The organism is Sphingomonas sp. S-NIH.Pt15_0812, assembly GCF_003951315.1.
Lineage (GTDB): Bacteria > Pseudomonadota > Alphaproteobacteria > Sphingomonadales > Sphingomonadaceae > Sphingomonas.
This window is the reverse complement of the sequence record NZ_QLJH01000002.1, coordinates 1-108,986: the sequence shown is the minus strand read 5'-3', so window position 1 is coordinate 108,986 and position 108,986 is coordinate 1. Positions and strand designations below refer to the sequence as shown.

Here is a 108,986-nt window from a genome sequence, read left to right as displayed (position 1 = left end):
GCCTTGCCCAGCATCGGGATCTTGACCAGCAGGTCGCAGGCCGCGGCATAATCGGCCGGCATCCCCTGCGCCTCGTTGCCGGTCAGGAGGAAGGTGGGGGCGGCATAGCGGGCGGCCCGATAGTCATGTTCGGTATCGAGGCTGAGCCCGACCAACTGCCCCGGCCCCCGGCGCAGCCAGTCGAGAAAGGGCTGCCACTCGGTCCGCACCACCGGCACCGTGAACAGCGCGCCCATGCTGGCGCGCACGGCCTCGACCGAGAAGGGATCGACGCATTCGCCGACCAGGATCAGCCCGCCCGCCCCGACGGCATCGCCGGTGCGCAGGATCGTGCCGAGATTGCCCGGATCGCGCAGCCGTTCGGCGACCAGCCAGATGCCCGCGCTCGACCGGTCGAGATCGTCGAGCGAGGTCTCGAACTCCTCGAACACGCCGACCACCGCCTGGGGATTGTCCTTGCCGGACAGCTTGGAGAGGATGTCGGGCACTGTCTCGATCGCCTCGCCGCCCGCGGCCTCGACCGCGTCGATCAGGCGCATGACCAGCGGATGCTGCGCGCTGGCGGCGGCGAAGAACAGCAGCGAGGGCAGGCGGCCGCCCTCCCGCGCTTCGGTCAGGATGCGCAGGCCCTCGGCCAGGAAGCGGCCTTGTTCGCGGCGATGGCGCTTGTCGCGCAGGTCGCGGACGCTTTTGACCAGGGGATTGGAATAGGCGGTGATCTGACGGGGCATGGGATCGTCCTGCCGCCCCCCGCGTCCGACCGCAAGCGCGGTCAGCGTCGGCGGCGTTCGTCCCACCAGGCCAGCCGCTCCGCGATGCGCTTTTCGAAGCCGCGCTCCGTCGGCTCGTAGAAGCGCTGCGGCCCCAGCGCGTCCGGCCAGTAATTGGCGCCGGAAAAGCCGCCCTCCGCGTCATGGTCGTACTCATACCCCTGGCCATAGCCGATCTGCTTCATCAGCTTGGTCGGCGCGTTCAGGATATTGTCGGGCGGCATCAGCGAGCCGGTCTCGCGCGCGGTCTTCCACGCGGCCTTTTGCGCCTTGTACACCGCGTTCGACTTGGGGGCGGTCGCCAGATAGACGCAGGCCTGGGCGATCGCGAGTTCCCCCTCCGGCGAGCCGAGAAAGTCGTAGCTGTCCCTGGCGGCGATGCACTGGGTCAGCGCCTGCGGGTCGGCGAGGCCGATATCCTCCACCGCCGCGCGGACCAGTCGGCGGAGCAGGAAGAGCGGGTCCTCGCCCGCCGTCAGCATCCGCGCCAGATAATAGAGCGCGGCCTGCGGGTCCGAGCCGCGGATCGATTTGTGGAGCGCCGAAATGAGGTTGTAATGCCCCTCGCGATCCTTGTCATAGACCGCGACGCGGCGTTGCAGGAAGGCGGACAGGCCCGCCGGGTCGAGCGGCTCGGGCAGGTCGACCGAGAACAAGGTCTCCGCCTGGTTGAGCAGGAAGCGGCCATCGCCATCGGCGCTGGCGACCAGCGCGTCGCGCGCGGCGTCCGTCACCGGCAGCGGGCGCTCCATCACCGCCTCGGCGCGGGTCAGCAGCAGCTCCAGCGCGTCGCGGTCGAGCCGATGGAGGATCAGCACCTGCGCCCGGCTGAGCAGAGCGGCGTTGAGTTCGAAGGACGGGTTCTCGGTCGTGGCGCCGACCAAGGTGACGGTGCCGTCCTCGACATAGGGCAGGAAGCCGTCCTGCTGCGCGCGGTTGAAGCGGTGGATCTCGTCCACGAACAACAGGGTGCGCTTGCCGAGCTGGGCATGGTCGCGCGCCTCGGCGAATGCCTTCTTCAGGTCGGCGACGCCGGAGAAGACGGCGGAGATGGCGACGAAGCGCAGGCCCACCGCATCCGCCAGCAGGCGGGCGGTCGTGGTCTTGCCGGTGCCGGGCGGCCCCCACAGGATCATCGATGACAGCCGGCCCGCCGCGACCATCCGCCCGATCGCGCCGTCCGGACCGGTCAGATGGGTCTGTCCGACCACGTCGGCCAATGTGCGCGGACGCAGCCGGTCGGCCAGCGGCGCGTCGGGGGCGGGGTCGGCGGGCGGGGCGGGGGGCGGATCGATACCGGCGAACAGGTCGGCCATCCCCGCGATGTAGGTGGTGTGTCGCCGCTCGTCACGCGCCATGCACGAATCGCGGTTCAGAGGCGATGCGGGTGGATGACAATCGCGCGCGGCGGCCCTATCTGGCGGGGATGAACGAGATGACTCCGCTCGCCCGTCCGGAACGGGTCCGCAAGCCCGACTGGATCCGGGTGAAGGCGCCGACCTCGGCCGGCTTCGCCGCGACGCGCGAGTTGATGCGCTCGAAGAGCCTGACCACCGTCTGCGAAGAGGCGGCCTGCCCGAACATCGGCGAATGCTGGTCGAAGAAGCACGCGACCGTCATGATCCTGGGCGATACCTGCACGCGCGCCTGCGCCTTCTGCAACGTGAAGACGGGGATGCCGCGCGCGGTCGATCCGATGGAGCCGCAGAACGTCGCCGATGCCGCCGCGCAGATGGGCCTGCAGCATATCGTCATCACCTCGGTCGACCGCGACGACCTGCCGGACGGCGGCGCCAAGCAATTCGTCAAGGTGATCGAGGCGATCCGCAAGTCGAACCCGGTCACCACGATCGAGATCCTGACCCCCGATTTCCGCAACAAGCACGAAGCGGCGGTTGAGGCGATCGTCGCCGCGCGGCCGGACGTGTACAATCACAATCTGGAGACGGTGCCGAGGCTCTATCCGACGATCCGGCCGGGTGCGCGCTATTATGCGTCGATCCGCCTGCTGGAGAGCGTCAAGAAGCTCGACCCGTCGATCTTCACCAAGTCCGGCATCATGCTGGGACTGGGCGAGGAGCGGCTGGAGGTGCACCAGGTGATGGACGACATGCGCTCCGCCGGCATCGATTTCCTGACCATGGGCCAGTATCTCCAGCCGACGCCGCGCCATGCGAAGGTGGCGGAGTTCGTGACGCCCAAGGCGTTCGATGCCTATGCCGCGATCGCGCGGGCCAAGGGTTTCCTGCTGGTCGCGTCCTCGCCGCTGACCCGCTCAAGCTATCATGCCGGTGACGATTTCGCGAAGATGAAGGCGGCGCGCGATGCGCAGCTCGCGGCAAAAGCCGGACGGGCCGTGATCGGCGCCTGAGGCCTAAGCTCCGATGCCCAAGCACAGCGAGACCCGCCATCTGCCCTATACGGCCGAACAGATGTTCGACCTGGTCGCCGATGTGCGTCGTTATCCGGAATTCCTGCCCTGGGTCAGCGCGATGCGCGTGCGCCAGGACGGGGAGACGGAGACGGTGGCCGACATGATCGTCGGCTTCAAGGGGCTGCGCGAGACCTTCACCAGCCGGGTCGAGAAGAGCCGGCCGGAGCGGATCAGCGTGGAATATGTCGATGGTCCGCTGAAATATCTGCGCAACGACTGGCGCTTCCGGCCGGAGCCTGGCGGTTGCGCGGTCGATTTCTCGGTCGACTTCGCGTTCAAGAACCGGGTGTTCGAGATGCTGGCGGGGCAGGTGTTCGGCACCGCGCTCCGCCGCATGATCGGCGCGTTCGAGACGCGCGCCGCCGCGCTTTACGGCGCGGGATCGGCCTCCGCCTCGACGACCGGCGGCACTTCGGACGGCAGCAGCAGCTCCAGCGCGCACAGCGCCGCCTGAAGCCGGATGCCGCCCCGGCCGGTGTCGGGGAACAGCTTGCGATCGGCATGGATCTCGGCCGCGTCGCCGCCCTTGTCGGCGCGCGCGAAGACCACCGTGCCGACGGGCTTGCGCTCCGACCCGCCGCCGGGCCCGGCGACGCCGGTGATCGACACGGCGATGTCCGCGCCACTCTTCTCCAGCGCGCCGCGCGCCATGCTCCAGGCGACCGCCACCGACACCGCGCCGAACGTCTCCAATATGTCGCCGCCGACCTTCAGCAGGTTGCGCTTGGCTTGGTCCGAATAGGTCACGAACGAGGCGATGAACACGTCCGACGACCCGGGGATCTCGGTCAGCGCCGCCGCGACCAGGCCGCCGGTGCAGCTTTCGGCGACCGCGATGGTGCGGCCGGCGGCGCGGTTGGCGTCGATCACGCGGCGCGCGGCCTCGACCAGCGGAGGGGGGAGAAGGGTGTCGGTCATCATAGCCTCTTCACGGCTGCGGGCAGAGCGGGATTTCGGGCACGCCGGTCTTGCCGGACTTGGCCCCGGACCGGGCATGGTCCGCCTTCAGATAGCGCAAGGTGGTGACGATCACGCCCGCCGTGTTGGCGGGCGGCAGGGGTTCGAGCAACGTGACCAGCCGGTCGACGGTGCCGCAATCCTCGATCGCGACGCGACCGACGACCAGGGGCGCGATCAGGCTGGTCAGCACCGGCCGGGCATATTCGGATTGCAGCAGCAGGGTGACGGCCGGGTCGCTGAGCTTGGCGATCGCGCCTTGCGCGGCGGGCCAGGCGCGGTCGGCGGCGGCCTGGTATTTGGCGATCAGCGGGCCGCCCCCGCTGCGGATCAGGCTGGTCGCGGGCAGGCGCTGGGCGCAGACGCGGCCGGTCTCGCGGATCACGTCGGGCAGGGCGACGGTGGCGAGCGACTCGGCCTCCGCGTCGGTCAGGCAGGGGCGCTGCGCGGCGGCGGGGCTGGCGAGCAGCGCCGGCACGACCAGCAGCGCGGCGAGGCGGAAGGCGGCCCGCATCAGCGTGGCGTCCGGGGCAGGCTGATGGTGGCCATCGCCTGGGTCGCGATGCCCTCGCCCCGGCCGGTGAAGCCCAGCCGCTCGGTGGTCGTCGCCTTCAGGCTGATTCGATCGGCGGGCAGGTTCAGGATCTCGCCGATCCGCGCGACCATCGCGGCGCGATGCGGGCCGATCTTGGGCGCTTCGCAGATGATGGTCAGGTCGACGAAATCGATACGCCCGCCCTTGTCGGCGATCAGCTTGGCGGCATGGGCCAGGAACTGGTCGGATGCGGCGCCGCGCCATTGCGGGTCGCTGGGGGGGAAATGCGTGCCGATATCGCCCGCCGCGATCGTGCCGAGCAGCGCATCGGTCAGCGCATGGAGCGCGACATCGGCGTCCGAATGGCCGGACAGTCCCTTGTCGTGCGGGATCAGCACGCCGCCCAGCCACAATTCCTCGCCGGCCTCCAGCCGATGCACGTCGAAGCCGCTGGCCGAGCGGCTTTCCCAGGAAACACGCGACTCCGCGGCGGCAAAGTCTTCGGGATAGGTAACTTTCTCCAGCATCGGATCGCCCTGCACCAATGCGACGCCGCCGCCAAGCCGGCGCACCATCTGCGTGTCGTCGGTCGCCTCGTCCCCCTCGGGCCAGGCGGCATGGGCGGCGCGGAGCGCGGCGAGGCGGAAACCCTGCGGCGTCTGTACGCGGTGCAGGCCGGCGCGGGGCACCACGTCGCCCAGCATCGATTCGTCGCCCCGCACCAGCGTGTCGGCCACCGCCAGCACCGGCGTCGCGCCGTCATGATCGTCCAGGGCGGCGATCACCCGGTCGATCACGGCATAAGGGACGAAGGGGCGGGCGGCGTCATGCACCAGCACCCGCTCGGTGCCCTGGGGCAACGCGGCGAGGCCGGCGGCGACCGACTCGCGCCGGGTCGCGCCGCCCTCGACCAGCGTCACGTCGCCGAGCAGCGCACGGACCTGCGCCAGCCGCTCGGGCGCGGCGACCAGGACGACGCCATGGATCGCCGGATGGCGGCCGAGCGACTCGACGGCATGGACCAGCATCGGCTTGCCGGCGACCGTCGCGAACTGCTTGGGCCGGCGGCCGCCGGCGCGGCTGCCGCTACCGGCGGCGAGGATCAGGGCCAGGGTGCGGGGCGATGCCATGGCGCGCCGGTTAGCGGACCGGGGCGGCCGGGGCCATAGCTTGTTGCAGGCCCGGAATTGCGCTAGGAAGCGTGCGGTTCTCAGCCTTATGCACAATTTCAAACCCATCCAGATCGGCCCCGTCCGGATCGATTGCCCCGTCGTGCTCGCGCCGATGACGGGCGTCACCGACATGCCGTTCCGCACCCTGGTCCGCCGCTACGGCTCGGGCCTCAACGTCACCGAGATGATCGCGTCGCAGGCGGCGATCCGCGAGACGCGCCAGTCGATCCAGAAGGCGGCCTGGCACCTGTCCGAGGAGCCGGTGTCGATGCAGCTCGTCGGCTGCACCCCCTATGAGATGGGCGAGGCGGCGAAGCTGGCCGAGGATCGCGGCGCGGCGATCATCGACATCAACATGGGCTGCCCGGTGCGCAAGGTGACCAATGGCGATGCCGGCTCCGCCCTGATGCGCGACCTGAAATTAGCGGCGCAGCTGATCGACGCGGTGGTGAAGGCGGTGTCCGCCCCCGTCACGCTCAAGATGCGGATGGGCTGGTGCCATGACAGCCTGAACGCCCCCGAACTGGCGCGCATCGCGCAGGACCTGGGCGCGCGGATGATCACCGTCCATGGCCGCACCCGCAACCAGATGTACAAGGGCCAGGCCGACTGGCGCTTCGTGTCCAAGGTGAAGCAGGCGGTCGACCTGCCGGTGCTGGTCAATGGCGACATCCTGACGATCGACGATTCGATCGCGGCGCTGGAACAGTCGGGCGCGGACGGGGTGATGATCGGGCGCGGCGCCTATGGCCGGCCCTGGCTGCTCGGGCAGGTGATGCATTTCCTGTCGACCGGCGAGCGGCGGCCGGACCCCGACCTGGACGAGCAATATGACGTGGTGGCGGAGCATTATGACGCCATGCTCTCGCACTATGGCACGGTCACCGGCGTCAACATGGCGCGCAAGCATATCGGCTGGTACACCAAGGGGCTGACCGGCTCGGCGGAGTTCCGCAACACCGTCAACCAGCAGCCGGACGCCGAGGTGGTGAAGCGGATGCTGGCCGAATTCTATGCGCCGTGGCGGCGGCGTGCGGCTGCCTGAACCCGGCGTCCGGGGCCGTCCGGGGTTCGCCGAACTGTTCGCCGCGCTGCCGGTCGCGGTGCTGGTGGTCGATCCCGATGACCGGATCGCCCATGCCAACGCCTTGGCCGAGCAGCTGCTCAACCTGTCCGAACGGGTGATGCTGGGGCAGCCGCTCGCCGCGATCCTGCCCCCGCCAGAGGCCGCGCAGGCGCATGACGGCCATGGCTTCGCCATCTACGATACCGAGATCGCGACCGCGCGGGGCGTGCGGATGCGCGTCGATTTCGTCGAGGCGATGGTCCCCGACCATCCCGGCTGGCGTACCGTGACGCTGCACAATGCCGCCGGCGCGCGCCGCTTCGCCACGGCGGGCGAGCGGGGGCCGGGCGCGCGCGCGGCGGTGGGGGCGGCGGCGATGCTGGCGCACGAGATCAAGAACCCGCTGTCGGGCATCCGTGGCGCGGCACAGCTGATGGGGGCGGGCGAGCTGACCCAGCTCATCACCACCGAGGTCGACCGGATCGCCGGGCTGATCGACCGGATGCAGGATTTCAGCGACACCCGCCCGCTGCCGATCGCGGGGGAGAACATCTACCCGCTGCTCGCCCATGCGCGCGGGGTGGCGCAGGCCGGCTTCGCGCGCGGCGTGCGGATCGAGGAACGCTACGACCCGTCGCTGCCGCCGGCCGCGATCAACCGCGACGCGGTGACCCAGATCCTGATCAACCTGTTGAAGAACGCGCGGGAGGCGGTGCGTGGCGAGCGTATGCCGTGCATCACCATGACCACCGCCTATCGCCACGGCGTGACCCGCGCGGGCGCGCCGGGCCAGCCGCGCGTGCCGCTGCCGATCGAGATCTGCGTGATCGACAACGGCCCCGGCGCACCCGCCGACATCGCCGAGCATCTGTTCGACCCCTTCGTCTCCAGTCGGCCGGAGGGGCAGGGGCTGGGTCTGGCCCTGGTCGACAAGCTCGTGCGCGACATGGGCGGCATCGTCCAATATGCGCGGGAGGGCGCGCCCGCCGCCACCGTCTTCCGCCTCCTGCTGCCGAGAGCCGTGCGATGAGCCATGTCCTGGTCTGCGACGACGATGCCGCGATCCGCACCGTGATCGCGCAGGCGCTGCGTCGCGAGGGGCATGTCGTCTCCACGGTCGACAGCCTGACCCAGCTCGACCGGGCGCTGGCGCGCGGCACGCCGGACGTGCTGCTGACCGATGTGGTGCTGCCCGATGGCGACGGCATCGACCGGATGAAGGAGGTGGCGGCGCGCCTGCCGAACCTGCCGATCATCGTGCTGTCGGCGCGCAACACGCTGACCACGGCGGTGCGCGCGGCGGAGCTGGGCGCCTATGAATATCTGCCCAAGCCGTTCGACCTCGACGTGCTGGCGCGCGCGGTGGCGGGCGCGCTGGCGCGGGGCGGGACGGCGGCGGAGAACGGCCAGCCGCCCGAGGACCCGGCGCTTCCCCTGATCGGCCGGTCGCCGGCGATGCAGCATGTCTATCGCGTGATCGCGCGCGTCGTCTCCAACGACCTGACCGTGCTGGTGTCGGGTGAATCGGGCACCGGCAAGGAACTGGTCGCCCGCGCCATCCACGATCTGGGCGGGCGGCGCGCCGCACCCTTCGTCGCGATCAACATGGCCGCCATCCCGCGCGACCTGATCGAGGCGGAGCTGTTCGGCCATGAGCGCGGCGCGTTCACCGGCGCGGGGCAGCGCAATGCCGGCCGCTTCGAACAGGCGGCGGGCGGCACGCTGTTCCTGGACGAGATCGGCGACATGCCGATCGACGCGCAGACGCGGCTGTTGCGCGTGCTCCAGACCGGCGAGTTCACCACGGTCGGCGGCGCGCGCACGATCCGCGCCGACGTCCGCATCGTCGCCGCCACCAACCGCGACCTGGAGGGTCAGGTGTCGGCCGGGCTGTTCCGCGAGGACCTGTTCTACCGCCTGAACGTCGTGCCGCTCGCGCTCCCTTCGCTGCGGGAGCGGGGCGAGGATGTCGCGCTGCTCGCCCGGCATTTCCTCGATCAGGCGGCGGCCCAGGGTTTGCCGCGCCGGCGCCTGTCGGAGGATGCGGTGGCGCTGCTGATCGCGCATGACTGGCCGGGCAATGTCCGCGAGCTGGAGAATCTGATGCGGCGGCTGGCGGTGTTGGCGCGCGATGCGGTGATCGATGCCGAGGCGATCCGGGGCCTGATGGGCGCGCCCCGCACCCCCAGCGAACCGGTCGAGGCCGGGTTCGAACCGGCGGTGCGCGCCTTGCTCGACCGGCTGGCGCGCGAGGCTCCGGCGCGGCTGGACGACGGTACGCTCTATGACTTGGTGATCGCCGAGGTGGAGCGGCCGCTGATCACGGCGATGCTGGCGCGCCATGGCGGCAACCAGCTGCGGGCCGCCCGCGCGCTCGGCATCAACCGCAATACGCTGCGCAAGCGGCTGGACGATTGGGGCATGGATTTACCGAAATCGTGATCGTCGGCAATTATGTGGTTTTCATGCAACATCTGACGTTGTAGGGCGGCCAGGATGATCGCTGCCGCGACGCCAGACCTGACCGACGAAGCGCCCGTGCGGCGGTTTACGGTGACGCCCGCGATCGAACTCGCGGTGCTGGCGGTGGCGGTCGCGATCGGTATCGCCAGCTATTTCATCGTCTCGCGCGCCGGCGCCTCGCAGCAATTCATCGCGCCGCCCCTCCTCGCGCTGCTGCTCGTCGCCAATCTGGTGCCGGGGATCGGCATCCTGATGCTGATCGGCCGGCGGATCGCCCGGCGGCGGGCGGCGCGCTCGCCGATCGGCGGATCGGGACAGCTGCACGTCCGCCTGGTCGCGCTGTTCTCCGCCGCGGCCGCGATCCCGATGCTGCTGGTGACGATCGTCGCGTCCCTGTTGTTCCAATATGGCGTCGAATTCTGGTCGTCGCAGCGCGCCCAGTCGATGCTGAACAACGCCGCCAGCCTGGTGCGCGAGAATTACGAGAAGGAAATCCAGCGCGTCGCCGACGAGACGCGGGCGATGAGCCTCGATCTCGCGCTCTACCTTCGCCAGATGCCGATCGACAGCAAGCGCTTCTCCGAAGGCCTGGCGGTGCAGACCTTCCAGCGCGAATTGTCGGAGGCGATGATCGTCCGCCGCGACGAGAAGGACCCGCTGATCGTCCTCAACCCCTATGGCCGGCCGATGGAGAATATCGTCACGCCGGCGATGATGCAGCAGATCGACCGGGGGGCGCCCGTCGCCACCGAGCAGTTCGCCGATCGTGCCGCCGCCCTGGTGCCGATCGACTATGGCAAGCACACCTATCTCTATGCGGCGCGGGTGTTCGACCAGCAACTGGCCACCCAGTTGCGGCGCGGCGACGCGATCGTGGCGGATTACCAGGCGTTGCAATCCCGGTCGCGCGCGTTGCAACTGCGCTTCAATGCGGCGCTGCTGATCCTGTCGCTGCTGATCGTCGGGCTGGCGGTGTGGATCGCGCTCAGCATCGCGGACCGGCTGGTCCGCCCGGTCGGCGCGCTGGTCGATGCGGCGCGACGGGTGGAGGGGGGCGATCTCAGCGCCCGCGTGCCCGGCCCGCACGACCGCGACGAGGTCGGCACGCTGGCCAGCGCGTTCAACCAGATGACCGGGCGGCTGGAGGAGCAGAATACCGAGCTTCGCACCGCCAACGACCAGCTCGAATCGCGCCGCTCGCTGATCGAGGCGGTGATGGCGGGCGTGTCGGCGGGCGTCGTGTCGACCGGCGCGGACCGGGTGATCCGCATCGCCAACGCCTCGGCCATCGCTTTGCTGGGGCGGGATGCGGACGGGGTGCTCGGCCGCCCCTTGCGCGATGTCGCGCCCGAGCTCGACGCGCTGGTCGACGGCGCCGTGCGCGAGGCGGTGGTGCAGGTCGGGCAGGACGGGCCGCCGCGCACCCTGGCCGTCCGCATCGCGCGCACCGCGACCGGGCCGATCCTGACCTTCGACGACGTGACGCAGCAGCTGGTCGACCAGCGCCGCGCCGCCTGGTCCGACGTGGCGCGACGGATCGCGCACGAGATCAAGAACCCGTTGACCCCCATCCAGCTCGCCGCCGAGCGGCTCCAGCGCCGGTATGGCAGCCGGATCGAGGCGGATGACGGCACGTTCGAACGGCTGACCCAGACGATCGTCCGGCAGGTCGGCGACCTGCGGCGGATGGTCGACGAATTCTCTTCCTTCGCGCGGATGCCCAAGCCGGTGTTCCGCGAGGAATCGCTGGTCGCCGCCGCGCAGGAGGTGATGTTCCTGCACGAGGTCGCGCATCCCGCCATCCGCTTCACGCTGCTGCACGACGCGGACGATCCGATGATGCTGGTCTGCGACCGCCGCCAGATCGGCCAGGCGCTCACCAACATCGTCAAGAACGCGGTCGAGGCGATCGAGGGGCGCGAGGGCGCGACCGATGGCGCGGTCACCATGACGCTGGCGCGCGAGCCGCGCGGCGAGGTGAGCGTGACGGTGGCCGACAACGGCATCGGCCTTCCGCCGGCGCGCGAGCGGATCGTCGAACCCTATATGACGACACGGGCGCGCGGCACCGGGCTTGGCCTCGCGATCGTCAAGAAGATCGTCGAGGAGCATATGGGCACGATCGGGTTCGCTGATCGCGCGGGCGGCGGCACGGTCGTGACGCTGATGTTCGACGCTGGGCATCTGGCGATGCTCGACCAGGGCGATGCCGCGCCCGAACCGACCGGCGAGGGACCACTCGCCGCCTTGACCACCAACCGGACATGATCTGATGCCAATCGATATTCTCGTCGTCGACGACGAACTGGACATTCGCGAACTGGTCGCCGGCGTGCTGGAGGACGAGGGATATGGCACGCGCGGTGCCGGCGACAGCGACTCCGCGCTGGAGGCGATCGCCCAGCGCCGACCGTCGCTGGTGCTGCTCGACGTATGGTTGCAGGGCTCGCGGCTCGACGGGCTGGAACTGCTCGACGAGATCAAGCGGCGCGACCCGTCGATCCCGGTACTGGTCATTTCCGGTCATGGCAGCCTGGACACGGCGGTGGCGGCGATCCGCAAGGGCGCGGCGGACTTCATCGAGAAGCCGTTCGAGGCGGAGCGGCTGTTGCTGATGGTCGCGCGCGCGACCGAGACGGAGCGGTTGCGGCGCGAGGTCGCGTCGCTGCGCAGCCTGGCCGCGCGCGACACCGACCTGACCGGCAGCTCGGGCGCGATCAACGGCGTCCGCGCGACGCTGAAGCGCGTGGCGGGCACCGGCAGCCGCGTGCTGATCATGGGCCCGGCCGGCGTCGGCAAGGAGGTGGCGGCGCGGCTGCTGCACGGCTGGAGCCAGCGGGCGACCGGTCCCTTCGTGATCGTCAGCGCCGCGAACATGACGCCGGAGCGGGTCGAGGAGGAATTGTTCGGCGTGGAGGAGGGGGGCGACCTGGTCCGCCCTGGCCTGCTCGAACAGGCGCATGGCGGCACGCTGTTCCTGGACGAGATCGCCGACATGCCGATCACCACGCAGGCGCGCATCCTGCGGGTACTGACCGATCAGAGCTTCACCCGCGTCGGCGGCAGCCGGGTGGTCAAGGTCGACGTCCGCGTCGTCTCCGCCACCGCGCGCGACCTGACCGAGGAGATCGCCGGGGGCCGGTTCCGCGAGGACCTCTACTACCGGTTGAACGTGGTGCCCGTGGTGATCCCGCCGCTGGCCGACCGGCGCGAGGACATTCCGCCGCTCGTCCATCATTTCCTCACCCATTATGCCGGCGAGCGCCGGGTGCCGACGCCGGAGGTCGCGCCCGACGCGATGGTCGCGCTGCAATCCTACGAATGGCCGGGCAATGTCCGCCAGCTGCGCAACGTCGTCGAGCGTACGATCATCATGGCGCCGGGCGACCGGATCGGTCGCATCGACCTCGACCTGCTGCCGGCCGAGGTGCTGGGCAGCGACCGGGGCGGCGACCATGGCCCCTCCGCGATCATGGGCGCGCCGCTGCGCGAGGCGCGCGAAAGCTTCGAGCGGGAGTATCTGCGCGTCCAGATTCGCCGCTTCTCCGGGAACATTTCACGCACCGCGAGCTTCATCGGCATGGAACGGTCGGCACTCCACCGGAAGCTCAAGCTGCTCGGCATCACCGATACGCGCGAAGAGTGACCGGCTGGACGATCCGGCCGCTACAACGCTAAGAAGAAGGGGCCGGCCGTCAAGGCCGGGCGTCCGACGCCGGACAACGGCGCACTCCTGCGGGCCACGGCCCGCCAACAAGAAGGGCTTGTTCATGGCCGAAAAGCAATCCTCGCTGCAGGACCTGTTCCTCAACGCGTTGCGCCGCTCCAAGACTCCGGTGACGATGTTCCTGGTCAAGGGCGTGAAGCTGCAGGGCATCGTCACCTGGTTCGACAATTTCTCCGTGCTCCTGCGGCGCGACGGCCAGTCGCAGCTGATCTACAAGCACGCCATCTCCACGATCATGCCCGGCGGCGCGTTCGACGTCGATCCGATCATCGAGGCGGTCGGCGAGAACCAGCGCAAGTCGCCGCTGCTCCAGGAACTGTTCCTGAGCGCGGTGCGCAAGTCCGAAGACAGCGTGACCATGTTCCTGATCAACGGCGTGATGCTGCAGGGTCAGATCGCCGGCTTCGACCTGTTCTGCATGCTGCTTCAACGCGAGGGCATGGTGCAACTGGTCTACAAGCACGCCGTCTCGACCATCCAGCCGGCCAAGCCGCTGAACCTGGCCGAGGAACAGGCCGAGGCGCAGGAAGATTGAGCAACGGTTTCGATCGCGACCGCGATGAATTCGCGCGCGGCGCGCGCGTCGTCGTGCTGCTGCCCGACCGGGGCGATTCGTCGCGTGACGCGGAAGCGCGGCTGGAGGAAAGCGCCGGCCTCGCCGCCGCGATCGGGCTGGAGGTGGTCGACCGCGTCGCGCTCAAGGTGCGCCAGCCGCGCCCGGCGACGCTGATCGGCAGCGGGCAGGTCGAGGAACTGGCGACCCGCGTCCGCATGGAGGAGGCGTCGCTGGTGATCGTCGATGCCGCCCTGACCCCGGTGCAGCAGCGCAATCTGGAGACAGGGCTGGGCGCGAAGGTGATCGACCGCACCGGCCTGATCCTGGAGATTTTCGGCGAGCGCGCGGCGACCGCCGAAGGGCGGTTGCAGGTCGAGCTCGCCCATCTCGACTATCAGGCCGGCCGCCTGGTGCGGAGCTGGACCCATTTGGAGCGGCAGCGTGGCGGCTTCGGCTTCCTGGGCGGGCCCGGCGAGACGCAGATCGAGGCGGACCGGCGGATGATCCGCGACCGCATGGCGCGGCTGCGGCGCGAACTGGACCAGGTGTCGCGCACGCGCGGCCTGCACCGCGACCGGCGACAGCGGGCGCCCTGGCCGGTGATCGCACTGGTCGGCTATACCAATGCCGGCAAGTCGACGCTGTTCAACCGGCTGACCGGCGCGCATGTCATGGCCGAGAACCTGCTGTTCGCCACGCTCGACCCGACATTGCGGCAGATCTCGCTGCCGGGGTTGGACAAGGCCATCCTGTCGGACACGGTAGGTTTCGTCTCCGATCTGCCGACCCAGTTGGTCGCGGCGTTCAAGGCGACGCTGGAGGAGGTGGTGTCCGCCGACCTGCTCGTCCATGTCCGCGACGTCGCCCATCCCGATACGGAGGCGCAGCGCGCCGATGTCGAGTCGGTGCTGGAGGAGATCGGCGTCGATCCCGCCACGCCCCGGTTCGAGGCGTGGAACAAGCTCGACCTGCTGGACGACGAACGCCGTGCCGAACTGCTGACGGCGGCGGAGCGACGCACCGATGTGCTCGCCATCTCCGCACTGACCGGCGAGGGGATCGACGATCTGTCCGTCAAGATCGCCGCCCGGCTGACCGCCGGCCATCGCCGCTATCACCTGACGCTCGATGCGGGCGACGGGGCGGGGCTGGCCTGGCTCCACGCGCATGGCGAGGTGGTGCGGCAGGAGACGGAGGAGCTGGAGAGCCATGTCGAGGTCCGCCTCGACCCGGCGGATTACGAGCGCTTTCTCCAGCGCTGAAATCAGTGGCGGGACGGACGATGCGCCGTCCCGCCATCCACTCAAGCGAGAGCGCTGGCCCCGCGCGCGCGCCGCCGCAGGGAAAGGCCGGTGAGGCCCAGGCCGGTCAGCATCAGCGCCCAGGTCGCCGGTTCCGGCACGGCCGCTGCCGTGATGTTGAAGGACACGCGTGTCGCGGTGTTGAACGACAGGCCCTGCCAGTTCACCCAGATATTGTTCTGGTCATAGCGGATGTTCGACGCCGTCAGTCCCGCCATGTTGCTCGAAGCGATGCTGGCGGTAAAATCACCAAGCGTTCCGTCCACGTCCCAGATTTTGAAGCCGTTGAAAGATGCCGGGTTCCAATAATTATTGACAATAAATGTAACGTCCAGTCCCGTATCGGTGAACGTCATTAGGAAATTTTTGGGAAATTTCCCTCTATGTTAATCGGGGTATGGCCATCGACGGTAACGATGGCGTCGGGATAGTATATGCTCCCGCTTTCGCTAGGAAATATATAGCGTGTCCCAATACGTTTTCCCAGCAATCCTTCGGCATGGGCTTGCCCACTTGCAATCAGAGAAAAGATACCAAGTACCGCGATCTTCTTCATGGTAAACACCCCGTTAAGTAATTTCACGGGCTCTGTTGGTGAAAAAGTCGATAAGGCGCAATCCGTAGGAACGCGGATGGTATATTTGCGTAGATAATGATTGTGTCAGTGTTTTATGTGTTGGGTGGCAACGGCTTAATGCCAAAGGCATGAATTTGGTACTGCTGGCGAAGGCGCTGGCTGGGTGGGGTAAGACCTCGGCGGAATCCGATTATTGCCGGTTGACCCTCGCCGGCTTTGCCCCCGACCAAGACAGTTAGAGCAAGATGACATCGGGCCGACCCAAGCCGTCATTGCGAGCGCAGCGAAGCAATCCACAACCGCGCACGTGACGCCCTGAATTGCTTCGCTGCGCTCGCACGGACGTTTCCCGGTTACGGTCGTGTCGTCGGGCTTGGGCACGTTGATCACTGCTTGCGGTGGCCGAGATTGGATCGACCATGGCCGCCCACTGCGTCATCGGACCCCTGATCGACGCGACGGCAACGCAGGACGGATCTTTGCCAATATGTCCCGTGCCGCAATCGGCCGCTCTCTCGTGCGCCGGTCGCTCGACCATCATTGGCCCGAAATTTCCGCTCATGCGTTAAAGACATTCAGCGAGGAGCGAGTGATGTCGGACGAACAGAAGAAGGATCAGGTTCCGGAGGCGTTCAAAGATACGGCCGATCGCAGCGTCGAGGCCGGGATTGCCGATGAGAGCGCCGCCTATGACCAGGCGATGGAGGACGATGACGCAGGCAAGTCGTCCGATCGGCCTTCCGCCGAGGACATGGGGGATTTCGCTTGATGGCCGCGACGACGATGGAGCGTGCCTTTCAGGTCGCGCGGGCCGGGCAATGCCGGACATTGGGCGATCTGCGTCGGACCTTGATCCGCGAAGGCTATGACAGTGTCCATGCACAGATTTCGGGCGGCAGCCTGACGCGGCAGCTTCGCGACCTGATGCGGGTCGCGGCGCAGGGCTAAATATGTCCGGCTTAGGGTTGCAGCCGGCCTTCCAGCGATGACGGCGCGGCGTCCAGTTCGATCGCGACGCGCTTCGACTTGTCCACCTTCGGCGCCAGGGCGCGGCGGATCGCATCGACCCCCGCCCTGGCGACGGGGATGATCGGCAGCATCACGCCGACCTGACAGCCCTGAAAGGCACAGGCGCCAGCGCCGGCATTCTCCAGGCCCGCGCGCGGATCGCCCGTCGGCTGACGCGGGATATCGGGTGGCGGACGCTCGTCGGGGAGCGGCAGGCGAGGGGGCGGGGCGCCGTTTCGGCCGCAGACGACGATCTGGTCGTCTGCCGAGCGGGCCGCGCAATCGTCCGCCAGGATCGAAAAGCTTTGCGGCACGGCAGGCGCGGCTTGAAGAACAAGAAGCAGCGCGGCGATCATTCGGCGAGGGGCCGCAGGCTGGTGCTGCCATTACGGCCCCCGGTCGTCATCGTCGCGCCGGCCATGCCGCCGCCGACCAGGAACAGGCTCTGGTCCTGGATCGGTGTCGTTCGGTGGAGCAATGCCTGACGCTCTTCGCTGACCGATCGGTGTGCGGGGTCGCCGGGTTCGACGACGGTCAGGGGCACTCGATAACGGTCGGCGGTGCGGCGACCGCAAACGGTGATCGTCCGGGCGGTCGCGGAGTCGCTGCAGCGCTGCTCGGCCGCGGTTTTCTCCAGGGCGGTGCGCAACAGCGTGTCGTCGGTCTGGGCGAGCAAGAGCAACACGGACAGCATCCACATCTCCCGCCGGAGGATTGTCGCGACGACGCTAGTCGATCAAGGCCAGTCCGTGAAGTCCGTCCGCAAGATCGTGCGCGGCCGGCTGGTGCAGAGCTTGCCGCCCACGGTGCGGCAATCGATGCCGGTGTCGCCAAAGGCGCGCGCCTTCATGTCGACCTCGGCCATGGGTTCGGAGTCGATGCGATACCGCGATCGGCGGGGCGGCTCGCCGCAGGTGGTTGTCGCGCAGCCGGGGTTGAGGCGACCCCGGGCCGCCTGGAGCAGGTGCGCCGCGTCCTGGGGCGCGGCGGTCATCAGAAACAAGGCGAGCATCGGTCCCTCCTGTCGAGGGCATGGATAACGCGATTGCGGTTAAGATGTTGCCTCGATCGGCGTCAGGCCGAGACGGGGAATGTCGATCGCCGGGCAGCGGTCCATCACCACCTTCAGGCCGGCTGCCTCTGCGCGGGCGGCGGCGGCCTGGTCGACGACGCCAAGCTGCATCCACACCGCCTTGGCCCCGATTGCGATCGCTTCATCCACCACCGCCCCGGCGGCGGCCGAGTTGCGGAAGATGTCGACGATGTCGATCGGGTCGCCGAGCTGCGCGAGCTCGCGGAACACGAACTCGCCATGGACATGCTCGCCGGTGATCTGTGGATTGACCGGGATGACGCGGTAGCCATGCCGTTGCAACGCGGCCATCACGCGATTGGATGGCCGGTCGGGGCGATCCGATGCGCCGACCAGCGCGATGGTCCGCGCCGATCGCAGCAGGTCGGCAATGTCGTCGTCGCTGGTCAGGGGCATGGCGTATCTCCGATGGGACCCGGATAACGCCCGTCCGTCATGCGCGGTTGCGCGGGCTCAGCGCCGGGCGAGCCAGTCGGCCACCTGCGCGGCGAGGGGGGCGAAGATACGATCGTCGTCCCGCGCCGCCGGCGGCTGTCCCGCGTCCGACGCCTCGCGGATATCGATCGCCAGCGGCACCCGGCCGAGAAAGGGCAGGCCGAGTTCCGCCGCCGTCGCTTCCGCCCCGCCGCGCCCGAACGGATCGGAGATCACGCCGCAGCTCGGACAGGCATAGCCCGCCATATTCTCGATCAGGCCGATGATCGGCACGCCCGCCTTGTTGAAGAAGTCGATCGCGCGGGTCGCGTCGATCAGCGCCAGGTCCTGCGGCGTGGACACGATCACCGCGCCCGCCGGCCGGTATTTCTGCACCATGGTCAGCTGCACGTCGCCGGTGCCGGGCGGCAGGTCCATGACCAGCGTGTCGGCCGTGCCCCAGGCTCCCTCGACCAGCTGCCCCAGCGCCCCCGCCGCCATCGGCCCACGCCAGGCGATCGCGCGACCGGGCTCGACCAGCTGGCCCATCGACAGCAGCGGCACGCCATAGCGGGTGGGGACGGGGATCAGCTGCTTTTCGATCGCCTCGGGCCGGATGCCCTCGGCCGCCATCAGGCGCGGCTGCGACGGGCCATAGATATCGGCGTCGATCAGGCCGACGCGGCGGCCGGCACGGGCGAGCGCGATGGCGAGGTTGGCGGAGACGGTCGACTTGCCGACGCCGCCCTTGCCGCTGGCGACGGCGATCAGGGCGCGGTTGACGCGCTCGGCGGTGACGATCACGCGCGCGGCGGGGGCGGCGGCGCGGACCTCCGCCTCCAGCCGCTCGCGTTCGGCGGGGGCGAGGCCGGTGGCGTCGAGCACCACGCCCATCCGCTCGCCATCCATGCGGATCGTCGCCCGCGAACCCGCGACGGAAAGCACCGCCGCCCTGCTTGCTTCACTGGTCATGCGGGCGGCCTTAAGCCGGCATCCCCGCCTTGGCACTGTTTTTCGTCGAACGGCCTTCCTATAGAGAGGATATGAGCATCTTCCCACGCTGGTCCAAGCGTCCGATTATCCTTGCTGCCGACAACTCCAAGGGACCGTGGGGAGGCGACGGCGGAACCCCCGGCGGCGGCGGCCCGCGCAATCCGTGGTCGGTGCCGCCGGGCGGTCGCAAGCCGGCCGGCGGCTCGGCCCGTCCGACCGCGCTGGACGATTTCCTGAAGCGCGCGCGGGGCGGCGGCGGCGGCGGAAGCGGCTTTCCCAGCCTGCCGCCCGGCGCCAATGCGCGGGTGCTGTGGGCGATCGGCGTCGGCATCCTGGTCGTGCTGTGGCTGCTCTTCACCTGCATCCACCAGATCGGCCCGCAGCAGCGCGGCATCGTCACCTATCTGGGCCGCTATGCCGGCACCCTGTCGCCCGGCGTCCAGGTCACGCCGCCCGCACCCTTCGCCCGGGTGCAGGAAGTCGATGTCCAGCGTTTCCGCACCGAGAACTTCCCGCGCGGCGACGGTGTCAACCTGGCGCTGACCGGCGACCAGAATATCGTCGACCTGACCTATTCGGTGCGCTGGAACGTCGCCAATCCGCGTGACTATGTCTTCCAGCTCGCCCAGCCGGAGGAGACGGTGCGCGCAGCGGCGGAGAGCGCGATGCGCGCCGTGATCGCCACGACCACGCTCGACCAGGCGCTGGGCGGCGGCCGTACCGGGATCGAGCAGCGGGTGGCCGAGCTGACCCAGGCGATCCTGAACAGCTATCATTCCGGCGTGCGCATCCAGAGCGTATCGCTCAACCGCGTCACCCCGCCGGCGCAGATCGTCGACGACTTCAACAAGGTGACGGTGGCGCAGCAGGAGGCGGTGGCCGAGGTGAACCGCGCCAAATCCTATGCGCAGCAGGTCATCGCCCGCGCACAGGGCGAGGCCGCGCAGTTCGACCGCGTCTACAGCCAGTATCGCCTCGCACCCGAGGTGACGCGTCGCCGCATGTATTACGAGACCATGGAGGCCGTGCTGGCCAAGTCCGACAAGACGATCATCGAGGCCCCCGGCGTCATGCCCTATCTGCCCATTCCCAATGCGCGCCGCCTGACCGAGGCCGCGCCCGCCGCATCCACCCAGGGTTCGGCGGCGGCTCCGGCGCAGGGCCAGACCCAGTCGGGAGGCGGCCAGTGAGCGCGATGTGGAAGAACCCGATCGCGCTCGGCATCGCCGCGCTGGTGCTGGTGATCCTGGCGGCCGCGACCTTCGCGATCGTGCCGGAGACGGAGCAGGCGGTCGTCTATCGACTCGCCCAGCCGATCCGCGTCGTGAACCGCGCGGCGCTGCCCGGCCGGCCGGCGACGGATGAGGCCGGTCTGGTCGTCCGCGTGCCCTTTCTCGACCGGATCGTCCGGGTCGACAAGCGCGTGCGCAACCTGGACCTGGAGAATTCGCAGGTCCTGTCCACCGACCAGCGCCGTCTCAACGTCGACGCCTATGCCCGTTACCGGGTGGTCGATCCCCGCCTGATGCTGGCGACCGCCGGCGACGAGGAGGGTGTCGAGAACCAGCTTCGCCCGCTCTTCGCCTCGACGCTGCGCAACGAGCTGGGCAAGGTGTCCTTCGCCTCGCTGCTCACCCCGGAGCGGACCGAGTTGATGGAAGCGATCCAGACCGGCCTCGACCGCCGTGCGCGCCAATATGGCGTCGAGATCGTGGACGTCCGCATCAAGCAGGCGGAGCTGCCCGACGGTACGCCGTTGCAAAGCGCGCTCGACCGGATGCGCACTGCCCGCCAGCAGGAGGCGATCACCATCGCCGCCGAGGGCCAGCGCCAGGCGCAGGTCGTCCGCGCCGATGCCGATGCCGAGGCGTCGCGCATCTACGCGCAGAGTTTCGGCCAGGATGCTGGATTCTATGACTTCTATCGGGCGATGCAGTCCTATCGTCGCACTTTCGGGGCGGATGGCACGCCGGATCAGAAGGGTTCGACCAACTTCATCCTGTCGCCGAACAATTCCTATCTTCGGGAGTTCGAGGGACGAGGCCGGTGATCCTGTCACGGCCATGATCTTGCGGTCCGTTCATATTCAACCGTCGTTCAGCCGATTTGGGCGATAGATCGTCCGGTTCGAACGACGAACGAGAGGAACTAGCTTCAGTGCGCTACGCCTACGCCATTACCAGTGCGCTTCTGCTTGGCGGTGCGACCGCCACCCTGGCCTTGCAGCCGACCGTCGCGCAGACCGCGCAGAACGAGCCGGGCACGATCCAGGCGTCCGCGCCCCGTGCGGGCGCGCCGATGAGCTTCGCCGACCTGGTCGCGAAGCTGCAACCGGCCGTGGTCAACATCTCGACCAAGCAGACGATCGTCCAGCAGACCCAGGCCAATCCGTTCGCCGGCACGCCCTTTGCCGATCTGTTCGGCGGTGGTGGCAGCGGCGCGCCGGTGAAGCGCGAGGGCCAGTCGCTCGGCTCGGGCTTCATCATCTCGCCCGATGGGTATGTCGTGACCAACAATCACGTGGTCGCGCCTGGCGCGCGCGGCGCACAGGTGGATTCGATCACGGTCATCCTGCCGGACCGCAAGGAATATACCGCCAAGCTGATCGGGCGCGATCCGGATTCGGACCTCGCGCTGCTCAAGATCAACGCGACCAACCTGCCCTTCGTCAAGTGGGGCGACAGCTCGCGGACCCGCGTCGGCGACTGGGTGGTGGCGATCGGCAATCCGTTCGGCCTGGGTGGCACCGTGACCGCCGGCATCGTCTCCGCCGTGCACCGCGTGACCGGCCAGGGCGGCGCCAACGACCGGTTCATCCAGACCGACGCGGCGATCAACCAGGGCAATAGCGGCGGCCCGATGTTCGACCTGAACGGCAACGTCATCGGCATCAACTCGCAGATCCTGGGCTCGCAGGGCGGCGGCAATATCGGCATCGGCTTCGCCATTCCGGCGGAAGAGGCCAAGCCGATCATCGCCACGCTGATGAAGGGCGAACCGATCAAGCGCGGCTATCTGGGCGTGCAGCTCGGGCCGGAGGTGAATGGCGACGTCGCGGCGGCGCTCGGCCTGCCCAAGAACCGGGGCCAGGTGATCGCGGGCGTGACCGCCGGCGGCCCGGCGGCGAAGGGCGGCTTGCGCGCCGGCGACGTGGTGACCGAAGTCAACGGCCAGGCGGTGACGCCCGACCAGACCCTGTCCTATCTGGTCGCCAATATCGATCCCGGCCAGACCGCGCGCCTGGGCGTGATCCGCGCGGGCAAGCCCGTCAACGTGAACGTCGCGGTCGCCGCGCGGCCGACCCAGGAGCAGCTCGCCGCCGAGATCAATGGCGGCGCGGACGGTTTCGGCAGCGATGATGACGGCGACGACGATGCGGCGACCACCGCGCCGGCCAGCGGCAACCCGCTGGGCCTGGCGGTGCAGCCGCTGACCCCGGCGATCGCGCGTGCGGTGGGAGTCGACACGACCGTGCAAGGCGTGGTCGTCGCCGCGGTCGATCCGACCAGCGACGCCGGACAGAAGCTGAAGCGCGGCGACGTGATCCAGTCGATCAACGGCACGCCGGTCCGCACGGTCGCCGAGGTCGCGGCGGCGGTGACGGCGGCGAAGGGAGCGGGGCGCAACACCGTGTTGTTGCAGATCGCACGGCAGCGGATGAGCAACTTCATTCCGGTGAAGCTGAAGAGCTGATCGGCTCCGGCCTTACGCGATCCAGACGGGGCCGTCGTCCAATCCGGGCGGCGGCCCCGTTCGACATCTGTAATGCTTCAACTTGCTCGCCAGACGTTTTAGGGTCATCCCGTTCAGCACCCATGAAAAGGGATCGGGCATGACGGACGGCATCTTCATCGGTCTGGGCGGCGGCCGGCCGCAGCGGCTCGACTTGAAGCGTGCCAATCGCCACGGCCTGATTGCGGGCGCGACCGGCACCGGCAAGACCGTGACGCTGCAGGGGATCGTCGAGGGGTTTTCGGCGGCGGGCGTGCCGTGCTTCGTCGCGGACGTGAAGGGCGATCTGTCCGGCCTCGCCATGGCCGGTTCGGCGACCGCGAAGACGCATGAGGCGTTCGCGGCCCGCGCGACGGAGATCGGCTTCACCGACTGGGCCTATCGCGCCATGCCGGTGCAGTTCTGGGACCTGTTCGGGCAGCAGGGCCATCCCGTCCGCACCACGGTCAGCGAGATGGGTCCCCTGCTCCTGTCGCGGCTGATGGACCTGAACGACGTGCAGGAGGGGGTGATGACCATCGCCTTCCACGTCGCCGACGAAGAGGGGCTGTTGCTGCTCGACCTGGACGATCTCCAGGCGATGCTGGCGCATTGCGCCGAGCGGGCGGCGGAGCTGTCGACCCGCTATGGCAATGTCAGCAAACAATCGATCGGCGCGATCCAACGGGCACTGCTGCAATTGCGATCGCAGGGCGCGGAGCATTTCTTCGGCGAGCCGGCGCTGGCGCTGACCGACCTGATCGCGCTGGACGACCGGGGGCAGGGGGTGGTCAACATCCTGGCCGCCGACAAGCTGATGGCCAGCCCGAAACTCTATTCCACCTTCCTGCTATGGCTGATGAGCGAGTTGTTCGAGCAGCTGCCGGAAGTGGGCGACCCCGACAAGCCGGTGCTCGCCTTCTTCTTCGACGAGGCGCATCTGCTGTTCGACGATGCGCCCAAGGCGTTGCTCGACAAGATCGAGCAGGTCGTCCGGCTGATCCGCTCCAAGGGCGTCGGTATCTATTTCATCACCCAGAACCCGATTGACATTCCCGACAGCGTGGCGGGGCAGCTCGGCAACCGCGTGCAGCATGCGCTGCGGGCGTTCACGCCACGCGACCAGGCGGCGGTGCGCGCGGCGGCGACCACCTTCCGCGCCAATCCCGGTGTCGACGTGGCGAGCGCGATCACCGAGCTCAAGGTCGGCGAGGCGTTGGTGTCGCTGCTCCAGGCGGATGGCTCCCCCTCGCCAGTGGAACGGACGCTGATCCGCCCGCCATCCAGCCGGGTGGGGCCGGTCACGCCGCCGGAGCGCAGGCTGCTGGTCGAGACGGACGCAATCGGCGATCGTTACGACGTCCTGGTCGACCGCGAGTCGGCGGAGGAGATGCTCGCGGCGAAGACCGAGGAAGCCGCCGCCTCCGCCGCGGCCGCCAAGGCGCAGGGCGAGGAGGCCAAGGCCGAAGCGGTCCGCCAGCGCGATGCCGCGCGCGCGGCGCGCGAGGCGGCGCAGGCACAGCGCGCGGCGGACCGGGAGTCGGCGGACTCGCCCTGGGCCAAGGCGGCGAATTCGGCGATGCGCTCCGCCTCGTCCTCGATCGGGCGGCAGGTGGCGAATGAGATCGGTCGGCAGGTGTTCGGCACCAGGCGTAGCCGGAACAGTGGCGCGGGCGGCTTGATCGGGCAGATCGCGCGTGGAGTCTTGGGCGGATTGTTCCGCGGGTAGATATGGAGGCGATGATGTTGGACGGTGAGACCCGGGGCGGATGGGACGAGGCGGCGGAGGCGGTGTTCGAGGAGGTCGTCGCGCTGCGCCGCGCCATCCATGCCGAACCGGAAATCGGCCTCCATTGTCCGCTGACCAGCGCCAAGATCAAGGCGGCGCTCGCCGGCCTGCCGCTGGAGGTGCGCGAGGGGACGTCGACCACCGGTTTCGTCGCGATCCTGCGCGGCGGCGCGGCCGCGACCGGTGCGGGCAGCAATGCGCGCACCGTTCTGCTGCGCGGCGATATGGACGCACTGCCGATGACCGAGGAGACCGGGCTGCCCTTCGCCAGCACGATCGACGGGCGGATGCATGCCTGTGGTCATGACACGCATACCGCCATGCTGGTCGGTGCGGCCAAAGCCCTGTCGGCGCGGCGCGACGAACTCGCCGGCACGGTCGTCTTCATGTTCCAGCCGGGCGAGGAGGGCTATCACGGCGCGCGCTTCATGATCGAGGACGGGCTGCTCGCCGATCCCGCACCCGACGCCGCCTTCGCGCTGCACATCTCGCCCAATGCGCCGTCCGGGCTGGTCGTCGGTCGGCCCGGAACGATCATGGCCTCGGCGGACACGCTCCACGCGCGGATCATCGGACGCGGCGGCCATGCCGCCATGCCGCATGAGGGTCTGGACCCGATCCCCGTCGCCTGCGAGATCGTGACCGCGCTCCAGGTCTATATCGCCCGCCAGGTGGCGGTGACCGACCCGGCGGTGCTGTCGATCACGAAGATCCAGGCGGGCACCGCGCATAATGTCGTGCCCGGCGAGGCGACGTTGCTCGGCACGTTGCGGACGCTGTCGGAGGCGACGCGGATCCAGTGCCAGGCGGCGTTCAAGCGGATCGTCGAGAATATCGCCGCCGCCCATGGCTGCACGTCCGAGGCGTGGATCGATGCCGGCTATCCGGTGACCGCCAATGATCCGCGTGGCAGCACGCTGCAACAGGCGGTGGCGACCGAGCTGTTCGGCGAGGGGGGCTGGCAGACCATGCCCAAGCCGATGATGGGCGCGGAGGACTTCTCCTATGTGCTGCGCGCGGTGCCGGGGGCGTTCGCCTTTATCGGCGCGGCGCCGGAGGGAAGCGATCCGGCAACCAACCCGCCGCTGCACAATACGCGCATGACGCTCGACGAGCGGGTGATGGCGCGGGGGGTCGCGATGCACTGCGCGACGGCGACGCGATTCCTGGACAGGGGGTTCGACTAAGCCTCGATCTCACGGGAAGCCGTGGTGGGCCGGAATGCGGCGGGGCGTCCGTCGGTCTACGCCGTGCGGTGATTTTCTCCGTCCTTCTGCGTACCATCCCGATGGAGGGACAGGGACGGGTTACGCCGTCACCCCCGGAAGGCCGGCTCGGCCCAAGGACCGAACATCCGGCCCGTGAACGGGCAACGCCGGCCGGCTCCCTCGGGAACCGACCGGCGTCGCCAGCGATCGGCCGGACCGAAGCCCGGCCCGGAGCCGCTTACTTGCCGCGCAGCGTGTTCAGCACCGCGAGGCCGACCACGCCGGCCAGCGCCGCCGTCGCCCAGGGGCGGGCCTGCGCGAAGCCCTTTGCCTTGTCGACCAGCGGGCCGGGATTGGCGATCGCGTCCTTGGCGGTGCCGGCGAGCTGCTTGGCATTGCCGGTGAGCTGATCGGCCAGACCTTCGTGCTTCAGCGACTGGTCGCCGGTGGCGCTGCCGATGGCTTCCTTGACGTTGCCGCCGAGATCCTGCGCCTGACCGGACAAGGTGGTGGTGTTCATCGCTTACGCTCCTGATTGCGCCTTCGGAACGGAAGGCTGTTGCGGTGCGGGAACGTATCGGATGCGATTTGGTGCCATGGCGGTCGTATCGGTGACGGACATGTCACCGATCGTCCAGGTCGCGCCCGCCTCCGTCGCGCGGAAGCGGTCGGCGGCGATCCGCCGTTCGGCCAGCGTCGCACGCAGCACCTCGCGCGGCTGGTCGATCCCTTCCGAGGTCAGCTCGAACGTGCCCCAATGCACGCCCAGCGCCCAGGCCGCGCCCAGTTGCTGGAAGGCGGTGACCGCCTGGACCGGGCCGATATGATTGTCGGTCGCGCCGCCGCCGAAATGATAGGCCCCGATCGGCAGCAGCGCGAGCCGGACCGGCCCGTGCCGTCGCGCCTCGATGGCCCAGCGCATGTCGCCCTCGCCGGTATCGCCGGCATAATAGAGGTTGCCGCCGGGCAGCGTCACGGTGAAGCCGGTCCACAGCGTCTTGTTGCGGTCGCCGGGGCGATACTGGCTCCAGTGATGCGCGCGGTCGAGCCGGACTTCGATCCCCGGCCGCACCGCCACCCGGCCGCCCCAGTCGCGCGCCGCCGAGCGGATGCCGTAGCGGCGCAGGATCTGGTCGTTGCCCAGGCCGGTCACGATCAGCGGGCGGTCGCGTCGCCAGAGAAGGCCGAGCGTGCCGATGTCGAGATGGTCGAAATGATCGTGGCTGAGCAGGATCAGGTCGATCTTCGGCAGATCGGCCAGCCTGATGCCCGGCGCACGCACCCGCTTCACCCCGGCGAACCGCACCGGCGAGGCGCGCTGCGCCCAGACCGGATCGGTCAGGATGTTGAGGCCCTGGGTCTGCACCAGCACGCTGGCATGGCCGACCCAGGTGACCTGCATCGCCTGCCCCTCGACGCGGCGCGCGGGCACGGCCGGCGTAACCGGCACGCTGGCCGGCCAGCTGCGATAGGGCGGTTCCAGCAGATGTTCGAGCAGCGCCAAGGGCCCCTGGTTGCGTTCGCCGACCTTGCCATGGACACCGTCCGGATTGACGAAGCGCTGCCCGTTGAAATGGTCGCTGCGCGCGACCTTCGACAGGTCGATCGATGCGCAGCCGCCGGCCAGGAGTGGCAACAGGGTAAGCCACGCCCGGCCGGCCGACCCCGTCATTTCTTGATCAGCCCGATCTCGACCAGTCGCTCGTACAGATAGTCATGGGCGGTGATCGGGTTCGGATAGCGGTTCGGATTCTCCGCCGTGATCGTCTGCGGCAGCGTCTCGATCAGGAAGTCGGGGGCGGGGTGCAGGAAGAAGGGCATGGAATAGCGCGAATGGCCGCGCCGTTCCGGCGGCGGGTTGACGACGCGGTGCGTGGTCGAGGGCAGGACATGATTGGTCAGCCGTTGCAGCATGTCGCCGACATTGACAACCATCGCACCCTCCGGCGGCTTGATCGCCAGCCAGCGACCGGTATCGCGATCGAGCAGTTCCAGCCCTGCCTCCTCCGCACCGAGCAGCAGGGTGATGAGGTTGATGTCCTCATGCGCCCCGGCGCGCACCCCTTCGGCATCGACGGGGATGGGGGGATAGTGAAGCAGGCGCAGCACGCTGTTGCCGTCCTTCACCGCCCGGTCGAACCAGTCGGGGGCAAGGCCGAGATAGAGCGCGATGGCCGAGAGCAGCCGGTCGCCCGCCTGGTCGAAGGCGGCGAAAAGCTCGACGAACGTGCCCTTGAACCCTTCGGGCCGGGTCGGCCAGATGTTCGGGGCCATGACATCGGCATAGCGATGCCCGGCGGGCAGTTCGCGGCCGACATGCCAGAATTCCTTCAGATCGACGTGCTTCGCGTCCTTGGCGATTTCGGTCTTGAAGGGCGTGTAACCGCGCGCGCCGCCGCCGCCCGCCTGGTGATAGTCGCGCTTCTCCGCGTCGGGCAGCGCGAACAGCGCCCCGGTCTCGGCCCAGGCGCGGTCGATCAGCGGCTGCGGCACGCCATGATCCGCGACGATCGCGAAGCCGAAGCGCTTGAACGACTCGCCGAACGCGGTGGCGAAGCCTTGGGGGTCGCGCGCTTGGTCGGCAAGGCTCAGAGTCGGCACCGCCGCCGATCCGGCGGTGGAGGGGGTATCCAGCATTACAATGTCCTCTTTTATTCCGGTAACATATCGCCTTGGCGGGACCGGCGAAAGAGCGTGGGCCGCGATGGCGCGCACGGGACGAAGCCGCTAGGGCCACGGATCATGACCGCCCCGGACCAACCCGCGCCGACCCAAACCGCACCGGACCTGCCCGGCGCACCGATCGGCTTCGTCGAGTTCGTGGCGCTGGTCGCCGCGCTGATGGCGCTCGGCGCGCTCGGCACCGACGCGATGCTGCCGGCTCTGCCCGCGATCGGCGAGGCGTTGCACGTGGCGAGCGAGAACGACCGGCAGTTCGTGGTGTCGGCGTTCCTGGGCGGGTTCGGCGTGGCGCATCTGATCCATGGGCCGCTGGTCGATCGCTTTGGCCGGCGGCGCGTGCTGCTCTGGGCGATCAGCGCCTATATCGTCGCAAACGCGCTGGCGGCGGTGTCGGCCAGCTATCCGCTGCTGATCGCGGCGCGGCTGGCGGGCGGCGCGACGGTGGCGGCGACGCGGATCGCGACCGTGGCGCTGGTGCGCGACTGCTATCAGGGGCGGGCGATGGCGCGGGTCATGTCGATCGCCTTCATGGTGTTCATGGTGGTGCCGATCCTGGCCCCGACGGTCGGGCAGGCGGTGCTGCTGTTCGGCAACTGGCGGACGATCTTCTGGGTGATCGCGGGGACGGCGGCGGCGCTGCTCGCCTGGATCACGCTGCGCCTGCCCGAGACGCTGACGGCGGAGGCGACGCTGCCGATCCATCCGCGCCGCATCCTGTCGGGCTGGGGACATGCGCTGACCGACCGGGCCTCGATCGGCTATACGCTGGCGGCGACGATGCTGACCGGCAGCCTCTACGGCTATCTCAATTCGGTGCAGCAGATCATGTTCGACGTGTTCCGCCATCCCGCGCTGCTGGCGGCGGTGTTCGCGGGGACGGCGGCGACGATGGCGGCGGCGAACCTGCTCAACGCGCGGATCGTGATGCGGCTGGGCACGCGGCGCATCGCCCATTCGGCGACGGTGACGTTGATCCTGTTGTCCGGCCTGCACCTGGCGCTCGTCGAGCTGGGCCATGAGTCGATCGTGACCTTCTCGGTGCTCCAGGCGCTGACCATGGCGAGCTTCGGCCTCGCCAATTCGAATTTCTCGGCCATGGCGATGGAGAATATGGGCGCGATCGCCGGCACCGCGTCGAGCGTGCAGGGCTTCATCATGATCACCGGCGGCGTGCTGATCGGCGCGGTGATCGGGCAGGCGTTCGACGGCTCCACCGCGCCGATGGTGGCGGGGTTCGTGGTGACCGGGCTGATCGCGCTGGCCTGCGTCGCCCTGACCGAACGCGGCCGGCTGTTCGGCGCCTGACGGAACCCGGCCGCCGCCCGCGCCGTTCGATCCATCGTCATTGATGATGGAGAGCGACATGGGCGGACACCAGATTCCTGGACAGGGCACCGGCGACGATGGCTGGGACGAGGAAGGCTATGACGAGAGCCAGCGTGCGGAGATTCTGGAGGCGACGCGCGACGGGCCGACCGACGGCCTGGTGCTGACCGACCTGGATCCGGACCTGGGCGACGACGATGCCGAGGACGAGGCGATCGACGATCTCGACATGGATTCCGAGGAAGTGGGCGAGGCCGATCCCAATGCGGAGCCGGACGAGGCCGATATCGCCGAGGACGATGTCCAGGAGGAACTGGACGACGGGTCGATCGACGAGGACGAGGATCTGAGCGACGCGGACGATGCGGCCCTGCGACCCTAGATCACCGGACCGGCGCCGATGGGCGTGGGCTTCACCACGCTCCTTGGACCATCCGGCTTTCGGGTGAGGGGCCAGGCCCCCGGACAGTCAGGAAACATCGGGGACGACCGGCCGGTCGTCCCCGATTTTCGTAGGATCACGCCGCCGTGGCGGGCGCGTCCACATAGGCGGTCCACAGGGCCGCGATGCCCGAGCGCGGCGCGCCCTTCACCTCGGCGAAGGCGGCCTTGGCGCCGGCCTTGTCGCCCGAGCGGGCCAGCGCGATGCCGAGGCGGGTGTTCACCTCGTCCGCGTCGACGCCGCCCTTCTGCAAGGCGAGCCGATAGAGGGCGATCGCCTTGGGGAAGTTGTCCATGCCCAGATAGGCCTCGGCGGTGCTGGCGGCGAGGCGACCATTGGCGGCGGCGCTCGCCTTCGCCTCGATCGGGGCCAGCGAGCCTTCCTGCTTCGCCTTGGTGGTCGAGTCGGCGAGCAGCGCCTTGGCCATCGCATTGCCCGCCGGGATCTTGCCCGCGGCCATGCCTTCCTTCAGCACCGCCGCCGCTTCCGCCGGCAGACCCTTGCGCGACACGTCGTCGGCATATTCCAGATAATCGGTCTGGTCGGCCAGCGAGCGGGTGGCGCGCATCAGGCGGAACAGGTCGATCTTCTGCGCCTCGTCCAGCTTGGCGACCGAATTGCCCGCCATGCCATAGGTGACGATGGCGTCACGCCAGTTCTTCGACGTCGGATAGGCGGTGACGTATTTGGCGATCCAGCTGACCGTCTGCGGCCCCAGCTTCGCGGCATTGGCGCGCGCGATGCCGTAGCGATACACGTCCTCCGACCCCGGCTTGCCCGCCGCCGCATCGGCCGCGACCTGCGCTTCCAGGTCGGAAAGGCCGCCGGCCACGTCGCCGCTCGCCACCTTGGCCTGCGCGATCTGGAGGTTCACCTCCGGCGGCGCATAGCCGAGCTGCTTGGCCTGGTTGAAATACTGGATCGCGACCGGCCACTGCTTGCCGTTATAGGCCAGCGCGCCGCGACGATAGGCATACTTACCGCGATCGGCGGGCGGAGTCGCCGGATTGGCGATCAGCGCGTCGAGCGCCGGCGCCAGCGACGTCTCGTTGAGCGGCGCATTGGGGTTGGCCGCCTGCTGGTCGGCCAGCTTCTGGTTGGCGAGGTCGTAGTTCAGCGCCGCGACGATATATTTCTCGTCATCGTTCTTCGCGGCGGCGGTGGCGGCGGCCAGGTTGGTCTCGGCCGTCGCATAATCCTTGGCCTTGATCGCATCCTGGGCGGGCTTCGCGGCCTTCAGGAAGTCCGGGCTCAGCTTGGGGCCGGCGGGTTCTTCCTTCTTCTTGGCGATCGCAGGCGGGGTCAGCGCCAGCCCGGACACACCGGTCGTCAGCGCCAGGGCCAGCGCAAGCTTCGAGAAAGTCTTCAATGGATCTCTCCTGTTGGGCATCGACGCCCATGACGGCCGTCTATAGAGGCGGACGCGCGCCATCAAGCGAGGCGCAGCGGCTTGGTTCCATGACGAAGCGGGGCTGAACCGCGATTGAATGACGGTCGGGGCCGGCCTAGGGCGAGCGGATGATCGCCCTGATTTCACCCGCCAAGACGCTCGACTATGACAGTGCGCTGCCGGCCCTGACCCCGACGCGCCCGCGTTTCGAAGACGAGGCCGGCACGCTGGCCCGCGCCGCCGCGCGTCTGCCGCAGAAGCGCCTGTCGGAGCTGATGCGGATTTCCCCCGCGCTCGCCAAGCTGAATGCCGAGCGGTTCCGCGACTTCGCCGACGCGCCGGAGCGGCCGGCGCTGTTCGCCTTTGCCGGCGACGTCTATACCGGGCTGGACGCGAAGACGCTGGAGGAGCCGGCGATCGCCTTCGCCCAGGATCACCTGCGCATCCTGTCCGGCCTGTACGGGCTGCTCCGTCCGCTCGACGCGATGCGGCCCTATCGGCTGGAGATGGGAACGCGCTGGGCCCCACGCGGCGAGAAGCTGACCGAATGGTGGCAGGGGCGGATCGCCGACCGGCTGCTCGCCGATATCGGGCAGGAGGGATCGGGCACGATCCTGAACCTCGCCAGCCAGGAATATTGGGCGGCGGTCGAGGGACGGCTGCCCGCCTCTGTCCGCGTCATCGGCGTCGATTTCCGCGATGGCGGCCGTTTCGTCAGCTTCCATGCGAAGAAGGCGCGCGGGATGATGGCGCGCTGGCTGGTCGAACATCGGGTCACCGACACCGACGGCATGAAGGGCTTCGACACCGACGGCTATCGCTTCGACGCAGGGGAAAGCACCGAGACGCTATGGCGGTTCGCGCGATGAGCGCGGTCGTCATCGGCGCATCCGGCGGGATCGGCGCGGCGCTGGTCGAGGCGCTACGCGAGGAAGCGGTGCCGGTGCGGGGTTTCGCCCGCAGCTTTACGGGGGCCGATCACCTCGATCTGGACGACGAGGCGAGCATCGCCACCGCCGCCGCCGGCCTGTCCGCGCCGCCGACGCTGGTGGTGGTCGCCACCGGCCTGCTGCACGAGGGCGAGCATCGGCCGGAAAAGAGCATGGCGGCGCTCGATGCCGCCTGGCTGGCGCGGCAATATGCGGTCAACGCGATCCTGCCGGCCCTGGTCGCCAAGCATTTCCTGCCCCGGATGCCCAGGACCGGCCCGGCGGTCTTCGCGATCCTGTCGGCGCGGATCGGCAGCATCTCCGACAATCGGCTGGGCGGCTGGTACGGATATCGCATGGCGAAGGCGGCGGCGAACCAGCTGGTCCGCACGCTGGCGATCGAGGAGCGGCGGCGCAACGATCGCACGATTGTCGTGGGCCTGCATCCCGGCACCGTCCGCACCGCGCTCTCCGCCCCCTTCCAGACCGGCGTGGCGGCGGACCAGCTCTTCGCCCCGGACCGGGCGGCGGTGCAGCTGCTCGACGTGATCGACGGGCTGAAGGTGACCGACAGCGGCAGGCTGTTCGCCTGGGACGGGGTGGAGATCCAGCCCTGACCGGCTGAAGTCGCTGTGGATGAAGGATAATTCATCCATTCGCGACGCGCCGTACAGGCCGGCGGGCGCAGGCCGATCGCGGATGGCGACGCTTCCGACGTCGCCCCGTATCGAGGATGCTGCCCATGACCAAGTCGCTTCCCTTCGCGCTGCTCGCCGCCGGATCGCTGCTGTCGGCAACCGCCGCCTTCGCGGCGCCCCAGGCTGCCGGGCAGGCCTCCACCGCCAAGGCGACCACCGCCACCCATATGGTCAAGACGACGCACGTCACCACCACGCGTCGCGGCACCGGGCCCCGGATGGTGACCACCAAGACCAGCACCGGCAAGACCGTGACCTATGACTGCTCCAAGGCGGGCAACGCCAGCAAGACGGCCTGCAAGAAGTAACCGCGTCGGCCGGCCCCGCCGCGCCCATAAGGCGGCGGGCCGGCCCGTTCCCTCGCGTACGCGCGTGCGCGTGACAACAGCGGCCGGACGTCTTACAGGGGTGTGGCACTCCTGAAACCACCTGGAAGACAGACACCTTGGCCGACGAGACCAGCCTCGCCGAACCCTCCGACATTTCGACGATCTCCATCGTCGATGAGATGAAGTCGAGCTATCTCGACTATGCGATGAGCGTGATCGTCGCCCGCGCGCTGCCCGACGTGCGCGACGGGTTGAAGCCGGTGCATCGTCGCATCCTCTATTCGGCCTATGAAAGCGGCTTCGTCGCCGGCCGGCCCTATCGCAAGTCCGCCCGCATCGTCGGTGACGTGATGGGTAAATATCACCCGCACGGCGACAGCGCGATCTACGACGCCCTGGCCCGCATGGCGCAGGATTGGTCGATGCGCGTGCCGCTGATCGACGGCCAGGGCAATTTCGGCTCGATGGACCCCGATCCGCCGGCCGCGATGCGCTATACCGAGGCGCGACTGGCCAAGGTCGCCAATTCGCTGCTCGACGGCCTGGACAAGGACACGGTCGACTTCACGCCCAATTATGACGGGTCGGAGCGCGAGCCCTCGGTCCTGCCGGCGCAGTTCCCGAACCTGCTGGTCAACGGCGCGGGCGGCATCGCGGTCGGCATGGCGACCAACATCCCGCCGCATAACCTGGGCGAGGTGATCGACGCCTGTTTCGCCTATCTGGACAACGGCGCGATCACGTCCGAGGAACTCACCGAGATCGTGCCCGGTCCCGACTTCCCGACCGGCGCCATCATCCTGGGTCGCGCGGGGGCCCGTTCCGCCTACAGCACCGGGCGCGGATCGATCATCGTCCGCTCGCGCCACACGATCGAGAATCATCGCGGCGACCGCCAATCGATCGTGCTGACCGAAATCCCTTACCAGCAGGGCAAGAACGCGCTGGTCGAGAAGATCGCCGACGCCGCCAAGGAAAAGCGGATCGAGGGGATCAGCGACATCCGCGACGAGTCGAATCGCGAGGGCGTGCGGATCGTCATCGACCTGAAGCGCGACGCCACGGCCGAGGTGGTGCTGAACCAGCTCTGGCGGCACACGCCCGCGCAGGGGTCGTTCCCGGCGAACATGCTAGCGATCCGGGGCGGGCGGCCCGAACTGCTCAACCTGCGCGAGATCATCCAGGCCTTCATCCAGTTCCGCGAGCAGGTCATCACCCGCCGCTCGAAGTTCGAGCTGAACAAGGCGCGCGAGCGGGCGCATCTGTTGCTCGGCCTGGTGATCGCGGTCACCAACCTGGACGAGGTGGTGCGGATCATCCGCGGCTCGGCCAGCCCCGCCGCCGCGCGCGCCGCGCTGCTCGCGCGCGAATGGCCGGTGTCGGAGATCGCCGCCTATCTGCAACTGGTCGAGGCGGTGGAGACCGAGGTGACGGGCGATACCTATCGCCTGTCCGACGCGCAGGTGCGCGCGATCCTCGACCTGCGCCTGCATCGCCTGACCGCGCTCGGCCGGGACGAGATCGGCGACGAGCTCAAGACGCTGGCCGACTCGATCGCCGATCTGCTGGAGATCCTGGCCAATCGCGTGAAGCTCTACGAGGTGATGCGCGGCGAGCTGCGCGCGATCCGCGACCAGTTCGCGACGCCGCGCCGCACCGAGATCGCCGCCGCCGCCGACGGGATCGACGACGAGGACCTGATCGAGCGCGAGGACATGGTCGTCACCGTGACGGTCGAGGGCTATATCAAGCGCACGCCGCTCGACGCCTTCCGCGCGCAGAAGCGCGGCGGCAAGGGCCGCGCCGGCATGGCGACCAAGGACGAGGATGCGATCACCAGCCTGTTCGTGACGAGCACGCACACGCCGGTGCTGTTCTTCTCCACCGCCGGCAAGGTCTATCGCATGAAGGTCTGGCGCCTGCCCGAGGGCGGGCCGGCGACGCGCGGCCGGCCGATGGTCAATCTGCTGCCGCTGGCGCCCGGCGAGACGATCTCGACCGTGCTGCCGCTGCCCGAGGACGAGCTGCGCTGGGGCGACCTGCACGTCATGTTCGCGACGGCGAAGGGCAATGTCCGCCGCAACGCGATGGACGCCTTCACCAACGTGCCGACCAACGGCAAGATCGCGATGAAGTTCGAGGGCGAGGATGCCGACGACCGGCTGATCGGCGTCAAGCTGCTGGAGGAGGGCGACGACGTGCTGCTCGCCACCCGCCAGGGCAAGGCGATCCGCTTCGCGGGCGAGGAGGTGCGCGAGTTCCAGAGCCGCAACTCCACCGGCGTGCGCGGAATGCGCCTGGGCGAGGGCGACGAGGTCATCTCGCTGTCGATCCTGCACAAGGTCGGGGTCAGCGACCAGGACGAGCGCGACGACTATCTCCGCCACGCGCCCTGGAAGGGCGAGGATGCCGATCGCCAGCCGCGCCGGATGGACGATATCCGCTATGCCTATCTGCGCGAGCGCGAGCAGTTCATCCTGACGATCTGCGCCAATGGCTATGGCAAGCTGTCGAGCGCCTATGAATATCGCCGCACCGGGCGCGGCGGCCAGGGCATCACCAATATCGACAATATCGGCCGCAACGGGCCGGTCGTCGCCAGCTTCCCGGCCAGCAAGGCGGATCAGCTGATGCTGGTCACCGACCAGGCCAAGCTGATCCGGATGCCGCTGGAAAGCCTGCGCGTGATCGGTCGCGGGTCGGCGGGCGTGCGCCTGTTCGACGTGGCGAAGGGCGAGCATGTCGTCTCCGCCGCGCGGATCGACGAGGAGGATGCGCCGGAGAACGAGGCGGAGGCGCTGGTCGCGACGGAGCTTGGCGCCGCGCCGCCCGTTGACGCCGCCGATACGCTCACCGTCGACGACGGCACCGGCCCGCAGACGATGGACGAGCAGGTCGACGAGAGCGGAGACGAATGATGAGCGAGCGCCCCCTGACCGCCTATAAGGTGCTGACGGCCGAGCAGATGGCGACGCTGGAGCGCGATGGCCGTTTCCAGGGGGCGCCGGTCGATTTGGCGGACGGCTATGTCCACCTCTCGACCGCCGACCAGTTGACCGAGACGGTGGACAAGCACTTCGCCGGGCAGTCCGACCTGCACGTCGCGGCGGTCGATCTCGGCAGCTTCGGCGAATCGCTCAAATGGGAGGAGAGCCGGGGAGGCCAGCTCTTCCCGCACCTCTACGGCCCGTTGCTGCTGGAGACGGTGGTCGCCTATGGCCCGCTGGAGCGGAACGAGGATGGTCGGGTGAGGCTGCCGGTCACGGGGTGAGGGGCGGGAAGGCCCCTCCGTCCCGCATCAATCCCCGACCGGCACGCCGGTCTGCGACTTGGCGGTTCGGATCGTCAGCGAGGTCTTGACGCTCGCGACATTGGGCGCGGGCGTCAGGTGCGTGGTCAGGATTTCCTGGAAGCTCTTCAGGTCGGTGGCGACGATCTTCAGGATGAAGTCGATCTCGCCGTTCAGCATATGGACCTCGCGCACCTCCGGGATGCGGGCGACATGCTCTTCGAACGCGTTGAGGTCATGCTCGGCCTGGCTGCGCAGGCTGACCATCGCGAAGACGGTGATCGGATAGCCCAGCCGGCCCGCGTCCAGATCGGCGTGATAGCCGCGGATCGCCCCCGCTTCCTCCAGCGCGCGGACGCGGCGCAGGCAGGGCGGGGCGGTCAGGCCGACGCGCTCCGCGAGATCGACATTCGTCATCCGTCCGTCGGCTTGCAGCAGACCCAGAATCTGCCGATCGATCCGGTCGAAAGTCATTACGCTGACCCTTTTCACTTTTCACTTTGGCTAATGGCTTGGCCCGTCACATAATATAATTGCGGGTAAACGCAATTGTCCCACAATGTAACGGTGTGGAAATGATGGTTTCTCCGGCGCGCTGGACCGGGTATGGGGGGTGGGCGCGCCATCCGGCGGTGCGCGCGGAGACTGATTCCCAGTGCGGTTCGACGACAGCCTGACCACCGTCCTTTCGGCTGACATGGGTCCCGGCATGGGGGCCCAGACGGCGTGGCGGCAGCTTGTCGACCTGATGGGGCGCGGCCGCGCGCCAACCAACGACACGACGCTGGAACGACTGGCCCGCCTGCGCGCGATCGTGCCGGTCGCGGTCCGATCGGCGAGCGCCCGCGCGCTGGCCTTCGCCCGTCCGGAGCCGGCGCTGGTCGAATTCTTCGCGCAGGACGATCTGGCGGTCGCCGCGCCGGTGCTGCGCATGGTCACCCTGCCGGTCGACGCCTGGCTCGACCTGCTCGGTCGCGTGACCCCGGCCTGTCGCGCGGTGCTGCGCCAGCGTCGTGATCTGCCGGCGGAGGTCGAGCGGGGCCTGGAAAGCTTCGGCGCGGTCGATTTCGTCATTACCGATGCCCGGCCGGTCGCGGCTGTCGCGACTGCCGACCCGGAACCGCCGATGGCTGTGGCGGCGCCTGTCGCGCCGATCCCCGACATCGATGTCTGGTCCGTCCCGGATGCCTCGACGGACATTCCGTCGATGGACATCCCGTCGATCGAGCCCGGACCCGTCGCGACGCCGATGGCCTCGGAGGGTATGGTGCCCCGGTTCGAGATCGCGGATCTGGTCGCGCGGATCGATGCGTTCCAGCGCCAGCGGGACGACGAACCCGCCGAAGCGATGCCGTCCATGCCCGAGCTTCAGGTCGAATCGCGGGAGCGGCCGGAGCCCGGCTTCCGCTTCGAGACCGATGCGAACGGCCAGATCCGTTGGGTGGACGGCGTGTCGCGTGCGGCGCTGGTCGGCGTGACGCTCGCCCATGCCAGCCGCCAGGGCTGCGCGCAGGTCGATGCCTCGGTCGCGGCGGCGGTGCGGGGTCGTTCGCGCTTCACCGAGGGGCGGCTGGAGGTCGATGGCCTGTCCGACGCCGCCGGCTCTTGGCGCGTCACCGGCGTGCCGATGTTCGACCCCGCCAGCGGCCGTTTCGTCGGCTATCGCGGCGTGGCGCGGCTGCCCTATCGCCATGAGACGGCGGCACGGTCGAGCGCGTCGGACCAGTTGCGCCAGCTGGTGCACGAATTGCGCACCCCCGCCAATGCGGTGGCGGGTTTCGCCGAACTGATCGAATCGCAGCTGCTCGGGCCGGTGTCCGATGTCTATCGCGCCCGTGCGGCTGCGATCCGGTCTCAGGCGGCGGGGCTGTTGTCGGCGATCGACGATCTCGACACCGCCGCCCGCATCGAAGGCCGCGCGCTTGATCTCCGCGCGACGATCGTCCCGGTCCGCCCGCTGCTGGAACGGGTGGTGCGCGACCTGACCCCGCTGGCCGCCGAGCGCGGCGCGACTCTGGTGATCGTCGGCGAGGGCGCGGTGTCGGCCGATGACCGGGCGGTCGAGCGCCTGCTGGCGCGGATGCTGGCGGCGCTGCTGTCGGCGGCGCGGCCGGGCGAGCGGATCGGCGTCAGCGTCGAGAGCGATGGCGCACGCGTGCAGATCGTCGCGGACCGCCCCGATGCGCTGGCGGACCTGACCGGCGACGCGCTGTTCACGCTGGACGGCCGGGTCGGCGAGGATGAGCCGGGCGTGCCGTTGCTGGGTGCCGGCTTCACGCTGCGCCTGGTCCGCAACCTGGCGGTCGAGCTGGGCGGCGCGCTGGACATCCTGCCGGGCCGATTGACGGTACGGCTGCCGGCGGGCGATGATCGGCCGGCCGATCAGGTCGCATCCCACTGATAATCCGGCGCGCGGGAGCCGGATGCGCTTCCGCGGGTTTGGACCTCGACCTTTGTTCGAGGACGGGTGATGACCGAAACTGTACGCGCGATCCAGATCACCCGCTTCGGCGACCCGGCCGAGGTGATCGGGAACCGCCAAGTGCCGATCCCGCAGCCGGTGGATGACGAGGTGCTGGTCCGCGTCCGCGCCGCCAGCATCAACCCGGTCGACTGGAAGATCGCACAGGGCGACTATCCGCCGGTCGGCGCGGACAAGCTGCCGCTGGTGCTGGGTCGTGACCTGGCAGGTACGATCGAGGCGGTCGGCACGCGTGCCCATTACATGCTGCGCCATGGCGACCCCGTCTTCGCCTTTATCGGCCAGGATCGCGGCGCCCAGAGCGACTATGTGGTGGTCAGGGCGGTCGAACTGGTCGCGATGCCGGCCGGGCTCGATTTCGCCGAAGCGGCGGGCGCGGGTCTGGCATCGATGACGGCATGGCAGGGGCTGTTCGACCATGGCGGGTTGGAGGCCGGGCAGCGCGTGCTGGTCCATGGCGGGGCCGGCGGCGTTGGCCATCTGGCAGTGCAACTGGCCAAGTGGAAGGGCGCAACGGTGTTCGCCACCGCCTCCGCGGATGATCGCGACTTCGTCCGGTCGATCGGGGCTGATACGGTGATCGACTATCACGCCGAGCGTTTCGAGGAGATCGCGACCGATTGCGACCTGGTCTTCGATACGCAGGGCGGCGCGGTGCAGCGTCGATCGTTCGACTGTCTGAAGCCGGGCGGGATGATGGTGTCGACGCTGGAACCGCTGGAGGACGAGGCGGCCGCGCGCGGGCTGCGGATCGCGCCGCGCTATCACGCCATGCCCAATGCCGCGCAACTCGGCCAGGTCGCGGACCTGCTGGCAGCGGGGACGATCCGCGTCGAGGTCGCCAACCGATTTGCGATCGGTGACTTCGCCGCCGCCTATGATGACGCCCGCCATGCGCATCCGCGCGGCAAGCTGGTGTTGACGCTGGACTGATGCCGCCGGATGACCGGACGATCTCATTTCAAGGAACCGATATGATTGCTACGCTGGCCGAACTGGACCGGGTGCGCGACGAATGTCGCAAGATGGTGACCCAACGCTCGCTGCTGTCCGCCGGGGCGGCGGTGGTGCCGATCCCGGGGGCCGATCTGGTCGCCGATGTCGGCCTGCTGACCAATTTGCTGCCGTCGATCAGCGCCAAGTTCCAGCTCGATCACGAGCAGGTCCAGAAGATGGACCCGAACATGGCGCAGCAGGTGCTGGTGATGGCAACCAGCCTGGGCAATAACGCGATCGGCCGAGTGGTCACGCGCAAGCTGGTGATCGCGATCCTGCGGCGGATGGGCGTCCGCATCGCGGCTGGCTCGGCGGCGCGCTTCGTGCCGTTCCTGGGACAGGCGGTGGCGGCGACGATCAGCTTCGGCGCGATGAAGCTGGCCGGCAACGCGCATATCGAGGATTGCTATCGCACTGCCCGCACCTTGATCGAGGGGCGGCCGGCGATCGCCTGATCAGTTGGCGGCGACGGGGCCGAAGCTGAACAGGCCCCGGCGATAGTTCATCACCACATTCGTCTCGGTCGGGCCGTTGCCGACCGAGACACTGGCCGCCTGGGCCGAGGGCTTGGACAAGCCGATCTTCGGGTTGCCGCCAAAGCCCGCGCCGTCGCGCGACAGGCTGAATTTGTGGCCGCCATCGACATTGTGGATCACGGCGAGCGAATAGGTGCCGGGACCGGGCACCCGCAGGCAGATGCGGACCGGGCCGCTGGCCGGCACCTCGACGCTGGCGCGGCGGAAGGTCTTGCCGGCCGCGATCAGGACATTGTCGTCGCCCAGGAAATCGCCGTCGCGCGCCGGATAGAGTTCGGCGCGGACACGGCCCTTGCGCACCTTCAGCCCCGTCACGTTGACGATCAGCGCCGGGCCGCTCTCCTCGGCGCGGCAGCGTGCGGCGGCGACGCCCAATTCGGGCGAGGAGCGGATGCCGGGGTCGGCGGCGACGAGAAGCAACAGCGCGGCGATCATGCGCGATTCTCCGAACGGACCAGGTCGGCGACGCCCAGCGCCGCGCCCAGGAAGATGTGGGTGGCCAGCGTCAGGCCGGCGACCATCACCAGCATCGCCGACATGGAGGGGGCGTCACCGATCACGAAGGCGACCAGCCCGGCGAAGACGATGTCGCGGTTGGGCAGCAGCGGCAGGCGCGACACCAGCATCCGCAGCGTCGCCAGCACCAGCCACCACAGGATCGGCACGCCCGGCATCGCCAATCGCCACATCAAGGCGGTGAGCAGGATGACGACGGCGATGCGGCCGAGATGGACGCTGGCGATCATCCACAATTCGCGCCGCTCGCAGGAGAAGAGCCGCCGGCCCATCAGCAATGCGATCAGCGAGGGCAGGGCGATGATCGCAGTCGCCAGCGCCATTACCCACTCCGTCAGGCCCAGGTTCAGCGCCGACAGCAGCGGCCAAGTCACGAGCATCAGCGCGACGGTGATGCCGTTGGCGACGGTGGCCGACAGGATCGTCACGTCCTTGATGACGCCGAACGGCGCGGCGGCCAGCCGGGCATGGCGGCGCGCCCAGCCGTAGAAATAGACTTCGCCCGAATAGCCGAGCACGATCTCGTTCGCGATCCGCTTGCGCAGCAGCGCGCCCAGGCCGGTGGCCGGCAATTGCCAGAGGCGGCGGTAGATCAGCCATTCGCCGACCGGCAGCGCCATATAGCCGGCGACGAAGACCAGCCAGAAGGCGGGCGAGGCCGGCAGGTCGCGGAACACCATGCCCAGATCGAGATGGCGCAGCTGCCACAGCGCCGCCGCCAGAATGGCGAGCGACAGGACGGGCGTGATCCATCGGCGCAGGCCGCTACCCCGCTCGATCAAGGGGCGCAGCTCCACCGTGGCGGGTGCGAACAAGGCGGTATCGGACATGGAGGGCTCTAGCGGACCGGGCGGCGCATGGGCGCGGGCGGGGTTTCGGGCTGGGTCACGATCAGAGGACGCCGCCGTGGCAACGGACCCGCATCGGCGACGAAAATTTTTACGCGGCGATGCGGAACCAAGCCGCCCGTGCCGTCATCGCGAATGACATGTCCTTGCCTTCGCTCCCGTTCCGCCCCGCCACGCTGATACCGCCAGCGCAGGATCGCCGCCTGCTGGTGTCGATCCACGATGTCTCGCCTGCCTTCACCGCGCCGGTGGAGGCGCTGGCGGCACGACTGCGGACGCTGCTCGACGGCCCGCGCTTCGCGATGCTGGTGGTGCCCAACCATTGGGGCCGCGCACCGATCGCCGGCGATGCCGCCTTCGCCCGACGCCTTCGCGGCTGGGCCGATGAGGGGATCGAGATGTTCCTGCACGGCTGGCTGCACCGCGACGACAGCCGGCACGACGGCGCGGCGGCCGCGTTCAAGGCACGCCACATGACGGCGGGCGAGGGGGAGTTCCTGGGGCTCAGCGCGGCGGAGGCGGAGCGGCGGCTGCGCGACGGCCGCGATATCGTCGAACAGGCGATCGGACGGCCGGTGGCGGGCTTCATCGCGCCGGCATGGCTCTATGGCGAGGGCGCGCACCAGGCGCTGGCGGCGACCGGCTTCACGCTGGCCGAGGATCACTGGCGCGTCTGGCGACCGCATACGGGCGAGACGGTGACACGCGGGCCGGTCATCACCTGGGCTAGCCGCAGCCCCGCGCGCACCGCCAGTTCGCTCGCGGTCGCGGGCGTGGCGCGGACCGCACGACGCATGGTGCCGGTGGTGCGGCTGGCGGTGCATCCGGGCGACATGACCAAGACCGCGATCGTCGCCAGCATCGCCCGCACCGTCCGCGCGCTGGCCGAGGTGCGGCAGGTGGTGCGCTATGCCGATCTGGACCGCGAGATGCGCGGGGAGCCGGACCGGAAGGCGGCATGAAGATCGTCGACGTCTGCGCCTTCTACGCCCCCAAGGGCGGCGGCGTGCGCACCTATGTCGACCAAAAGCTGATCGCGGCGGCGGCGATGGGGCACGACCTGGTGGTGATCGCGCCGGGCGACGAGGATCGCGTCCAGCCGCGCGAGGGCGGTGGCCGCATCCGCTGGGTGCGCGCGCCACTCTTCCCGCTCGACCGCGCCTATCGCTATTTCTCCGATCGCGAGGCGCTGTACCGGGCGCTGGACGAGGAAGCACCCGACGTGGTCGAGGTGTCGTCGCCCTGGCGCAGCGCCTCGATGGTGGCGGACTGGAGGGGCACGGCGCGGCGCGTGCTGGTCGCCCATGCCGATCCGCTGTCCGCCTATGCCTATCGCTGGTTCGGCGGGATTGCGGACCGTGCCGCGATCGATCGCGGGTTCGACTGGTATTGGCGGCATTTGCGCCGGCTGGACGCCAAATACGACCTGGTGGTCAGCGCCAGCGACAGCCTGTCGCGCCGACTGGTCGAGGGCGGGCTGACCAAGGTGATGACCAACCCGATGGGGATCGAGCCGGGTCATTTCTCGCCCGCGCGCCGCGATCCGGCGCTGCGCGCACGGCTGCTCGCCGAATGCGGGCTGGGGGAGGATGCGCTGCTGCTGCTCGGGGTCGGGCGGCATTCGCCGGAAAAACGCTGGGGCATGGTCGCGCGCGCCGTGACCGCCGCCGCGGCCAGCCGGCCGATGGGGCTGGTGATCGTCGGGGACGGGCATGACCGGCGCTCGGTGATCCGCGCGGTCGGCGGCAATCCGCATATCCGGCTGGTCGCGCCGATCCGCGACCGGCCGCAGCTGGCGACGCTGATGGCGAGCGCCGATGCACTGGTCCATGGCTGCGAGGCGGAGACCTTCTGCTTCGTGGCGGCGGAGGCGGTCGCGTCTGGCCTGACGGTGATCGCCCCCGATCTGGGCGGCGCGGCCGATTGCGCGCGGGCCAATGAGGGCTGGACCTATAAATCCGCCAGCGCGCGCAGCCTGAGCGGCGCCCTGCGCCAGTTCGCCGAGACGCAGCCGCGCCCGCGCGATCCAGGCCTTACCCGGTCGATGGCGGATCATTTCGGTGCGCTGTTCGACGCCTATGCCGGGTTGGACTCGGCACGGACGATCACGCGCTGAGCCGGCCCCGCATTGCCATCGCCAGGCGGACCAGCTGGGTCGCGGCCAGGATCAGCACCATCAGCATCAGGCCGATATAGAAGCTGGGCGACCGCCAGGCGGACACGGCCGCCGGTGATCGCTCCGATAGGGAAACCGATCCCGCGCCATTCGCCACGAAGCTGCGCGGCGACAGGATCACCTCGACGGTCCCCCGATCGTCGATCCGCTCAAGCTGAGTCAGCATGTCCTACCTACTCCCCACATCTTCCACGCGGCCGAGGGCGGCGATGGAACATGTCCCGGGCGTCTTTTAGCGGATTTTCCTAACCAGGGATAGGCGACATGCTGGTTTATTATTCGTGAACAACTTGCAACGTTACCGTTATGCCGTGGTCACGCCCCCGTCATGGAGGCGGCGGTGCCGACGGCGTCATACCATGGTCAGCGCGTCGATGGCGCCTTGCAGGATATGGGCGGCGGCATGATTGTCGATCCGCTCGGCGCGCTTGGCGCGGCTGATGTCCTGCTCGATCATCGCCCGCTCGACCGCGACGGTGGACCAGCGCTCGTCCCAGAGGAGGACGGGGCCGAGATCGGCGACGTTGCGGGCGAAGGCGCGGGTGGACTGGCTGCGCGGGCTTTCCGTGCCGTCCAGGTTGATCGGCAGGCCGATGACCAGCCCGCGCACCGATTGCGGGCCGATCATCGCGACGATCGCCGCCTTGTCGGCGGTGAACTTGGTGCGGCGGATCAGCGTCGCCGGGCTGGCGAAGGACCAGCCGGCGTCGCACAGGGCGGTGCCGATCGTCTTGGTGCCGACATCCAGCCCGATCAGCCGGCCCCCGTCCGGCAGCGCGGCGCGGAAGGCGGCGGCGTCGGTGGTGACGAGGGTCATCGGCGAAATCCTTGCAGGCGACGCGCGGCATCGGCGCGGACATTGGCCCAGAACAGGCTGTAGTCGTAGACATGGTAGTTGTTGCCGGGCAGCACATAGGGCCCGACCTCCGGCGGTGTCCCGATCATCAGCAGGCCGCGCGGACCGCAGGCGGCGGGCACCCGGCCGGGCGTGATCGTCGCGGTGGCGAGATCAGCGGCCGGATAGAGCGTGCCCAGATTGGCGCCGGCCGGGGCGGTCGCGTCGGGCGTGCCGGTCAGTGGGTTGGTGCAGACCATCGGCGTGTCCTTGCGCGACCGGCCGTCGAAGCCGATCGTCCGGTCATAGGTGTCGACGACCAGCGAGGGATCGGCCGGCTCGGCGAAGCTCTGCCATGACAAGAGGCATCCGGCCTGATCGGCGCGCGCGCATTCCGGCAGGCCCAGGCGCGGCAGGTCGGTGGTCCGCGATACCGGCCAGCCGACGACATAGGCGGCGACGATCCGGCGGCGCAGGGCGGGATCGGCGGCGACGCGATCGCGCAGCAAGCGGGTCAGGTGGAGCGCGCCCTGGCTGTGCCCCGCCAGGATGATCGGGGTCTTCGACCCGATCTGGCGCAGGAAGCTGTCGAAGGCGGCGGCGACATCGCCATAGGCCAGCTGCAACGCCTGTTCGGAATCGGCGACGCTGGTCAGAAAGGCGCCGAACGTCGCCTGGCGATAGCGCGGTGCCCAGACATCGCCGACCGCGTTGAACGCGCTCGCCTGGCCGCGCAGGAACAGCGCGCTGCGATCGTTGGTCTCCCGGTCGTCCAGCGGCGCGTTCCAATGGTCGCGGCTGACATAGGAGGTTGGATGGATGAAGAAGATCGCCGCCTTCGGTCCCTTGGCGTCCGCCGCGCGCGGGGCGTAACCCTCCGGCGTCCAGAGCGCCGGATTGCCGGGAATCTCGGGGCGGGCGAGCCAGAGCTTGGGATCGTCATAGGCGCTGGCCTGGACCGAGGCCTGGCGGCGGAAGGATTCGCCGGGCGTCAGCGCCATCCGCATCAGGTCGGTGCCGAACAGGCGATAGGCGAGGGCCGCCGCGATCACCAGCACGATCAATGCGGCGAAAATGTACAGGAACTTGCGCGCCAAAGGGGTCTCCTTGCTCCCGTCTGCTACAGGACGGCACGGCGCGCGCAAGACTTGCTGTACGCAAGCGCTTGCACCGGGCGGAGCGCGAGTGGTAGCGGGCTGGCCATGGCCGTGGACACCAACACCGTGAAGAAGATCGCCAGCCTCGCCCGGCTCGCGATCACCGAGGACGAGGCGGCGCGCATCGCGCCCGAGCTCGACAATATCCTGCACTGGATCGAGCAGCTGGGCGAGGTCGATACCGCCGGCGTCGAGCCGATGACCGCCGTCATCCCCAATCACCTGCGCCTGCGCGACGATGTGGTGACCGATGGCGGCATCCGCGACCAGTTGATGACGAACGCGCCGCAGGCCGAGCACGGCTTCTTCGCGGTTCCCAAGGTGATCGAATAATGACCGAACTTGCCGACCTGACGATCGCCGACATCCGCGACGGCGTGCGCGACGGCGCCTTCAAGGCGCGCGAGGTGGCGGAGGCGTTCAACGCCCGCGTCGCCGAGGCGAGCGCGCTCAACGCCTTTCTGGTGGCGACGCCCGATCACGCGCTCGCCGCTGCCGACGCCGCCGACGCGGCGCGCGCGGCGGGCGAGACGCCGAAGCTGATGGCCGGCGTGCCGATCGGCATGAAGGACCTGTTCTGCACCGCCGGGGTCCAGACCACTGCCGCCAGCCATATCCTGGAGGGCTTCACGCCGACCTATGAGTCGACCGTGTCGCAGAATCTGTGGAATGCGGGCGCGGGGATGCTGGGCAAGCTCAACCTCGACCAGTTCGCGATGGGTTCGTCGAACGAGACCAGCTATTTCGGCAACGTCATCTCGCCCTGGCGGCGGAACGACGGCGGCAATGCGGCGCTGGCGCCGGGCGGGTCGTCGGGCGGCTCGTCCTCGGCGGTCGCGGCACGGCTGTGCCCGGGCGCGACCGGCACCGACACGGGCGGCTCGATCCGCCAGCCGGCCGCCTTCACCGGCATTTCGGGTATCAAGCCGACCTATGGCCGCTGCTCGCGCTGGGGCACGATCGCCTTCGCCTCGTCGCTCGACCAGGCGGGGCCGATGGCGCGGACGGTGCGCGACTGCGCGATCATGCTGGGCGCGATGGCGGGCTTCGACGCCAAGGACTCCACCTCGCTCCAGCTCGACGTGCCGGCCTGGGAAGCGGATCTTTCGGGCGACCTGCGCGGCAAGCGAGTCGGCATCCCCAAGGAATATCGCGTCGACGGGATGCCGGCCGAGATCGAGGCGCTGTGGCAGCAGGGCATCGCCTGGCTGCGCGACGCCGGCGCGGAGATCGTCGAGGTTTCGCTGCCGCACACCAAATACGCGCTGCCCGCCTATTACATCATCGCGCCGGCCGAGGCCTCGTCCAACCTCGCCCGCTATGACGGCGTGCGGTACGGCCTGCGCGACCTGCCGGACGGTGCGAACCTCCAGCAGATGTATGCCGCGACTCGCGCCGACGGCTTCGGGCCGGAGGTGAAGCGCCGCATCATGATCGGCACCTATGTGCTGTCGGCGGGCTTCTACGACGCCTATTACACCCAGGCGCAGAAGGTGCGGGCGCTGATCGCGCGCGATTTCGAGCGCGCCTGGGAGCAATGCGACCTGCTGCTCGCCCCGACCGCGCCCTCGGCGGCGTTCGCGCTGGGCGAGAAGTCGGCCGATCCGATCGCCATGTACCTCAACGACGTGTTCACCGTGCCCTCGTCGCTCGCCGGCCTGCCGGCGATGAGCGTGCCGGGCGGGCTGGACGCGGCCGGGTTGCCGCTGGGTCTCCAGATCATCGGCAAGGCGCTGGACGAACAGTCCGTGCTGAACGCCGGGCTGGCGATCGAGGAGCGTGCGGGCTTCACGGCGCGGCCGGAGCGCTGGTGGTAACCGACGCGGAGACGGCGCCGGACTGGTCGCGCGAGCATCGCCCGCGCGGGGTCTGGTCGCCCGACCGGTCGCTGCTGAAGACGATCCGCGACTATCAGCGGCATCGGGCGCGTGGCGGGCCGGTTTCGGCCATCGCCCGACGCTGGGCGGTGCTGCGGCATCGCTTCTGGTCGGCGGTGACGGGCGCGGACATCCCGATCAACGCGCCGATCGGTGGTGGGCTGATGATCCCGCATCCCAACGGGATCGTCATCCATCCGGCCTCGACGATCGGGCCGAACTGCCTGATCCTGCAACAGGTGACGCTGGCGCGGATGATCAATGGCTCGCCGACCCTGGGCGCGCATGTCGATATCGGCGCGGGCGCCAAGCTGCTCGGCGGCATCCATATCGGCGACCATGCGCGGATCGGCGCCAATGCGGTGGTGATGCAGGACGTGCCGGCGGGGGCGACCGCGGTCGGCATCCCGGCGCGCATCATCCCCGACAAGCGGCCGGTGCCGAGGCCCTGACGGCTTGAATTGTGCCGGGCAACGGGTCATGCCCGCCGGCAATCCCTTTATTCCAGACAAGCGGACGATGTGATGAGCAACTATCGGGTCCAGGGCGCGACGGGCGAGTGGGAGGTCGTGATCGGCCTGGAGGTGCACGCGCAGGTCACGTCCAACGCCAAGCTCTTCTCGGGCGCCGCCACCGCCTTCGGTGCGGAGCCCAATACCCAGGTCAGCCTGGTCGATGCGGCGATGCCCGGCATGTTGCCGGTGCCGAACATGGAGTGCATCCGCCAGGCGGTGCGCACCGGCATGGCGATCGACGCGCAGATCAACCGCTGGTCGCGGTTCGATCGCAAGAATTATTTCTATGCCGATCTGCCGCAGGGCTATCAGATCAGCCAGCTCTACCACCCGCTGGTTGGCGAGGGCGCGATCGAGATCAGTCTGGACGAGAAGGATCCCGATGCCGAGGTCAAGCGGATCGGCGTCGAGCGCATCCATGTCGAGCAGGATGCCGGCAAGCTGATGCACGACCAGCATCCGACCCGTTCCTATGTCGACCTGAACCGGTCGGGCGTCGCGCTGATGGAGATCGTCAGCCGCCCGGACATGGCCTCGCCGGCCGAGGCGGGGGCGTATCTGCGCAAGCTGCGCGCGATCCTGCGCTATGTCGGCTCGTGCGACGGCAATATGGAAGAGGGCTCGATGCGCGCCGACGTCAATGTCAGCGTGCGTCGTGCCGGCGAACCGCTGGGCACCCGCACCGAGACGAAGAACGTCAACTCCGTCCGCTTCGTGATGGCGGCGATCGACTATGAGGTGAAGCGCCAGATCGACGTGCTGGAGGAGGGCGGCACGATCGTCCAGGAGACCCGGCTGTTCGATCCGGACAAGGGCGTGACCCGGTCGATGCGGTCGAAGGAGGATGCGCATGACTATCGCTACTTCCCCGATCCCGACCTGCTGCCGCTGGAACTGGACGAGGCGTTCCTGGATGCGTGCCGCGCCTCGCTCCCCGAACTGCCCGATGCCAAGCGCAAGCGGTACGAAGGGCTGGGGATCAGCGCCTATGCCGCCAATGTGCTGACCGCCGAGGTCGAGGCGGCGCGCTGGTTCGACGCGCTGCTGGAGACGGGGACCAAGCCGGTCGCCGCCGCCAATTGGGTGACGTCGGAACTGTTCGGTGCGCTCAACCGGCTGGGGCGGAGCATCGAGGACAGCCCGGTATCGCCGGAACAGGCGGCGGAACTGCTGGCGCTGGTCGCGGACGGCACGCTGTCGGGCAGTCTCGCCAAGCAGGTGTTCGAGATCATGCTGGAGACGGGCGACGGCGCGGCCAAGGTGGTCGAGGATCGCGGTCTCAAGCAGACCAGCGACACCGGCGCGATCGAGGCGGTGATCGCCGAGGTGATCGCCAAGAATCCCAAGCAGTACGAGCAGTATAAGGGCGGCAAGGACGCGCTGTTCGGCTTCTTCGTCGGGCAGACGATGAAGGCCATGGGCGGCAAGGCCAACCCGGCGGTGGTCAATGACTTGCTCAAGAAGGCGTTGGCCTGAAATAGCCCCCATGTGACATACGAGCGACCGCCATCCGGATAGATATCGGGGTGGCGGTCGCTCCGGCTTGTGGCGTCCTTCTTCGCCGGTCTACAAGGATCGGCGCGCGGTTGCTTTCCGCGCATCGGGGGGGTGGATGAGATACGCGATGATTGCTGCGGCGCTGTTGGTCATGGCCGCGCCGGTTTCGGCTGAAGTCTTGGACAATCAGATGATTGTCACCTTGGTCCAGGCCGGGCTGGGCGACGAGGCGGTGATCGCGAAGATCAAGGCGTCGCCGAATCACTTCGAGCTTGGCGCGGACCAGTTGATCGACCTGCGCCACCGCGGCGTGTCGTCGGCGGTGCTGGCGGCGATGCTGACCGCGTCGGCCGAGGGGGGCGTCTCTTCCAAGGCGATGCTGTCGGCGGATTCGCCGGATTGGAAGGTGCCGCATCCGACCGGCGTGTACCTGCTCGCCGACTGGCTGGCGGAGCCCAGGATGATCCGGCTCGACCCGACCACGGCGAACCAGACCAAGACGGGCGGCATGCTCGGCTATGCGCTGTCGGGCGGCCTCGCGCCGATCAACATGAAATCGGTGATCCCCAACGACAAGGCCCGAGTCCGTGCCGCCAGGCTCAAGCCGGAATTCTACTTCTACTTCGACGAGGCGAACAGCAGCCTGTCGGGCGGCGCCAACACCGGGTCATGGCTGACCGGCAACACCACGACCGTCACGTCGCCGAACGAGTTCAGCCTGATCCGCTTCCAGGTGAAGAAGGATCATCGTGAGGCGCGGGTCGGCAGCTTCAGCATCGCCGGCGCGAAGACCGGCGTCATGGACAGGGATCGCATCCCTTTCACCTATGAACGGGTCGCGCCGGGAGTATTCCGCGCGACGACCGAGGCGCCGTTGACGCCCGGAGAATATGGCTTCCTCTACTCGATCCATGCGGGTGAGGGGCCGGGGATGTTCCGGAGCAACATGACCACGCGGGTCTTCGACTTTTCCGTGGCTCCGTGACGCCATGGCGGCGCGATCCTTCCGAACCGCGCCGCCACGAATGAGGATCACTGCTGCGTCAGGTCCTGGTTGCGGACCGTGCCGCCCGTACCCGACGGCCCGTCGAACCGGCCGGGATCGGTGAAGGTCTCCGGCTCCGGTCCGCCCTCGCCACGCTCGACCGCGTCGGAGCGGGAGGCGACCGCCTGTTCCAGGTCGCTGCGGGCGTCGTCGTCGCGCCGCTCGATCGGAGTCTCGGGATCGGTGCCGACATGATCCTCCGGCCGACCCTCGCCCGTCACGTCGGGATTTCGCGTCGCGTCCATCTCAGATCTCCGCCGGCTGCTGCGTGCCGGGATCGCCCGCGGGCATCCCGGGCGAGGGCTGGTCGATATCGGGGCCGGGCGGCGTGATCTCCGGCGGCGGGGCGTCGGGCTGCACCGGCTGGCTGGAGGGGGTCGGCTGTTCGAGGGGGGGCTGGGTCGCCATGATCGTCTCCTTCACCCCTTCGAACGCGCTGTCTTGCATACAGGTTGCGTCCCCGCTTGCTAGGTAACGCTGGACTGGTATAGACGCGCGCCCTACGGCGAGTCCGGACATGCGGGCGTGGCGGAACTGGTAGACGCGCTGGATTTAGGTTCCAGTATCGCAAGATGTGGGGGTTCGAGTCCCTTCGCCCGCACCAGTCCCGCCCGGAGCATGGCGGGTCGCACAGAATTTTCTCCAGATCGAAGGCACCCAATGCAGACTGTCGAGACGCTCAACGAGGGGCTGAAGCGCGCCTACACGCTGACCATCACCGCCCAGGATATCGACCAGAAGGTCGACGCCGAGGTGAAGCGCGTCGCGCCGCAGGTGCGGATGCCCGGTTTCCGTCCCGGCAAGGTGCCGGTCAATCTCGTCCGCAAGATGCACGGCGAATCGCTGGCGCAGGACGCGCTGAACGCCGCGATCCAGCAGGGCATCCAGCAGCTGATCGGCGAGCAGGGCCTGCGCCCCGCGATGCAGCCCTCGGTCGCGCTGAACGACGGCTATGAGGCCGGCAAGGATGCCGTCGTCACCATCGAGATGGAAGTGCTGCCCCAGGTGCCGACCCCGGCGATCGACAGCCTGACGCTCGAGCGCCTGACCGTGCCGGTCGCCGATTCGGCGGTGGACGAGCAGCTCCGGAAGTTCGCCGATTCGCAGAAGCGCTGGAACGACGCGGGCGACAAGGCCGCCGAGATGGGCGACCAGGTCACCGTCGATTTCGTCGGCAAGACCGCCGATGGCGTCGCCTTCGACGGTGGCACCGGCAGCGACATGCCGGTCGAGCTGGGCGCGGGCCGCCTGATCCCCGGCTTCGAGGATCAGCTGGTCGGCGTGAAGGTCGGCGAGGAGAAGCAGCTCCAGGTCACCTTCCCCGAGGATTACGGCGCGGCGAACCTGGCCGGCCAGCCCGCGACCTTCGACATCGTCGTCAAGTCGGTGCAGACCGCCGGCGAGAGCGTGATCGACGACGAGATGGCCAAGAGCCTCGGGCTGGAAAGCCTGGAGCAGCTGCGCGGCCTGATCAAGGGTCAGATCGAGCAGGAGCATAACGGCCTGACCCGCACCCATATGAAGCGCAAGCTGCTCGACCAGCTCGCCGAGGGTCATGATTTCGAAGTGCCGCCGTCGATGGTCGAGGCCGAGTTCAGCCAGATCTGGGCGCAGCTGGAGCATGAGGCGACGCACGAGGCCGATCCGGAAGCCGCCAAGGCCGAGATGGAGTCGGAGCGCGACGATTATCGCAAGATCGCCGAGCGTCGGGTCCGCCTGGGCCTGCTGCTGTCGGAGATCGGCCAGGCCAATGGCGTCGAGGTCAGCAACCAGGAGATGAACCGCCTGATCGCGCAGGCCGCGCAGCAGTACGGCCCCGAGGATCGCCAGCGCTTCATCCAATATGTCCAGCAGGAGCCGATGGCCGCCGCCCAGCTGCGCGCCCCGCTCTATGAGGACAAGGTCGTCGACTTCCTGTTCGAGAAGGCGACCGTGACCGACCGCGAGACCAGCCGCGAGGAGCTGGAAGCCGCGATCGAGAGCGAGGACGGTTTCGCGACCGGCACGCATGTCCACAATCATGACCATGATCACGACCATCATGGCTATGACCATGGCGATCACGGCCATGACCACGCGCACGACCATGCGGAGCAGGCCGAGCCGGCCGGCGACGCCGCCGAGGCCGCGCCGAAGAAGCCCGCCGCCAAGAAGCCGCGCGCCAAGAAGGCCACGCCGGTGAGCGAGGAGACCCAGGTGCTCGAGTCCTCGCCCGAAGCAGCGGAAGCGGCCGAGGGCACCGAGGCGGCCGACGCCGCTCCGGCGAAGAAGCCGCGCGCGAAGAAGGCCAAGGCCGAAACCGCCGAGTGATCGGCGCACCGGCGCTCCGGCCCATGCCGGGTCGGGGCGCCGATGACATCAGGGTAACCGACAAGGCTGGCGATGACCGAACCGACGATTGCCGTCCTGTTGCCCTGCTATAACGAGGAAGCCGCGATCGCGCAGACGGTCGCCGGTTTCCGTGCGGCGCTGCCGAATGCCGCCATCTATGTCTATGACAACAACAGCTGCGACGACACGGTCGCCGTCGCTCGGGCGGCCGGCGCGATCGTGCGGCGCGAACGCATCCAGGGCAAGGGCGCGGTCGTCCGGCGGATGTTCGCGGATGTCGATGCCGACGTCTATGTCATGGCGGACGGCGACGCGACCTATGACGCCGCCTCCGCGCCCCGGCTGATCGCGGCGTTGCTGAACGAACAGCTCGACATGATCGTCGGCAGCCGGGTCAGCCAGGTGCAGGAAAGCTATCGGCGCGGCCATCGCTTCGGCAATGTGCTGCTCACGGGGATGCTGGCGCGGCTGTTCGGGCGCAGCTTCACCGATATCCTGTCCGGCTACCGCGTCTTCTCGCGTCGCTTCGTGAAGAGCTTTCCGTCGCTGTCGGCGGGGTTCGAGATCGAGACGGAGATTTCCGTTCATGCGCTGGAGCTGAAGATGCCCTGCGCCGAGATCGAGACGTCCTATTTCGCCCGTCCCGAGGGCTCGACCTCCAAGCTGTCCACCTATGGCGATGGCTGGCGGATCCTGTCGACCATCCTGACTCTCTACCGGATCGAGCGGCCGCTGCTGTTCTTCGGACTGGCGGGCGGGCTGCTGCTGCTGCTGGCGCTGGTGCTCGCCGCGCCGCTGGTCGTCACCTATCTCCATACCGGGCTGGTGCCGCGCATGCCCACCGCGGTGCTGGCGACGGGGCTGGTGATCCTGGCCGCGCTCAGCCTGTTCGCGGGCCTGATCCTCGATACGGTGGTGCGCGGCCGGCGCGAAGTGCGTCGGCTCGCCTATCTCGCGCACCCGGCACCTTTTGCCGGGACTTGAACTCCACCGTCGCCCACGCGACATAGAGAGCCTTACAGGGCATAAGAGAGTGATTCATGCACAATCCGTTCGAGACCGGTGACTTCGCGACCCCGCTGGTAAGCGCCGGGCTCGGCCTGCGGCAGACCCAGGCGGGTCTCGTGCCGATCGTGATCGAACAATCGAACCGCGGCGAGCGGTCGTTCGATATCTTCTCGCGCCTGCTGCGCGAGCGGATCGTGTTCGTGACCGGCGGCGTCGAGGACGGCATGGCCAGCCTCATCACCGCTCAGCTGCTCTTCCTCGAGTCCGAGAACCCGAAGAAGGACATCTTCATGTACATCAACTCGCCGGGCGGCGTCGTCACGGCGGGCATGGCGATCCACGACACGATGCAGTATATCCGGCCGCGCGTCGGCACGGTCTGCATCGGCCAGGCGGCATCGATGGGCAGCTTCCTGCTGGCCTCGGGCGAGCCGTCGATGCGCGTCGCGCTGACCAACAGCCGGATCATGATCCACCAGCCGTCGGGCGGTGCGCAGGGCATGGCCTCGGACATCGAGATCCAGGCGCGCGAGATCCTGCGGATGCGCCATTTCCTCAACACGCTCTATGCCAAATATACGGGCAAGCCCCTGGAGGAGATCGAGCACGCCATGGACCGCGACAAGTTCATGAGCGCCGAGGAGGCGAAGGAATTCGGCCTGATCGATCAGGTGTTCGACAAGCGGCCGACCCCGTCGGACGACACGGCCACGTCGACCACGCCGGCGGCCTGACGTGGCAGCCGGTCGTCCTGCCGCCATCGTGACAAAACGGTGGCGTTTAGGACGATTGGACATTGCCGCGCCCATGACGGCCGGGTTACCATGCCCGGCCCGACATTCGAGGACTGCGTTTCCTCGCGAAGGATGGTTTGAATGACGAAACTGAGCGGTGGCGACTCCAAGAGCACCCTCTACTGCTCGTTCTGCGGGAAATCGCAGCACGAGGTGCGCAAGCTGATCGCCGGTCCCACGGTCTTCATCTGCGATGAGTGCGTGGAGCTGTGCAACGACATCATCCGCGAGGAGACGAAGTCGGCGCTGGTCTCCAAGAAGGACGGCGGCGTGCCGACCCCGCAGGAAATCTGCAACGTGCTCGACGACTATGTCATCGGGCAGAAGCAGGCGAAGCGCGTGCTGTCGGTGGCGGTGCACAATCACTATAAGCGGCTCAATCACGGCGCCAAGGGTGCCGATGTGGAGCTGGCCAAGTCGAACATCCTGCTCGTCGGTCCGACCGGCTGCGGCAAGACGCTGCTGGCGCAGACGCTGGCGCGCATCCTCGACGTGCCGTTCACCATGGCCGATGCGACGACGCTGACCGAGGCCGGCTATGTCGGCGAGGATGTCGAGAACATCATCCTCAAGCTGCTCCAGGCCTCCGACTATAATGTCGAGCGGGCGCAGCGCGGCATCGTCTATATCGACGAGATCGACAAGATCAGCCGCAAGGCGGAGAATCCGTCGATCACGCGCGACGTGTCGGGCGAGGGCGTGCAGCAGGCGCTGCTCAAGCTGATGGAGGGCACCACCGCCAGCGTGCCGCCCCAGGGCGGTCGCAAGCATCCGCAGCAGGAGTTCCTGCAGGTCGACACGACGAACATCCTGTTCATCTGCGGCGGTGCGTTCAGCGGCCTGGAGAAGATCATCGGCGATCGACTGCAGGGCAAGTCGATCGGCTTCGGCGCCTATGTCGCCGCGCCCGAGGAGAAGCGCACCGGGGAGGTGCTGCGCCAGACAGAGCCCGAGGATCTGCTGAAGTTCGGCCTGATCCCCGAGTTCGTCGGCCGTCTCCCGGTGATCGCGACGCTGGAGGACCTGGACGTTCCCGCCCTGGTCAAGATTCTGGCCGAGCCCAAGAACGCGCTGGTGAAACAATATCAGAAGCTGTTCGACATGGAGCAGGTCGAGCTGAACTTCACCGACGAGGCGCTGGTGACGGTCGCCAAGAAGGGCATCGAGCGCAAGACGGGCGCACGCGGCTTGCGTTCGATCCTGGAGTCGATCCTGCTCGATACGATGTTCGACCTGCCGTCGATGACGGGCGTCGACGAGGTGATGATCGACAAGGACGTGGTCGACGGCCGCAAGGAGCCGATCCGCGTCTATGCCGAGAAGAAGAAGACAGGCGACGCCGCCTGATCTTCGGGTGATGTAATTTAGACGAGGGCGTCGGGTCGGTCACGATCCGGCGCCCTTTCTGTTTCGGCGGTTCCTGATGCGCGGGCACGACGCGTGTCTCGCTGTGGACACGGCTATGGTGGCGTAAGACGAGCCCCCGGTAATACGTGCCGTGCCGTGCCGTGCCGTGCCGCTCCAGCGACGGCGGGGCGTTCGCGAAGTTCGTTATCGTGCTCCCGGAATCGTCATTGCGAGCGTAGCGAAGCAATCCAGAGCGTCACGCGTGCGGCTGTGGATTGCTTCGCTACGCTCGCGATGACGGCTTTGGTGGGCCCGGTGTCATCCGGCGTCAGCCGTCTACCGTCTGCCTTCGCAGGAGCCCGAGCCTGTCCGGCCTTCGCCTAGGTCGCGCCTCTACCGGTATCTGGCGGAGGAGTGGCATTGGACCGCCCCTCCACCAGGGCAGGCGTTACGCCTGGGTCAGGTCGAACGTCCCGTGCACGCCGTCCGCCTGGGCCGAGGGCGCGACCCACAGGTCGAACGTGCCGGGCTCGACCGTCGGCTGGTTGTCGACGCCGTAGAAGAGCAGGTCGGCACGCCGCAGCGTGAAGCGCACCGTCTCGCTCGCGCCCGGGGCGAGGGCCACCTTGCGGAAGCCCTTGAGCTGGCGGATCGGGCGGGTGATGCTGGCGACGCGGTCGCGGATATAGAGCTGGACCACCTCCTCGATCGCGCGCATGCCGCTGTTGCGGACGGTGGCGGCGACCTCGATCATGCCGTCCCAGGGCAGGGTCGGGCTGCCGAGCGTCAGGCCCGAATAGTCGACCCGGCCATAGGTCAGGCCATGGCCGAAGGGATAGAGCGCGGCATTGGGCGCTTCGCGATATTGCGTCTTGTACGGTTGGCGCGGTCCCGTCGGCGCGGGGCGGCCGGTGGCCTTATGGTCGTAGTGATAGGGTTCCTGCCCGCTTTCATGGGGCAGGCTGATCGGCAGGCGGCCTGAGGGCGAATAGTCGCCGAACAGGACGTCGGCGGTGGCATGGCCGCTTTCCGAGCCCAGGAACCAGGTCATCAGGATCGCCGGCGCGTCGCGCACCGCACCGTGCAGCGCCAGGCCACGTCCGTTCTTCAGGATCACGACCACCGGCTTGCCGGTCGCCGCGACCGCCTCGGCCAGCGCCTGTTGCGGCGCGGGGACGACGATCTCGGTACGCGACTGCGCCTCGCCGGACATGCTCTCGCTCTCGCCGATCGCGAGCAGCACGATATCGGCGGCCTTCGCCGCCGCGACGGCGGCGTCGATGCCGCCGGGCAGTGCCTCCTCGACGCCCGAGCCGGCGGTCACGCTGAGCAGCGACGGATCGGCCATCGCGGCACGGAGGCCCGTGGCCAGATCAACCGCCTGCTTGTTGTCGCCATAGACGACCCAGGGGCCGTTCAGGTCGTGCTGGCCGCTGGCGAAGGGGCCGATCAGCGCTAGACGGCGTCCGGCCTTGGGCAGGGGCAGCAGGTCGCCGTCATTCTTCAACAGCACGATCGACTTGCGGCCGGCCTCGCGCGCCAGGGCCAGGCTGGCCTTGGTCCGCGACCGGGCCTTCTCCCGCTTCACGTCGATGCGGCGGAAGGGGTCGTCGAACAGGCCGAGCCGGTGCTTGACCACCAGCACGCGCCGCACCGACCGGTCGAGCACCTCCTGCGGCACCAGTCCGTCGCGGACCAGGCCGGGCAGATGCTGCATGTAGAGGTTGCTCTGCATGCACATGTCGACGCCCGCCAGGAAGGCGATCCGCGCCGCGTCGCGCCCGTCCTTGGCGAAGCCGGCGGCGATCATCTCCTCGTCGCCGGTATAGTCGGACACGATGATGCCGGGGAACTTCCACTCGTCGCGCAGCACCGTCTGGAGCAGCCAGGGATTGCCGTGCGAGGGGATGCCCGAAATCTCGTTGAACGAGGCCATGCCCGACAGCGCACCCGCATCGAAGCCGGCCTTGTAGGGCGGCAGATAGACGTCGCGCAGCGTCCGCTCGGACAGGTCGACCTCGTTGTAGTCCAGCCCCGACTCTACCGCGCCATAGGCGGCGAAATGCTTGACGCAGGCCATCATCGCATCGTTCGCCATCAGGTCCTGGCCTTGGAAGCCGCGCACCCGGGCGGCGGCGAACAGGTTGCCGACCAGCACGTCCTCGCCTGCGCCCTCCATCGTCCGGCCCCAGCGCTGGTCGCGTGCGATGTCGACCATCGGGAAGAAGGTCCAGTCGATGCCGGCGGCGGCGGCCTCATAGGCGGCGACGCGCGCGGTGCGCTCGGCGAGCGACGGCTCGAAGCTGGCGGCCTCGGCGACGGGGACGGGGAAGATGGTGCGGTGGCCGTGGATCACGTCGGCGGCGAAGATCAGCGGGATCTTGAGGCGCGATCCCTTCATCACCGCGCTCTGCATCCGCCGCGCCATTTCCGCGCCATTGCCGTTGAACACGCCGGTCAGCTTGCCCGCCACCGCATCGGCGAGCTGCTGGTCGAAGCTGACGCCGCCGGCCGCGGGCGGATTGAGCCCGGTGGCGACGCCGCCGCTCCACGCCGCCGCGTTCAGCGTCAGCTGGCCCGCCTTCTCCTCCAGCGTCATGCGGCCGACCAGCACCGCAACCGCAGCCGGCGTCGCCATCGTGTCGGCGGCGGCGAGCAGCGCGCGTGCCGGGCTGGACGCCCAGGCGGCGATCGCACCCGCGCCGAGCAGCGCGCCGCGCCGCGTGATCGTCATGTCCGCCCCGTGGCCCGCCCTGTTCCGCTTGTCGCCCATGCCACATTCTCTCCCATGCTGGTCGTGGACGGGTCGCATTTTGCATTTGACCGTCCCGTGTAACCGGTTACCTAGACGCCAAGAGCCCAATCTGGCAATCGCCGCACCAGCGTTTTTGCGCCATGATCCGGCATTGATGGTGCGGACATGATGGAGGGATGATGCGCAAGGCTGGGGCGACGATCCGCGATGTGGCGGCGCGGGCCGAATTGTCGGTGGCGTCGGTGTCGCGGGTGTTCAACGGCCATGCCAATGTCCATCCCGACGCGCGCCAGCGGGTGCTCGCCGCCGCCGAGGCGCTGGGCTATGTGCCCCATGCCGGCGCGCGCAGCCTCAGCATGGCGCGCACCCATGCGGTCGGCGTCGTCATCCCCGACCTGCATGGCGAGTTCTTCTCGGAGATCGTGCGCGGCATGGACCGGGAGGCGGGGCGGCGCGGCTATCACCTGCTGCTGTCCAACATGCATGCCGATGCGGAACAGGCGGCGCAGGCGATGCGCAGCATGCGGGGGCGGGTCGACGGCATGATCGTGATGGCCCCCGGCCTCGATCCGCAGACGGTGGAGGCGGTGCTGCCGGTCGGCATCCCGGCGGTGCTGATCGCCAGCCCCAATGCCGGCACGCGGTCGGCGGTGGCGATCGACAATCGCGCCGGGGTGGAGGCGGTGGTCGCGCATCTGGTCGCGACCGGCCGCCGCGCCCTGGTCCATGTCGCGGGGCCGGAGGGCAATATCGACGCGACCGAGCGGCGCGAGGCGTTCGTCGACGCGCTCGCCCGGCACCTGCCCGGCACTTCGCCCCGGATCATCCAGGGCAGCTTCTTCCAGGAGGCGGGGGAGGGCGCGGCGCACGAGCTGCTCGCCTCGGGCGAGGGGTTCGACGCGATCGTCGCCGCCAACGACATGGTGGCGTTGGGCGCGCTGCACGTGCTGCGCGAAGCGGGGGTCGATGTGCCCGACCGCGTCGCGGTGGCGGGCTTCGACGACGTGCCACTCGCCCGTTTCCTGTCGCTGACCACGGTGCAGGTCGGCATCGACGAGATCGGGGGACGCGCGATGACGCGGCTGTTCGACGACATAGAAGGCAAGGCTTCGGACATGATGATCGACATGATTACCCCCCGGTTGATCGTCCGCGCGACGACGGGCACCGCCACCGAGCCGCACGAATGATCGCGCTCGACCGCCGCCAACTGCTCGCCGGCCTGCCACTGGCGGCCGCAGCCTCGCGCCTGCCCGCCGCCGCCCGGCCGGTGCTGGACCCCTGGTTCGCCGATCTGGAGAAGCGGACCTTCGACTTCTTCTGGGAGACGGCGAACCGCGACAACGGCCTGGTGCCCGATCGCTGGCCCAATCCGCCCTTCGCCAGCATCGCCTCGGTCGGCTTCGCGCTGACCGCCTATCCGATCGGCGTCGCGCGCGGCTGGTGCACCCGGGCGGCAGCGCGCGACCTGACGCTGACCACGCTGCGCTTCTTCGACCGCGCGCCGCAGGGCGAGGCGGAGAGCGGCACCGCCGGGCACAAGGGCTTCTTCTATCATTTCCTGCACATGGATAGCGGGCTGCGTTATCGCGACGTCGAGCTGTCGAGCGTCGATTCCAGCCTGCTGTTCCTCGGCATCCTCTTCGCGGGCCTATGGTACGACCGCGCCGACCCCGTCGAGGTGGAAATCCGGCAATTGGCGACGCGCATCGTCGACCGCGCCGACTGGCCCTGGTTCCAGACCGCCAGCCATTCCTTCTCGATGGGCTGGCATCCCGGCAAGGGCTTCATCGAGCGCGCCTGGGACGGGTATAATGAGGGGATGATGGTGCATCTGCTCGCGCTCGGATCGGGCGGGTACCCGGCCCGCGACGGCGCGTGGGAGGCGTGGACCAGGCCCTATCCGAACGTCTGGCGCGGGACGGGCGAGACCCGGCACCTCGCCTTCGCACCGATGTTCGGCCACCAGTACAGCCATATGTGGATCGACTTCCGTGGCATCCGGGACGCGACGATGCGGCGCGAGGGGTTCGACTATTTCGAGAACAGCCGCCGCGCCACCTATGCCGACCGCGCCTATTGCATCGCCAATCCGATGCATTGGGACGGCTATGGCCGCGATATCTGGGGGCTGACCGCGTGCGACGGACCGGGCGACTTCCGCCTCGAGTTCAAGGGCGAGACGCGCCAGTTCCACGGCTATTCCGCGCGGGGGCCGATCGGGCAGCCGGACGGACTGGACGACGGCACGATCGCGCCGACCGCTGCGCTCGGCTCGCTCGCCTTCGCGCCGGAGATCTGCATTCCGGCCGCACTCGCCATCCACCGCCGCTATGGCGCCAATCTTTATGGCCGCTACGGCTTCCGGGACAGCTTCAATCCCAGCTTCCGCTATACCGATGTGCCGGTGAACAGCGGGCATGTCGATCCGGCGCAGGGCTGGTTCGCGTCGGACTGGCTGGGCATCGATCAGGGACCGATCCTGGGGGCGCTGGCCAATTACCGAAGCGAGTTCATCTGGAAGGTCATGCGCCGCTCGCCGCATCTGCGCCGGGGCCTGAAGCGGGCGGGGTTCAGCGGCGGCTGGCTGGGCTGACCAGGCGCCGACCCCCTGAACTGTTGCGCCATAGCCACATCTCGGCATGTTTAACGATCCCGTCATCTGAGTGATTGAACCACGCCTCGGCCGGATGTAACCGGTTTCCTGTAGCATGTAAGCGGTTACATGCCGCAAGGGTCAGGGAGCGCATCGCCCCGGCCGCGAGGGAGAGGATGATGAAGGGCAGCAGCGTCGGCACCGTTGTCTTCGCGTCGCGTCGCATGGCGACGCGCATCCCGCGCCCTCGTGCGTCGGCCGCCTCCGTCACCCGGACGACAGAACAGAACGGCCATCGGCCGGACAGGGGAATCTTCGACATGAGCAAGACCATGTTTCGCGCCGCGCTGATCGCCGCCACGACGCTGGCGACCGGCGCGATGCTGCTGCCGGTCGCGGCGCAGGCGCAGGTCGGCCAGGCGGCGCTGCGCGGTCGCATCACGGCCGCCGCCGACAATCCGGTGCAGGACGTGACGATCGTCGAGGTCGGCACCGGCTATCGCCGCACCGTGCCGCTTGCGGCCGACGGCACCTATAACTTCCCGTCGCTGCGCGCCGGCACCTACCGGCTGGAAGTGCGGGCGCAGAACGGCACGCGCAACTCCGACGATTTCACGCTGCGCGTCGGCCAGAATGCCGGTCTCGACATCGACCTGACCGCGCCGACCGCGCCCGCCCCGGCGGGCGGGCCGGGCGCGTCCGGCCAGGCGGGCACGGGCGAGACGGCGGAGGGCGCGCCGACCGCGACCGAGGCGGGGCAGGCCGCGCCGGTGGGCGAGATCATCGTCACCGGCTCGCGCATCCGCTCATTGTCGGGCGGGCAGGTCGGCAGCAACATCAGCCAGCGGCTGATCGAGCAGCTGCCGCAGAACAACCGCAACTTCCTGGCCTTTGCCGATCTGGCGCCGGGCGTCCGCTTCATCGAGGGCGCGAACGGCGAGTCGCGCATTCAGGGCGGCGCGCAGGACAGCCGCACCGTCAACGTGTTCATTGATGGCGTCAGCCAGAAGGATTATGTCCTGAAGAACGGGATCACCGGCCAGGACAGCTCGCCGGGCAATCCGTTCCCGCAGCTCGGCATCGGCGAGTATCAGGTCCTGTCCTCCAACTACAAGGCGGAGTTCGACCAGGTCAGCTCGGTGGCGATCACCGCCGTCACCAAATCGGGCACCAACCAGTTCCATGGCGAGGGCTTTTTCGACTTCACCAACCAGAATCTGCGCGACCGTCGCCCGACCGAGATCTTCCCGACCACCATCGACAAGGTGAAGACCAGCAACAAGCAGTTCGGCGGCGCGCTGGGTGGCCCGATCATCAAGGACAAGGCCCACTTCTTCTTCACCTATGAAGGCAAGCGGATCGACAGCCCCTATGACGTGCGGCCGGACAACGGCCTGCCGATCAGCAGCCTGCCGCAGCGCTATCAGCAATATTTCGGCAGCTTCTCGCAGCGGTTCAACGAGGATCTCTATTTCGGCAAGATCGACATCGTGCCGACCGACCGCGACCTGATCGAGCTGACCGGCAAGTACCGCAACGAGTCCGGCAACCAGATCGCGACCGGCATCAACGCGCCCGACACGTCGACGCTGAACAAGGTGATCGACAAGCGCGGGATGCTGCGCTGGCAGCATACCGCCGACAACTGGGTCAACGACGCGCGCCTGTCGTACGAGGATGTGCGCTGGTCGCCGACCCCGGCGGTCGACGGCACCACCTATTTCCTGCAAGCGACGCAGCGTACCGGCACCTCGACGGTGCGGACCGACCTGCTTCGCTACGGCGCGGGCAGCAATTTCCAGAACAAGGGGCAGAAGGGCTGGACCTTCCAGGACGATTTCACCTGGACCGGGTTCGAGGGCCACACGATCAAGGTCGGCGGCAAGGCCAAGTGGGTGCAGCTCCGTTCCACCGAGCAGAATCTGATCAACCCGCAATATAGCTATGACGTGAACGCGTTCAGCCAGACCGGCTTCAACGACACGCTGCCCTACCGCGTGCAGTTCGGGGCGGCGGTGGCGGGGGCCAATCCGCAGATCCGCTCGAACAACTTCCAGCTCGGCTTCTACGCACAGGACGACTGGGACGTCAGCAGCCGGCTGACGCTCAATATCGGCCTGCGCTGGGACTATGAGCGGACGCCCGCCTATCTGGACTTCGTGACGCCGGCGGAGAACATCACCGCCGTATCGCCGGCCAACTATCCGAACCTCAACAACGCCGACTATAACATCAACGACTATATCTCCACCGGCAACAACCGGAAGACGTTCAAGGGCGCGTGGCAGCCGCGACTGGGCTTCACCTATCGCCTGGACGAGGCCGGGCGCTTCTCGGTGTTCGGTGGCTATGGCCGCTCCTACGACCGGAACCAGTTCGATTTCCTGCAGCAGGAGCTGACCCAGGGCGTGTTCCAGACGCGCACCTTCAACTTCATCGGCAACGATTCGCTCAACCCCTGCGATCCGGTCGCCAATCCGCAGACCTGCATCGCCTGGAACCCGATCTACCTGACCCCGGAGGGGCGTCAGCTGCTGCAGACCGCGGCGGTCGGCGGCGGGCGCGAGTTCCGCTTCCTCAAGAACGACCTGAAGATGCCCTATTCGGACCAGTTCAGCCTGGGTCTGCGCGGTCGCTTCGCCCCGGTCGAGCTGGAGGTCGGCTATTCGCACATCAAGAGCCGCGACGGCTTCGTCTTCCTGCTCGGCAACCGCCGGCCGGACGGCAGTTTCTTCTTCAACGATCCGACCAGCAGCACCGACGTGCCGCAGTCGCCGTTCAACTTCTCGCCGAACGGCTATGGCTTGATCATCCTGGGCGACAACGGCCTGCGGACCGATGCGGACTCGGCCTATTTCAAGCTGACCAAGAGCTGGTCGCGCTCCTCGCCCTGGAGCCTGGACGCCACCTACACCTATACCCAGGCCGATGAGAACCGGACCTTCGGCGAGGTCTATTCGCTCGATTTCCCGCAGATCGGCGATTATCCGACCATGCGGTCGTCGGGCGTGCCGCGCCATCGCTTCGTCGCGGCGGGCAGCGTCGACACGCCGATCGGCGTGACCATGTCGGCCAAGTTCCAGATCGAGTCGCCCTCCTATATCAAGGCGTTCCTCGACACCTCCGATCCGTTCGCCCGCGAACTGATCGGGCGTCAGGCCTATGGGCTGGGCGATCGCTGGGGCCGGCGTCAGCTGGACTTCGCCTTCACCAAATATGTCCCGATCGGCTTCATCAACGAACAGGCGCGCGTCCGCTTCCGCGTCGATATCCTGAACGTGATGAACGACCGCAACTATGTCGATTTCAACGGCAATCCCGCCGACCCCAATTTCGGCCAGCGGTCGACCAACGCGGTCGGCGGCAACGCGCCGCGCACGATCAAGCTGTCGACGGGCTTCTCCTTCTGACCCCTACCGGGCGGGTGCTGCCGAAGCGCCCGCCCGTTCCGTTCCTGCTGCCCAAGGGCCGTCGCCATGCTTCGTTCGCTGATCCTGCTCGGGCTTGCGGCCACGTCCTCGCCAGCGACGGCGGCGACCGTCCAGCGCACCTACGCCAATCCGATCGACGTCGATTACAAGTTCAACTTCGAACAGGAATATGAGGGCGTCTCCTACCGCACCGGGGCCGATCCGGTCATCGTGCTGCACCAGGGCGCCTATTACCTCTTCCAGACGCTGGCCGACGGCTATTGGCGCTCGACCGACCTGATCCGCTGGCGCTTCATCCCCGCCAGCCTGTGGCCGGCCGAGGGCGTGGTCGCGCCGGCGGTCTGGTCGGAGGGCAAGGACCTCTATGTCTGGCCATCGATGACGCACCAGCAGCCGATCCTGGTCACCGACGATCCGGCGAGCGGCAGGATCCGCTACCTGCTCCGCCGCACGCCGCCGCTGCCCGGCGCGGTGCCCTCCGGCTCGGAGGACCGGATCAAGCCGGGACAGGTGCCCGCCGGCCCCTGGGACCCGGACGTGTTCGTCGACGATGACGGCGGCCATTATCTCTACTGGAACTCGTCCAACGTCTTCCCGCTCTACGGCATGACGCTCGATGCGAAGAACCGCTTCGCCTATAAGGGCGACACGCACGCGCTCCTCACGCTGCATCCCGACATCCATGGCTGGGAGCGGTTCGGGCAGGACCATAGCGGCACGCTGCCGGGCGGCACGCCGATCGCGCCCTTCATGGAGGGGGCGTGGATGAACAAGGTCGGCGGCCGTTACTATCTGCAATATGGCGCGCCGGGCACCGAATATAACGCCTATGCCACCGGCGTGTACGTGTCGGACAGGCCGCTGGGGCCGTTCACCTATGCGCCCTACAACCCCGTCGGCTACAAGCCCGGCGGCTTCGTGCAGGGGGCGGGGCATGGCTCCACCTTCCAGGATGCGCAGGGCAATTGGTGGAACACGGGGACGCCCTGGATCGGGGCGAACTGGACCTTCGAACGGCGGGTCGGCCTGTGGCCGGCCGCCTTCGCGCCCGATGGCCAGATGATGGTATCGACGCGGTTCGGCGATTTCCCGCATTATGTGCCCGACCACCGGGTCGCCGATCCGGAGGCGTTGTTCACCGGCTGGATGCTGCTCTCCTACCGGGCACGCGCCACCGCCTCCTCGACGCTGGGCGACTTCGCCGCCGACCGGGTGACGGACGAAAATCCCCGCAGCTTCTGGGTCGCCGCCGATGCCAGGCCGGGCCAGACCCTGACGCTGGACCTGGGCGCGGAGAAGACGGTGCGCGCGGTGCAGGTGAACTTCGCCGACTATAAGGCCGGCCGCTATGCCGATGCGCCGGACATCTACACGGCGTTCAAGCTGGAAGCCTCCACCGACGGCGCGCATTGGTCGCCGCTCGCCGAGACGGAGGCGGGCGAGGGGCGGCGCGACCGGCCCAATGCCTATTTCGAGCTGCCGGCGCCGGTCCGTGCGCGCTACATCCGCTATGTCCACGACCATATCGGCGGCGCGCATCTGGCGATCAGCGACATGCGCGTGTTCGGCAGCGCCGACGGCCGCGTGCCGGCCGCGCCCGGCCGGATCGCGGCGGTGCGCGACGCCGATCCGCGCGATGCCCGCATCAGCTGGGGGCTGGTGCCCGGGGCGGTCGGCTATAATGTCCGCTGGGGCATCCGGCCGGACCGGCTGGCGCTCACCTACCAGCTTTTCGCCGACGACCCGCGCCTGGCCCGGGGCGGCGCGCTCGACCTGCGAGCGCTGACCAGGGGGCAGGGCTATTATGTCGCGGTCGAGGCGTTCGACCAGTCCGGCGTGTCGAAACTGTCGAAGGTCGTGCGGATGTGAGGGAGACGCGCAGGACCACGAAGACGCTCAATCCCGCCAGCTCCGGTCGCGCTGGTCGACCAGCCGCACCATCGCGGCGAAGTCGGCCGCGCCGGGGCCACCGGGGGCCTGGGCCTGGTGGATGTCGCGCTGGTGCGTGGCGATCACTTCGGGGGACACGACCAGGGGCCGGCCCATCGACAAGGTGGCGAGCTGGATCTCGCAGGCGCGCTGCAGCGACCAATGGCGGATGAACGCCTCGGGCAGCGTGCGGCCCATCACCAGGATGCCATGGTTGCGCAGCAGCATCGCGCGCCTCGACCCGAGATTCTCCAGCAGCCGTGCGCCCTCTTCGTCGCGCACCGTCACGCCCTCGAAATCGTGATAGGCGATCTGCCCGGCGAAGTTGCAGGCGTAGAAATTGACCGGTTGCAACCCGCCCTCCAGCGAGCTGACCGCCATGCCCGCCGTGGTGTGCGTGTGCATGATGCAATGCGCGTCGGGCAGATGCCGGTGGAACAGCGCGTGCTGCACGAAGCCTGCGCGGTTGACCGGATAGGGGCTGTCGTCGAGCGTGTTGCCGTCGATATCGATCTTGACCAGGCTCGACGCGGTCACTTCCGAAAAGTGCAGGCCGAACGGGTTGATCAGGAACGCGCCCTCTTCGTCCGGCACCTTCACGGTGATGTGGTTGTAGATCATCTCGGACCAGCCGAGCAGGTCGAAGACGCGGTAGCAGGCGGCGAGCTGCTGGCGCGCCTCCCACTCGGCGGCGGTGCGACGCACGTCATGCGGAACGGCGGTAGCCATGGCACTCTCTCCTGTTTTGCCAGCAGCTTCGCACGATCCGGATACCATTGCCAGCACCACCGCCGCCCGTCATAGGCGGCGCAAATAACGAGGGGACCGGCCCAAATGGCCATGCATATCGACACCCAATCCACCGCCGCGCACGGCGATGCGCAGGCGGGGTATGACGCGCCCGACCTGCGCGTCTTCGTCTTCGCGCTGTTCTTCATCTTCGGCGGCATCACCAGCCTGAACGACATCATCATCCCGAAGCTGAAGGAGCTGTTCACGCTCGATCACGCGACGGCGATGCTGGTCCAGTCGGCCTTCTTCTTCGCCTATGCGCTGTTCTCGATCCCCGCGGCGGCGATCGTGCGCAAGGCGGGCTATATGCGCACCGCCTCGATCGGCCTGGTGACGATGACGCTGGGCTGCCTGGCCTTCATCCCGGCCTCGGCCAATGCCAGCTTCCCGCTGTTCCTCGGCGCGCTGTTCATCCTGGGGGCGGGCATCACCATCGTTCAGGTGGTCGCCAATCCGCTCATCTCGCTGCTCGGCAAGCCGGAATCGGCGGCGGGGCGGCTGACCTTCGCGCAGGGCTTCAACTCGCTCGGCACCACGCTCTTCCCGCTGGTGGGCTCGGCGATCATCCTGGGCGGGCTGGCGATGGTCGACCCGGCGACGCTGTCCGGCGCGGCGCTCGACGCCTATCGCGCCGAAAGCTCGCGGACGGTGGTCCACACCTATATCGGCCTCGCCATCGCGCTGCTGGTGATCGCCGGCGTCGTCTGGACGCGCCGCAACCGGCTGAACGAGGAGCAGGAGCATAGCGGCGGCATGTTCCACGCCTTCACCCTGCTGAAGCGCCCGCGCTTCGCGATGGGGACGGCGTGCATCTTCCTCTATGTCGGCGCGGAAGTCGCGATCGGTTCGCTGATCGTCAATTATCTGATGCAGCCGAGCGTGTTCGGGATCACCGACAAGGCGGCCGGCGACCACGTGCCCTTCTATTGGGGCGGCGCGCTGATCGGCCGGTTCATCGGCGCCTATATCCTGACCCGCATGTCGCCGGGCAAGGTGCTGGCCGGTGCGGCAACGGGCGCGATCGCGCTGCTGCTGATCTCCGCCAATACGCAGGGCGCGGTCAGCGGCTGGTCGCTGCTGGCGATCGGGCTGATGAACTCGATCATGTTCCCGACCATCTTCAGCCTGGCGAGCGAAGGACTGGGCAAGCGCGCGGCCGAGGGTTCGGGCGTGATCGCCACCGCGATCGTCGGCGGCGCGGTGATCCCGTACCTGACCGGCAGCCTGGCCGATGCCAGCAACTCGCTCCATTTCGCGCTGACGCTGCCGGCGGTCTGCTATCTGCTGATCGCGGCGTACGGCCTCTATGCGCGGCGGTCAGTCGCTATCGCCTGATCCCAGCATCGGGGCGGCGCGGTCGGTGACCAGCGCCGCCTCCGAAAAGCGGATCGGGGTGCGGACGCCGGGGACGGTCGATCCGTCCGGGCGCGCCGCATCGATCCGCATGTCGCGCGCGATCACTTGCGCGTCGGCAAAGGCCTGCGCCACCGTGTTGATCGGTCCCGCCGGCACGCCCGCCGCCTCCAGCCGGGCGAGCAGATCGGCCTGGGGGAAGGCGCGCGTCGCCGCCTCGATCGCCGCGAACAAAGGTTCGCGATGTTCCAGCCGGAGCGCGTTGGTGGCATAGCGCGGATCGTCCGGCGGCAGGCCCACCGCCGCACAGAAGCGGCGGTATTGCCCGTCATTGCCGACCGCCAGGATGAACCAGCCGTCCGCGCAAGGGAAGACGGCATAGGGGCAGACGTTCAAATGCGCATTGCCGACGCGGGTCGGCACCTGTCCGCTGGCGAACCAGTTCATCGCCTGGTTGGCGAGCACGCCCGTCATCGTGTCGAGCAGCGCGAGGTCGATCCATTGGCCGCGCCCCGTCCGCTCGCGCATCAGCAGCGCCGACTGGATGGCGATGACCGCATAGAGGCCGGTCATGATGTCGGCAAAGGCCACGCCGATCTTTTGCGGCGCGCCGGCCGGCTCGCCGGTCAGGTCCATGATCCCGCTCATGCCCTGGACGATGAAGTCGTATCCGGCGCGGGGCGCGTAAGGCCCGTCCTGCCCGAAGCCGGTGATCGAGCAATAGATCAGCCGGGGATGATCGGCGGCGAGGCTGGCATGGTCGAGGCCGAAGCGGGCGAGGCCGCCGACCTTGAAATTCTCGATGACGACATCCGCCTCGGCGATCAGCGCCTTGACGCGCGCGAGGTCGGCCGGGTCGGCGAAATCGGCGACGATCGACCGCTTGCCCCGGTTGCAGGCATGGAAATAGGCCGCGTCGCGCGTCCCGTCCGGATTGGTGATGAAGGGCGGGCCCCAGCCGCGCGTGTCGTCGCCGGCCGGCGCCTCGACCTTCACCACCTCCGCGCCCAAATCGGCGAGCGTCTGCCCTGCCCAGGGGCCGGCAAGGATGCGCGCCAGCTCGACGACCTTCAGGCCGGCGAGCGGGGCGGGGCGGACCGCGTCAGCGGGGGAGGGCATCAGAAAGCGGGGATGCCGGTGATCGCGCGGCCCAGGATCAGCGCATGGACGTCGTGCGCGCCCTCATAGGTGTTGACCGTCTCCAGGTTCATCAGGTGGCGCATGACCTGATACTCGCCGGAAATGCCGTTGCCGCCATGCATGTCGCGCGCGGTTCGGGCGATGTCCAGCGCCTTGCCGACATTGTTGCGCTTGACGATCGACACCATTTCCGGCGCGAACCGCCCTTCGTCCATCAGCCGGCCGACGCGCAGGCTGGCCTGGAGGCCGAGCGCGATCTCCGTCTCCATGTCCGCCAGCTTCTTCTGGTAGAGCTGCCGCCCGGCGAGCGGGGTGCCGAACTGCTTGCGGTCGAGGCCATATTGCCGCGCCGCGTGGAAGCAGAACTCCGCCGCGCCGAGCGCCCCCCAGCTGATGCCGTAGCGCGCCCGGTTGAGGCAGCCGAACGGACCCTTCAACCCCTCGACATCGGGGAGCAGCGCATCCTCGCCGACCTCCACCTCGTCCATCATCACCATGCCCGTGATCGAGGCGCGCAGCGACAGCTTGCCCTCGATCTTCGGCGTCTCCAGCCCCTTCATCCCCTTGGTCAGGATGAAGCCGCGGATCTTGCCGTCATGCGCGTCGGACTTGGCCCAGATGACGAAGACGTCGGCGATCGGCGCGTTGCTGATCCAGGTCTTGGCGCCCGACAGGACGTAGCCGCCATCGACCTTCCTCGCGCGTGTCGTCATGCCGCCGGGGTCGGAGCCGGCATCCGGCTCGGTCAGGCCGAAACAGCCGATATATTCGCCGGAGGCCAGCTTGGGCAGAAACTCGCGCTTCTGCGCCTCCGAGCCATAGGCATAGATGGGGTACATCACCAGGCTCGACTGGACGCTCATCATCGAGCGATAGCCGCTGTCGATCCGTTCCACCTCGCGGGCGACCAGGCCATAGGCGACATAGCTGGCGCCGACGCCGCCATATTCCTCCGACACGGTGGGGCCGAGCAGTCCCAGCTCGCCCATCTCTCGGAAGATCGCGGGATCGGTATGTTCGTTCTGGAACGCCTCGACGATGCGGGGGGCGAGCCGGTCCTGCGCATAGGCCTGGGCCGTGTCGCGGATCATCCGCTCGTCCTCGGTCAGCTGATCGTCGAGCAGGAACGGGTCCGCCCAGTCGAACTTGCCCATTCGGGACATTGATCTCTCTCCTTATGCCGTGCTTCTTTCGAAGGCCGGGGCGTTTGTCCACCCCCGGCCATACGATCAGGCCCCGGTCTTGTCGGGCTTCGGCGCAGGCGTCGTGACTTTTGACTCCCCGGTGGGATTGGCGGCCATGAATGTGTCGAGTGTGCCGACGATGCTGGACCACCATTCGATGGTGTCGGCGAAGTTGGCGCGCGTCACGCCGCCGACTGTCGAGAAGTCATGTGTTAGCCGCAGGTCACCATCCTTGGTCAGGGAAAGCTGGCCGAACCTCTTATCGGTGTTCCACTTATTAACGAACGCCAGGTCACGCGGTTTGGACGGCGTGATCGAAAGCAAGAGCTGGAGCGACGCGCACTCTTTATGTTCCTTGCAATCGTAAAAGAAGACGTTGAACTTGTAGCCAGCCGTCGAACTCAGGATCAGGGGATCGCCTTCGCCGTCACTGTCGATCCGCCCTTGATAGCCGGCACGCAGCAGGGCATCCGCTACCGTCCGAGGCGCGCTGGCGCAGATCAGATCCTTGGGGCACGGCTCGCCGTCATTTGCCGACGCCGCGCCCGAAAGGGCTGCGAGCAGCGCGGCACCCATATATTTCCACCCGTTCACGTGCACGATCCCCCATCGAAATGACGGGATTAGGCTAACAGCAGTAATTCGTTGCGCAACCGGTTCGAGCCGACCGCGCCCCCTGTGTTGAGGACGCGGCCAGGCCCTGTCACAGCTTGAAGCTGAGCGTTGCGCGGAGATCGCGGCCGGCGAGCGGAGCGAAGTCCTTGAGGACGCTGGCATGGCGGCGGGCGTTCACGTCGAAGATGTTGTTCGCCGACAGGATCAGCGACGTGGCGTTGTCGACGCCGAACGGCTTGAACGCGACGCTGGCGTTGACCAGGGTGAAGCCACGCGTCGCCGTCTCGAACGGCGCGACGCGATCCTGCTTGAAGCTGTGCTCCACCTCGGCACGGGCGGTGACGCGATCGCTCTGCGCCTCCAGGCCGCCGAGCAGGCGGAGCGGCGGGATGCGGGGCACCGGGCTGGTGTCGACCACCGTGGCATGGACCCAGTCGCCGAGCAGGTCCGCATTGATCCGGGTGCCGCCGATCCGCGCCAGCGTGGCGGACCCCTGTGCCTCCAGCCCGTAATAGCGGGCATCGGCCTGGTTGTACTGGAAGCAGGGCAGGTCGACCTCGCGACCCGATGGAGCCGCCGCCGCCTCGCACACCGAGGATGCGACCTGGCTGTCATAGATATAGTTGCTGAACCAGTTGTAATAGGCCGAGGCGTCGAAGCTCCAGTTCGGACGATGCGCGTGCAGCGTCGCCTCCAGCCCCCAGCTCTTCTCCAGCCGGAAGTTCGGATTGCCCAGTTCATAGGCTTGCGTCCCGGCATGGGCGCCGTTGGCGAACAGTTCCTCGGCGGCGGGCGCGCGTTCGGTGCGCGAGCCGTTCAGGCCGAGGCGGATGCCGTCCGCCAGCGCATAGGACGCGCCGAGCGATGCGGACACCGCCTCGAAATGCCGGCCGCCCTGGAAGAAGCGGGCATCGCCCTGCAGCGTGCGGGCGTCGACATTGGTCGTCTCGTAGCGCGCGCCGGCCTCGGCGCGGACATCGCCCAGGTTGAACTGTTGCAGCGTGAACAGGCCGACCTGGCTGGTCTCGTTCCTCGGCAGGAACGCCTCTTCGCCCTCCACGTCGAAGCGGCGGTTGAAGAACTGCACGCCCGACGCGCCCAGCCAGCCGCCGCGATCGGCCTGGACCAGTTCCAGCCGGCCCTCCAGCCCCTGGTTGAAGAACTGCGTCCCGACCTCGCCATTCTCTTCCAGCTCGCCATGCTGGTAATCGGCCATGGCGGCGCGGAGGCGGATCTTGTCGAAGATCTCGCCGCCGGTGTTCACCTCGGCGCGCAGGTCGACCCGGTCCTGCTTCAGCTTGATGCGCGGCGCCTCCTGCTCCTGGCCCGGTTCGGTCGCGTAGCGCACGGGGACGCCGTAGAGGCTGTCATAGTGACTGTAGGACAGGCCGAGCGAGCCGCCCTCGGTGATCAGCGCGCCGCCGACGCCGACATTCCAGGTCTCCGACGCGGTGTTGGGCAGGCGACCCCGGATCGCGGCATTGGCGGCGAAATCGATCGACTCCTCGCCGGCCTCCGCCGGCTGGGGCGGCAGCGCGGCACTGGCCAATGCGCGGGCGCGCTGCTCGCGCGACAGGGCATAGCCGCCGATCTTCAGGTTGTCGGTCTTGAGATAGGAGCCATCGGCATGGACGACGAACAGGTCGCCGATCGCCACATCGGTCGCGGCCGAGCCGGAGCGTTCGGTCGCCGCCGAGCCATAGGTGGCGTTGCCGGCGAGGCGATAGCCCTTTTCCGGAATGGAGCGGGGGATGCGCGTGTCGATGACGTTGACCACGCCGCCGACCGCCGAGGAGCCGAACAGCAGGGCGGAGGGGCCGCGCAGCACCTCGACCCGCTCGGCGATCAGCGGGTTGATCGCCACCGCATGGTCGACCGAGGTGTTGGATACGTCGATCGAGCCGATGCCGTCGGTCAGGATGCGGATGCGCTCCCCCTGGAAACCGCGTAGCACGGGCCGCGAGGCGTTGGGGCCGAAGGAGGTCGCCGACACGCCGGGCTGACGGGTCAGCGTCTCGCCGATCGTCGGGCGCAGCGAGCGTTCCAGTTCCTCGCCCGAGACGATGGTGGTGCCGGCGAGCACATCGGCCTCGCTCTGGCGGAAGGGGGCGGTGACGACGATATCGCGGCCCGGCGTCGCCCGGTTTGCATCGGCGGTATCGAGCGGCTGCGCCTCGACCGGGGCCGGCGTGTCGGCCGGACCATGCGCCTGGACCGGGGCGACCGGCAGCGTGAGGGCGAGCGTGGCGACGCCGAGCAGCAAGCGGTGGTGGGACATGAACATAGGCTCCGCTGGAAGATTTCGGGCGCTGCCTATCGATCATGTTACAACATATCAATGCATTTGGATGACGGAAATGGGACAGGGCTGCGGACCGTGTCCATTTCGCCACAGCCAAGGCCGGTCGTCAGGCGCGATCGGGATCGAGGGTGACCGCGGTCAGGATCAGCCGGTCGCCGTCGCGCGTCGCCGCCAGGTCGACGACCAGCAGCCCCGGCACCTGCCATTCGCGGGAATCGAGCGTGGTGAGCCAGTCGTCCAGGCTGGGGCTGGGCAGCGCCTGGAAGTGGAGGTGATGACGGGTCCCGTCGCACCCGGCGCTGCACCAGGCTATGGAATGGCTGTCCGCCTCCAGGCTCCCGATCGCGCAGCCGGCGATCAAGGCATCGGCGGCGATCGCCTGCTGGAGCCGGATGGTTCCATCGTTATGCTCAGTCATGCCTGATGCTCCCCGATGAAGCGTTCGATCCGCGTGCACATATCCGGCCCCGGCTGGCGACCGCGTCGCAGGTCGAGCACCAATCGGGGATCGCCGACCGCGCGCCGGCCGAAGGTGGTGACCGGCATCCGCGTGGCATGCAGATAGCGATCGATGATGGTGAGCAGCGACACGGACGCGAGCCTCCTGATTCTGGCCTTTGTTCCTTATTTGTTCTGGCCGGTGTGGCTTGTCTAGGATTTTTCCTAGACTATCTTGCAAGGGTGATCGCGCAGGACGCCCGTGTCGCGCTCGACGCGCTTGCCGTGCGGGATGGGGTCAGCCTGTCCGCGCTGTCGCGGATGCTCGGCCGCAACCCGGCCTATCTCCAGCAATATATAAAGCGCGGCTCGCCCCGCAGTCTGGCGGAGGAGGATCGGCGGCGGCTCGCGGAGTTCTTCGGCGTCGCCGAGACGATGCTGGGCGGCGCGGCGGTCCGGGCGGAGCCGCGCTATCGACTGCCCCGCCTCGATCTCGCGGCATCGGCCGGGCCCGGTGCCTATGTCGATAGCGAGGTGGCGGAGGGCACCGAGACGTTGGACCCGCAACTGGCGCGCCGCTTGCGGCTGGCGGCGGGGGCGGGCGCGATCCTCCGCGTGCGGGGCACATCGATGGAGCCGGCGCTGCTCGACGGCGACCATATCGTCATCGACACCCAGGACCGCCAGCCGGACCGCAAGCCCGCCATCTTCGTGATCCGCATCGACGACACGCTGATGGTGAAGCGCGTGGCACGGCAGGGCGGATCGCTGGTGGTGTGGAGCGATCATCCCGACGCGCCGCCGGTGCCGGAGGGGGCGGTCGCCGTGATCGGCCGCGTCGTCTGGCAGATGCGCGCCTGGCGGTGACCCGCATCGGCGCCCGTCGCAAGTGCCGATGCGGGTGAAGGATCAGCAGAAGCCGAAGGTCTGCTGATAGATGACGCTCCCGGCAACCGTGACCGTCACCTTGACGCCCGACGGTATCCCGAGCTTGTGGCAGACCGAAAGACACGCCTGAGCGGCCGTTCCATTGGGAATCCAGGACGGAACCGTAAAGCACCAATCCTTGCTGATTGGCGCGGGAAGTTTGAAGCACAATTTCCGGTCGGAGACGGTGATGCTTATGCATTCTGCGGTAAGGGAGGCATCGCCAGCGGCAAGGCCGTCAAAGGCTTTTTGATCGGCTGTGGCGCTCAACATCCTGTGGTTGTCGGCCGCAGCCGAAAAAATTTCTTCCAGACGCGAGGCGCTGAATTGTGCTTCGTTGGACATGTCTTTTATCCCTTGTCGATTCGCTTGTTGCGACAAGGAATATTTACTTGAAAACCCAATTTAACACGCCGAAGTTTTATGGCGGTGGACTTGTTTCGTGTCCAATTTGCATAGTAATCGCGTTCATATCGGATGTTGGATATTGACGTGATTTTACCGGTTCCAATGAGTCGGTCCGACTGACCGGGAAAATGCTATACGAACGCCTTGAACGCAGAATCTGGGGGGCAAAATCTGCTGACGTTAGCGCCGGTCGCGCAGCCACAGCAGCAGGGCGGCGGCGATGCCGATGGTGAGGCCGATCAGCACGCCGGGCGTCGCCTGGCCATAGAGAAAGCCGATGATCGCGCCCAGGAAGATTCCGGCGACGATCAGGATGCCGCCACCGGCGCGGGAAGGGGTCGGGCTGGCCATGCCACCTCCTGCCATGTCCCTGCACGGGACGCCAGAGGGCGAAATCCGTCCCTTTGCGGCACAGGTGGGACGGGGCGGGCGATGCCGGAACAGGGCGATTTACCATCGATCGTCGCCGCAGCCGCGCGATGGCACGATCTGGCGCGGAACATGAGTGACGGGTGGCGATGACCGACCTGCCAGCGCCTGCCGCCGACCTTCTTCCCTATATCGCCAATCGTGCCGAACTGGCGCTGGCGACCGACCTGATCGAGCAGCTCGGCCTGGAGGCCGCGCGCGAGGCGCGGGTCCGGGCCAATCGCAGCCGCGACCTGGGCAATCACCTGCATTTCTGTCGATGGCGGCAGGTCGAGCGACTGGCGCGCCTGCTGAGCGACCCGGTCCCGGTGGGCACCGTGCATTAAGCATTGATCGCACGCCGTTCCGACCGTTTTCTGGACTGTCGCTCCGGTTCGGTCGCGGCTAGGAACGGCGCATGTCGTTCCGCGCCGGGCGGGCGGGTCGCGGGGCGGCCGCCGCGTGTCTCTGCCTGATCCCGTCCCTCGCCTGGGGCCAGAGCGCGCCGGCGCCGGCCGCCGCGTCGTCGCCGGTGCAGACGCCGGAGGAGGATCTCGACCCCAATTCGCCGCTCGCCCCGCTGCCCGATCTCGGCGTCGCCTGGCCCGACCTCGCCACCGCGCCCGGCGCACCGACCAGCGCGGTCGCCGCCACCGACGGCGTCGCCGAGCGGCGCTATGGCTGGCGCGTGGATGGGATCGAGGGCATCGGCTCGCCGCTGCTCCGCCAGCGCTTCGACCAGAATTCGACGCTCAAGGCCCATGCCGGCCAGCCCGCCAACGCCGCGCAGCTCGACCGGCGCGCGGCGGAGGATTCGGCGCTGCTGGTCACGCTGTTGCGGGCCGAGGGCTATTATGATGCGCGCGTCAACGTGGCCGTCGAGCCGGGCCCCCGGCCGCAGGTGGTGCTGGCGGCCGAACCGGGGGGCCTCTATCGCTTCGACCGGGTGACGCTGGCGGGCGTCGACCATGCCGGCGACAAGGCCGATGCGCTGACCCGGGCCTTCGGCATCAAGCCGGGCGATCCGGTCGACGCCGATGCGGTGGTCGCTGCCGATACGCGGCTGACCGGAGCGGTCGGGCGGGACGGCTTCCCCTTCGCGGCCGTCGGCGCGCCGGAGATCGTGGTCGATCACGCCACCCGCACCGCCACGCTCGACCTGTCGGTGCGGCCGGGCGGCGAGCGACGGTTCGGCGATATCGTCGCGTTGCCCGGCAACCGGGTGTTCGGGCCCGACCATGTCGCGGAGATCGCCCGCTTCCATCGGGGCGAGCCGTTCGACCAGACGCGGGTGGATGATCTGCGCCGCGCATTGATCCAGACCAGCCTGGTCTCGGCCGTCGAGCTGAAGCCGGTCGAGGGGCGGGTGCCCGGCACCGTCGACCTCGCCGTCAAGCTCGATCCCGCGCCGCCCCGCACCGTCGCCGCCGAACTGGGCTATGGCACGGGCGAGGGTGCCCGGCTGGAGAGCAGCTGGACGCACCGCAACCTGTTCCCGCCCGAGGGTGCGCTGACCATCCGCAGCGTGCTGGGCACGCAGGAGCAATTGTCGTCGCTGGTCTATCGCCGCAACAATTATAAGGGCCGCGACCGGGTGCTGACGCTCCAGGTCGCGCTCGCCCACCAGAACCGCACCGCCTATGAGGCGCGCACCACCTCGCTGTCGGCCGCGCTGGAGCGGCAGACCAACATCTTCTTCCAGAAGACCTGGACCTGGTCGCTGGGCGCGGAACTGCTCGCCTCGGACGAGCGCGACGTGATCGTGGCGACGGGCCAGCCGCGTCGCCGGACCTTCCTGATCGGCGCGCTGCCGACCAGCCTGGTCTATGACGGCACCGACGACCTGCTCAATCCCAGCCAGGGTTTCCGCCTCGGCGGGCGGTTCAGCCCGGAGGCGTCGTTGCAGGGATCGGTGTTCGGCTATGCCCGGACCCAGCTGGACGCCAGCGTCTATCGGACGGTGCGGCCCGGCGTCGTGCTGGCGGCGCGGACCCGGCTGGGCACGATCGCCGGCGCGCCGCGCGATGCGGTCGCCCCGTCGCGGCGCTTCTATGCCGGCGGCGGCGCCTCGGTGCGCGGCTATGGCTATCAGGATATCGGCCCGCGCGACCCCAATAACGCACCGATCGGCGGGCGCAGCCTGACCGAATTCTCCATCGAGGCGCGGGTGAAGGCGTTCGGCAATTTCGGGGTCGTGCCCTTCCTGGACGCCGGCAATATCTACACCAGCCCACTGCCACGCTTCACCGGCCTGCAATATGGCGCGGGGCTGGGCGTGCGCTATTACTCGAATTTCGGGCCGATCCGCCTCGATGTCGGGACGCCGCTCAATCCGCAGCCGGGCGACTCGCGGATCGCCGTCTATGTCTCGCTGGGACAGGCGTTTTGAGACGCGCCGCGCGCTGGATCGGCTGGCTGGCCTGCACGCTGCTGGGGATCATGCTGGCGGCGCTGGTGCTGGTCGACACCCCCTGGGGCCATGCGCAGGTCGCCGAGCGGATCGGCGCGATCCGGACCGCCAACGGCCTCCGCTTCACGGTCGGGCGGATCGACGGGTCGCTCTATTCGGGCACGCGGATCAGGAATTTGCGCGTCTACGACCTGGACGGGCTGGTGTTCGACGCGCCCGATGTCGCGCTCGACTGGTCGCCGGTGCGCTGGTTCGGGGGAGAATTGGCGATCCGGCGGCTCGCCATCCCGCAGGCGATGCTCCACCATGTGCCGCATACGCGTCCGACCGGACGGCGCGGTCCGATCCTGCCCGATTTCGACATCCAGATCGGCGCGCTGGGTGTCGACCGGCTGGTGCTGGCGCGGCCGGTGCTGGGCCGCGAGCGGGTCGGGTCGCTGCGCGGGCTGGCCGATATCCGGTCCGGCCGCGCGCTGGTGCGGCTGGACGGCGCGGTGCAGGGGAGCGACCGGCTACGCCTGCGGATCGATGCCGAGCCCGATCGCGACCGGTTCGATATCGATGTCGATGCGGCGGGGGCGACCGGCGGCGTGCTGGCGCGGGCGATCGGCGCGCGGGCTCCGGTCCGGTTGACCGTCGGCGGCGATGGCCGCTGGCAACGCTGGCGCGGCCAGGCGCGGGCCTGGACCGGAGATACGAGGCTGCTCGACCTGGCGCTGGCGGCGGAGGCGGGGCGCTACACCCTGTCCGGAACGGTCGCGCCGGCCTCGCTGCTGACCGGCAAGGCGCAACGCCTGACCGCGCCGCGCCTGCTGGTCAACGGCACGGCGACGCTGGAGAACAGGCGGCTTGATGGGCGGCTCGCGCTGCGTTCGGCCGCGCTGGCGCTCGATCTGGAGGGCGTGGCGGACCTGGCCGGCAATCGCTGGGGCAATCTGAAGATCGCCGGCCGGCTGCTGCGCCCGGCGGCGCTGTTCCCCAACATGACCGGACATGGCATCACGCTGCGCGCGGTGCTCGACGGACCGTTCGACACCGCCCGCTTCGACTATCGCCTGGCCGCCGACCGGCTGGCCTTCGACCAGACCGGCTTCGAACAGGTCCGCGCGGCGGGCAGCGGCCGGTTGTCGCCCGCGCCGGTGACGGTGCCGATCCGGCTGGCGGCGGCGCGGGTGACCGGTATCGGCACGGTGGCGGGCGGCATCCTGCGCAATCTGCGCGTCGACGGCGCCTTGCGGGTGACGCCGACCCAGGTCATCGGCGATCCGCTGCACGTCCGCTCCGACAAGCTCAGCGGCCGGATCGGCCTGGTGCTCGACCTGCGCACCGGCCGCTATGAGGTGGCGGTGACCGGCGGGCTGGGGCGCTATCTGATCCCCGGCCTGGGCGTGGTCGACGTCCAGTCGCAGCTGACGCTGGTGCCCGGCGCGAACGGTCATGGCGTGCGGCTGGTCGGGCGCGGGCAGGCGGTGGTGCGGCGGCTGGACAACGCCTTCTTCCGTTCGCTGACCGGCGGCCTGCCGCGCCTGACCGCCGGGCTGGAGCGGGGGCCGGACGGCATCCTCCATTTCCACGACCTGCGATTGGTGTCGCCCGGCCTGACGCTGGCCGGCCAGGGCTATCGCCGCCGCGACGGCGGCTTCCATTTCGAGGGCGGCGGCCGTCAGGCCAGCTATGGCCCGGTGACGTTGGTGCTGGACGGCGACATCGCGCGCCCGACGCTCGACCTGCGGTTCCAGCGGCCGAACGCGGCGCTCGGCCTGTCGAGCGTCGTCGCGCATCTCGATCCGACGCCGCAGGGCTATGACTTCACGACGAATGGCGGCTCGCGACTGGGGCCGTTCCGCGCGACTGGCGCGATCCTGCTGCCGAGCGGAGGTGCGGCGAGCATCGTGATCGGCGCGCTGGACGTATCGGGGACGCGCGCCAGCGGCACGCTCGGCATCGTGACCGGCGGCTTCGACGGCCGCCTGACGGTCGCGGGCGGCGGTCTGGCCGGTACGATCGGCTTCGCGCCGGCCGGCAGTATCCAGCGGGTCGAGGTGCACCTGACCGCGCGCGACGCGCGACTGGCGGGCGGCAGCGTGCGCCAGGGCCGGCTGGACGCGGTGGCGCTGCTCGATCCCGCCGGCACCGATGTGCAGGGCAGCGCCAGCGGCATCGGCCTGCGCTATGGCGCGGTGTCGCTGGCGCGCTTCGCCGGCTCCGCCGCGCTGACCGATGGACTGGGCGAAGTGCGCGCGGGCGTCGCCGGTTCGCGCGGCCGAGCGTTCGACTTCCAAACGGTGACCCGGATCGAGCGCGACCGCTATGTGGTGCGCGCGCAGGGCACGCTCGACAAGCGGCCGATCCAGCTTACCACCCCCGCCACCTTGGTGCGCGAGGGCACGGCGTTGCGGTTGCAGCCGACCGGCCTCGCCTTTGCCGGCGGCGAGGCGACCGTGTCGGGCCGGTTGGGCGAGGACGGGATCGAGGCGCAGGCGGCGCTCACCCGTATGCCGCTGTCGATCCTGGATATCGGCTTTCCGGGGTTGGGGCTGTCGGGCAGCGCCTCGGGCACGCTCCGCTATGCGGCGGCGGCGGGCGGACCGCCGACCGGCGCGGTCGATCTGACCCTGCGCGGCGTGTCGCGGTCCGGGCTGGTGCTGACCTCCGCGCCGATCGATATCGGGGTGGCGGGCGTGCTGCGCGCCGACCGCGCCGGCCTGCGCGCGGTGGTGGCATCCGGCGGCCGCACGATCGGGCGGGCGCAGGCGCAGCTCGCGCCGCTCGGCTCCGGCGATCTCGCCAGCCGGATCGGCAATGCGGCACTGTTCGCGCAGCTCCGTTATGCCGGGCCGGCCGATACGCTGTGGCGGCTGACCGGCGTGGAGCTGTTCGACCTGTCCGGCCCCGTCGCGATCGGCGCGGACGTGACCGGGCGGCTGGCCGCGCCGGTGATCCGGGGCGTGGTGCGCGCGAATGGCGCGCGGATCGAGAGTGCCACCACCGGCACGCTGCTGACCAATGTCCAGGCGACCGGCCGGTTCGGCGGATCGCGGCTGGTGATCGACCGTTTCGCCGCCGCCGCCGGCAAGGACGGCCGCGTGACGGGCAGCGGCCTGTTCGACTTCGCCGCGCCCAAGGGGCTGGGGCTAGACCTGCGACTCGATGCCGACAATGCGGTGATGATCGCCCGCGACGATATCGGCGCGACCGTCACCGGTCCCTTGCGCTTCCAATCGGACGGGGCGGGCGGCACCATCTCGGGCGATGTGGTGCTCAACCGCAGCCGCTATCGCCTGGGCCAGGCGAGCGCCGCCACCGCCGCGCCGCAGCTCAACGTGCGCGAGATCAACCTGCCGGGCGGCGACGTGGCCGACGACGCGCCGACCGCGCCCTGGACGCTGGCGCTGAACGCCCGCGCCCGGAACGGCGTCATGGTCAGCGGCCTGGGCCTGACCAGCGAATGGTCCGCCGACCTGAAGATCGGGGGGCAGCCGACCAACCCCTCGATCACCGGTCGCGCCAACCTGATCCGCGGCGATGTGGAATTCGCCGGGCGTGATTTCGAACTGGCGCGCGGCGTGATCCGCTTCGACGGGCAAACCCCCGCCAATCCCGCGCTCGACATCGCCGCCAATGCCGACAGCACCGGGCTGAACGCGACGATCCGCGTCACCGGCACCGCGCTGAAGCCGGAGATCGGCTTCACCAGCGTGCCCGCCCTGCCGGAAGATGAATTGCTGTCGCGGCTGCTGTTCGGCACCTCGATCACCAACCTGTCCGCGCCGGAAGCCCTGCAACTGGCGGCGGCGGTGGCGGCGTTGCAGGACGGCGGCAACGGCCTGAACCCGATCAACGCGATACGCCGCGCGGCGGGGCTGGACCGCCTCCGCATCCTGCCCGCCGATCCGCAGACCGGGCAGGGCACGTCGGTGGCGGCGGGCAAGTTCGTGACGCGGCGGCTCTATGCCGAGATCATCACCGACGGGCAGGGCTATTCCGCGACCCAGGTGGAGTTCCAGGTCACGCGCTGGCTGTCGATCCTGTCGTCCATTTCGACGCTGGGGCGGCAGAGCGTCAACGTGCGGGTGTCGCGGGATTATTGAGGGCCGGTCGTTCGGCCCGGCGTCAGGCGGTCAGCATTCCACGACATTGACCGCCAGCCCGCCCAGGCTGGTTTCCTTATATTGCGAGCGCATGTCCTCGCCGGTCTGGCGCATCGTCTCGATCACCGCGTCCAGGCTGACGATGTGGCTGCCGTCGCCGCGCAGCGCCAGATAGGCGGCGTTGATCGCCTTCACCGCGCCCATCGTGTTGCGCTCGATACAGGGGATCTGCACCAGCCCGCCGATCGGGTCGCAGGTGAGGCCCAGATTATGCTCCATGCCGATCTCGGCGGCATTCTCGATCTGGCGGTTGCTGCCGCCGAGCACCGCCGCCAGCGCGCCCGCCGCCATCGAACAGGCGACGCCCACCTCGCCCTGGCAGCCCATCTCCGCCGCCGAGATGGAGGCGCGCTTCTTGTACAGCATCCCGATCGCGGCGGCGGTGAGCAGGAAGGTGCGTGCGCCCACCGCATCCGCGCCCGCGATCAGCGTCTCGTAGAAGCGCAGCACGGCGGGCAGCACGCCGGCCGCGCCATTGGTCGGGGCGGTGACGACGCGGCCGCCCGCCGCATTCTCCTCATTGACCGCCAGCGCCCAGAGGCTGACCCATTCGAACACCTCGGCCGGATTGCCGCCCGGCCGCTCGCCGGTCAGGCTGGCGGAGAGCGACCGGGCGCGGCGGCGCACCTTCAGGCCGCCGGGCAGCACGCCGTCCTGCGCGATGCCGCGATCGATGCACGCGCTCATCGCCCGGCGCACCGCGTCGAGAAAGGCGTCGGTTTCCGTGGGGGAACGCCAGGCCTCTTCATTGGCGCGGACGATGTCGGCGATGGTGAGGCCGGTCGCGTCGCCGATCGCAAGCAGGTCCGCGCCGGAGGAGAAGGGGTGGCGCACCGCGATGTTGACCGCCGCCACGCCCGCGCCCTTCCGCAGGATCGCGCCGCCGCCGATCGAGAAATAGGTCTCGGTATAGGTCGTATCGTCCGCCAGCGTGGCGGTGAAGGTCAGGCCGTTGGGATGTTCCGGCAGGAACTCGCGCGGATGGAAGACGATGTCGCCCGCCGCGAAGGCGATCGGCATCCGACCGCCGAGCATCATCCGCCGCTCCTGCGCGATCCGGTCGAGGATCGTCGGGGCATCGTCGGGATCGATCCGCTCCGGTTCCCAGCCCGCCAGCCCGAGGATCGTGGCGGTGTCGGTCGCATGGCCGCGCCCGGTCAGCGCCAGCGAGCCGTACAGGTCGCAGGTGACGCGCACCGGCGGCGAATCCCGCCCTAGCGCACGCTGCGCGAAGTCGAAGCCGGCGCGCATCGGGCCGACCGTATGCGAGCTCGACGGGCCGATGCCGATGGTGAACAGTTCGGCGACGCTGATCGGCCGGTGGATGTCGCGGTCGAGCGGGGCGGCAGTGGTGACGTCGGCGTGCATGGCATCCTCTCGCCGGCGAGTCCGGCCTTCCATGCCCCTTCTGTCCCTTGCGCCTGAGATCGCTATCCCGTCGGCGGACATGGGGAACGCCCCATGCCTCTCTCCAGATGTCCGTCGTCCATGTGGTCCTTTTGCCTGAGAGTTTCCGGGGCGGTTGCTCCTTCGGCGCCGGTTGCCCGGTCTCTCCCACATCGACGCACCGGGCTATCGGCCGGGCCGGGGGGCGGGGTCAAGCGGCATCATGCGGGCGGTGGCCCGGACATGACGAACCCGGCCGACGCGCGGGGGCGTCGACCGGGTTCGTGCGATCCTAATGCGGCGGCCGGATCGCCCGGCCGCCGGCGCGGGGATCAGCCGCTATAGTACATGTCGTATTCGACCGGGCTGGGCGTCATTTCCCAACGCGCGACTTCGGCGCGCTTGATCTCGACGAACGCCTCGATCTGGTCCTTGGAGAACACGTCGCCCTTCAGCAGGAAGTCGTGATCGGCTTCCAGGCAGTCGAGCGCCTCGCGCAGCGAGCCGGCGACGGTCGGCACCTGCGCGAGTTCGGCCGGCGGCAGGTCGTACAGGTTCTTGTCCATCGCCTCGCCGGGATGGATCTTGTTCTGGATGCCGTCCATGCCCGCCATCATCAGCGCCGCATAGGCGAGATAGGGGTTGGCGAGCGCATCGGGGAAACGGACCTCGACGCGCTTGGACTTCGGACCCGTGCCGTACGGGATGCGGCACGAGGCCGAACGGTTGCGCGCCGAATAGGCGAGCAGCACCGGCGCCTCATAGCCCGGGACCAGACGCTTGTAGGAGTTGGTCGACGGGTTGGTGAAGGCGTTGACCGCCTTGGCATGCTTGATGATGCCGCCGATGAAATAGAGGCACATGTCCGACAGGCCGGCATAGCCATTGCCCGCGAACAGCGGCTCCTTGCCGTTCCAGATCGAGAAGTGGGTGTGCATGCCCGAGCCGTTATCCTCCTTGATCGGCTTGGGCATGAAGGTCGCGGTCTTGCCATAGGCATGGGCGACCTGGTGCACGACATACTTGTAGATCTGCATCCGGTCGGCGGTCTGGGTCAGCGTGCCGAAGGTCAGGCCCAGCTCGTGCTGCGCGGCGGCGACCTCATGATGGTGCTTGTCGCAGGGCAGGCCCATTTCGAGCATGGTGGTGACCATCTCGCCACGGATGTCGACCGCCGAGTCGACCGGCGCGACGGGGAAGTAACCGCCCTTGGCGCGCGGACGGTGGGCGAGGTTGCCGCCCTCATATTCGCGGCCGGTGTTGGTCGGCAGCTCGACATCGTCGATCTTGAAGTAGGACGCGGCATAGTTCGTGTCGAACTGCACGTTGTCGAACATGAAGAACTCGGCCTCGGGGCCGACATAGACGGTGTCGCCGATGCCCGTGGTCTTCAGATAGGCCTCGGCGCGCTTGGCGGTCGAGCGCGGATCGCGGGCATAGAGCTCGCCGGTCGAGGGCTCGACCACATCGCAGAACACGATCAGCATCGGCGTCGCCGAGAAGGGATCGGTATAGACCGCGTCCAGATCGGGCTTGAGCACCATGTCGGACTCGTTGATCGCCTTCCAGCCCTCGATCGACGAACCGTCGAACATCAGGCCGTCGGTCCACTCATCCTCGCCCATGATGCTGGCGACCATGGTCAGGTGCTGCCACTTGCCCTTGGGATCGGTGAAGCGCAGGTCGACCCACTCGATCTCCTCCGTCTTGATCTTCTTCAGGATGTCGTTGGCCGTCGTCGCCATGGTTCTTCCCTTCTAGGCCCCAGCGAAGTGCTTGGGCCGTGTTTGAAAACGATACTGCCCCGGCCGCGACCGGGACGGAGGATGAGGTTCAGATCGCCGCTTCGTCGCGTTCGCCAGTGCGGATGCGAAGCGCCGCCTCCACGGGGATGACGAAGATCTTGCCGTCGCCGATCCGACCGGTCTGCGCGGCGGTGGCGATCGCCTCCACCACGCGTTCGGCCAGGGCGTCCTCGACCACGATCTCCAGCTTCACCTTGGGCAGGAAGTCGACGACATATTCGGCCCCGCGATAAAGCTCCGTATGGCCCTTCTGCCGGCCGAAGCCCTTGGCCTCGGTGACGGTGATACCCGACACGCCGATCTCGTGGAGCGCTTCCTTGACCTCATCCAGCTTGAACGGCTTGATGATGGCTTCGATTTTTTTCACAGAAACGCGTCCTCGATCGTCATGGAAGCTTCGTTCGTTCGAGCGTTCGAACCCTCGCCCGTGCGGGCGCACTGCATGGCTCGTGCCAATTGCGCCCACAGGGCGGATGGAGCATGGCCGGGTCGGACGCTGCCCGATAAAGCGGCAGGCGGCGTGACACTGCCTTGTTTGGCGGCAGTCACAGCACCTCCGACACGCGTTCGGGCGGGCGGGCGAGCACGACGCCTCGCTCGGTCTCGACCAGCGGGCGTTCGATCAGGATCGGATCGGCAGCCATCGCCGCCAGGATCGTCGCGTCGTCCGCCTCGGCGAGCACGGCCGCGCCCGCTTCGGTGCGGCGCAGGCCTTGGGATGGCGTGATGCCGGCCCTCGCGTAGAGACGGGCCAGTTCGGCGGCGGACGGCGGATCGTTGAGATAGTCGACGATCGTCACCCGGGCGCCGGCCGCTTGCAACAGGGCCAGAGCCGCGCGCGACTTGGAGCAGCGCGGATAATGGTAGAGCGTCGCCGCCGGAGGGTGGAGATCGGCCATGCCGGGCTTATGCGCCGCCGCGACGACGATGCCAAGGTCGCGACTCCATCGGGGCGCGGGAAAGCGCATGGGCGGACGGCGCCGATGGCCCGCCCGCCCATGCCGTTCGATCACCGCTTGGCGACCGGCGGCTCCAGCTTCAGCGCGGTCTGCACCGCGGCGAGGAAGTGGTTGCCGGCGCGCGCCTTGCACTGGTCGACGACCACCGGCACGATCTTCTCGACGCCGTCGATCGTCACGGTTGGATGCGCCTTGCCCTTGGGGCCGTAATTGGCGGCATAGACAATTGCCTGGGGCCGGAAGCTTTCGTCCACCTGGCCGAAGTCGTGACAGCTTACGGTTTCCAGGCGCTTGCCCTTGGCGAGAAGATCGATGACGCGTTGACCATCCGGACCGGCGGGAACATTGGCCTGTTCCTTGACCCACTGGGCGCTGGCGGGGGCGATCGCGGCAACCGAAGCCAGCGACAACAGGGCAGCCGCGCCGAACGTGCGAACCAAATTCGTCTGGAACACTCCCTCGTTCATGACGAGGGAAGGAAGCGCCGGGATCAATGATGTTATTAATTGATCCATATTAAATATTCGACATATTCGGGCGCGCGTGGCGTGCCCGGCCACCATGTTCAATCAAGCGGATATTGGCGTCCCTATCGATCGGCGTCGCGGCGCATGGGCGACCGCGACACCGATGGACGTCAGTCGGTCTGACGCGCCAGCCATTCCTCCAGCCACTTGATCGTGTACTGGCCCTGCTGGAACTCAGGGTCTTCGATCAGCGCCTGGTGGAGCGGGATGGTGGTCTTCATCCCCTCGATCACGAACTCCTCCAGCGCGCGGCGCAGGCGGCGGATCGCCCCTTCGCGGGTGGCGCCGTAGACGATCAGCTTGGCGATCATGCTGTCGTAATAGGGCGGCACCTTATAGCCGGCATAGAGGCCGCTATCGACGCGGACATGCATGCCGCCCGGCGCGTGGAACTGCTTCACCAGCCCCGGCGAGGGGACGAAGGTGCGCCAGTCCTCGGCATTGATCCGGCACTCGATCGCATGGCCGCGGAACTGCACGTCCTGCTGGCGCAGCGTCAGCGGATGCCCCTCGGCGATGCGGATCTGCTCGCGCACCAGGTCCAGGCCGGTGATCATCTCGGTCACCGGATGCTCGACCTGGAGCCGGGTGTTCATCTCGATGAAGTAGAACTCGCCGTCTTCCCACAGGAATTCGATCGTGCCCGCGCCGCGATAGCCCATATCGGCCATCGCCTTGGCGACCACGCCGCCCATCCGCTCGCGCTCGGCGGCGGTGATGACCGGGGAGGGGGCCTCCTCCAGCACCTTCTGGTGACGGCGCTGGAGCGAGCAGTCGCGCTCGCCCAGATGGATGGCATTGCCATTGCCGTCGCCGAACACCTGGAACTCGATATGGCGCGGATTGCCGAGATACTTCTCGATATAGACGGTGGCGTCGCCGAACGCGGCCTTCGCCTCACTGCCGGCCTGCTGCATCAGCGTTTCCAGCTGATCCTCGCTGTTGCAGACCTTCATGCCGCGACCACCGCCGCCCGAGGCGGCCTTGATGATCACCGGATAGCCGATCCGGGCCGCCAGCTCGCGCGCCTCGCCCACGTCGCTGACCGCGCCGTCGGAGCCGGGCACCAGCGGCAGGCCGAGCGCGCCGGCGGTGCGCTTGGCCTCCACCTTGTCGCCCATGGTGCGGATATGCTCGGGCTTCGGCCCCACGAACAGCAGGTTGTGCAGCTCGACGATCTCGGCGAAGCGGGCATTTTCCGACAGGAAGCCATAGCCCGGATGGATCGCATCCGCGCCGGAGATTTCCGCCGCCGAGATGATGTTGGGTATGTTCAGATAGCTGTCGGTCGCCGCCGGCGGCCCGATGCACACCGCCTCGTCCGCCAGGCGGACGTGCATGGCATCGGCATCCGCCGTCGAGTGCACCGCCACCGTCTTGATCCCCATCTCGTGACAGGCGCGGTGGATGCGAAGCGCGATTTCGCCGCGATTGGCGATCAGCAGTTTCTTGATCGGCCGCACGGGCTTACTCGACGACGATCAGCGGCTGGTCGAACTCGACCGGCTGGCCGTTCTCGACCATCACCTGGGTGACGGTGCCGGCGGCGGTGGCGACGATCGGGTTCATCACCTTCATCGCCTCGACGATCAGCAGCGTGTCGCCGGCCGCGACCTTCTGGCCGATGCCCGCAAAGGGCTTCGCGCCCGGCTCGGCCGCCAGATAGGCGGTGCCGACCATCGGCGAGCGGACCGCATTGGCGCTGCTGGCGGGCGCGGACGCACCCACTTCGGCGGCGACGGGCGCGGCCGGCTGGGCGGCGCTCATCGCCACGGGCGCGGGCGCGTGATGCACCGCCTGGCCACCGCCCTGCGATACCTTGCGGGCGACGCGGATCTTGCGCTCGCCATGCTCGACCTCGATCTCGGTCAGCTGGGTGGTGTCGAGCAGCTCGGCGAGCTGGCGCACCAGGTCGACATCGACCATCATGGTGCCGCTGGAATTCGTGTCGGTCATGGAACCTTCCCTGTACAAGCGCGGGCCAGTGTCAGAACCGGGCCGCGGCTTCAAGCGCGAGGATGTAGGACAATGCCCCGAAGCCCGCGACTGTGCCTTTCGCGGCACGGCCGATCATGCTGACATGACGAAAGTCTTCCCGGGCATGGGGGTTGGAGAGATGGACCTCGATCACCGGCGTCGCGATCGACTTGATCGCATCGTGCAGCGCGACCGAGCTGTGGGTGAAGCCGCCCGCATTGAGCAGCACCGCCTTCGCCCCCACCGCCTGCGCCTCGTGCATCCAGTCGATCAGATGACCCTCGTGGTTGGACTGGCGCAGGTCGATCTCCAGCCCCAGTTCGCGGGCGCGGTCCTCCATCATGCCGGCAATGTCGTCGAGCGTGTCATGGCCGTAAATGGCCGGCTCGCGCAGGCCGAGCAGGTTGAGATTGGGACCGTTCAGCACGAACACGGTATGGGCTTCGGTGGCGAGAGAGGTCGACATGGGCGGCTTCCGGTTGCGGCCGCCGTCCGCGACCCCTAGATCGCCCCTCTACCCGCTCGCACCGCGCGAAGTCGAGATGCGAGTGCGGTGCGCCCCTTTTCACGCGCCGTCCGGCCCCCTCCGGCGACGCCCCGGCTGGAACTGGACCCGATGCCCCATAGCGATGGAACCGTCTCGATCACCGTCAACGGCGAGCACAAGCGAATCGCGGCCGGCCTGAGCCTCGCCGACCTGGCGGGCGAGTTGGGGCTGGTGCCCGAAAAGGTCGCGGTGGAGCGCAACCTGGAGGTCGTGCCCCGCTCGACGCTGAAGGAGGTGATCGTCGAGGACGGCGACGATATCGAGATCGTCCACTTCGTCGGCGGCGGCGACCATGTCGCGCCGCTGGTGGACGATAGCTGGACGGTGGCGGGCCGCACCTTCCGCTCGCGACTGATCGTCGGCACCGGCAAGTACAAGGATTTCGCCCAGAATGCCGCCGCGCTGGAGGCATCGGGCGCGGAGATCGTGACGGTGGCGGTGCGGCGCGTGAACGTCAGCGACCGCAATGCGCCGATGCTGACCGACTATATCGACCCGAAGAAGGTCACCTATCTGCCCAACACCGCCGGCTGCTTCACCGCCGAGGATGCGATCCGCACGTTGCGACTGGCGCGCGAGGCGGGCGGCTGGGACCTGGTGAAGCTGGAGGTGCTGGGCGAGGCGAAGACGCTCTATCCGGACATGGTCGAGACGCTGCGCGCGACCGAGATCCTGGCCAAGGAGGGGTTCCTGCCGATGGTCTATTGCGTCGACGATCCGATCGCGGCGAAGCGGCTGGAGGATGTGGGCGCGGTCGCGATCATGCCGCTCGGCGCGCCGATCGGGTCGGGTCTGGGCATCCAGAACCGGGTGACGATCCGCCTGATCGTCGAAGGGGCCAAGGTGCCGGTGCTGGTCGATGCGGGCGTCGGCACCGCATCCGACGCGGCGGTGGCGATGGAGCTGGGGTGCGACGGCGTGCTGATGAACACTGCGATCGCCGAGGCGAAGGACCCGGTGATGATGGCAGCGGCGATGCGCGCGGCGGTGGAGGCGGGGCGGCTGTCCTATCGCGCCGGCCGCATGGGCCAGCGCCGCTATGCCGATCCGTCCAGCCCGCTGGCGGGCTTGATCTAGGCAAGCCGGATCGGGAACCTTGAGCCTAAGTCCTTGGTTTCCTTTCACGACCGGTTCGGCGCCGGGGGCGGCTCCTCTGCCCTGCGCATCCGACCGACATGGAGGCTGTGATGGGCGAGCTGACCGACAAGATCAAAGGCAATGTCAACGAAGCGATCGGCAAGGCGAAGGAAGCGATCGGCGACCATAATCGCGATCCCAACCTGGCCGCCGAGGGCGAGGCCCAGCAGGCCGAAGGCAAGGGCCAGCAGGTGAAGGGCAAGGTCAAGGGCGCCTTGGGCGACGATATCTGATCGTCATCCGGTCCCGGACATGAAAAGGGCCGTCCCGGCGATCGGGGCGGCCCTTTTCATTGGTCGGACAGCAGGAGCGACAGGCTCCTGCTGTCCCGTCAGGCTTCAGCCGTGGCAGGGGCAACCGGCATGGTCGCACCCGGCGGCCTGCTCGTGATGCGTGGCGCAATTGTCGCTGCAGAAGGCGCGACCCTCGGCCTGCACGGCCTTGTCCGGGCTGACGATGCAGACGCAATCGGCGCAGGCGCACTTCACCATGTCGACAGTGATGCTCATGATCTCAATCCTCTTGGGCTAGGTCGTCGGGTTCCAATACGTGGTCCATCATGTTGGTGAGCATGGTGCGGACGTGGCAGTCCGGCAGTTCGTAGAAGACATGTCGTCCGCTCCGCGTCTGCTTCAGCAAGCGTCCCGCCCGCAGCAACCGCAGATGCTGCGACACGAGGCTCTGGCTGACGCCGACCTCCGCCGTCAGATCGCCGACCGTCCGGGGCGCGTCGAGACACGCCACCACCAGCCGAAGCCGGTTGGGTTCGCCGAGCAGCCGGAACAATTCGGCCAGTTGCGTTCCTTCGTCCGCCGTCATGAACCCTTCAACATGTGAACACGTACTAATATATGTATAATATGATATGCATCAATAAAAAACGTTGATCGGGATCAAGGAAAATCAGTGGCGACCGGCGCGATGGCGGAACGCAGAAGGAAGCCGGACGGCGATCCGTCCGGCTCCCCTGGAACGCGCATCCGATCCCCTGACGGGGGTCGCGCCAGCCTTATGCGACCGCGCCCATCAGCGTCGGGAAGAAGGCCTCGTGCGCGGTGCGGAGATCCTCCAGCGACACCACGTCGTCGCGGTCCGGCCGCTCGAAGATCAGGCGCTTGCCGCCGGTCCGCCCCAGCGGCTCGACCTCGACGCCCGCCGCATGGGCCTCGGTCAGGAAGTCGAGCAGCGCGGCATCGTCGGCGGTGACGATATAGACGCCCTGGTCCTCGCCGAAGAAGGACCGCGCGCAGTCATAGGGCTGCTTGCGGTCGAGGATCGCGCCGATATCGCTGGCGAGCGCCATCTCCGCCACCGTCACCGCGATGCCGCCATCGGACACGTCATGCACGGCGGTCAGCCAGCCGGCGGCGATGCCCTTGCGCACCAGGTCGCCCGCGCGCCGTTCGGCGTCGAGGTCGACCGGCGGCGGCGGACCCTCTTCGCGACCGTGCACCTCGCGCAGCCACAATGTCTGGCCGAGATGGCCGGTCCGCGTGCCCACCGCCAGGATGATGTCGCCCGCGCCCTTGAACGCGATCGTCATGTTCTTCTGCCAGTCGCCGAGCAGGCCGATCGCGCCGATCGCCGGGGTCGGCAGGATCGCCGAGCCGCCGCCGGTCGCCTTGGATTCGTTGTAGAGCGAGACGTTGCCCGACACGATCGGGAAGTCGAGCGCGATGCACGCCTGGCTCATCCCGTCGAGGCAGCCGACGATCTGGCCCATGATCTCGGGCCGCTGGGGGTTGGCGAAGTTCAGGCAGTTGGTCACCGCCAACGGGTTGGCGCCGACCGAGGTCAGGTTGCGCCACGCCTCGGCCACCGCCTGCTTGCCGCCCTCGACGGGATCGGCGAAGCAATAGCGCGGCGTGCAGTCGGTGGTGATCGCCAGCGCCTTGGTCGTCCCATGGACGCGGACGACCGCCGCATCGCCACCGGGGCGCTGCACCGTGTCGGCACCGACCATATGGTCATATTGCTCCCAGATCCAGCGGCGGCTGGCGATGTCGGGCGAGCCGATCAGCGTCTTGAGATCGGCGGCGATGTCCCGGCACTGGGGCACGTCGGCGAGTGCTGCTGGCGCGGGCGTCGGCTCCCAGGGGCGGTCGTAGAGCGGCGCTTCGTCGGCCAGCGGCCCCAGCGGGATGTCGCAGACCGTCTCGCCCTTGAACTTCAGGACCATTCGGCCGGTGTCGGTGACATGGCCGATGACCGCGAAGTCCAGCTCCCATTTGCGGAAGATCGCCTCCGCCTCGGCCTCGCGGCCGGGCTTCAGCACCATCAGCATCCGCTCCTGCGATTCGGACAGCATCATCTCATAGGGCGTCATGTTCGCTTCGCGCTGCGGCACGTCGTCCATGACCAGCTCGATGCCGACGCCGCCCTTGGACGCCATCTCGACCGAGGAGGAGGTGAGGCCGGCCGCGCCCATGTCCTGGATCGCGACGATCACGTCGGTGCCCATCAGCTCCAGGCATGCCTCGATCAGCAGCTTTTCGGTGAAGGGGTCGCCGACCTGCACGGTCGGGCGCTTGGCGTCCGCATCCTCGCCGAAATCGGCCGAGGCCATGGTCGCGCCGTGGATGCCGTCGCGGCCGGTCTTCGAGCCGACATAGACGATCGGATTGCCGATGCCGCTGGCCGCCGAATAGAAGATCTTGTCGGTATCGGCGACGCCCACGGTCATCGCATTGACCAGGATGTTGCCGTCATAGGCGGGGTGGAAGTTCACCTCGCCGCCGACTGTCGGCACGCCGACGCAATTGCCATAGCCGCCAATGCCATGGACGACGCCCGAGATCAGATGGCGCATCTTGGGATGGTCGGGCCGGCCGAAGCGCAGCGCGTTCATGTTCGCCACCGGCCGCGCGCCCATGGTGAACACGTCGCGCAGGATGCCGCCGACGCCGGTCGCCGCGCCCTGATAGGGCTCGATATACGAGGGGTGGTTGTGGCTCTCCATCTTGAAGATGGCGGCCTGGCCGTCGCCGATATCGACCACGCCGGCATTCTCGCCGGGGCCGCAGATCACCTGCGGGCCGGTGGTCGGCAGCTTCTTCAGGTGGAGGCGGCTCGACTTGTAGCTGCAATGCTCCGACCACATGACCGAGAAGATGCCGAGCTCGACCAGATTGGGCTCGCGGCCCAATGCATGGAGCACGCGCTCATATTCCTCGGGGGACAGGCCGTGGTCGGCGACGATCTGTGGCGTGATGGCGGTCATGGCCCGCGCCTTTAGCGGGAGCGGGCCGGTTCGTCACTATCGCGCGGACAGGATGATGTCGGACGGCGTGATCGTCCGACGGCGGCGGGGGCGCAGCGTCGCGCGGCGGGCCCGGAGCAGGCTGGCCGCGGGCAGGGCGGGCGGCGGGCAGGGCGGCGGCGGCGATTCCCGCCACCGGCCCGAACCCCACCATGCCGAGCCGGATCGGGACCGGCTGGTCGTTCTCGCAATCGGACAGTTCCTCGGAGTGGATGTGGAGATCGATCCCGCCAATGTCCGGGCATAGCGCAAAAATTTGTCCTTGGGAGAATCGATGTTTAAGCTGTTGTCGATCATGAAAATCCGTTTCCGGATCGATGATCCCTTAGCGCAGGCGCGCGAAACTGGCGGCTGTATTGCCGATTGTTGCTCCGCGCTTGAGACGCTCAGCGCAGTGTGCGCATGAGCGACAGGCGGGCAAGAAAACGGCGGCACCTGCCTAAGCCGTGCCGCCGTCAGGCTTCCGGATATGTGGCGAAGTCTTACAGATAGGGCGGCTGGTGCAGCCCTGCCGGGCTGGTGGTGAAGATCTCGCAGCCCGTCTCGGTGATGCCGATCGAATGCTCGAACTGCGCCGATAGCGAGCGGTCGCGGGTCACGGCGGTCCAGCCGTCGTCGAGCAGCTTCACGTCGGGGCGGCCGATATTGATCATCGGCTCGACCGTGAAGATCATGCCGGGGCGCAGTTCGGGACCGGTGCCGGGGCGGCCGACATGGACGACCTCGGGCGCGTCGTGGAACAGCCGGCCGACGCCATGCCCGCAGAAATCGCGGACGACGCCGTAGCGGTGCTTCTCCGCATGGCGTTGGATGACGTGCGAGATGTCTCCCAGGTGATTGCCGGGCCTGGCCTGTTCCAGCCCCAGCATCAGGCATTCATAGGTCACCTCGACCAGCCGCTTGGCCTTCAGCGGCACGTCGCCGATCAGGTACATGCGGCTGGTGTCGCCATGCCAGCCGTCCAGGATCGGGGTGACGTCGACATTGACGATGTCACCCGACTTCAGCGTCTTTTCCGACGGGATGCCGTGGCAGACGACATGGTTGATCGAGATGCAGCTACTATGCGTATAGCCGCGATAGCCAAGCGTCGCCGGCACGCCGCCGCGCGCCAGGACGAAGTCGTAGATCATCCGGTCGATCTCGGCGGTGGACGCGCCGGGCAGCATGTGCGGCGTGATCATGTCGAGCGTCTCGGCGGCGAGGCGGCCGGCGGCGTGCATCCCGGCAAAGGCGGCGGGGCCATGAAGCTTGATCGCCCCGGTGCGGCCCTCGGGCGCGTCGGACGTCACGGTCACATATTCGGTCATCGCCGCGATATAGCGTGGCGGCGGCGCTTTTGCGAGGCTAAGGTCGCGCCATGGCCGATCGTATCTGGACCGCCGCGCTCGTCGTGATCGGCGATGAAATCCTGTCCGGACGGACGCAGGATCGCAACGTCGCGCAAGTCGCCGCCTGGCTCAACGTGCAGGGCATCCGGCTCGCCGAGGTGCGCGTGGTCGCCGATCGCGAGGAAGCGATCGTCGAGGCGGTCAACAGCCTGCGCGCGCGCAACGACTATTTGTTCACCACCGGCGGCATCGGGCCGACGCATGACGACATCACCGTCGACGCGATCGCGGCGGCGCTGGGCGTCGGCGTCGTCCACCACCCGGAGGCGATGGCGGTGCTGACCGACTATTACGCCACGCGCGGCGGCCTGACCGAGGCGCGGGCGCGGATGGCGCGGGTGCCGGAGGGGGCGGGACTGATCGTCAATCGCGTGTCGGGCGCACCGGGCATCCGCATCGGCAACATCTTCATCATGGCGGGCGTGCCGCACATCACCGCGGGGATGCTCGATTCGCTGACCGGCACGCTGGAGGGCGGCCGCCCGGTCGTGTCGCGCACGATCGGCGGCTGGATCGCCGAGAGCGAGGTGGCCGACATCCTGCGCGACGCGGAGAAGCGCTTCCGCGACCGGGGCGAGATCGCGATCGGCAGCTATCCCTTCTTTCGCGAGGGTCGGGTGGGAGCCAATCTGGTGGTGCGTGGCCCCGATGCGGACCTGGTGGCGGCCTGTGTCGCGGATCTGGTCGCCGCGCTGGCGGCGGCGGGGCACGACATGGTGGATGGCGGTATCTGACGAGACCGGCGCGCGCGGCACCGGCCGATCCGGCGCCGGCGATGCCGTGGCTGGATCGCGCCCCGCCAAACGGGTAACGGAGGTGAAAATGCGGGATTTTCTGCCGACATGTTGACAGTGCGCGCTCTTCGTCGGCCATTTTTCAGCAAAGATGTGCACGTGCTTGCGAAGTTAGGTCTCCGCTCCGAAGCAAGGCTGATGGACCGCGTCATCAGCGGCGATAATAATATCAGCACGATCCGATTGGCCTTGGCCTTGATGGTGCTTTGGTCTCATTCTTTTGCATTTTACTACGGAACCGAGGCCGGAGAGCCCATCTCCGTCCTTACGAGAGGCTTGTATAATGCGGGGAATGTCGGCGTCGCCTGCTTCCTGATCATGAGCGGGGCGTTGGTCTTACGTAGCTGGGAAAAAAGTGCGCCAATCGATTTTCTTATAAAGAGGCTGCTCCGTCTCTATCCGGCCTATTTCGTAGCCGTATTCTTCGGTGCCTTCATCGTGGCTCCGATCTATGCCGGACTGCCATTGTCTCAGGTTATTACTGACCATTTCTTGAAGTGGCTGCTGAAAAACATAGCGTTCAACGGCTATGCGCCAGTAGATGGGGTCTTTGTACACTCCCCGGTCAAGGTCATCAATGGCTCTCTGTGGAGCATATTCTTCGAGGTGATTTGCTATATTGCGATGACTGCCGCCGTTGTCCTGTTTCGAAAGGGTTTGGTGCCGATATTGTGTTCGGTGCTTGTGCTGCTGACGGCATGCAAGATGTATGCGGACGGAATGGGATGGAACCCCGGATTTGGTATCATAGGCAAATTGTTCGGATGGCCATATCTCTGGTTTTCCGTCGGGTCGTGGTTTGTCACCGGGATGCTGTTCTACAAATTGAGGGCGCATATCCCTCGTTCTCCGGTTATTCTCATACTTATCGGCATCGCAATGGCGTCGGCCATCTGGCTGCCCGAACAGCCGATCGTCGCCAAGGTCATCGTAGATGTCCTGTACGTGCCTTGCCTGGCATATTGCCTATTCTATCTCTGCTCATCGCCCAAACGGGCGGAGGAGGAATTGGCCCGGCGATATGATCTGTCCTATGGGCTCTACCTATATGCCTTTCCATTGCAGCAGATGATATTGAGTGGATTTGACTATCATGTCCCGTTTTTCATCTACGTCGCGACAGCTACGATCGTCACGACGGCCATGGCTTTCATGAGTTGGAACTTGATTGAGCGCCCCGCTATTTTCAGCGTAAAGCATAAGTAACCCGTCATGCGAAGCCGCCTGCACCAAGCAGCGAAATCTCTACCGGCCCACGGGACATATAGATTGGTTTATCGATGTTTTATGTGATAAAATCGCTCGTTGTCCTGACGATCCTCACGACGATCGCCGTCTATCTGGTCGGCCTGTGGGTAAGACCTGCCTACAAGCCGGTGGGCCGGGAGGCTGCCAAGTCCACCGCTTTGGCCTTGGGGGCATTGTCGCTGGGCCAGATTTATGTCGCCTTTGCCGCCTTGGCGGTTGCGGCGGTGGCGCTCATCCGGAACAGGCACAATGCGGCGGGTATCCTGATCTTCCTGGTTGTGACACTTCCGTCTGTAGCCACCATGGCAATGGTCGGGTCGTTGCAGCTGGTGAATATCACGGCAGAAGCTTGCGTCACATTCGGTGCGCTGATTGCCATGGTGATGTGGAAGAAGGAAGCGCGTACCCGTTATTCGCTGGCCGATCTTCCAGCGTTCTCGGTGATGTTCGTCTTGGCGTTCATAGCGGCAAGGGACTCATCGCTGACGAACGTCTTGCGCGTCATTGTCCAGATTTCGTTGAGCCTGTTCCTGCCATATCTGGTCGTCAGAAAGGCGCTGGCCAGCGAGAGGAATATTCGGATCGCCTTTGCGTTCACCGTATCAGCGGCGGCAACGGTCGCCTGCATCGCGATTTTCGAAAGCGTCAAGGTTTGGCCCATGTACCAAGCCTTCCAAAATCATTTTGGGATTTACGGTATTTCCGGCGTGAAGATGCGGGGCGGGATGCTGCGCGCAGGGGGGCCGTTGATGAACCCACCTTTGTCGGCCGCCCTTTTGGCACTGTGCTTTGTCGCGACCTTCGCAGCGCGTGATATCTTTAAAACTCCGCGCGGGCACCGGATCGTTCTGGCGATCGTAGCGGCTGGACTCTTCGCGATCCAATCTCGAGCAGGATGGCTGGGTGCCGTTGCCGGTTGCTTCGGCGTGCTTCTCTCCCAACGCGGCGTCAAGGGGGTGGTGGCACCGATGGCCTTGCTGGCTGTGGTCGGGGCCGGCCTTTACGGTGCCGCCTTGTCCAGCGAGCGGGTCGCCAATCTGGTCGGTTTCTCGTCGGATGCGAAGAATAGCAGCGAATATCGCGACAGGCTGTATGATCGGGGTGTCGAGATCGTTCGCCAAAACCCGGCGATCGGGCAGCCAGCCTCGGCCGTCACCTTTCAGATGCGCGATCTCCGCCAGGGCGAGGGGATCATCGATTTCGTGAACGGCTATCTGGCGATCGCGCTCTTCTCCGGCCTGACCGGCTTGGCGCTGTTCGCAGGAGGGATCGCGGCGCAAGCCATCGCCTCCTATCGCGCGCGTCGCGTGTCGCGGGCGAGGGGCTGGGGAGGGCTGTCGGACCTGGGACTGGGGGTGGCGCTGTGCGCGGGCGCGATGTTCCCCTATATCCCGACCGATGGTCGCGTGGTTCTGACCATGTTGCTGCTCTTCGCCCTGAGCAACGCGGTGGCGAGCGTACCGGCGGGGGCGGGGCGCGATCCTGCGCGACGCCGTGCCGAACCGGTGGCGAAGCCGGTCGACGCCCCCGTGGCAATGGTCGCCTAAGCCGGCGATGTTATACATTCTTCCTTAAGATTCCAGGGTCATAGCGCGTCAAGCGCGGCGGATCCGTTTCTGCCCGGAACAGGGACGGAAATGATGCGGCTGCGTTCGACCATGGCTTGGCAGGCCCTGATCCTGGTGCCTCTGCTCGCATCCTGCGGTGGCGGGAGCGGCGATGCGTCGGGCGCCGGCACGGGGGTGACGGTGGTGCCGGCGGCCACTCCCACGCCGCAGCCGGTTCCCACGCCCAGCCCGACGCCCACCGCCGCACCGACGCCAACGCCGTCACCCACCCCGAGTCCCACGCCGACCGCCAGCATCCCCACCGCCTGGGCGGCGGGAATCGCGGCCAGCTACACGGTCCAGCCGGACGTGGCCAACTGCAAGGCGGGGACGCTAGGCGACAATGTCCGGGCGGAAGCGCTGGCGGCGATCAACGGCATCCGCGCGCTGCACAAGCTGCCCGCCGTCACCTATTCCGATGCCGATCAGGCGGAGGCGATGGAGTCGGCGCTGATGATGGCGGCGAACGGCCAGCTCAGTCACACCCCGCCGACCGACTGGAAATGCTATACCGCCAGCGGCGCGGCCGGCGCCGGGTCGAGCAACCTCTATGGCGCGGTGCCGTCGCCCTATCTGTCGCTCACCCCGACCGACACGATCTTCGCCGGCTGGATGACTGAGGTGCGCAACATCGTCGCCGACAATGTCGGTCATCGCCGCTGGATCCTGTCCCCCTTCCTGACCAGCATCGCCTATGGCCGGGTCGCGGGAACGGACGGCGCCAACCGCACCGACGCGACCTCGCTCAAGGTCTTCGGCCAGGCGAGTGCGCCGGCGGTCAATGCCGCCGCGCTGCCCGGCTTCGTCGCCTATCCGCAGGGCGACTATCCCGCGCGCTATTTCGACACCGGCGCGCTGCTGTCCTTCTCCGCGATCATCGATACCAGCCGCGCCGGCAACAACGGCGCGGTGGATTATGCCGCCGCGACGATCCGGGTCGTGGGCGAGGATGGCGTGGCGCTGCCGGTGTCGAGCATCAGCTTCGACAATATCGGTTACGGCCTGCCCAACAACATCCAGTGGAAGGTGGCGGGGCTGGGGCGCAAGGTGACGTACAGCGTCACGATCGACAATGTCCGGGTGCGCGGCGTCGCGCGGTCGTACAGCTATACGTTCCGCATCATCGATTAACCAGCATCGGCTGGACAGGCCGGGGCGGGGCCTCTAGCGGATCGGGTTGATAAGTGCCTGATAACGCGAGGGTGCGTGCCGGTCGAACCACGCCATGTCGCGATCATCGCACCGCCGACGCCGGGGCATTTCAACCCGCTCCAGGTGCTGGGCGGCGAACTGGTGCGGCTGGGGCACCGGGTGACGATGGTCCATCTGGGCGAGGCGGCCGCGCTGGTCGACGATCCGCGGATCGGTTTCGCGGCGATCGACGGGCGGGGCGGGGCCAGTCTTTCGGCCTATCACGCGACTCTGGCCGCGCCGACCGGGCCGATCGGCCTGCCCCGGATGATCCGCGCGACCGCCGCCATGACCGCGCTGCTGCTTGACCGGGCGCCCATGGTGCTGGCCCGGATCGGCGCGGACGCGATCATCGCCGATGCCGCCGAGCCCGCCGGGCCGCTGATCGCCGCGCGCCTCGAACGGCCGCTGGTCGGCAGCGTCACCGGCCTGCCGCTGCTGCGCGAGCCGGAGGTGCCGCCCCCCTTTCTCGGCTGGCGCTACCGGGCGGATGGATTGGGGCGGTTCCGCAACCGGGGCGGCTATCAGGTGTCGGGCGTGCTGATGCGGCCGATCGACCGGGTGCTGGGCGAGCGGCGGCGCGCCTGGGGAATTGCGGACGCACAGCCGCTGGTCCAGGTGGCGCAATGTCCGGCCGGGCTGGACTATCCGCGCGACTATCTGCCGGCGAGCTTCCGCTACGGCGCGCCGTGGCGGGTGGCGGCGCCGGTGCCGCTCGACCTGCCGGACGATGGGCGGCCGCTGATCTTCTGTTCGCTCGGCACCCTCCAGGGCGCGCGTCGCCATTTGCTGGCGACCATGGCCGCCGCCTGTGCCGCGATCGGGGCGCGGGCGGTGATCGGCCATGGCGGCGGGCTGAGCGCGGCCGAGGCGGCGGCGCTGCCCGGCGACCCGCTGGTCCGCGCCTTCTGGCCGCAGGAGGCGGTGCTGCGCCAATGTGTCGCGGCGGTGCTGCATGGCGGCTTCAACACCGTGCTCGACGCGCTGGCGGCGGGCGTGCCGATCGTCGCGGTGCCGATCGCCTTCGAGCAGCCGGGCACCGCCGCGCGGCTCGCCTGGGTCGGGGCGGGGCGGGTGGCGCCGATGCGCGGACTGACCCAGGAGCGGCTGGCGCGGTCGCTGGCGATGGTGATCCGGGAACCCGGCTATCGCGCCTCGGCCCGGCGGCTCGCGGCCGGGATGCGCGCGGCCGGCGGCGCGGCCGTCGCGGCGGCGACGATCAGCGCGGCGTTGCGCGACGCAGGCGGGGCAGCCGCCACCAGGGCGTCTGCGGACTCAGATGATGTTCGTGATGACATGCGCCGAAGTGGAAGCAGGTAAGCAGCGACAGGGTCGGCGACAGGCGGCTGTTGCGGGCATGATGCGTGTCGGCGAAGGGCAAGGCCTCGTGCCGATGGGGCAGATAGGTGCCGAACAGGAACAGCTGCCCCAGCGCCAGCAGCGCGGGCACCGCCCAGAAGGCGACGATCGACCAGAGCGACGCGCCGAGCAGCATGTAGAGGATCGCGGCGATGGTGATCCGCACGATCTGCCCATGCGTGTAATATCCCCGGAAGAAGCGCACGAACCAGGGCAGCGCCCGCGTCGGCGCATCGGGGTGGAAGTCGGGGTCCGCCGGGGTGCCCGGCGCCGCATGATGCGCATGATGCTTGGGCAGCAACGCGCCATAGGACAGGCCGGCATAGGCGGCGAGGCACAGCGTCCCGACGATCCGGTTCACGCCCGGGCGGCGGGGCGCGAGCGAGCCATGCATGCAGTCATGCGCGACGATGAACAGCCCGGTGCTGAGCCAAGCCTGCACCAGGATCAGGACCATGGCGATCGGCGCGGTCGACCAGCGCCATTCCCAGAAGAAGATGCCGCCGACATGGATCGTGACCCATGCCAGGGCGATCGCCCCGGCCAGGATCAGGCCGGGCAGCGTATCGGCGGCCGGGGCGCGGCGGTCAGGCAACGGCATCGCGCACTCCCAGGGGCGATCGAGGGTTTCGCACCGGCTGCGGTCGGTCGGCCGCGAACAGACGGCGGACGACGATCAGAGCCGGCGGCGCGAGCGCCAGTCCGGCGATCACATCCACGCCATAATGCCCGCCGAACAGCGGCGTAGCAAGGATCGTGACGCCCGCCCAGATCGGCGCGGTCCAGCGCAGGCCCCGAATGTCGCGTTGCGCCCAGGCGAGCAGGACCGGCAAGGTCGCATGATAGCTGGGAAAGCTGACGATCCCCATCAGCTGGGTCAGGTCCAGCGTACGATGGCTGCCGTCGCGCAGGCCGGTGATCAGATCCCGTTCCATCCAGGCGATCGACGGCCAGAGATGGCGATAGCCGGTAGGGTCGAAGACATTGCCCATCGCTGGCACCGCGCCGGACAGGGCGATGGTTACGAAGCCCGCCAGGATCGCCGCCGCCACGGTCAGCGCCAGTCGTTCCGCCTGTCCGCAGGCGCTGAGCGCGACGATCGCGACGACCATCTGGAGCGTCAGGCTGTGATAGGCGAAGCCGCCGATCCACAAGGCGAACGGCGCCTGGTCCGCCGCCTGGAAGACGGCCGGCCAGTCGAACCCGAGCCAGCGATCCGCCTCGGCGAAGCGCATGTCCCATAACGGTCCCGCCCGCGCCGCCAGCGCATAGGCGAAAACCACGCCGACGATCGTGAACAGCGTCATCTGAAGAAACGCGACAGCACCCATCGCCAGCCGGTCGCGGCCGCTGCTTTGTCCCCAGAAGCCGGCGGCGGCGAGCAGCGCCAAGACCGTCAGCGGCGGCACGACGCGCACCGGATCGATCCGGAACCCCAGGCCGATACAGGTGAACAGGCAGATCAGCGTCATCACGCCCAGCAGCCACCAGGAGAAGCGGGGCGCCGCCCCGGCCGCGTCGCGGCGGGAATCGGGGCTGATGCGGGAAGCGACCATCGCCATAGAACGCCACGTTCCTGCGTCGGTGCCGGGAAGTGGCTGGGAAAAAGCGATATTTCAGCTTGATCGCGTGGTGTCGGATGATCCGCTGGCGTCGTTCAATAAGGCAGGCTGACAAATCGACGGCAAATCCGAGCTGACTGGCACCATAGTGCGATGTCTGCGGACAGCGCTTGAGCAGCAACAGGCATAATGCCGGCGCGACAAGTATTTCATCGGGCGAAATCAGCCTGTGTTCATCCCGTTACTTTATGTCGGTCCTGCGCTATATCCATCATGGAACAGGCTGAGCGATGCTTGCTTTCGCCCGATCATTGTCCAGCATCGCGATCATGGTGACTTGCCTGACCCGACCCATGTCGACGTCCCGTGCCGCTCGCTGCTGTCACGTCCATCGCCGCGATCTCCTACGCAGCGCGGCGACCGCGCTGCCGATGGTGGTCGCGGGTCGCGCCTATGCCGCACCCCGGGCGGGAAGCCGGCTGCTGGTCGTGTTCCTGCGCGGGGCCTATGACGCCGCCAATATCGTCGCCCCGACCGGGGCCGACTTCTACCATCAGGCGCGGTCGACGATCGGCCTTAGCCGGCCCGATCCGCTGGACGCCGCCGCCCCGCTGCCGCTCGATGCGGACTGGAGCCTGCATCCTGCCCTGCGCGACAGCATCCCGCCCGTGTGGGGCCTGCGGCAACTGGCCTTCATCCCCTTTGCCGGTACTGACGACCTGTCGCGCAGCCATTTCGAGACGCAGGACACGATCGAACTGGGCCAGCCGGTCGGCGGCCATCGCGACGATGGGTCGGGTTTGATGGCGCGGCTGGCCACCATCCTGGGACGGGACGACCGGCCGATCGCCTTTACCGACCAGCTGCCGCTCTGCTTCCATGGTGGTGTCGATCCGGTCTCCAACTTGGCGCCGGCCAATATCGGCAAGCCGATCGATGCGCACATGGCCGGGCCGATCACGGCGATGTATCAGGACGATCCCCTGCTGCGCGGCGCGGTCGCCAAGGGGTTCCAGGTGCGCGACACCGTCTACCAGGCCTTGCAGGGCGAGATGGCGACCGCCAGTCGCGGCGCGGTCAGCGCCCAGGGGTTCGAACTGTCCGCCCGGCGGATCGGCACCGTGATGCGCGACCGGTTCAGCCTCGCCTTTGTCGATGTCGGCGGCTGGGACACCCATGTCGACCAGGGCGGGGCGACCGGTTACCTGGCGGACCGCATCGCGGAACTGGGGCGCGGCCTGGCCGGCTTCGTCGACGCGATCGGCCCGGCGGCGTGGCGGACGACAACCGTGGTGGTGGTATCGGAGTTCGGCCGCACCTTTCGCGAAAATGGCGATCGCGGCACCGATCACGGCCATGGCAGCGTCTATTGGGTGATGGGCGGCGGCCTGTCGGGCGGGCGGATGGCCGGCGAGCAGGTCGCGCTGAGCGAGGCGACGCTCAACCAGCAGCGCGACCTGCCGGTACTGACCGACTATCGCGTGCTGATCGGCGGTCTGGTCCAGCGCCAGTTCGGCCTGTCCGAAGCCCGGATCGCCTCGCTCTTCCCGCAAGCGTGGCCGCAGGATCTGCACCTGATCTGATCGACGCGTGACACAATTCCCGGCCGCCGCGCGTTCCGACCCCATTACGAAGGAGCGCCAGGATGCACGACCAGACCCACACGCCGCACGAACCCGAAAGCTTCGCCGACCTGCCGATCCAGCCGACCGGATCGGGCGTCCAGGATCTGGAGATCGCCTATGAGCAGTTGCGGCTGTCCGAGGACGAGCCGGACGCCGCATCGGCAGCGGTCCCCACGCTGAGCGGTGACGCCATGGCCGAGAGCGAGGCGCATCCGAGCTGATCCCTCATCGTGAGGCGGGCATAAAGCTCCATCGCGGTCCAGCGTCCCCAATGCTGGACCGCGATAGGGCATCAACAAGCGATCCCCATCGGCGCGGCCTCTTGCTATCGGCAACGCGTGGCGAGATCGGTGCGGCGGAACGGCCCTCCCTTGGCGGTAGAAGGAAGCTATCTTACGCGCTAAGCGCCAGGGCGCGTGGTATCTCTTCCTCTGGTACTGGCAGGCGTCGATCCGTTACGGGTGGAGGAGATGCACGGCTATGGCCAACTCTCTCTACCGCACACTGGCTTCGATCGCAGCCTGTCGTTCACGCTCAGCTAGGACGCTGGATGCATGGTACGCGCGGGTGGGGCTGGCCGACGTCGCGACGCTCGCGCGCTTCGGACAGCGACACCTCCGGGTATCGGCAGAAAGTCAGCAGCTTCTCCTTCGGATCGACGCGGTAATTGCGACGCAATGATTTGGCCCTGCTCGCGGCGACGTAGAGCCCTCCGCCCTCCGCGAAATCGCAGGGGACCGATCCAAGCTTGCCGTTCTTCACCTCGGCATCGGTCAACGGCACGATACCCCCACCGGTACCCCCAAGCGTTCCGCGCTGGAGAGCTCGCATGAGAGCGAATGAAAAACGGCCAGGGTATGTGCAGAGGCCGGCAGCCTTGAGATGCCGTATGTCCGGCATGATAAGTGGCAATGGTGGGCCCGGCAGGACTCGAACCCGCAACCTAGCCGTTATGAGCGGCCAGCTCTAACCATTGAGCTACAGGCCCCACCTTCGGACGCTCGCTAGCGCAGCCGCGATAGGATAAAAAGAGAGCCGGCAATAAAAAAGGGGCGCGTCCCAGGATGGGAGGCGCCCCTTTTGCCGTAATGGCGTGCAGCAGGCCGAACAACCGGCCCGCCACCGGCATTACTGCATGTTGTCGGCCTTCGCCTCGCCCGCGTCGCGGACGTTGTCGGCAGCGGCGTTCATGTTGTCCGCAGCGTTCTCGAGCACGGCCGAAGCAGCGGTGTTCGAGGTGTTGTCCGCCAGCGCGTCCATGTTGTCCGCCTGCATTTCCATGTTGTCGGCCATCATGTCTGCGTTGTTCTCAACGGCAGCGGCCTCAGGGGACTTCGAGCAGGCGGCCACGGACATCAGGCCGGCGGCAGCGAGAACGAAAGCGATCTTCTTCATTCAAATGCTCCCAAGCATAGCAAATCTCGCGGCCGACCCGATAGCCGTCGCGAACGGCCGCAATAGCGGACCGGTTCGTCCGGTCAATCGCCAAAATTCATCTCTCGGTAACGTCCTGTCGCAACTGAGGTTAACGACGTGGGGTGACCGGCGCGATCGTCTCGGGCGCGTTGGCGACGATCTGAAGCATCGCCGTCCAGGCCGCGACGTTCTGGCGGAGCTGCGCCGGATCGACCCGGTCCAGCGTGTCCTCCGGCGTGTGGTGATAGTCGAAATAGCGCAGGCCGGACTGGTTGAGGTCGACCCCCGCCACGCCCGTCTTGACCACCGGCGCGATGTCGGTGCCGTCGCCCGCCGTGCCCGATCCGCGCACGATGCCGAGCGGGGCGAGCGTGATCGCCAGCCGGTCCGCGATCGGCTTGGCGGCGGGATCGAAGTTCGTCTCGAATCGCCACACCCTGTCCGCGCCGAAATCGCTTTCGCTGGCGGTGGCGTGATATTCGTTGGCATGGGCCTTGGCATAGGCCTCGCCGCCGAAGCCGCCGATCTCCTCGTCGCCGAACCAGACGACGCGGATCGTCCGGCGCGGCCGGCCGGCATCCATCACCAGCTTGGCGGCGGCGGCGGTGATCGCCACGCCCGACGCGTCGTCGATCGCGCCGGTGCCGAGGTCCCAGCTGTCCAGATGCCCACCGACCAGCACGATGCCCGCCTTGGGATCGGTGCCCGGCACCTCGGCGACGACATTGCCGGACCGGCGGTCGCCGACGAAACGGGGGGTGAGGGTGAGCTTCATCGTCACCGGCTTGCCCAGCTTGATCATGCGTTCCAGATTCTCGGCATCCGCGACCGACAGCGCGCCGGCGGGGATCGGCGTGACCCCCGCATCGAAATTGGTCGTGCCGGCATGGGGCCCGCGGCCATGATCGGTGCCGATCGAGCGGATGACCAGGGCCGCCGCGCCCTTCTGCGCCGCGACGTTCGGGCCGACGAAGCGCGCGGAGCCCGAACTGCCATAGCTGGAGCCATCCTGCGTCGGCTCCATCGCGTTGGAGACGAAGGCGATCTTGCCGGTCAGGCTGCCGGCGGGGGCGAGCAGCAGGTCGTTGAAGGTCGCAAAATAGACGACCGGCGCGGTCAGCCCCTCGGCCGGGGTCGCGCCCGTATTGCCGAGCGCGGTGATGTGGAGGGGCTGGGCATAGAGGCCGACGAGCTCGGCCCGCTCGGCACCGCGCTCCCAGACATTGTTCAGCGTATAGGGCTCGATGCGGACGTTCTTGAAGCCCATGGCCTTCAACCGCGCCACCGACCAGTCGCGGGCATAGGCCTGGCGCGCCGAGCCGCCGGTCATGCGCGGCCCGACCTCGGTCGTCAGCCCCTCGACCAGCGCATAGGCGGTGTCGTCGGTCAGCGCCTTGTCGCGCAGCGCCGCCGCCTTGGGATCGGGCGCGACAAGGCGCTGACCGACGACGCCGCCTATGCGCTGGTGGAGGGGCTGACGACAGAGGTCGGGCCGCGCTTGACCTGTCTATTATACACATCCACGAGCCCACGCGACC

Annotated in this window: 110 protein-coding genes, 2 tRNA genes and 1 riboswitch (1 of these 113 running past the window's edge); of the genes, 59 read left to right on the top strand and 53 right to left on the bottom strand. The window is 68.2% G+C overall.

Annotated elements, in window-relative coordinates; genetic code table 11:
- Both BRX43_RS01795 and BRX43_RS01790 read right to left on the bottom strand, forming a co-directional pair.
- A protein-coding gene (locus tag BRX43_RS01795; protein WP_125993121.1) for an RNA methyltransferase crosses the window boundary here: on the bottom strand, positions 1–731 show its 5' portion. 70 nt of this gene lie to the left of the window's left edge; the window shows 731 of its 801 coding nt (coding positions 1–731); its start codon is at positions 729–731; its stop codon lies beyond the left edge, outside the window.
- A 41-nt stretch (positions 732–772) separates the two neighbouring features.
- Positions 773–2,086, bottom strand: coding sequence for a replication-associated recombination protein A (locus tag BRX43_RS01790; RefSeq protein ID WP_125993246.1), 1,314 nt, complete (start codon positions 2,084–2,086; stop codon positions 773–775).
- A gap of 110 nt (positions 2,087–2,196) precedes the next feature.
- On the opposite strand from BRX43_RS01790, the gene lipA reads away from it, so the two are divergent.
- Both lipA and BRX43_RS01780 read left to right on the top strand, forming a co-directional pair.
- Positions 2,197–3,141 carry a lipoyl synthase gene (lipA, locus tag BRX43_RS01785; RefSeq protein ID WP_125993245.1) on the top strand — a complete coding sequence of 315 codons (945 nt, stop codon included), beginning with the start codon at positions 2,197–2,199 and terminating at the stop codon, positions 3,139–3,141.
- Between the two features lie 13 nt (positions 3,142–3,154).
- Positions 3,155–3,658: a type II toxin-antitoxin system RatA family toxin gene (locus BRX43_RS01780; RefSeq protein ID WP_125993120.1), complete on the top strand. Its 504-nt coding sequence runs from the start codon at positions 3,155–3,157 to the stop codon at positions 3,656–3,658.
- On the opposite strand, the gene BRX43_RS01775 is transcribed toward BRX43_RS01780, so the two are convergent.
- From BRX43_RS01775 to BRX43_RS01765, 3 genes are read right to left on the bottom strand one after another with little or no spacing between them, the layout of a single operon-like run.
- Entirely contained in the window at positions 3,574–4,122 is a 549-nt protein-coding gene (locus BRX43_RS01775) for a CinA family protein (protein ID WP_125993119.1), read from the bottom strand. The genes BRX43_RS01780 and BRX43_RS01775 overlap by 85 nt on opposite strands.
- 10 nt (positions 4,123–4,132) lie before the next feature.
- Positions 4,133–4,675, bottom strand: coding sequence for a hypothetical protein (locus tag BRX43_RS01770; protein WP_125993118.1), 543 nt, complete (start codon positions 4,673–4,675; stop codon positions 4,133–4,135).
- On the bottom strand, positions 4,675–5,826 hold the full coding sequence (locus BRX43_RS01765; RefSeq protein ID WP_125993117.1) for a bifunctional 2-C-methyl-D-erythritol 4-phosphate cytidylyltransferase/2-C-methyl-D-erythritol 2,4-cyclodiphosphate synthase: 1,152 nt from the start codon (positions 5,824–5,826) through the stop codon (positions 4,675–4,677). The genes BRX43_RS01770 and BRX43_RS01765 overlap by 1 nt, the downstream gene beginning before the upstream one ends.
- Before the next feature lie 88 nt (positions 5,827–5,914).
- Here BRX43_RS01765 and dusB point away from each other — a divergent pair, with 88 nt between their 5' ends.
- The 7 genes from dusB (at position 5,915) to hflX (ending at position 14,942) form a co-directional block, all read left to right on the top strand.
- Entirely contained in the window at positions 5,915–6,913 is a 999-nt protein-coding gene (dusB, locus tag BRX43_RS01760; RefSeq protein WP_125993116.1) for a tRNA dihydrouridine synthase DusB, read from the top strand.
- The gene (locus BRX43_RS01755) at positions 6,900–7,964 is read left to right on the top strand and encodes an ATP-binding protein (protein WP_241214708.1); all 1,065 of its coding nucleotides are present in this window, start codon (positions 6,900–6,902) and stop codon (positions 7,962–7,964) included. Before dusB ends, BRX43_RS01755 begins: the two co-directional genes overlap by 14 nt.
- Positions 7,961–9,376 carry a nitrogen regulation protein NR(I) gene (ntrC, locus tag BRX43_RS01750; protein ID WP_125993114.1) on the top strand — a complete coding sequence of 472 codons (1,416 nt, stop codon included), beginning with the start codon at positions 7,961–7,963 and terminating at the stop codon, positions 9,374–9,376. The genes BRX43_RS01755 and ntrC overlap by 4 nt, the downstream gene beginning before the upstream one ends.
- Before the next feature lie 54 nt (positions 9,377–9,430).
- A complete protein-coding gene (locus BRX43_RS01745) occupies positions 9,431–11,665 on the top strand; it encodes an ATP-binding protein (protein ID WP_125993113.1) in 2,235 nt (744 codons plus the stop codon).
- Positions 11,666–11,669: 4 nt separating this feature from the next.
- Complete coding sequence (locus BRX43_RS01740) at positions 11,670–13,043, top strand: sigma-54 dependent transcriptional regulator (protein WP_125993112.1); 1,374 nt, start codon at positions 11,670–11,672, stop codon at positions 13,041–13,043.
- Positions 13,044–13,167: 124 nt separating this feature from the next.
- Positions 13,168–13,659, top strand: coding sequence for an RNA chaperone Hfq (gene hfq / locus BRX43_RS01735; protein WP_125993111.1), 492 nt, complete (start codon positions 13,168–13,170; stop codon positions 13,657–13,659).
- Complete coding sequence (gene hflX, locus BRX43_RS01730; RefSeq protein ID WP_125993110.1) at positions 13,656–14,942, top strand: GTPase HflX; 1,287 nt, start codon at positions 13,656–13,658, stop codon at positions 14,940–14,942. Before hfq ends, hflX begins: the two co-directional genes overlap by 4 nt.
- Before the next feature lie 41 nt (positions 14,943–14,983).
- Here hflX and BRX43_RS01725 read toward each other — a convergent pair whose 3' ends face one another.
- Together BRX43_RS01725 and BRX43_RS01720 are read right to left on the bottom strand one after the other, a co-directional pair.
- Positions 14,984–15,337, bottom strand: a complete 354-nt coding sequence (locus tag BRX43_RS01725; RefSeq protein WP_125993109.1) for a PEPxxWA-CTERM sorting domain-containing protein — start codon at positions 15,335–15,337, stop codon at positions 14,984–14,986.
- Positions 15,337–15,537 (bottom strand): hypothetical protein, encoded by a 201-nt coding sequence (locus BRX43_RS01720; RefSeq protein ID WP_125993108.1) that lies wholly within the window; start codon positions 15,535–15,537, stop codon positions 15,337–15,339. The genes BRX43_RS01725 and BRX43_RS01720 overlap by 1 nt, the downstream gene beginning before the upstream one ends.
- 508 nt (positions 15,538–16,045) lie before the next feature.
- On the opposite strand from BRX43_RS01720, the gene BRX43_RS01715 reads away from it, so the two are divergent.
- Positions 16,046–16,327 carry a hypothetical protein gene (locus BRX43_RS01715; protein WP_125993107.1) on the top strand — a complete coding sequence of 94 codons (282 nt, stop codon included), beginning with the start codon at positions 16,046–16,048 and terminating at the stop codon, positions 16,325–16,327.
- On the top strand, positions 16,327–16,506 hold the full coding sequence (locus BRX43_RS01710) for a hypothetical protein (RefSeq protein WP_125993106.1): 180 nt from the start codon (positions 16,327–16,329) through the stop codon (positions 16,504–16,506). The genes BRX43_RS01715 and BRX43_RS01710 overlap by 1 nt, the downstream gene beginning before the upstream one ends.
- 11 nt (positions 16,507–16,517) lie before the next feature.
- Here BRX43_RS01710 and BRX43_RS01705 read toward each other — a convergent pair whose 3' ends face one another.
- Genes BRX43_RS01705 through BRX43_RS01685 form a run of 5 tightly spaced genes read right to left on the bottom strand, consistent with a single transcriptional unit; the run spans position 16,518 to position 19,045 of the window.
- A complete protein-coding gene (locus BRX43_RS01705) occupies positions 16,518–16,922 on the bottom strand; it encodes a hypothetical protein (RefSeq protein ID WP_125993105.1) in 405 nt (134 codons plus the stop codon).
- On the bottom strand, positions 16,919–17,260 hold the full coding sequence (locus BRX43_RS01700; protein WP_125993104.1) for a hypothetical protein: 342 nt from the start codon (positions 17,258–17,260) through the stop codon (positions 16,919–16,921). Before BRX43_RS01700 ends, BRX43_RS01705 begins: the two co-directional genes overlap by 4 nt.
- A 42-nt stretch (positions 17,261–17,302) precedes the next feature.
- Complete coding sequence (locus tag BRX43_RS01695; RefSeq protein WP_125993103.1) at positions 17,303–17,578, bottom strand: hypothetical protein; 276 nt, start codon at positions 17,576–17,578, stop codon at positions 17,303–17,305.
- Positions 17,579–17,617: 39 nt separating this feature from the next.
- Positions 17,618–18,055 (bottom strand): CoA-binding protein, encoded by a 438-nt coding sequence (locus BRX43_RS01690; RefSeq protein WP_125993102.1) that lies wholly within the window; start codon positions 18,053–18,055, stop codon positions 17,618–17,620.
- Between the two features lie 57 nt (positions 18,056–18,112).
- Positions 18,113–19,045, bottom strand: a complete 933-nt coding sequence (locus BRX43_RS01685; RefSeq protein ID WP_125993101.1) for an Mrp/NBP35 family ATP-binding protein — start codon at positions 19,043–19,045, stop codon at positions 18,113–18,115.
- A gap of 71 nt (positions 19,046–19,116) precedes the next feature.
- On the opposite strand from BRX43_RS01685, the gene BRX43_RS01680 reads away from it, so the two are divergent.
- The 5 genes from BRX43_RS01680 (at position 19,117) to BRX43_RS01660 (ending at position 25,753) form a co-directional block, all read left to right on the top strand.
- Positions 19,117–20,256, top strand: a complete 1,140-nt coding sequence (locus BRX43_RS01680) for a protease modulator HflK (protein WP_125993100.1) — start codon at positions 19,117–19,119, stop codon at positions 20,254–20,256.
- 5 nt (positions 20,257–20,261) lie between these two features.
- Positions 20,262–21,116, top strand: a complete 855-nt coding sequence (locus BRX43_RS01675; protein WP_125993244.1) for a protease modulator HflC — start codon at positions 20,262–20,264, stop codon at positions 21,114–21,116.
- A gap of 107 nt (positions 21,117–21,223) precedes the next feature.
- The gene (locus BRX43_RS01670) at positions 21,224–22,759 is read left to right on the top strand and encodes a Do family serine endopeptidase (protein ID WP_125993099.1); all 1,536 of its coding nucleotides are present in this window, start codon (positions 21,224–21,226) and stop codon (positions 22,757–22,759) included.
- A 139-nt stretch (positions 22,760–22,898) separates the two neighbouring features.
- Positions 22,899–24,506 carry a helicase HerA-like domain-containing protein gene (locus tag BRX43_RS01665; RefSeq protein ID WP_125993098.1) on the top strand — a complete coding sequence of 536 codons (1,608 nt, stop codon included), beginning with the start codon at positions 22,899–22,901 and terminating at the stop codon, positions 24,504–24,506.
- Positions 24,507–24,520: 14 nt separating this feature from the next.
- Complete coding sequence (locus tag BRX43_RS01660) at positions 24,521–25,753, top strand: M20 family metallopeptidase (RefSeq protein ID WP_206433065.1); 1,233 nt, start codon at positions 24,521–24,523, stop codon at positions 25,751–25,753.
- 259 nt (positions 25,754–26,012) lie between these two features.
- Here BRX43_RS01660 and BRX43_RS01655 read toward each other — a convergent pair whose 3' ends face one another.
- Genes BRX43_RS01655 through BRX43_RS01645 form a run of 3 tightly spaced genes read right to left on the bottom strand, consistent with a single transcriptional unit; the run spans position 26,013 to position 28,411 of the window.
- Positions 26,013–26,294, bottom strand: coding sequence for a CsbD family protein (locus BRX43_RS01655; RefSeq protein ID WP_125993096.1), 282 nt, complete (start codon positions 26,292–26,294; stop codon positions 26,013–26,015).
- A gap of 3 nt (positions 26,295–26,297) precedes the next feature.
- Positions 26,298–27,410 (bottom strand): MBL fold metallo-hydrolase, encoded by a 1,113-nt coding sequence (locus tag BRX43_RS01650; RefSeq protein ID WP_241214707.1) that lies wholly within the window; start codon positions 27,408–27,410, stop codon positions 26,298–26,300.
- Positions 27,411–27,442: 32 nt separating this feature from the next.
- On the bottom strand, positions 27,443–28,411 hold the full coding sequence (locus BRX43_RS01645) for a 2-oxoglutarate and iron-dependent oxygenase domain-containing protein (protein ID WP_125993094.1): 969 nt from the start codon (positions 28,409–28,411) through the stop codon (positions 27,443–27,445).
- A gap of 105 nt (positions 28,412–28,516) precedes the next feature.
- Here BRX43_RS01645 and BRX43_RS01640 point away from each other — a divergent pair, with 105 nt between their 5' ends.
- Positions 28,517–29,761, top strand: a complete 1,245-nt coding sequence (locus BRX43_RS01640) for a multidrug effflux MFS transporter (protein ID WP_125993093.1) — start codon at positions 28,517–28,519, stop codon at positions 29,759–29,761.
- Positions 29,762–29,819: 58 nt separating this feature from the next.
- The gene (locus BRX43_RS01635) at positions 29,820–30,164 is read left to right on the top strand and encodes a DNA primase (RefSeq protein WP_125993092.1); all 345 of its coding nucleotides are present in this window, start codon (positions 29,820–29,822) and stop codon (positions 30,162–30,164) included.
- A gap of 136 nt (positions 30,165–30,300) precedes the next feature.
- Here BRX43_RS01635 and BRX43_RS01630 read toward each other — a convergent pair whose 3' ends face one another.
- Positions 30,301–31,593, bottom strand: coding sequence for a hypothetical protein (locus tag BRX43_RS01630; protein WP_125993091.1), 1,293 nt, complete (start codon positions 31,591–31,593; stop codon positions 30,301–30,303).
- 149 nt (positions 31,594–31,742) lie between these two features.
- Here BRX43_RS01630 and BRX43_RS01625 point away from each other — a divergent pair, with 149 nt between their 5' ends.
- The 5 genes from BRX43_RS01625 to BRX43_RS01605 all read left to right on the top strand — a co-directional run bounded on the left by BRX43_RS01625 (position 31,743) and on the right by BRX43_RS01605 (position 36,841).
- On the top strand, positions 31,743–32,483 hold the full coding sequence (locus BRX43_RS01625; RefSeq protein ID WP_125993090.1) for a YaaA family protein: 741 nt from the start codon (positions 31,743–31,745) through the stop codon (positions 32,481–32,483).
- Positions 32,465–33,160 carry an SDR family oxidoreductase gene (locus BRX43_RS01620; protein ID WP_125993089.1) on the top strand — a complete coding sequence of 232 codons (696 nt, stop codon included), beginning with the start codon at positions 32,465–32,467 and terminating at the stop codon, positions 33,158–33,160. The genes BRX43_RS01625 and BRX43_RS01620 overlap by 19 nt, the downstream gene beginning before the upstream one ends.
- A gap of 125 nt (positions 33,161–33,285) precedes the next feature.
- Positions 33,286–33,549 (top strand): hypothetical protein, encoded by a 264-nt coding sequence (locus BRX43_RS01615; RefSeq protein ID WP_125993088.1) that lies wholly within the window; start codon positions 33,286–33,288, stop codon positions 33,547–33,549.
- A gap of 137 nt (positions 33,550–33,686) precedes the next feature.
- Positions 33,687–36,488 carry a DNA gyrase subunit A gene (gyrA, locus tag BRX43_RS01610; protein WP_125993087.1) on the top strand — a complete coding sequence of 934 codons (2,802 nt, stop codon included), beginning with the start codon at positions 33,687–33,689 and terminating at the stop codon, positions 36,486–36,488.
- The gene (locus tag BRX43_RS01605; protein ID WP_125993086.1) at positions 36,488–36,841 is read left to right on the top strand and encodes a DUF952 domain-containing protein; all 354 of its coding nucleotides are present in this window, start codon (positions 36,488–36,490) and stop codon (positions 36,839–36,841) included. Before gyrA ends, BRX43_RS01605 begins: the two co-directional genes overlap by 1 nt.
- Before the next feature lie 27 nt (positions 36,842–36,868).
- Here BRX43_RS01605 and BRX43_RS01600 read toward each other — a convergent pair whose 3' ends face one another.
- On the bottom strand, positions 36,869–37,333 hold the full coding sequence (locus BRX43_RS01600; protein WP_125993085.1) for an Lrp/AsnC family transcriptional regulator: 465 nt from the start codon (positions 37,331–37,333) through the stop codon (positions 36,869–36,871).
- Positions 37,334–37,568: 235 nt separating this feature from the next.
- On the opposite strand from BRX43_RS01600, the gene BRX43_RS01595 reads away from it, so the two are divergent.
- The 3 genes from BRX43_RS01595 (at position 37,569) to BRX43_RS01585 (ending at position 40,792) form a co-directional block, all read left to right on the top strand.
- Complete coding sequence (locus tag BRX43_RS01595) at positions 37,569–39,260, top strand: HAMP domain-containing sensor histidine kinase (protein WP_125993084.1); 1,692 nt, start codon at positions 37,569–37,571, stop codon at positions 39,258–39,260.
- Positions 39,261–39,329: 69 nt separating this feature from the next.
- The gene (locus BRX43_RS01590) at positions 39,330–40,274 is read left to right on the top strand and encodes an NADP-dependent oxidoreductase (protein ID WP_125993083.1); all 945 of its coding nucleotides are present in this window, start codon (positions 39,330–39,332) and stop codon (positions 40,272–40,274) included.
- A gap of 41 nt (positions 40,275–40,315) precedes the next feature.
- Positions 40,316–40,792, top strand: coding sequence for a hypothetical protein (locus BRX43_RS01585; protein WP_125993082.1), 477 nt, complete (start codon positions 40,316–40,318; stop codon positions 40,790–40,792).
- Here BRX43_RS01585 and BRX43_RS01580 read toward each other — a convergent pair whose 3' ends face one another.
- A complete protein-coding gene (locus tag BRX43_RS01580) occupies positions 40,793–41,308 on the bottom strand; it encodes a DUF2141 domain-containing protein (RefSeq protein ID WP_125993081.1) in 516 nt (171 codons plus the stop codon). It lies immediately after the preceding gene.
- Entirely contained in the window at positions 41,305–42,219 is a 915-nt protein-coding gene (locus BRX43_RS01575; protein ID WP_125993080.1) for a hypothetical protein, read from the bottom strand. The genes BRX43_RS01580 and BRX43_RS01575 overlap by 4 nt, the downstream gene beginning before the upstream one ends.
- Before the next feature lie 158 nt (positions 42,220–42,377).
- Here BRX43_RS01575 and BRX43_RS01570 point away from each other — a divergent pair, with 158 nt between their 5' ends.
- Together BRX43_RS01570 and BRX43_RS01565 are read left to right on the top strand one after the other, a co-directional pair.
- Entirely contained in the window at positions 42,378–43,199 is an 822-nt protein-coding gene (locus BRX43_RS01570) for a polysaccharide deacetylase family protein (protein ID WP_125993079.1), read from the top strand.
- On the top strand, positions 43,196–44,353 hold the full coding sequence (locus tag BRX43_RS01565; protein WP_125993078.1) for a glycosyltransferase: 1,158 nt from the start codon (positions 43,196–43,198) through the stop codon (positions 44,351–44,353). The genes BRX43_RS01570 and BRX43_RS01565 overlap by 4 nt, the downstream gene beginning before the upstream one ends.
- On the opposite strand, the gene BRX43_RS01560 is transcribed toward BRX43_RS01565, so the two are convergent.
- The 3 genes from BRX43_RS01560 to BRX43_RS01550 form a co-directional block, all read right to left on the bottom strand.
- The gene (locus BRX43_RS01560; protein ID WP_125993077.1) at positions 44,343–44,579 is read right to left on the bottom strand and encodes a hypothetical protein; all 237 of its coding nucleotides are present in this window, start codon (positions 44,577–44,579) and stop codon (positions 44,343–44,345) included. The genes BRX43_RS01565 and BRX43_RS01560 overlap by 11 nt on opposite strands.
- 186 nt (positions 44,580–44,765) lie before the next feature.
- Complete coding sequence (ruvX, locus tag BRX43_RS01555; RefSeq protein ID WP_125993076.1) at positions 44,766–45,230, bottom strand: Holliday junction resolvase RuvX; 465 nt, start codon at positions 45,228–45,230, stop codon at positions 44,766–44,768.
- A complete protein-coding gene (locus tag BRX43_RS01550) occupies positions 45,227–46,345 on the bottom strand; it encodes a DUF3089 domain-containing protein (protein ID WP_125993075.1) in 1,119 nt (372 codons plus the stop codon). Before BRX43_RS01550 ends, ruvX begins: the two co-directional genes overlap by 4 nt.
- A 105-nt stretch (positions 46,346–46,450) precedes the next feature.
- Here BRX43_RS01550 and gatC point away from each other — a divergent pair, with 105 nt between their 5' ends.
- The 5 genes from gatC (at position 46,451) to BRX43_RS01525 (ending at position 51,279) form a co-directional block, all read left to right on the top strand.
- On the top strand, positions 46,451–46,738 hold the full coding sequence (gene gatC, locus BRX43_RS01545; RefSeq protein WP_125993074.1) for an Asp-tRNA(Asn)/Glu-tRNA(Gln) amidotransferase subunit GatC: 288 nt from the start codon (positions 46,451–46,453) through the stop codon (positions 46,736–46,738).
- On the top strand, positions 46,738–48,222 hold the full coding sequence (gene gatA, locus BRX43_RS01540; RefSeq protein ID WP_125993073.1) for an Asp-tRNA(Asn)/Glu-tRNA(Gln) amidotransferase subunit GatA: 1,485 nt from the start codon (positions 46,738–46,740) through the stop codon (positions 48,220–48,222). Before gatC ends, gatA begins: the two co-directional genes overlap by 1 nt.
- Positions 48,216–48,734: a serine acetyltransferase gene (locus tag BRX43_RS20695; protein ID WP_125993072.1), complete on the top strand. Its 519-nt coding sequence runs from the start codon at positions 48,216–48,218 to the stop codon at positions 48,732–48,734. Before gatA ends, BRX43_RS20695 begins: the two co-directional genes overlap by 7 nt.
- 72 nt (positions 48,735–48,806) lie before the next feature.
- Positions 48,807–50,273, top strand: a complete 1,467-nt coding sequence (gene gatB, locus BRX43_RS01530) for an Asp-tRNA(Asn)/Glu-tRNA(Gln) amidotransferase subunit GatB (protein ID WP_125993071.1) — start codon at positions 48,807–48,809, stop codon at positions 50,271–50,273.
- Positions 50,274–50,484: 211 nt separating this feature from the next.
- Positions 50,485–51,279, top strand: a complete 795-nt coding sequence (locus BRX43_RS01525; protein ID WP_125993070.1) for a hypothetical protein — start codon at positions 50,485–50,487, stop codon at positions 51,277–51,279.
- A 47-nt stretch (positions 51,280–51,326) separates the two neighbouring features.
- Here the strand turns inward: BRX43_RS01525 and BRX43_RS01520 are convergent, their stop codons facing one another.
- Both BRX43_RS01520 and BRX43_RS20150 read right to left on the bottom strand, forming a co-directional pair.
- Positions 51,327–51,584, bottom strand: coding sequence for a hypothetical protein (locus BRX43_RS01520; protein WP_241214706.1), 258 nt, complete (start codon positions 51,582–51,584; stop codon positions 51,327–51,329).
- 1 nt (position 51,585) lies between these two features.
- Positions 51,586–51,747: a hypothetical protein gene (locus tag BRX43_RS20150; protein ID WP_164523497.1), complete on the bottom strand. Its 162-nt coding sequence runs from the start codon at positions 51,745–51,747 to the stop codon at positions 51,586–51,588.
- Between the two features lie 111 nt (positions 51,748–51,858).
- Here BRX43_RS20150 and BRX43_RS01515 point away from each other — a divergent pair.
- From BRX43_RS01515 to clpX, 5 genes are all read left to right on the top strand, one after another.
- Positions 51,859–51,943 (top strand) — tRNA-Leu (locus BRX43_RS01515).
- Positions 51,944–51,999: 56 nt separating this feature from the next.
- The gene (tig, locus tag BRX43_RS01510) at positions 52,000–53,649 is read left to right on the top strand and encodes a trigger factor (RefSeq protein ID WP_125993069.1); all 1,650 of its coding nucleotides are present in this window, start codon (positions 52,000–52,002) and stop codon (positions 53,647–53,649) included.
- Between the two features lie 72 nt (positions 53,650–53,721).
- Positions 53,722–54,654 (top strand): glycosyltransferase family 2 protein, encoded by a 933-nt coding sequence (locus tag BRX43_RS01505; RefSeq protein WP_125993068.1) that lies wholly within the window; start codon positions 53,722–53,724, stop codon positions 54,652–54,654.
- A gap of 56 nt (positions 54,655–54,710) precedes the next feature.
- Positions 54,711–55,412 (top strand): ATP-dependent Clp protease proteolytic subunit, encoded by a 702-nt coding sequence (locus BRX43_RS01500; protein ID WP_125993067.1) that lies wholly within the window; start codon positions 54,711–54,713, stop codon positions 55,410–55,412.
- Positions 55,413–55,553: 141 nt separating this feature from the next.
- Positions 55,554–56,819, top strand: coding sequence for an ATP-dependent Clp protease ATP-binding subunit ClpX (clpX, locus tag BRX43_RS01495; RefSeq protein ID WP_125993066.1), 1,266 nt, complete (start codon positions 55,554–55,556; stop codon positions 56,817–56,819).
- A 448-nt stretch (positions 56,820–57,267) separates the two neighbouring features.
- On the opposite strand, the gene BRX43_RS01490 is transcribed toward clpX, so the two are convergent.
- A complete protein-coding gene (locus BRX43_RS01490; RefSeq protein WP_206433064.1) occupies positions 57,268–59,553 on the bottom strand; it encodes a glycoside hydrolase family 3 N-terminal domain-containing protein in 2,286 nt (761 codons plus the stop codon).
- Between the two features lie 200 nt (positions 59,554–59,753).
- Here BRX43_RS01490 and BRX43_RS01485 point away from each other — a divergent pair, with 200 nt between their 5' ends.
- Together BRX43_RS01485 and BRX43_RS01480 are read left to right on the top strand one after the other, a co-directional pair.
- A complete protein-coding gene (locus tag BRX43_RS01485) occupies positions 59,754–60,764 on the top strand; it encodes a LacI family DNA-binding transcriptional regulator (RefSeq protein WP_125993064.1) in 1,011 nt (336 codons plus the stop codon).
- A complete protein-coding gene (locus tag BRX43_RS01480) occupies positions 60,761–62,170 on the top strand; it encodes a glucoamylase family protein (RefSeq protein ID WP_125993063.1) in 1,410 nt (469 codons plus the stop codon). The genes BRX43_RS01485 and BRX43_RS01480 overlap by 4 nt, the downstream gene beginning before the upstream one ends.
- On the opposite strand, the gene BRX43_RS01475 is transcribed toward BRX43_RS01480, so the two are convergent.
- Positions 62,148–62,492 carry a hypothetical protein gene (locus BRX43_RS01475; RefSeq protein WP_125993062.1) on the bottom strand — a complete coding sequence of 115 codons (345 nt, stop codon included), beginning with the start codon at positions 62,490–62,492 and terminating at the stop codon, positions 62,148–62,150. The two genes, BRX43_RS01480 and BRX43_RS01475, sit on opposite strands and share 23 nt — an antisense overlap.
- Here BRX43_RS01475 and BRX43_RS01470 point away from each other — a divergent pair.
- Both BRX43_RS01470 and BRX43_RS01465 read left to right on the top strand, forming a co-directional pair.
- Positions 62,491–65,580 carry a TonB-dependent receptor gene (locus BRX43_RS01470; RefSeq protein ID WP_241214705.1) on the top strand — a complete coding sequence of 1,030 codons (3,090 nt, stop codon included), beginning with the start codon at positions 62,491–62,493 and terminating at the stop codon, positions 65,578–65,580. The two genes, BRX43_RS01475 and BRX43_RS01470, sit on opposite strands and share 2 nt — an antisense overlap.
- A 66-nt stretch (positions 65,581–65,646) precedes the next feature.
- Positions 65,647–67,470, top strand: coding sequence for a family 43 glycosylhydrolase (locus BRX43_RS01465; protein WP_125993061.1), 1,824 nt, complete (start codon positions 65,647–65,649; stop codon positions 67,468–67,470).
- 27 nt (positions 67,471–67,497) lie between these two features.
- On the opposite strand, the gene BRX43_RS01460 is transcribed toward BRX43_RS01465, so the two are convergent.
- Positions 67,498–68,259 (bottom strand): class II aldolase/adducin family protein, encoded by a 762-nt coding sequence (locus BRX43_RS01460; RefSeq protein ID WP_125993060.1) that lies wholly within the window; start codon positions 68,257–68,259, stop codon positions 67,498–67,500.
- A gap of 105 nt (positions 68,260–68,364) precedes the next feature.
- Here BRX43_RS01460 and BRX43_RS01455 point away from each other — a divergent pair, with 105 nt between their 5' ends.
- Positions 68,365–69,657 (top strand): sugar MFS transporter, encoded by a 1,293-nt coding sequence (locus tag BRX43_RS01455; RefSeq protein ID WP_125993059.1) that lies wholly within the window; start codon positions 68,365–68,367, stop codon positions 69,655–69,657.
- On the opposite strand, the gene BRX43_RS01450 is transcribed toward BRX43_RS01455, so the two are convergent.
- The 6 genes from BRX43_RS01450 to BRX43_RS20145 form a co-directional block, all read right to left on the bottom strand.
- Positions 69,640–70,794 carry a CoA transferase gene (locus BRX43_RS01450; RefSeq protein ID WP_125993058.1) on the bottom strand — a complete coding sequence of 385 codons (1,155 nt, stop codon included), beginning with the start codon at positions 70,792–70,794 and terminating at the stop codon, positions 69,640–69,642. The two genes, BRX43_RS01455 and BRX43_RS01450, sit on opposite strands and share 18 nt — an antisense overlap.
- On the bottom strand, positions 70,794–71,978 hold the full coding sequence (locus tag BRX43_RS01445; RefSeq protein WP_125993057.1) for an acyl-CoA dehydrogenase: 1,185 nt from the start codon (positions 71,976–71,978) through the stop codon (positions 70,794–70,796). The genes BRX43_RS01450 and BRX43_RS01445 overlap by 1 nt, the downstream gene beginning before the upstream one ends.
- A 66-nt stretch (positions 71,979–72,044) precedes the next feature.
- Complete coding sequence (locus BRX43_RS01440; RefSeq protein WP_164523496.1) at positions 72,045–72,575, bottom strand: YbjN domain-containing protein; 531 nt, start codon at positions 72,573–72,575, stop codon at positions 72,045–72,047.
- 127 nt (positions 72,576–72,702) lie between these two features.
- Positions 72,703–74,892 (bottom strand): TonB-dependent receptor, encoded by a 2,190-nt coding sequence (locus BRX43_RS01435; RefSeq protein ID WP_125993055.1) that lies wholly within the window; start codon positions 74,890–74,892, stop codon positions 72,703–72,705.
- 130 nt (positions 74,893–75,022) lie between these two features.
- Positions 75,023–75,334, bottom strand: a complete 312-nt coding sequence (locus BRX43_RS01430) for a hypothetical protein (RefSeq protein WP_125993054.1) — start codon at positions 75,332–75,334, stop codon at positions 75,023–75,025.
- Positions 75,331–75,507, bottom strand: coding sequence for a hypothetical protein (locus BRX43_RS20145; protein ID WP_164523495.1), 177 nt, complete (start codon positions 75,505–75,507; stop codon positions 75,331–75,333). Before BRX43_RS20145 ends, BRX43_RS01430 begins: the two co-directional genes overlap by 4 nt.
- Positions 75,508–75,597: 90 nt before the next feature.
- Between BRX43_RS20145 and BRX43_RS01425 the strand changes: the two genes are divergently transcribed.
- Positions 75,598–76,221, top strand: coding sequence for a LexA family transcriptional regulator (locus BRX43_RS01425; RefSeq protein ID WP_241214704.1), 624 nt, complete (start codon positions 75,598–75,600; stop codon positions 76,219–76,221).
- A gap of 42 nt (positions 76,222–76,263) precedes the next feature.
- Here the strand turns inward: BRX43_RS01425 and BRX43_RS01420 are convergent, their stop codons facing one another.
- Positions 76,264–76,626: a hypothetical protein gene (locus BRX43_RS01420; protein ID WP_125993052.1), complete on the bottom strand. Its 363-nt coding sequence runs from the start codon at positions 76,624–76,626 to the stop codon at positions 76,264–76,266.
- A 243-nt stretch (positions 76,627–76,869) separates the two neighbouring features.
- Positions 76,870–77,040 carry a hypothetical protein gene (locus tag BRX43_RS20140; RefSeq protein ID WP_164523494.1) on the bottom strand — a complete coding sequence of 57 codons (171 nt, stop codon included), beginning with the start codon at positions 77,038–77,040 and terminating at the stop codon, positions 76,870–76,872.
- Between the two features lie 167 nt (positions 77,041–77,207).
- Here BRX43_RS20140 and BRX43_RS01415 point away from each other — a divergent pair, with 167 nt between their 5' ends.
- The 3 genes from BRX43_RS01415 to BRX43_RS01405 all read left to right on the top strand — a co-directional run bounded on the left by BRX43_RS01415 (position 77,208) and on the right by BRX43_RS01405 (position 83,598).
- Positions 77,208–77,444 carry a hypothetical protein gene (locus tag BRX43_RS01415; RefSeq protein WP_125993051.1) on the top strand — a complete coding sequence of 79 codons (237 nt, stop codon included), beginning with the start codon at positions 77,208–77,210 and terminating at the stop codon, positions 77,442–77,444.
- Between the two features lie 71 nt (positions 77,445–77,515).
- Positions 77,516–79,486, top strand: a complete 1,971-nt coding sequence (locus BRX43_RS01410; RefSeq protein WP_125993050.1) for an autotransporter assembly complex family protein — start codon at positions 77,516–77,518, stop codon at positions 79,484–79,486.
- 50 nt (positions 79,487–79,536) lie between these two features.
- Positions 79,537–83,598 carry a translocation/assembly module TamB gene (locus BRX43_RS01405; RefSeq protein ID WP_125993241.1) on the top strand — a complete coding sequence of 1,354 codons (4,062 nt, stop codon included), beginning with the start codon at positions 79,537–79,539 and terminating at the stop codon, positions 83,596–83,598.
- Between the two features lie 30 nt (positions 83,599–83,628).
- On the opposite strand, the gene BRX43_RS01400 is transcribed toward BRX43_RS01405, so the two are convergent.
- The 8 genes from BRX43_RS01400 to aroQ form a co-directional block, all read right to left on the bottom strand.
- A complete protein-coding gene (locus tag BRX43_RS01400) occupies positions 83,629–85,026 on the bottom strand; it encodes an L-serine ammonia-lyase (RefSeq protein WP_125993049.1) in 1,398 nt (465 codons plus the stop codon).
- A 113-nt stretch (positions 85,027–85,139) separates the two neighbouring features.
- Positions 85,140–85,225, bottom strand: a riboswitch (glycine riboswitch).
- 151 nt (positions 85,226–85,376) lie between these two features.
- Complete coding sequence (gene glnA / locus BRX43_RS01395; RefSeq protein WP_125993048.1) at positions 85,377–86,789, bottom strand: type I glutamate--ammonia ligase; 1,413 nt, start codon at positions 86,787–86,789, stop codon at positions 85,377–85,379.
- Between the two features lie 88 nt (positions 86,790–86,877).
- Positions 86,878–87,216, bottom strand: a complete 339-nt coding sequence (locus tag BRX43_RS01390) for a P-II family nitrogen regulator (protein WP_125993047.1) — start codon at positions 87,214–87,216, stop codon at positions 86,878–86,880.
- Between the two features lie 178 nt (positions 87,217–87,394).
- Complete coding sequence (locus BRX43_RS01385) at positions 87,395–87,748, bottom strand: ArsC/Spx/MgsR family protein (protein ID WP_125993240.1); 354 nt, start codon at positions 87,746–87,748, stop codon at positions 87,395–87,397.
- Positions 87,749–87,858: 110 nt separating this feature from the next.
- Positions 87,859–88,248 (bottom strand): HdeA/HdeB family chaperone, encoded by a 390-nt coding sequence (locus tag BRX43_RS01380; RefSeq protein WP_241214703.1) that lies wholly within the window; start codon positions 88,246–88,248, stop codon positions 87,859–87,861.
- Positions 88,249–88,445: 197 nt separating this feature from the next.
- Entirely contained in the window at positions 88,446–89,798 is a 1,353-nt protein-coding gene (gene accC / locus BRX43_RS01375) for an acetyl-CoA carboxylase biotin carboxylase subunit (RefSeq protein WP_125993045.1), read from the bottom strand.
- A gap of 4 nt (positions 89,799–89,802) precedes the next feature.
- Positions 89,803–90,291: an acetyl-CoA carboxylase biotin carboxyl carrier protein gene (gene accB, locus BRX43_RS01370; RefSeq protein WP_125993044.1), complete on the bottom strand. Its 489-nt coding sequence runs from the start codon at positions 90,289–90,291 to the stop codon at positions 89,803–89,805.
- Between the two features lie 31 nt (positions 90,292–90,322).
- Complete coding sequence (aroQ, locus tag BRX43_RS01365) at positions 90,323–90,778, bottom strand: type II 3-dehydroquinate dehydratase (RefSeq protein ID WP_125993043.1); 456 nt, start codon at positions 90,776–90,778, stop codon at positions 90,323–90,325.
- Positions 90,779–90,928: 150 nt separating this feature from the next.
- Here aroQ and thiS point away from each other — a divergent pair, with 150 nt between their 5' ends.
- Positions 90,929–91,936 carry a sulfur carrier protein ThiS gene (gene thiS, locus BRX43_RS01360; RefSeq protein WP_125993042.1) on the top strand — a complete coding sequence of 336 codons (1,008 nt, stop codon included), beginning with the start codon at positions 90,929–90,931 and terminating at the stop codon, positions 91,934–91,936.
- A gap of 110 nt (positions 91,937–92,046) precedes the next feature.
- On the top strand, positions 92,047–92,229 hold the full coding sequence (locus BRX43_RS01355) for a CsbD family protein (RefSeq protein ID WP_125993041.1): 183 nt from the start codon (positions 92,047–92,049) through the stop codon (positions 92,227–92,229).
- A 105-nt stretch (positions 92,230–92,334) separates the two neighbouring features.
- On the opposite strand, the gene BRX43_RS01350 is transcribed toward BRX43_RS01355, so the two are convergent.
- The 3 genes from BRX43_RS01350 to purL all read right to left on the bottom strand — a co-directional run bounded on the left by BRX43_RS01350 (position 92,335) and on the right by purL (position 95,216).
- A complete protein-coding gene (locus BRX43_RS01350) occupies positions 92,335–92,505 on the bottom strand; it encodes a metallothionein (RefSeq protein WP_125993040.1) in 171 nt (56 codons plus the stop codon).
- Between the two features lie 4 nt (positions 92,506–92,509).
- Entirely contained in the window at positions 92,510–92,815 is a 306-nt protein-coding gene (locus BRX43_RS01345; protein ID WP_125993039.1) for a metalloregulator ArsR/SmtB family transcription factor, read from the bottom strand.
- Between the two features lie 190 nt (positions 92,816–93,005).
- A complete protein-coding gene (gene purL, locus BRX43_RS01340) occupies positions 93,006–95,216 on the bottom strand; it encodes a phosphoribosylformylglycinamidine synthase subunit PurL (RefSeq protein WP_125993038.1) in 2,211 nt (736 codons plus the stop codon).
- On the opposite strand from purL, the gene BRX43_RS01335 reads away from it, so the two are divergent.
- Together BRX43_RS01335 and BRX43_RS21125 are read left to right on the top strand one after the other, a co-directional pair.
- Positions 95,206–95,502: a hypothetical protein gene (locus tag BRX43_RS01335; protein ID WP_125993037.1), complete on the top strand. Its 297-nt coding sequence runs from the start codon at positions 95,206–95,208 to the stop codon at positions 95,500–95,502. The genes purL and BRX43_RS01335 overlap by 11 nt on opposite strands.
- Before the next feature lie 27 nt (positions 95,503–95,529).
- Positions 95,530–95,661, top strand: a complete 132-nt coding sequence (locus BRX43_RS21125; protein ID WP_277600149.1) for a hypothetical protein — start codon at positions 95,530–95,532, stop codon at positions 95,659–95,661.
- 76 nt (positions 95,662–95,737) lie between these two features.
- On the opposite strand, the gene map is transcribed toward BRX43_RS21125, so the two are convergent.
- A complete protein-coding gene (gene map, locus BRX43_RS01330) occupies positions 95,738–96,565 on the bottom strand; it encodes a type I methionyl aminopeptidase (protein WP_125993036.1) in 828 nt (275 codons plus the stop codon).
- 50 nt (positions 96,566–96,615) lie between these two features.
- Here map and BRX43_RS01325 point away from each other — a divergent pair, with 50 nt between their 5' ends.
- The 5 genes from BRX43_RS01325 (at position 96,616) to BRX43_RS01305 (ending at position 102,806) form a co-directional block, all read left to right on the top strand.
- On the top strand, positions 96,616–97,380 hold the full coding sequence (locus BRX43_RS01325) for a molybdopterin-binding protein (protein ID WP_125993035.1): 765 nt from the start codon (positions 96,616–96,618) through the stop codon (positions 97,378–97,380).
- 198 nt (positions 97,381–97,578) lie between these two features.
- The gene (locus tag BRX43_RS01320) at positions 97,579–98,646 is read left to right on the top strand and encodes an acyltransferase (RefSeq protein ID WP_164523493.1); all 1,068 of its coding nucleotides are present in this window, start codon (positions 97,579–97,581) and stop codon (positions 98,644–98,646) included.
- Positions 98,647–98,720: 74 nt separating this feature from the next.
- Complete coding sequence (locus BRX43_RS01315; protein ID WP_125993033.1) at positions 98,721–100,235, top strand: O-antigen ligase family protein; 1,515 nt, start codon at positions 98,721–98,723, stop codon at positions 100,233–100,235.
- A 93-nt stretch (positions 100,236–100,328) separates the two neighbouring features.
- A complete protein-coding gene (locus tag BRX43_RS01310; protein WP_164523492.1) occupies positions 100,329–101,426 on the top strand; it encodes a CAP domain-containing protein in 1,098 nt (365 codons plus the stop codon).
- A 75-nt stretch (positions 101,427–101,501) separates the two neighbouring features.
- A complete protein-coding gene (locus tag BRX43_RS01305; protein ID WP_125993031.1) occupies positions 101,502–102,806 on the top strand; it encodes a nucleotide disphospho-sugar-binding domain-containing protein in 1,305 nt (434 codons plus the stop codon).
- Here BRX43_RS01305 and BRX43_RS01300 read toward each other — a convergent pair.
- Positions 102,706–103,446, bottom strand: a complete 741-nt coding sequence (locus BRX43_RS01300) for a fatty acid desaturase (protein WP_125993030.1) — start codon at positions 103,444–103,446, stop codon at positions 102,706–102,708. The genes BRX43_RS01305 and BRX43_RS01300 overlap by 101 nt on opposite strands.
- Entirely contained in the window at positions 103,433–104,401 is a 969-nt protein-coding gene (locus tag BRX43_RS01295) for a phosphatase PAP2 family protein (RefSeq protein ID WP_206433062.1), read from the bottom strand. Before BRX43_RS01295 ends, BRX43_RS01300 begins: the two co-directional genes overlap by 14 nt.
- On the opposite strand from BRX43_RS01295, the gene BRX43_RS21120 reads away from it, so the two are divergent.
- The 3 genes from BRX43_RS21120 (at position 104,385) to BRX43_RS01285 (ending at position 106,253) form a co-directional block, all read left to right on the top strand.
- Positions 104,385–104,519, top strand: coding sequence for a hypothetical protein (locus BRX43_RS21120; protein ID WP_277600148.1), 135 nt, complete (start codon positions 104,385–104,387; stop codon positions 104,517–104,519). The two genes, BRX43_RS01295 and BRX43_RS21120, sit on opposite strands and share 17 nt — an antisense overlap.
- Positions 104,520–104,760: 241 nt before the next feature.
- Complete coding sequence (locus BRX43_RS01290; protein WP_125993028.1) at positions 104,761–105,990, top strand: DUF1501 domain-containing protein; 1,230 nt, start codon at positions 104,761–104,763, stop codon at positions 105,988–105,990.
- A 62-nt stretch (positions 105,991–106,052) separates the two neighbouring features.
- Positions 106,053–106,253 (top strand): hypothetical protein, encoded by a 201-nt coding sequence (locus BRX43_RS01285; RefSeq protein WP_125993027.1) that lies wholly within the window; start codon positions 106,053–106,055, stop codon positions 106,251–106,253.
- A 313-nt stretch (positions 106,254–106,566) separates the two neighbouring features.
- Here BRX43_RS01285 and BRX43_RS01280 read toward each other — a convergent pair whose 3' ends face one another.
- From BRX43_RS01280 to BRX43_RS01265, 4 genes are all read right to left on the bottom strand, one after another.
- The gene (locus BRX43_RS01280) at positions 106,567–106,809 is read right to left on the bottom strand and encodes an Arm DNA-binding domain-containing protein (RefSeq protein WP_125993026.1); all 243 of its coding nucleotides are present in this window, start codon (positions 106,807–106,809) and stop codon (positions 106,567–106,569) included.
- Positions 106,810–106,944: 135 nt separating this feature from the next.
- Positions 106,945–107,020 (bottom strand) — tRNA-Ile (locus BRX43_RS01275).
- A 140-nt stretch (positions 107,021–107,160) separates the two neighbouring features.
- Positions 107,161–107,427 (bottom strand): hypothetical protein, encoded by a 267-nt coding sequence (locus BRX43_RS01270; RefSeq protein WP_125993025.1) that lies wholly within the window; start codon positions 107,425–107,427, stop codon positions 107,161–107,163.
- A 130-nt stretch (positions 107,428–107,557) separates the two neighbouring features.
- Positions 107,558–108,907, bottom strand: a complete 1,350-nt coding sequence (locus tag BRX43_RS01265) for a M20/M25/M40 family metallo-hydrolase (protein ID WP_125993024.1) — start codon at positions 108,905–108,907, stop codon at positions 107,558–107,560.
- Positions 108,908–108,986 lie beyond the last annotated feature (79 nt).

Excerpts from the sequence above, each read along its gene's own strand:
- BRX43_RS01310 (WP_164523492.1), top strand. The coding sequence starts at position 100,329 with ATGCGGCTGCGTTCGACCATGGCTTGGCAGGCCCTGATCCTGGTGCCT.
- lipA (WP_125993245.1), top strand. The coding sequence starts at position 2,197 with ATGAACGAGATGACTCCGCTCGCCCGTCCGGAACGGGTCCGCAAGCCC.
- BRX43_RS01660 (WP_206433065.1), top strand. The coding sequence starts at position 24,521 with ATGTTGGACGGTGAGACCCGGGGCGGATGGGACGAGGCGGCGGAGGCG.
- BRX43_RS01600 (WP_125993085.1), bottom strand. The coding sequence starts at position 37,333 with ATGACTTTCGACCGGATCGATCGGCAGATTCTGGGTCTGCTGCAAGCC.
- BRX43_RS01770 (WP_125993118.1), bottom strand. The coding sequence starts at position 4,675 with ATGCGGGCCGCCTTCCGCCTCGCCGCGCTGCTGGTCGTGCCGGCGCTG.
- accB (WP_125993044.1), bottom strand. The coding sequence starts at position 90,291 with ATGACCGACACGAATTCCAGCGGCACCATGATGGTCGATGTCGACCTG.
- BRX43_RS01300 (WP_125993030.1), bottom strand. The coding sequence starts at position 103,446 with ATGCCGTTGCCTGACCGCCGCGCCCCGGCCGCCGATACGCTGCCCGGC.
- BRX43_RS01465 (WP_125993061.1), top strand. The coding sequence starts at position 65,647 with ATGCTTCGTTCGCTGATCCTGCTCGGGCTTGCGGCCACGTCCTCGCCA.
- BRX43_RS01430 (WP_125993054.1), bottom strand. The coding sequence starts at position 75,334 with ATGACTGAGCATAACGATGGAACCATCCGGCTCCAGCAGGCGATCGCC.
- BRX43_RS01350 (WP_125993040.1), bottom strand. The coding sequence starts at position 92,505 with ATGAGCATCACTGTCGACATGGTGAAGTGCGCCTGCGCCGATTGCGTC.
- BRX43_RS01455 (WP_125993059.1), top strand. The coding sequence starts at position 68,365 with ATGGCCATGCATATCGACACCCAATCCACCGCCGCGCACGGCGATGCG.
- BRX43_RS01460 (WP_125993060.1), bottom strand. The coding sequence starts at position 68,259 with ATGGCTACCGCCGTTCCGCATGACGTGCGTCGCACCGCCGCCGAGTGG.
- BRX43_RS01595 (WP_125993084.1), top strand. The coding sequence starts at position 37,569 with ATGGGGGCCCAGACGGCGTGGCGGCAGCTTGTCGACCTGATGGGGCGC.
- BRX43_RS01720 (WP_125993108.1), bottom strand. The coding sequence starts at position 15,537 with ATGAAGAAGATCGCGGTACTTGGTATCTTTTCTCTGATTGCAAGTGGG.
- dusB (WP_125993116.1), top strand. The coding sequence starts at position 5,915 with ATGCACAATTTCAAACCCATCCAGATCGGCCCCGTCCGGATCGATTGC.
- BRX43_RS01415 (WP_125993051.1), top strand. The coding sequence starts at position 77,208 with ATGACCGACCTGCCAGCGCCTGCCGCCGACCTTCTTCCCTATATCGCC.
- BRX43_RS01680 (WP_125993100.1), top strand. The coding sequence starts at position 19,117 with ATGAGCATCTTCCCACGCTGGTCCAAGCGTCCGATTATCCTTGCTGCC.
- thiS (WP_125993042.1), top strand. The coding sequence starts at position 90,929 with ATGCCCCATAGCGATGGAACCGTCTCGATCACCGTCAACGGCGAGCAC.
- BRX43_RS01620 (WP_125993089.1), top strand. The coding sequence starts at position 32,465 with ATGGCGGTTCGCGCGATGAGCGCGGTCGTCATCGGCGCATCCGGCGGG.
- aroQ (WP_125993043.1), bottom strand. The coding sequence starts at position 90,778 with ATGTCGACCTCTCTCGCCACCGAAGCCCATACCGTGTTCGTGCTGAAC.
- gatC (WP_125993074.1), top strand. The coding sequence starts at position 46,451 with ATGGCCGTGGACACCAACACCGTGAAGAAGATCGCCAGCCTCGCCCGG.
- BRX43_RS01475 (WP_125993062.1), bottom strand. The coding sequence starts at position 62,492 with ATGTCGAAGATTCCCCTGTCCGGCCGATGGCCGTTCTGTTCTGTCGTC.
- ruvX (WP_125993076.1), bottom strand. The coding sequence starts at position 45,230 with ATGACCCTCGTCACCACCGACGCCGCCGCCTTCCGCGCCGCGCTGCCG.
- purL (WP_125993038.1), bottom strand. The coding sequence starts at position 95,216 with ATGACCGCCATCACGCCACAGATCGTCGCCGACCACGGCCTGTCCCCC.
- BRX43_RS01645 (WP_125993094.1), bottom strand. The coding sequence starts at position 28,411 with ATGCTGGATACCCCCTCCACCGCCGGATCGGCGGCGGTGCCGACTCTG.
- BRX43_RS01745 (WP_125993113.1), top strand. The coding sequence starts at position 9,431 with ATGATCGCTGCCGCGACGCCAGACCTGACCGACGAAGCGCCCGTGCGG.
- BRX43_RS01420 (WP_125993052.1), bottom strand. The coding sequence starts at position 76,626 with ATGTCCAACGAAGCACAATTCAGCGCCTCGCGTCTGGAAGAAATTTTT.
- BRX43_RS01480 (WP_125993063.1), top strand. The coding sequence starts at position 60,761 with ATGATCGCGCTCGACCGCCGCCAACTGCTCGCCGGCCTGCCACTGGCG.
- BRX43_RS01575 (WP_125993080.1), bottom strand. The coding sequence starts at position 42,219 with ATGTCCGATACCGCCTTGTTCGCACCCGCCACGGTGGAGCTGCGCCCC.
- tig (WP_125993069.1), top strand. The coding sequence starts at position 52,000 with ATGCAGACTGTCGAGACGCTCAACGAGGGGCTGAAGCGCGCCTACACG.
- gatB (WP_125993071.1), top strand. The coding sequence starts at position 48,807 with ATGAGCAACTATCGGGTCCAGGGCGCGACGGGCGAGTGGGAGGTCGTG.
- BRX43_RS01385 (WP_125993240.1), bottom strand. The coding sequence starts at position 87,748 with ATGGCCGATCTCCACCCTCCGGCGGCGACGCTCTACCATTATCCGCGC.
- BRX43_RS01590 (WP_125993083.1), top strand. The coding sequence starts at position 39,330 with ATGACCGAAACTGTACGCGCGATCCAGATCACCCGCTTCGGCGACCCG.
- BRX43_RS01725 (WP_125993109.1), bottom strand. The coding sequence starts at position 15,337 with ATGACGTTCACCGATACGGGACTGGACGTTACATTTATTGTCAATAAT.
- BRX43_RS01325 (WP_125993035.1), top strand. The coding sequence starts at position 96,616 with ATGGCCGATCGTATCTGGACCGCCGCGCTCGTCGTGATCGGCGATGAA.
- BRX43_RS01335 (WP_125993037.1), top strand. The coding sequence starts at position 95,206 with ATGGCGGTCATGGCCCGCGCCTTTAGCGGGAGCGGGCCGGTTCGTCAC.
- BRX43_RS01580 (WP_125993081.1), bottom strand. The coding sequence starts at position 41,308 with ATGATCGCCGCGCTGTTGCTTCTCGTCGCCGCCGACCCCGGCATCCGC.
- BRX43_RS01405 (WP_125993241.1), top strand. The coding sequence starts at position 79,537 with ATGCTGGCGGCGCTGGTGCTGGTCGACACCCCCTGGGGCCATGCGCAG.
- gatA (WP_125993073.1), top strand. The coding sequence starts at position 46,738 with ATGACCGAACTTGCCGACCTGACGATCGCCGACATCCGCGACGGCGTG.
- BRX43_RS20150 (WP_164523497.1), bottom strand. The coding sequence starts at position 51,747 with ATGGCGACCCAGCCCCCCCTCGAACAGCCGACCCCCTCCAGCCAGCCG.
- BRX43_RS20140 (WP_164523494.1), bottom strand. The coding sequence starts at position 77,040 with ATGGCCAGCCCGACCCCTTCCCGCGCCGGTGGCGGCATCCTGATCGTC.
- BRX43_RS01445 (WP_125993057.1), bottom strand. The coding sequence starts at position 71,978 with ATGTCCCGAATGGGCAAGTTCGACTGGGCGGACCCGTTCCTGCTCGAC.
- BRX43_RS01740 (WP_125993112.1), top strand. The coding sequence starts at position 11,670 with ATGCCAATCGATATTCTCGTCGTCGACGACGAACTGGACATTCGCGAA.
- BRX43_RS01705 (WP_125993105.1), bottom strand. The coding sequence starts at position 16,922 with ATGATCGCCGCGCTGCTTCTTGTTCTTCAAGCCGCGCCTGCCGTGCCG.
- BRX43_RS01635 (WP_125993092.1), top strand. The coding sequence starts at position 29,820 with ATGGGCGGACACCAGATTCCTGGACAGGGCACCGGCGACGATGGCTGG.
- BRX43_RS21120 (WP_277600148.1), top strand. The coding sequence starts at position 104,385 with ATGCGGGAAGCGACCATCGCCATAGAACGCCACGTTCCTGCGTCGGTG.
- BRX43_RS01435 (WP_125993055.1), bottom strand. The coding sequence starts at position 74,892 with ATGTCCCACCACCGCTTGCTGCTCGGCGTCGCCACGCTCGCCCTCACG.
- BRX43_RS21125 (WP_277600149.1), top strand. The coding sequence starts at position 95,530 with ATGTTTAAGCTGTTGTCGATCATGAAAATCCGTTTCCGGATCGATGAT.
- BRX43_RS01295 (WP_206433062.1), bottom strand. The coding sequence starts at position 104,401 with ATGGTCGCTTCCCGCATCAGCCCCGATTCCCGCCGCGACGCGGCCGGG.
- BRX43_RS01270 (WP_125993025.1), bottom strand. The coding sequence starts at position 107,427 with ATGAAGAAGATCGCTTTCGTTCTCGCTGCCGCCGGCCTGATGTCCGTG.
- BRX43_RS01715 (WP_125993107.1), top strand. The coding sequence starts at position 16,046 with ATGTCCCGTGCCGCAATCGGCCGCTCTCTCGTGCGCCGGTCGCTCGAC.
- BRX43_RS01710 (WP_125993106.1), top strand. The coding sequence starts at position 16,327 with ATGGCCGCGACGACGATGGAGCGTGCCTTTCAGGTCGCGCGGGCCGGG.
- BRX43_RS01505 (WP_125993068.1), top strand. The coding sequence starts at position 53,722 with ATGACCGAACCGACGATTGCCGTCCTGTTGCCCTGCTATAACGAGGAA.
- BRX43_RS01685 (WP_125993101.1), bottom strand. The coding sequence starts at position 19,045 with ATGACCAGTGAAGCAAGCAGGGCGGCGGTGCTTTCCGTCGCGGGTTCG.
- BRX43_RS01450 (WP_125993058.1), bottom strand. The coding sequence starts at position 70,794 with ATGCCCTCCCCCGCTGACGCGGTCCGCCCCGCCCCGCTCGCCGGCCTG.
- BRX43_RS01490 (WP_206433064.1), bottom strand. The coding sequence starts at position 59,553 with ATGACGATCACGCGGCGCGGCGCGCTGCTCGGCGCGGGTGCGATCGCC.
- BRX43_RS01525 (WP_125993070.1), top strand. The coding sequence starts at position 50,485 with ATGATTGTCACCTTGGTCCAGGCCGGGCTGGGCGACGAGGCGGTGATC.
- glnA (WP_125993048.1), bottom strand. The coding sequence starts at position 86,789 with ATGGCGACGACGGCCAACGACATCCTGAAGAAGATCAAGACGGAGGAG.
- BRX43_RS01700 (WP_125993104.1), bottom strand. The coding sequence starts at position 17,260 with ATGCTGTCCGTGTTGCTCTTGCTCGCCCAGACCGACGACACGCTGTTG.
- BRX43_RS01765 (WP_125993117.1), bottom strand. The coding sequence starts at position 5,826 with ATGGCATCGCCCCGCACCCTGGCCCTGATCCTCGCCGCCGGTAGCGGC.
- BRX43_RS01320 (WP_164523493.1), top strand. The coding sequence starts at position 97,579 with ATGGACCGCGTCATCAGCGGCGATAATAATATCAGCACGATCCGATTG.
- clpX (WP_125993066.1), top strand. The coding sequence starts at position 55,554 with ATGACGAAACTGAGCGGTGGCGACTCCAAGAGCACCCTCTACTGCTCG.
- BRX43_RS01565 (WP_125993078.1), top strand. The coding sequence starts at position 43,196 with ATGAAGATCGTCGACGTCTGCGCCTTCTACGCCCCCAAGGGCGGCGGC.
- BRX43_RS01290 (WP_125993028.1), top strand. The coding sequence starts at position 104,761 with ATGTCGACGTCCCGTGCCGCTCGCTGCTGTCACGTCCATCGCCGCGAT.
- BRX43_RS01355 (WP_125993041.1), top strand. The coding sequence starts at position 92,047 with ATGGGCGAGCTGACCGACAAGATCAAAGGCAATGTCAACGAAGCGATC.
- BRX43_RS01345 (WP_125993039.1), bottom strand. The coding sequence starts at position 92,815 with ATGACGGCGGACGAAGGAACGCAACTGGCCGAATTGTTCCGGCTGCTC.
- BRX43_RS01570 (WP_125993079.1), top strand. The coding sequence starts at position 42,378 with ATGTCCTTGCCTTCGCTCCCGTTCCGCCCCGCCACGCTGATACCGCCA.
- BRX43_RS01780 (WP_125993120.1), top strand. The coding sequence starts at position 3,155 with ATGCCCAAGCACAGCGAGACCCGCCATCTGCCCTATACGGCCGAACAG.
- BRX43_RS01560 (WP_125993077.1), bottom strand. The coding sequence starts at position 44,579 with ATGCTGACTCAGCTTGAGCGGATCGACGATCGGGGGACCGTCGAGGTG.
- BRX43_RS01615 (WP_125993088.1), top strand. The coding sequence starts at position 33,286 with ATGACCAAGTCGCTTCCCTTCGCGCTGCTCGCCGCCGGATCGCTGCTG.
- BRX43_RS01500 (WP_125993067.1), top strand. The coding sequence starts at position 54,711 with ATGCACAATCCGTTCGAGACCGGTGACTTCGCGACCCCGCTGGTAAGC.
- BRX43_RS01790 (WP_125993246.1), bottom strand. The coding sequence starts at position 2,086 with ATGGCCGACCTGTTCGCCGGTATCGATCCGCCCCCCGCCCCGCCCGCC.
- map (WP_125993036.1), bottom strand. The coding sequence starts at position 96,565 with ATGACCGAATATGTGACCGTGACGTCCGACGCGCCCGAGGGCCGCACC.
- BRX43_RS01315 (WP_125993033.1), top strand. The coding sequence starts at position 98,721 with ATGTTTTATGTGATAAAATCGCTCGTTGTCCTGACGATCCTCACGACG.
- BRX43_RS01605 (WP_125993086.1), top strand. The coding sequence starts at position 36,488 with ATGAGCGAGCGCCCCCTGACCGCCTATAAGGTGCTGACGGCCGAGCAG.
- BRX43_RS01775 (WP_125993119.1), bottom strand. The coding sequence starts at position 4,122 with ATGACCGACACCCTTCTCCCCCCTCCGCTGGTCGAGGCCGCGCGCCGC.
- BRX43_RS01470 (WP_241214705.1), top strand. The coding sequence starts at position 62,491 with ATGAGCAAGACCATGTTTCGCGCCGCGCTGATCGCCGCCACGACGCTG.
- BRX43_RS01285 (WP_125993027.1), top strand. The coding sequence starts at position 106,053 with ATGCACGACCAGACCCACACGCCGCACGAACCCGAAAGCTTCGCCGAC.
- BRX43_RS01665 (WP_125993098.1), top strand. The coding sequence starts at position 22,899 with ATGACGGACGGCATCTTCATCGGTCTGGGCGGCGGCCGGCCGCAGCGG.
- BRX43_RS01655 (WP_125993096.1), bottom strand. The coding sequence starts at position 26,294 with ATGAACACCACCACCTTGTCCGGTCAGGCGCAGGATCTCGGCGGCAAC.
- BRX43_RS01485 (WP_125993064.1), top strand. The coding sequence starts at position 59,754 with ATGCGCAAGGCTGGGGCGACGATCCGCGATGTGGCGGCGCGGGCCGAA.
- ntrC (WP_125993114.1), top strand. The coding sequence starts at position 7,961 with ATGAGCCATGTCCTGGTCTGCGACGACGATGCCGCGATCCGCACCGTG.
- BRX43_RS01625 (WP_125993090.1), top strand. The coding sequence starts at position 31,743 with ATGATCGCCCTGATTTCACCCGCCAAGACGCTCGACTATGACAGTGCG.
- hfq (WP_125993111.1), top strand. The coding sequence starts at position 13,168 with ATGGCCGAAAAGCAATCCTCGCTGCAGGACCTGTTCCTCAACGCGTTG.
- BRX43_RS01520 (WP_241214706.1), bottom strand. The coding sequence starts at position 51,584 with ATGGACGCGACGCGAAATCCCGACGTGACGGGCGAGGGTCGGCCGGAG.
- BRX43_RS01640 (WP_125993093.1), top strand. The coding sequence starts at position 28,517 with ATGACCGCCCCGGACCAACCCGCGCCGACCCAAACCGCACCGGACCTG.
- BRX43_RS01400 (WP_125993049.1), bottom strand. The coding sequence starts at position 85,026 with ATGCACGCCGACGTCACCACTGCCGCCCCGCTCGACCGCGACATCCAC.
- BRX43_RS01410 (WP_125993050.1), top strand. The coding sequence starts at position 77,516 with ATGTCGTTCCGCGCCGGGCGGGCGGGTCGCGGGGCGGCCGCCGCGTGT.
- BRX43_RS01440 (WP_164523496.1), bottom strand. The coding sequence starts at position 72,575 with ATGGGTGCCGCGCTGCTCGCAGCCCTTTCGGGCGCGGCGTCGGCAAAT.
- BRX43_RS01690 (WP_125993102.1), bottom strand. The coding sequence starts at position 18,055 with ATGCCCCTGACCAGCGACGACGACATTGCCGACCTGCTGCGATCGGCG.
- BRX43_RS01675 (WP_125993244.1), top strand. The coding sequence starts at position 20,262 with ATGTGGAAGAACCCGATCGCGCTCGGCATCGCCGCGCTGGTGCTGGTG.
- BRX43_RS01585 (WP_125993082.1), top strand. The coding sequence starts at position 40,316 with ATGATTGCTACGCTGGCCGAACTGGACCGGGTGCGCGACGAATGTCGC.
- BRX43_RS01695 (WP_125993103.1), bottom strand. The coding sequence starts at position 17,578 with ATGCTCGCCTTGTTTCTGATGACCGCCGCGCCCCAGGACGCGGCGCAC.